This window comes from Neorhizobium galegae (genome assembly GCF_021391675.1).
In the GTDB taxonomy this organism is placed as follows: Bacteria; Pseudomonadota; Alphaproteobacteria; order Rhizobiales; family Rhizobiaceae; genus Neorhizobium; species Neorhizobium galegae_B.
In genome coordinates this window covers 1,916,108-2,027,377 of sequence record NZ_CP090095.1, presented here as the reverse complement: position 1 = coordinate 2,027,377, position 111,270 = coordinate 1,916,108, and the positions used below count along the sequence as shown (strand labels likewise).

The window sequence follows — 111,270 nt, the reverse complement described above, 5'->3', positions numbered from 1 at the left end:
CTCCCGGCGGCCTGTTCGTATTCTCCTCGGAGACCCTGCCCGACGAGAGCTTTGCCGGCCGGCCCTACATCGTCGGTCCGCACCAGCGTTTCGCCCATTCGGAAACCTATGTCCGCGAACGCCTCGCCGCCACCGGCTTCGAACTTCTCGAAATCTCCGACATCAACGTGCGGATGCAGGACGGCAACCCGACGCCGGGCCATCTGGTGATCGCGCGGCTGATTGTAAGGTCCTGATAATCGCAGGCTGGGAGCGCAATCATAGGCTGCGATAAATTGGTAGCGGCATGAATGCAACCGGAGTAGCTTGGCCCTCAACCTATGGGGGACAAGCGAATGGATCAGTCTTCTTGGCCGGCCTTGCTCTACAGCCTAGTTGGGACGCCGGCCCCACTCCTGGCAATTCTCGGCGCCGTCAACTGGATTGCGTTGCTCCTCGCAATCATGACGCCGCTGCTCGTATTATTCGCACGCCATGAGGTGCGGTTGCGGCGACTGCGGCAGATTCAGGATTTTTACGAAAATTTTGATAAGAAGGACTCGGATCAAAAAGGGATAGCCACCAATCCCTCCTTCGAGTTTGTCCGGTCGAAATATACGGCTGACCTGAGACTGGACGAACCTCCCAAGGATGCCAAACCGCTTGATGAGCGCGAGAGACTGGAAATGCTCGTCCGCGCGGCCGAACAAAGGCGAGTCTATTTCGGGTATAGGCTGGCGCTCTCGACGATCGGCTTTATGGCTCTCGCCTATTTCGGATTCCATTTTCTTGGCAATGCGCTCGCCTGCGGACTTCAATCCGGTACCTGCCCTCTTCCGGATGGCGCAGCACCGACCAAAGCTGATCAGCTCCTGGTTATCGCAGCGCTCACCTTCGCGGGCACGTACATAGCCTCCGTTCGCACGATGTTGAGCAGGCTCGCCGTATTCGACCTCTCCTCCAACACTTTCCTGCGGCTAACGGGTGAGAGCATCGCGTCGGTCGTCATCACCACGCTTCTCTTCGCGGCACTTTCCGACCCCTTCGCCGTGGTTGGCGGCGCGGTGACCGGCGGCGGCAATACCAGCAGCATTCCGCTCGTATGGCTGGTGCTTGCGCCCTTACTTGGCCTCATCCCGCAAAGCTCCACCAAATTCCTGCTGGTGAAGCTGCAGGAACAGATCCGGTGGATCAAGACCAGCGATGACCGCTTCTCGCAACTGACGAAGATCACCTCGCCCGAAGTGATCGACGGCGTAGACTATGAGACGCGTTTTCGACTGGAGGAGTGTGGAATCTACGATGTGCAGAACCTTGCAACATACAACCCGATCCTCCTTCACATCGAAACGCCCTATGGGATCTATCAGTGTATCGATTGGATTGCCCAGGCCCAGCTCTGCCACATCGTCGGCCTGGAACGCTTCCTGTTGTTGCGCGAACTGAACGTCCGCACGATTTTCGACTTGGAGCGGGCGATTGATAGCATCCATGCGCCGCGTGAGTTCGATGACATCTACGCAAGCGTCCTGATGGCGCCCACTGAACGTCTTCGTATGGCTGCGGACGTTTCCAAAAGCAGCTTCCTGATTGTCGAAGCAGGGACAGCAAAGAAAGTGCCGGTCGATGAATTCTGCAAGTGGGCACGGGAACGAATCAGCACAAGCCCCAGCCTCTTATCCACCTCGGCAGAACATCTGATGTGCTGGATCACCGATGATCTGCACGTCCGTCGGCTGCGTCGGCTTTGGAGCGACATCGCCACGAGCCTGGAACCAGGGTCGAACTATTTCGATGACTCGAAGCGCAATCCTCAGAATACGCCGCTCAAGGGGGTCAACCAAAACCAGGCGACCAGAGCCGATTCAATGGCAAATACTAAAAATGGTCATCGCCCCACGCCCAGAGCCAACGGTGGCAAACCGGTGGTGACAGGCGCCGAAAGCGACCAATCGTCCAAATCATCCTAGTGTTCGCGAACCATCTTCTCATCGTCCCTCTTCACCGATAGTTTGCCCTCCGCAACGGAGGGATTCGGATGACGCCGCAGCGCTATCTTCTTGCCCAGGCCTATAACAATGCCTGGGCCAATCACCGGCTGCTGAAAGCCTGCGGCGAACTCTCACGCGAAGAGCTGGACGCGACGCGGGTCAGCTTCTTCCCGTCGATCATCCACACACTCAACCATATCCTCACCGTGGATTGGCTCTATATCAGCGCGCTCGAAGGCAATTGCCTCGGCCCCGCCGCCTTCGAGCCGGAAATCCCCTGTCCCCTCTTTGCCGATCTTGATCGCGAACAGCGCGCCGCCGACCACCGCCTTATTGATCACTGTCGAAGCTTGGATGAGAAAACCGTCGCCGAGGATATCCGCATTCCCCGGCGCACCTTCGTGCAGGTCGAACCTGCCGATCGCCTGCTGATGCATCTCTTCCAGCACCAGATCCATCACCGCGGCCAGGTTCACGCCATGCTGTCCGGAACCTCGGTCGAACCACCGCAGCTCGACGAGTTCTTCTGCACGGGCGAAGACCAATTGAGACAACAGGATTTTGCCGAACTCGGCTTCACCGAAGCCATGATCTGGAGTTGACCATGCTGTATTTCGTTATCAAGGCCCTGCACATTCTTTCCGACTTCCTGCTGATCGGCGGCATGCTGATCAACGCCTTCGTCATCGGCATGGTGCCGCCGACCATCCGCACCGGCGTGATCTCGGCGCTCAGGAAATACGACCGCACCGTCACCACGGCCGCACTCGGCGGCGCCTGGCTTTTCGGCCTGTGGCTCGCCTTCGGTTACGGCTTTTATACGACCGGCTGGTTCGGCTTCAAATTCCTGATCGTGCTGATGCTGTCGGCGCTGCACGGCATGCAGGGCGCCTGGATGCGCCGCATGGAGGCCGATCCGCATCTCGACCCGCCGGCCTTCGTGCGCGCCGGCCTGCCGATCGTCCTCGGCTCGGTCGTCGTCATCGTCGCGCTTGCGGTCATCAAGCCGTTCTGATCCAAAGCGGCAAGGCGATGCCCATTCCCCCGCGCCGCCCAATCAAAACCGAACGGCTCGTGCTGCGGCCAACGACCGCCAAGGATGCCGGTCGAGCGTTCGAAATCCAATCCGACTGGCAGGTCACGCGCATGCTGCGCATGGCCGCCTTCCCGCCAGACCTTCCGGCGACGGAAACATGGTTCGCCGATCACGAGCGGGAATGGCTCGCCGGCGAGGCCTGCCGTTTTGCCGTGGACGTCGAGGGCCGTATGATCGGCCTCGTCGATATCGACGAGATTGCCGATGGTGAGGGAGAACTCGGCTACTGGTTCGAACGCGCCGCCTGGGGGTCCGGTTATGCGTCGGAAGCGGCGCGCGCCGCAATCCGCTTCGCCTTCGAGGCGATCGGGCTGTCGGTCCTGAAATCGGGGCATGCGCAGGACAACCCGGCTTCCGGGCGCATCCTCGTCAAGCTCGGGTTTCGCCATCTCGATACCGTCGACCGCTTTTCGCGGCCGCGCGCAGAAAACATCCGGCAATGCCGCTACGTGCTTGCACCCTCGGGCTGATGAGCGATCGGGCGCCGATGTTGGCGGTCAGCAGCTCGGGCCTGTCAAAACCCGCCTTCGCGACGTTTCGTCCGAACTGAAATCTGCGCTTTTCGCCGAACTGCGCTTTTCCGGACGTCCGCTTTGCTCTAATCCTCTGGCAACAAAATTGTGGAGGTTCAGCATGGCGAAAGTGGCATTCATCGGTCTCGGGGTGATGGGTTATCCCATGGCCGGGCATCTCAAGGTCAAGGGCGGCCATGACGTCACCGTCTATAACCGCACGGCTGCCAAAGCCGAGGACTGGGCCAAAAAGTTCGGCGGCCAGGCCGCAGCGACGCCGGCCGAAGCGGCCAGGGATGCCGATTTCGTGTTCGTCTGCGTCGGCAACGACGACGATCTCCGCTCGGTGACGATCACCGAAACCGGCGTTCTCGCCGGCATGAAACCGGGCGCCATCCTGATCGACAATACGACAGCCAGCGCCGAAGTCGCCCGCGAGCTCGATGCCGCCGCACGGGAAAAGGGCATCGGCTTCATCGACGCGCCGGTTTCCGGCGGCCAGGCGGGTGCCGAAAACGGCGTGCTCACCGTCATGTGCGGCGGTGACGAGGCGACGTTCGAGAAAGCCAGGCCGGTGATCGACGCCTATGCCCGCATGGTCGGCCTCATGGGTCCGGCAGGCGCCGGCCAGCTCACCAAGATGATGAACCAGATCTGCATCGCCGGCCTCGTCCAGGGGCTGGCCGAATCGATCCATTTCGGCAAGCAGGCCGGCCTCGACATCGAGAAGGTCATCGAGGTGATTTCCAAGGGTGCGGCCGGTTCCTGGCAGATGGAGAACCGCTACAAGACGATGAATGCCGGCAAATACGATTTCGGCTTTGCGGTCGACTGGATGCGCAAGGATCTCGACATCGTGCTGACCGAAGCCCGCCGCAACGGCGCCAAGCTGCCGGTCACCGCGCTGGTCGACCAGTTCTACGGCGACGTCCAGGCGATGGGCGGCAAGCGCTGGGATACGTCCTCGTTGCTCGCACGGCTGGAGAAGAAATAGGCCAGCCATGATCGGCCCCTCCTGCGACGTCGCCGGGATCATCGCGCATCTCGAAACGCTGCGCTCGGAGGAGAACATTTCCGGCATGGCCCGGTTCGGCATCGTCACCGACCGGGCGATCGGCATTTCCAATCCCGAGATGCAGAAGATCGCGCGGGCCATCAAACGCGACCACGGACGGGCGCTGGACCTCTGGCGCACCGGCATTCGCGAAGCCCGGATGCTGGCGATCTATACCGCCGATCCCGCGACGCTGACGCCGGCCGAGGCGCGCGGATGGTCGGAGGATTTTGCCTCCTGGGAAATCGTCGACACTGCCGCCGACCTTTTCGTCGAAACGCCGTTCTGGCAGCAACTCGTCGCAGACTTCGCCGAGGATGACCGCGAATTCGTCCGCCGCACGGCGTTTGCGATGATCGCCGGCGCCGCCGTCCATCGCAAGGACGAGCCGGACGGCACCTTCATCGCCTATCTGCCGCTGATCGAGGCGCATTCCGCCGACCCGCGCAATTTCGTGAAAAAGGCGGTCAATTGGGCGCTCCGCAATATCGGCAAGCGCAACCGCACCAGCCACGCCCCTGCCCTGGCACTCTCCGAAAAGCTCGCCGCCTCGCCGGACAGGACCGCCCGCTGGATCGGCAAGGACGCCGTCAAGGAACTGTGGAGCGAGAAGCTTCTGGCGCGGTTGAAGGCTTAGCCGGCTTTACCAGCCCGATATTGCCGCGGTGTCGCGCCCGCAAACGTCCGAAACGCCTTGATGAACGAACTCGTGCTTTCGAACCCGCAGGCGAGCCCGATCTCCGTTACCGGGTCGCGACCGGCGAGCAGCATCTCCTTGGCCTTCACCATCCGCGCCCGATGCCGGAAATCGCGAAAGCTCATGCCGAATTCTGCGTCGAATCGCCGTGACAGCGTCCGTTCCGAAAGACGGGCAGCCTCCGCCAAAGCACTGAAATCGAGATCCCGGTCGAGCTGTTCCAGCATCCGGTCGACGGCGACCGCCATGCCCGACGACTGCGGTTTCGGCAACCAGGTCTCGTCCTCGTCCGTAGCAAGCTCTCCCGCCACGGATGCGAGCGCCTTGAAGAACGCATTCGAAGCTTCGTCGACCGCATCGCGCCCTGCATCCCAACGCATGACGTGCAGGATCATCTGCCGCGCCAGCTCGGAAAGGCCGAAGACCTGGCAGGCCGGCAGCGGCGCTTCGAATTCGCCGTCGCCGAACAGAACGGAGGACGCCGTGGCCCTCCCCTTGCTGCGCACGGCAATTATCGTTCCTCGGGCGATCAGCGCCGCCCTTTGCGGCGGCAGCATCCAGCGGCGGTCGCCGATATCGAGAATGAATGTCCCGGCCGATGCGTAGAGCAGGTAGTCGGCATCGAAGGCCCGTTCGATCTCGAAAGGCTCGTCAAATATCCGATGATAGGCATGGGAAATCGTCGCCATCGCTGCCGGACTTGTTCTACGCCGCCTGCTGTCCCCGCATCTGCTTTAGCAGTTCGGCGGTGTCGAGCAATGCGGAATGGCGGACGATCTTTCCGTCCTTCAAGACGAAGGTTCGGTAGGCGCGCACGCGGATGGGATTGCCGGAGGGTTCGACGCCCTTGAAAGCCGCCTGGTGTGTGCCGCGCAATGTCAACTCGCACATGACGCCATCGTCTTCGGCGGTCATCCGCTCGATCGACCAGACCGCATCCGGCATGATCCGCTTCTGCACCGCCACCATGGCGCAATGCCCCTCGGCATTGGCGGGCGAATAGACGGCTTCTTCGTAATCGGCCGCGAAAAAATCCGCGAAACGTTCTGTCAGACCGCGGTTCCAGATTTCTTCGATATACCTGGCGACGATCGCCTTATTGGCCTTCTGCATGGCGAGCTCCATCTGTTTCGATGAAGCCCAGATAAAACAAAACGGACCGTTTCAACTCGGCCCGTCCTGCCAGAAAATGATCCCGATCCGCCAATCGGCAGATTATTCTTCGCCGGACTTCTGGTTGTCCAGCATCATGTAGTCGAGCGGCAATTCGGTCGTGTACTTGATCTGCTCCATCGCAAACACCGACGAAACGTCGCGGATTTCGATCTTGGCGATCAGCCGCTTGTAGAAGGCGTCATAGGCGCCGATGTCCGGCACGACGACGCGCAGCAGGTAATCCACGTCGCCGCTCATGCGGTAGAATTCGACCACTTCCGGGAAATCCACAACGACTTCCGAAAACCGCTTCAGCCATTCGATCGAGTGGCTGGCGGTGCGAATCGAGACGAACACCGTGACCTTGGTATTGACCTTGACCGGATCGAGCAGCGCCACGCGGCGACGGATGACGCCATCCTCTTCCATCTTCTGGATGCGGCGCCAGCAGGGCGTGGTCGAGAGGCCGACCTTCTTCGCGAGATCCGCGACGGCGAGAGTGGAATCTTCCTGCAGAATACGTAGGATCTTGCGGTCGAGGCGGTCCATTCAGTTCCCTTTCGAAATCATTTTTCGTTATACACGTAGTTCGTGGCAGTTAACCGAAATTTGTTTCACGTATCAAGCTATCCACATGCTGTCGCAGCACCGGCAGCAGATCCGCCTCGAACCATGGATTCTTTTTGAGCCAGCCGGTATTGCGCCAGCTCGGATGGGGCAGAGGCAAGATCCTCGGTCCCTGATTGGCGAAGACATAATCGCGCCAGCTGGCGACCGTCTCCGTCATGCCCTTGCCTCGCCGGCTGCCCAGGTGCCAGGCCTGCGCATAACCGCCGACGGCGAGAACCAGCTCGATCTGCGGCATGGCTGCGATCACCCGAGAACGCCACAGCGGCGCGCATTCGAGCCGCGGCGGCAGGTCGCTGCCCTTGGCATCATAACCCGGAAAACAGAACCCCATCGGCACGATCGCAAACTTCTCCGGATCATAGAATTCGTCGCGGGTCACCGCCATCCAGTCGCGCAGGCGGTTTCCCGAGGCATCGTTGAACGGCAGCCCGCTTTCATGCACCCGAAGCCCCGGCGCCTGGCCGGCAATCAGCACCCTTGCCGTCTTGGATAACACGGCGACCGGCCGCGGCTCATGCGGCAGACGGTCGCCCTCGCCCTTCGCCGGCGCATCGCGACAGATGCGGCAGGCAGCGATCGCGCGGGCCAAATCGCTGATGTCTTCCTCGCCGTCGGCGATGCCATCCATGCTCATTGCCACGCCGTCACCCGCTTCACCCAATCCATGAACGCTTCCACGAAACTCAGATCGTCCATCATTCCACGGCTGGCGCGCCAGTCGCGCGGACTTTCGAACTGGCCGGCCCACAGCCCCAGCCGTTCGCGCCTCGCTTCCACCTGTTCCTGTGCATAGCGCCCAGAGGCGACCGCGAGGCCTCGCCGCACCAGCATGCCGTTGATGCTCGTTGCGCCTGAACGGCAGCGCACCAGAAGCCGGTGATATTTGTCGCGCTCGCGACCGAGGCATTCCATCTCACCGTCTGCGAGCCGTATCAGCAGCCGCCTCGCCTCTTCCCCACAGGCCCATGGCCGGCCGCGATCGTCTTCGCAGGTCTGGTCGAGCTCCGGAGCATCCATGCCCTGCAGCCGCAGGCGCTCGCTGCCTACCGACAGCGTATCACCGTCGATCACATGGAACGGGCCGCGCACGACGCTGTCGGCCGCCTCGTCCAGCTTGGCGGCGATCAGCACCAGAAGGATGAAGAAGGCCGCGAGAAACGCGCCGTCGCGAAAAATCCTGAACGTTCTGGCCACAATCCAGCCTTATTGGAAAACGGAAGCTTCAGGAAAATGGCAAACAAAACCTTTCCCGGCAGGACTCTCTTAAGGTTTTGGCCATACTCTCTCAACACCCGGGGTATCAGTTTCAGTGGCCATGAGTAGCGGCGTCAGCACATCGACCGACAAGAATATCGTTGATCGCTCCCGCGGCCACCGCAACAAGGCCGTCTCCAAAGCCGTTCGCGCCACCCGAGAACGCCTGCAATCCAGTTCCCAGGGCAACCAGATCTTCGACCGCGACATGATCGCCATGCACGTCAATGCCGTGCTGCAGGGCGCATCGGTCATGCCGATCTTCATCGTCGTGGTGACGACGATCGGCGTCTATCTCAACCCGAATGCCAATCTCTTCGCCTGGGCGCTGCTGATGTTCAGCGTTCATGCCATCAACGTGCTGCTCGCCCGCCGTGCGAGCCGCAAGGACATTGCCGCGGTCGATGTCCGGAAATGGCGCCGCAGGCTGCTCGCCGCGCAGATGATCGTCGGCACTGGCTGGGCGCTCTTTGCGCTGCAGAACTGCGATGCCTGTTCCGGCGACAGCTATTATTTCTACAAGGGCGCAGTGCTCCTCTTCGCGATCTCGATCACCGCGATGAGCAGTTTCATGCTGCGCCTCAGCGTGCTGTTCGGCTTCCTGCCGATGATCCTTGCGCTGCTCGCCACCGCCATCCTGTCGCGCCACGTGCTCGATATCGGCATGATCGCGATCTGCGCCATCGCGGTCGTCTTCTTCCATTATATCGCCGACCGGCTCTATCGTTCCAACCTGACGCTGATGTCCTATCAGTCGGAAAAGGACGACCTGATCGCCGAGCTGGAAGTGGCAAAATCCATGTCGGACGAGGCCCGCCGCAGGGCCGAGGAAGCGAACCTCGCCAAGTCCCGGTTCCTCGCCTCCATGTCGCATGAGTTGCGCACACCCCTCAACGCCATCCTCGGCTTCTCCGAAGTCATGAGCTCGGAGGTTCTGGGACCGCTCGCCAATCCGACCTACAAGGAATATGCCGGCGACATCCACCGTTCCGGCCAGCATCTCCTCAACCTCATCAACGAAATCCTCGACCTGTCGCGCATCGAGGCCGGCCGCTACGACCTCGCCGAGGAATCGCTGTCGCTGCTCGAAATCGCCGAGGATTGCATCGGCATGGTGCAGCTGCGCGCCAGCGCCAAGAACATCGCGATCAGCCAGCAGTTCGAACCGCAGCTGCCGCAGGTCTGGGTGGATGAGAAATCGATGCGCCAGGTGCTCCTGAACCTGCTCTCGAATGCGGTCAAGTTCACGCCGCAGGGCGGCGAGGTCACCGTCAAGGTCGGCTGGACCGCCGGCGGCGGCCAGTATGTGGCGATCAAGGACAACGGGCCGGGCATTCCGGAAGAAGAAATCCCGGTCGTGCTTTCGGCCTTCGGCCAGGGCTCGATCGCCATCAAGAGCGCCGAACAGGGCACCGGCCTCGGCCTGCCGATCGTCCAGGCGATCCTTGCCAAACACGACGGCCAGTTCATCCTGCGCTCCAAGCTGCGCGAAGGCACCGAGGCGATCGCCATCCTGCCGGCGACCCGCGTCCTCCAGAGCGTGCCGGCCGTCGCCGACGCCCAGACGGTCGCCCGCCGCCGCAAGAGCTTTGCCTAAGGCGAGCGGCCTCTTTTGCACCGGCTTGTTTCGGTGCATAATGCGGCCATGACCAAACTTCTCGACCGCGCCATCGAAGCAGCCAGGGAACTTCCTGCCGAAATGCAGGATGAGATCGCCGCGATTCTTCTGAGCTTCATGGGCGAAGATGACGGAGAGGTCTATCAGCTTACGCCGGAGGAAGAGGCTGACCTGGAAGAGGCCGACCGGGAGATTGAGCGCGGAGAGATCGCGACCGAGGAAGAGGTCCGCGCCGTTCTCGCAAAATATCTTTGATGAGTGTACGTTTCACGGCACTTTCGTCCCAGCAAATCGACAAGGCCCTATTCTATATCCGCGAGCGATCGCCATCCGGCGCAAAGAACGTCTCGCAAAGAATTTCCGAGGCCATCGACCTGCTCGGTCATCAGCCACGTTCAGGCCGCAATACCACCAAATCATCCACGCGAAGACTTAACCTGGCACCCTACCCTTACGTCATGTTCTATCGGGTTATCGGCGACGATGTCGTCGTGACCCGCTTCGTCCACTCGGCACGCAGAAGCGCCTAGTTCCAAACCTGCCTGACCACCACATAAAGCGCGAAAAACCCGTTGGCACACAGCAGGCAGAAGACCGCGAAGGAGCCGAGATCCTTGGCGTGGCGGCCGACGGTGGAGATTTCCGGGGATATGCGGTCGACCAGTTCCTCGATCGCGGTATTCAGCGATTCCACCGCAAACAGCACCAGCATCAGGATGGTGAAGACGAAATAGTCGAGTGCGCCGGCACCGACGATCGCAAAGAGCACGATGGCTGCCGCACAGGCGATTACCTCATGGCGAAAGGCTTCCTCCTGCCACAGGCGCGTCAGCCCCTGCATGGAATAGCGGAATGCCGCTATCACCCGGCGAATGCCGGTCGCCCTTTCGATATTGCTGTCGAGCGGCGTCTTTTCCATTCGCGCTCAGTGGCTCTTGTTGCTGACGCCGGCCTGCTCGAAGGTCGCCATGCCGGAATGGCAGGCGGCGGCGGCCTTGACGATGCCGGCGGCAAGCGCGGCACCCGTCCCCTCGCCGAGCCGCATGCCGAGCGCCAGAAGCGGCGTCTTGCCGAGATGTTCGATCGCACGCAGATGTCCCGGTTCGCCGGAGACATGGCCGATCAGGCAATGGTCGAGCGCTGCCGGATTGGCAGCCTTGAGGATCGAGGCGGCAGCCGTCACCACATAACCGTCGAGCAGGACCGGGATTTTTTCGACCCGCGCGGCAAGGATCGCGCCGGCGATCGCGGCGATCTCGCGGCCGCCGAGACGGCGCAGGATTTCCAGCGGATCGCTCAGGTGGTCCTTGTGGAATTCGACGGCAGCCTTCACCGCGGCGATCTTGCGCTCCATGAATTCGCCATGCGAACCGGTGCCGGGACCGACCCAGTCCTCCGCCTCGCCGCCATAAAGCGCGAGGTTGATGGCGGCGGCGATCGTCGTGTTGCCGATGCCCATTTCGCCGATGCAGAGAAGATCGGTGCCGCCGGCGATCGCCTCCATGCCGAAGGCCATGGTCGCAGCGCAGTCGCGCTCGGACAGGGCCGCCTCGGTGGTGATGTCGCCGGTCGGGTAATCGAGCGCCAGGTCGAAGATCTTCAGGCCGAGATCATGGGTGACGCAGATCTGGTTGATGGCCGCTCCGCCGGCTGCGAAATTTTCCACCATCTGCTGGGTCACCGACGACGGGAACGGGGTCACGCCATGCCGGGTGACGCCGTGATTGCCGGCAAAGATCGCCACCAGCGGCCGGTTGACGGCCGGCGCGCGGCCCGTCCAGGCGGCCAGCCAGAAGGCGATTTCCTCGAGCCGGCCGAGCGCACCCGGCGGCTTGGTGAGCTGCGCATCACGCTCGCGCGCCGCAACCAAGGCCCGCGGATCCGGTCCGGGAAGGTTCTGCAGCAGGACACGGAAATCATCGAAAGGCAGGCCGCTCACGCTCATGAAAGTCTCTCTTGTATCTCGGTCTCGCATATCGGCGGGAAAACTTGTCTTTTCCCGCAAATCGCGCTTGTGTGCGCAAACTCATAGTCGGGTCGAGACGGAGGAACAACTGCCAAACGCAACGGAATTCATCGCGGACCTCGCCCGCTCGGTCGGGTTCCTCAGCCGCCTGCCGGTGCCGGACCGATTTTTTCGCGGGCATGACGGCACGATCTCGCGGGCGGTGCGGGCTTTCCCCGTCGCGGGACTGATCATCGCCGCCCTGCCGGCCCTCATTCTCCTGCTCCTGCAGTCAAGCGATCCGCTGCTGGTCAGTCTCATCGCGCTTGCCATACTGACGCTTCTGACCGGCGCGCTCCACGAGGATGGTCTTGCGGATGCGGCGGACGGTCTCGGCGGCGGGCGCGACAAGGACCACGCGCTTCTCATCATGAAGGACAGCCGTATCGGCGCTTACGGCGTGGTGGCGCTGGTGCTGTCTTTCGGCCTGCGCGCGTCGGCGCTTGCCGCACTTTTCCGCGAGGATGCCATCACGGCGGCGCTCGCCGTCCTTGCTGTTGCTGCCGTCAGCCGCGCGGTCCTGGTCGCCCATTGGCGCTCGCTGCCATCGGCCCGGGAAAACGGCGTCGCAGCCAGCGCCGGCCTGCCGGAAGATGGCGCCCGCAATATCTCGCTATTTATCGGCGCGGCCATCGCACTGGTCCTGCTCGTCCCGGTTCTCGGCCTGCCGAAAGTGCTGTTATCGCTGATCGCGGCGGCGCTCGCCGGCTTCGGCTTCACCCGTTTCGTGCGCCAAAAGCTCGGCGGCCATACGGGCGATACGATCGGCGCTACTCAACAATTGAGCGAGATCGCCATGCTCGCCACTCTTGCTCTTGTGGCGTGAAACCCCGATATATTGACGCATGATTTCGCCCTGTACCCTTGTCTGCTCCATCGACCTCAAGACCGGCTATTGCTTCGGCTGCGGACGGACGCGCGACGAGATCGCCGGCTGGATGGACTATACCGATATCGAGCGCAGTGTGCTGATGGAAGCCTTGCCCGCACGGCTTGAAACCGTCGAGCGAAAGCCAAGGCGGGAGACGCGCCGGCAGCTTTTGGCGCAGCGGAAAACCAAGGAACGCGATACGGCATGAACGCGCTGACCGGCATCCTCATCGTCCTCGGCATCGGCCTGGCATTCCTGATCTTCAACCACGATGCCGGGCAGACCTTCGGCATCGACAACGACGATTTCGGCCAGATCATCTACCTGCTGCCGATCGCCGGCCTGCTTGCGGTCGGCATTCTCGCCGGCCGGCGCGGCAATGCCGGCGAGGTGCTGCGCAACATCGCCCTCTGGCTGCTGATCATCCTCGGGCTGGTCACCGCCTATCTCTACCGCGACGACGCCCGCAATGTCGCCGCAAGGGTGACCGCGGGCCTGCTGCCCGGGACAGCCGTGATCACGACGACGAGTGAAGGTCTCAACGAAGTCATCATTCACAAGACCCGGGGCAGCCATTTCCAGACCAATGTCAGGGTCCAGGGCAAGGTCCTGCCGATGCTGGTCGATACCGGCGCCAGCACCGTCGTGCTTTCCTTCGACGATGCCCGCGCCATCGGCCTCAATCCGCAGAGCCTCGATTTTTCAGTGACCGTGATGACTGCCAACGGCCGGGCGATGGCAGCGCCTGTTCGCCTCGACGAGATCGCCATCGGCCCGATCGTGCGCAAAAACATCCGGGCGATGGTGGCGGAAGACGGACGGCTCGGCGAAAGCCTGCTCGGCATGAGCTTCCTCTCCACCCTCGGCTCCCTGCAGATGCAGACGGACGAGCTGAGATTGCGGGACTGACGTCAGCCGAAATCCCGAATGGCCTCGCCTTCGCCCTTGTTGCGGAAATGGCTTGGCGGCGTGCCGATGATGCGTTTGAAGGCGCGGCTGAAGGAGGCCTCGGCATCGTAGCCAAGCCGTTCCGCGACCGTCGCGACCCGCTCGCCGTCGCGCAGCCATTGCCGCGCCTGGTGCATGCGCACCCGCGCCACGTAGCGCGCCGGCGTTTCGCCGACCACGCGCAAAAACCGTTCGGCAAAGCCGGATCGCGAGGCGCCCATCAGCCGGGCGAGCGCCGCGACGTTCCAGTCCCTGTCCGGCTGGAGATGGATGGCGGCCAGCACGCGGCCGACTTCGGGATTGCGCACCGCGGCGATCCAGCCGGTCGTGTCGCCACAGCCGTGTTCGACCCAGGTGCGGATCAGCGTCGCAGTCAGCACGTCGGCGAGCCTGGCGAGAATGCCGCCGGCCCCGACCCGGTCCATGTCCACCTCGCGCGCCATGGCGTCGAGAAGATGCGGGATGGAAGGCTCGTTCCTGGCGAGATCGCTGGTCAGCATCGCCTCGGGCATCAGTTGCAGCAGTGGATGCAGCTTGTCGATGTTGAAGCGCATCGAGGCCGTCAGCGCCACGGTGCCGCCGCAGGCATCGGCGCATTGCACGTCGAACACGCCCTGGCAGACTTCCTTGCGCCCGAACCGGTCGAACGGCAGCGGCGTCAGGCCCGGAATGCTTGCCAGCACATGCGCATCGCCGCGCGGCAGAAGAGCCGCATCCCCCGCCCGCAATTCCAGCCATTCGCCTGAAGGCGTCTGCAGCCATGCGGAGCCCGATGAAATGAAGTGGAAACGCGCCGCCTCCTGAGCCGGAAAGGACGTCGCCCAGGGCTCCGGCAGCCGGCAGCGGCCGTATTCGACGCCGTCGAGCCGCAAGCCCCGCAGCATCTCGGTCAATGGATCAGAGAGGTCTAATGGCGCGTCTTTGGACGAATGATCAAGCATATCGGATTTTCTAGCATGGAAACTACAGGCTGTCACGCCTAAGTCTGGTCCATCCTCCCGGTACGGTCCTCCGTGCCGCCTCCCCAAGACAGGACATGACCATGACTGACAGCACTTTCGAAGAGGACGATGCCGTGCGCGACACGTCGTCCCCGAACACATCGGCCAAGGCCCGCTGGGACGCGGTCATCGCGCTCACCCTCGGCGTTTTCGGCCTCGTGACGGCGGAGTTCCTGCCGGCGAGCCTGCTCACTCCCATCTCCGCCGATCTCGGCATCAGTCCCGGCGTCGCCGGCCAGACGGTGACGGTGACCGCCGTCGTCGCGGCGTTCGCCGGTCCCGCCGTCGTGATCGGCACCCGCAGCTTCAACCGGCGCTGGACGCTGTTCGGGCTGACCGCCCTTCTCATCCTCTCCTGCGCACTGGCCGCCCTTGCCAACGGCCTGACCGTGCTGCTCGTGTCGCGCGTTCTGCTCGGCATCGGGCTCGGCGGCTTCTGGGCCATGGCCGGGGCGCTTGCCATGCGGCTCGTGCCGATGAACCACCTGCCGCGTGCCATGGCGATGATCTTCACCGGCGTGTCGGTCGCGACCGTCATGGCCGCACCGCTCGGCGCCTATATCGGCTCCACGCTCGGCTGGCGGGCCGCCTTCGTGCTGGCCGGCGCCGTCGGCGTGCTGGCGCTCCTCGCGCAAGCCGTCACCGTGCCCTCGCTGCCGCCTGCCGGACATGCCGGGCTCGGCACGCTGGCTGCCGTCCTGAAGCGCCCGAAGATCCGCATCGGCCTCATCGCGACGCTGCTTATCGTCGCCGGCCACTTTGCAGGCTTCACCTATATCCGCCCCTATCTGGAAGACGTTCCCCGGCTTAACGTCGAGATGGTCTCGCTCGTCCTGCTCGCCTACGGCGTCGGCGGCTTCTTCGGCAATATCGTCGGCGGCATCATCACCGAACGCAGTTCGGCGCTCGGCGTCGTCTTCGCCTCCAGCCTGATCGCGGTCGCCGCCGTGATCCTCGTCTCGCTGGGAGCATCGACCACGGCCGCAGCGGTCGCCATCACGCTCTGGGGTTTTGCCTTCGGCGCACTGCCCGTCAGCATCCAGAGCTACATCACCCGTGCCGCCCAGGATGAGGCGGAAAGCGCCGGCGCCCTGCTGCTGACGACCTTCCAGATCGCCATATCCAGCGGCGCCGTTCTCGGCGGCCTGCTGATCGACGCTCAAGGGCCGCTCGGCGTCATGACCTTCCTCGGCATCGCATCCGTTCTCGGTGCGTCCGTGATGGTCATGCGCGGCGGACGCCAGGTGCAGCTCAGCCAGGGCTGAGCCTGCCCTCGAATCCGTTATCGGCTGCGGTCAGTTGCGCAGCCGGTAACCCGTCTTGAAGATCCAGCCGAGGATCGACAGGCAGATCACCAGGAATAGGGCGATCATGCCGAGACTGACCATCGGGTTGACGTCGGCAATCTCGTAGAAGCTCCAGCGGAAGCCGGAGACGAGATAGAGGACAGGGTTGAAATGGCTGACCGTCTGCCAGAAGGGCGGCAGCATGTTGATCGAATAGAAGCTGCCGCCGAGGAAGGTCAAAGGCGGCACAACCAGCATCGGGATGATGTTGAGCTGCTCGAAATTTTTCGCCCAGATACCGATGATGAACCCGAACATGCTGAAAGTGACCGCCGTCAGCACCAGGAAGAGCACCATCATGAACGGATGGGCGATGCGGATCTCGACGAAGAAGGAGGCAGTGGCGAGGATGATCACCCCGATGATCAGCCCCTTGGTCGCCGCCGCACCGACATAACCGATGATGATCTCCGTCATCGCGACCGGCGCCGAGAGAATCTCGTAGATCGTGCCGGTGAATTTCGGGAAATAGATGCCGATCGAGCCGTTGCTGATGCACTGGGTGAGCAGCGTCAGCATGATCAGGCCGGGGGTGATGAAAGACCCGTAGGAAACGCCTTCGACCGTCTGGATGCGCGAGCCGATCGCGGTGCCGAAGACGATGAAATAGAGCGAGGTGGTGATGACCGGCGAGATGACGCTCTGCAAGAGCGTGCGGCGCAACCGGGCCATCTCGAAGAAATAGATCGACTTGATCGCTTCGAAATTCATGCGTCTTCTCCCGCTTTTTCCGCAACGAGCGCCACGAAAATATCCTCGAGCGAGCTCTGTCGCGTGGAAAGATCGCGGAAATGAATGTTTTCTGCGGCAAGCGTCGACAGCAGCGATGCGATCGTGCCCTGCCCTTCCTCGCCCTGGTATTCGTGGACCAGCGCCGCCCCGTCGTCGGAAAGCGTCAGGTTGTAGATCTTGAGGCTTTCAGGCAGCGCCTTCAGCGGCTCGGACAATTCGAGCCTCAGCTGCTTGCGGCCGAGCTTCTTCATCAGCGCCGCCTTTTCCTCGATCAGCAGCAGTTTGCCGCCGTTGATGACCCCCACCCGGTCGGCGATTTCCTCCGCCTCCTCGATATAGTGGGTGGTGAGGATGATGGTGACGCCGGTCTCGCGCAGCTTCTCGACGACCTGCCACATCTCGCGGCGCAGATTGACGTCGACGCCGGCGGTCGGCTCGTCGAGGAACAGGATCTTCGGCTCGTGGGCGAGCGCCTTGGCGATCATCACCCGCCGCTTCATGCCGCCCGAAAGCTCGCGCAGCATGTTATCCTTCTTGCTCCACAGCGACAGTTCCTTGAGTATGCTCTCGACCAGCGCCGGATTCGGCTTCTTGCCATAAACGCCGCGGGAAAAGTTCACCGTGCTCCAGACCGTCTCGAACATGTCGGTCGTCAGTTCCTGCGGCACCAGCCCGATCTGCGAACGCGTCTGGCGGAAGTCCCTGACGACGTCGTGGCCGCCGACCAGCACCTTGCCAGTCGAAGGATTGACGAGACCGCAGATGATCGAGATCAGCGTCGTCTTACCGGCCCCGTTCGGGCCGAGCAGCGCGAGGATCTCGCCTTCCTCGATCTCCAAATCGACGCCTTTCAGCGCCTGGAACCCGTTCTCGTAGGTCTTGGTAAGTTTATCTATGGAAACGACTGACGCCATGCGGAAAGGATCTTTCCAAGGAATTGATTTTCGGGATGCGCCGCGAATATAGGCACGCAAACCTTCAAAACCATCCCTTGTGGAAGAATATTGCTGACGGTTTCAGAGGATAATCGACAGGAAGAACTGTGCCGAGATGACGATCAGGAAGATGCCGAAGCCGATTTCGAGCTGCCGCTTCGACATCACATGCGCAAGCCGCGCACCGATCGGCGCCATGTAGAGCGTGACCGGAATCAGCAGCGCCACAGCCAGCCAGTTGATATAACCGGTCGAGAACGGCGGCAGGCCGGGCTTCCCCCAGCCGCCCCAGACATAACCGGCGAGCCCCGGCAGCGAAATCAGCACGCCGACACCCGAGGAGGTCGCCACTCCCTGGTGGATCGAACGGCCGTAGAGGGTCATGAAAGTGTTGTTGAGGATGCCGCCGCCGATGCCCATCAGGCCGGACAGGATGCCGATGCCGGTACCGACCAGGAATTTTATGGGATTGCCGGGCAGGTCGTCGCCAAGCTTCCAGCTCGCACGATTGAAGATCATCCGGAAGGCGAGCACCAGCGCGATGACCGCGAAGATCAGCTGCAGTTCGACGCTGGTCGCCTTGGCGGCGATCAGGGTGGCGATCAGCGTGCCGAGCGGCACCGCGACGACCCAGCCCTTGAGCAATGCGGTATCGACCGCGCCACGCTGCCGGTGCGCCATGAAGGAGCGGATCGAGGTGGGCACGATGATCGCAAGCGAGGTGCCGAGCGCCAACTGCATGCGTACGTCCTCGGGGACGCCGAGCAGCCCGAAGACATGAAAAAAGATCGGCACCAGGATCGCACCGCCGCCGATTCCGAACATGCCGGCGAGAATTCCAGCGACCGCGCCGCCGGCCAGAAGCGCCAGGATGAAGGGCAAAAGCGCTGCGATCGACAAATTCCGGTCTCCAGTCCGACATCGGGTCGGAGGAAGGAGATACATCCACTGCCGCTGTCATTTTCCCGTGACGTTCTTACAGCATTGTCCCCACCAGGCAAGCAACGGTCCCGCCCTTTACGCCGCACGTGACCCCTCGCGCGACCGTCATAACCATAGTCTTTTAGCGCTTTTTATTTCCGCTTGCCGCATGCGTCATGTTTTCAAGTATGAGTTCTTGAGTAACCGGAAGCACGGCTCATCCCCGCGAGCCCCACCTCCGCCCTCGCCGGCTCCCTGAGCCGGCGTTCTTTTTTGTAGAGCTTCAAGCCATCCGATCAGCCGCGAAGGGCTTTAGTCGAGGATGCGACTATCTTTCATCCAGCATTTTCCGGATCGTTGCGACCGGAAGGAACATCCGCATTTCGTTGGATGGCAAGGGTTGGAACCCATAGTCCCTGTAGAGCTTCGTTCGGCGTGCAGTGCGCTCCTGGTCGCCACAGTCGAGGACGTCCAGCATGACGATAGCGACGCCGATACTGTCGGCAACGCGGGCAATTCGCGTCAGGCAATCCACAAGCAGGTCGCCTCCGTAACTACTTCCCTTGAATCTCAGATCGCGGCCGATCATGGAAATATAAACTGCCGGGATATGGCCATGTGCCGGCCGAGTACGGGCGAATTTGGCGGGGAGATCACGATAATCGACAGAATGGCTGTTGATGGCATAGAACCCGATGATAGTGCCGTCGCCCTGCGTCATGACATAGACACGCAGATTGTCCGCCTGAGATAGCTTGTTGGCTGTCTTCTGGATGAAGTTGTCCACCTGCGGTACCCCGCAGGAAAAAGCCGCCCGATCGTGCCTGGACGGATCGAGCGGCTCTATTGTCGGTTTCAAAACCATATCGCCGGGCATTATTTGGAAACGACCGTCTCACGGTGGCGCTTGAATGCGTCCTGCAGTTTCTGTGTCGGAGCCGGCGGATTGTCGAGAGCGTCAAAAAACGCCTTATGGTCGGCCGGCTGCACAAGCGTGACTTCGTGCGCCGTGATCGTCGCCATGGCGGACTGATAGGCCGCATTGATTACGAAGGCGGAATCATCGACCCCAGCCAGAACAGCGGCGCGATGAATTGCCTTCTTTATGCGCTCCTTGGTACGGAAATTCATTCGCGCATCGTTTGGCTCGTCGATTTCGGTCGTGACATCCTCGAAAACAAACACCGTTGCCTCCTGTTCGTGTCGCATATTCCTTATCTCTGTACGTCAAACAGACGTACAGATCAAGAGAAAGCCGGTGCGACACACCAGCTTTCAATTCAGGACTTGCGTCTCTGGCCCAATCTCCGCTCTCGCCGGCTTATTGGGGCGGCGCTCATTTACGGCGAGGTGCTTGAGTGAGACCCGGCGTCCGCCATGGGCTTGGTGCGCACGCCGGGTCTCGTACCGCAGTAGGGGTAGGTCGGGGGGCGGACTGCGGCGTCGCCACTCTTGCTTCGCCGCCGCTTATGGTTCCAGTTTGGTTGCCGGATATGGTTTATGGACGATTAATGTCCACAGGTTAACGGCTACCCCGTGTCTCGGGCGTTTCGGGCCTGGGCAGTTCAGGCTGGGCGTTTGCCGGGAAGCGCATGCCGCCATGCCGTTTCCAGCGCGTCGCGCAGATCCGCCTCTTCGAATTCCGAAAGAACAGCCGTCGTCCATCCCTGACTGCCCCAGGCGTTCCGGACCGGCGAAAAGGCGTTCGGCAGAATCTCGCATTTGATCTGCTGCTCGTCCGGCGTGAACTTGAAATTCGCGGTCAGGCCGTCGGCCGCCAGCGTCACGTAGATGCGCCTGACCTTGAACGCCGCCCTGTCGAAATGCGGTGCTTCCGACGTTCCTTCCAGGGAGAGGGCCAGATTGCGGAGCATGTCGGCATCGGCCATCGTCGGAACTCAGTTGCAGTAGCGCTTGCCGCTCCTGCGGGAGCGCAGGTCGAAGTGAAAATGGTTCCAGTGTTCCGCATTGCTGCCGGGACCCAGCACGGTGTTGAAATATTTGCAGCTGTCGTTGCGCACCGCCTTCAGGAGACCGCCTTCGCGCATCGAGAACAGGCCCTTCTTGCGCACGTCGATCTCGTGGCCGTCCTTCAGGACGATCTGGCCGATATCGATGGCGTTGCCCTTGGCATGCTCCGACATCGGGTTGTTGCGCTGATTGCTGTTGTTCATCCGGCGGCAGGAATAGCCGCCCATCGGCACGATCTTCTGGATGCCTGTGAGATAGCGGTAGCGGGCGGAAGGGGCGAGCTCGTTCCGGACCCATTTGGCAAAGGCGAGCGTCGTCTGGCAGTTCAGCGTGACGGCCGGCTTGACGTCGATATTGCCGGACAGGCCGGAGAGTTTCACCGGATAAGGCACCCTGCAGCTCGGGCCTGCATCGATGGGCGGCCGGTCGTCGAATTCGACGCCGAGGCGCCTCAGTTCCGCGCGGCAGCTCACTTCCGACCGCGGCATCACATCGCGCTGCCAGGGCATGTCGCGCTGGCTCATCGGGCCGCTGTCGCTCATCGGATTGTTGGGCCGCAGCATTGCCACCTGCTGGGTGCCGGCAGGCGCCCGGCTTGGCGGGATGACGCGCGACCCGTCGCTCCACGTCATATCGTTGTTCGAAAGATCGCCCTGCAGGCCGGCGCCCTGGCGTTTCGGCGGCACCAGCACCCGGTCGTCGTTCATGGACTGGGGCATCTGCTGCGAGATCGGCTGGCGGCGTGGCTGCAGCGCGCGCGGGTTGTCGGTGCCGATGCCGTCGACGACGGGCTGGTCGCCGACACCTTCGGCGATATCGGAATCCTGCTCCTCGGCAAGTCCCGTCACGTCGCTCTCGTCGGGGCCGAAACCGAGCTCGGCGTCGATGTTGACGCCCTCTTCCGGAATGGTCATCGGTCCGGCATTGCGGGCCGTGTTGCGTCCACCGACGGACGCCTGCTGCTGCATCGCCTCATCGCTGTCGATCATCGGCAGGCGGCCCTGGCGGGCGCCGGATGGCTGCTGCGACATGGGTGCGTTCAAGGGGGCATTCTGGGGCGCGGACTGCACCTGGGCCGGCGCCCGCAGGTAATGGTTGCCGTCACTGGCGCCGGAACCCGGATAGGCCGAATTGGGGTAACCGGTGCCGGCAAGGTTCGGCGTATTCGCGTAATCGACGCCGCTTGCCTGCGAAACCGGCGCGGGGTTCATCGGATAGGCCTGCTGGGAAACCCGCTCGCCCGGGATGTCGCGCATTGGCTGGATCGCCCCGACCCGGCCATTGTCGATCGGCGCGGGCGGAACGAGATCCCCGGCGGAACAGGCAGCCAGCATTGTCGGGATTATCAGCGAGCCGATCACCCGCCGAGAAAGGGGAGCATACGCCATACCAGTTGCCACTCTTCCGGTGCCGAAATGGCACACACAGGGAGTTTAGGCAAAGTCGGTAAATGAACCTTTGAGAAATCAAGGCCCTTTCGTGACCTTTCGATGCAATTTGCGATCGTTTCAGGACGCTCGCCTTCCCGTGGCCGTCATTCTGGCGATCCATTTCGCGCCATCGAAATTCCCGGCATTGACCGTGCCCACCAAAGTCGCCCGTACCGGCCGGATGCCGGCGAAATGCAGGATGCCTACTTTCAACGCCTTCAGGCTATGGCAGCCGTAGACGACCCTGTAGTACCAGGCGGGCATGCCCATGGTGATCACCACCCGCGCCGACTTGCCGCTCAGAAGGCCGCTGTCGAAAGGTCCCCGCGACGTATCGTAGGCAAAGCCCGGCCGCGCCACCTGTTCCAGGAACGCCTTGACCAGCGCCGGCATCGAGCCGAGCCAGAGCGGATAGACGAAGACCAGGTGATCCGCCCGTCTTATCTTCACCTGCGCGTCGAGGATCGGCGGGCTGAGCATTCCGTGTTGCTGCTCCTTCTGCGAGGTCAGGAACGGCACGCCGATGCGGGCAAGTTCGATGCGTTCGACCGAATGCCCGCCGGCCTCGGCTCCCCTGGCATAGGCGTCGGCCAGCGCATGACAGAGATGCGGCTCCGAGGCGTCCGGGTGTCCCTGGATGATCACAATCCTCGTCATCATATTCTCCGTTGAAGGTGCCACAGCGTTTAGGGGCAACGGAGGTCCGCGTATTTGACCCTCGTCAATGCGGCCGGCATCAAAAGGCCGCCGGGCTTGTCGCGCCGGCGGCCTTTGTTTCTTGGCAGTGATCAGTGCGGATCAGGCGGCGCGGGCGCGCGAGACATGACCGGAGGTCGCCCCACGGCCGCCGTCAGCGAGCCTGAAGGCCGAAAGAAGGCCCTGCAGGTGCAGGCTCTGTTCAGCCAGCGTCTGGCTCGCCGCGGTGGTTTCCTCGACCATCGCCGCGTTCTGCTGGGTCATCTGGTCCATATGATTGACGGAGGAATTGATCTCCTGGAGGCCGGTGGCCTGTTCGCGGGCGGCCGTCGCGATCGTGTCCACATGGGCGTTGACCCGGTCGACCAGCGTGGCGATCTCGACCAGCGCATCGCCGGTGGAACGCACCAGCGCCACGCCGCCTTCCACCTCGCGGGCGGAATTGCTGATCAGCGTCTTGATCTCCTTGGCCGCATTGGCGGAACGCTGTGCGAGTTCGCGCACTTCCTGCGCCACGACCGCAAAACCCCGTCCCGCCTCGCCGGCGCGGGCCGCCTCGACGCCGGCATTCAGCGCCAGCAGGTTGGTCTGGAAGGCGATCTCGTCGATCACCGAGATGATCTGGTTGATGCGGTTGGAACTCTCCTCGATCCGGCCCATGGCGTCGATCGCATTGCGGACGATCTCGCCCGAACGGCCGGCGCTGTCCTTGGTCTCGCTGACCATGGTGCGGGCCTCGACCGCCCGTTCCGACGCGGTGCGGACGGTTGCGGTGATCTCGTCGAGCGCTGCTGCGGTCTCTTCGAGAGCCGCCGCCTGCTGTTCGGTACGCTTGGACAGATGGCCCGTCGCGCCGGAAATGTCCGAGGCGCTGTCGCGCACCACAAGGCTCGTCTCAGAAATCGCCGCGATCGCCTGGTGCAGCGAACTGACCGCCGCATTGAAGTCGTGGCGGAGCTTCGCATAGTCCTCGCCGATATCGGCGAGCGCCACGGAAAGATCGCCACCGGCCAGCGCCTCGAGCGCGCGGCCGAGCTCGCTGATCGCGCGCCCCTGGCGGTCGGCGGCGGCCGTCATCGTGCGCTCGTTGTCGGAGCGCTCGCTGGCGATCATGCGGGCCTGTTCGGCCTCGCGCGCCTGCAACTGGGCGCGTTCGTCGACCGAATCGCGCAGCACGGAGAGCGCCCGGGCCATTTCGCCGATCTCGTTGTTCTGTTCGGTGCAAGGCACGGTGACACGCGCCTCGCCCGATGCGATCGACTGCAGAGCCTGCTTGATCTTGCCGATCGGGCCGGTAACCGTCTTGACCACGAAGGTGGCGCCGGCGATCAGCACCAGCGCGCCGATGCCGAACATCGAGGCGAAGTTGATCGCGTCGCGCCGGAACATGGCGTGCAGGTCGTCCACATAGACGCCCGTGCCGACGATCCAGCCCCAGGGAGCGAAACCGGCGACATGCGAATATTTCTCGACCGGCTGCTCGGCGCCGGGCTTCGGCCAGTAGTAATCGACGAAGCCCTTGCCGGTCGGGCCTGCCTTGACGGCGTTGACGAACTCGACGAACAGGAACTTGCCGTTCGGGTCCTTGTCGTTCGACAGGTCCTTGCCGTTCAGCTCCGCCTTGATCGGATGCATGATCATCCGCGGCAGCATGTCGTTGATCCAGAAGTAGCCGCTGCCTTCGCCGTAACGCATCACCGAGATGACGGCCTTGGCCTCGCTCTGGGCCTGCTCGCGGGTCATGGCACCGGAAGCCTCCAGAGCCTGGTATTTCTTGAGCACGGTCAGCGCCACATCGTTCATCTGGGCAAGGCCCGCCTTCCGTTCCCGTTCCGACGAGGCGTAGCTCTGGAACAGGCTGAAGGTCATGGCGCCGCCAAGAATGACGAGCGACAGGAGCACAAGACTATAAAGGCGCCAGGAAATGGCGAGACGTTGCATGGGACCCCCCTTATGTGCAATTCGCCTTAAATTCTAATGATCGTTGGTTACCAGGTGGTGAAGCCCTCACAAATCGCGGCGAACGCGCATTAGTTCAACCTAAATTATTGATGTTGAACCGCTTTTTCTTGGAGTTTCCTTCCTCCTCGCGTCCGGTTAGTCTCGCGGCCGGAGGAGTCGCCCTGGAAACCGCTTCGAAAGAGAGATGACGATGACCGAAAATGCCAAACCGACCGGTGAACTGACGCTCCGCACCCTGGCAATGCCGGCGGATGCCAACGCGGCCGGCGATATTTTCGGCGGCTGGGTGATGGCGCAGATGGACCTTGCGAGCGGCATCCGCGCCGCCGAGCGCGCCCGCGGCCGCGTGGTCACCGCAGCGGTCAAGGAAATGGCGTTCGAACTGCCGGTCAAGATCGGCGATACGCTCAATATCTACACGGAGATCACCCGCGTCGGGCGCTCGTCGATCACGCTCATGGTGGAAGCCTGGGCGCAGCGGGCGCGTCACCGGATGATCGAGAAAGTCACGGCCGGAACCTTCATCATGGTCGCCCTCGACGAGGACGGCCGCCCGGTGCCGGTGCCGGCCGAGGAATAGAGCGAGGAACAGCGATGGACGCCGCGACCGCCGCCGAAACCTTCACGCATATCCGCGTGGTCATGGGCATGGTGGTGAGCCTCAGCCTGGCGCGGCTGCTGAACGGCCTCGCCGGCATCGTCCAGCATCCGCGCGCCGCCCGCATCTACCCCGTCCATCTCGGCTGGGTGGCGTTCCTGTTCCTGTTCCTGGCGCATTTCTGGTGGTGGGAATACCGGCTGCATGCCTTGCCGGTGATCGGTTTTGCGGCCTATCTCTTCCTGATCGCCTTCTGCGCGCTGTTCTTCTTCCTCTGCGCCCTGCTCTTCCCGACCTCGATGCAGGATTACGACAGCTACGAAGACTATTTCCTGTCGCGCCGAAAATGGTTCTTCTGTTTCCTCGCCGGCCTGCTCGTCACCGACATCGTCGATACGATCCTCAAGGGCTGGGAATATTTCACCTCGCTCGGCTGGGAATATCCGGTGCGCACCGCGATCTATGTCGTCCTGAGCCTGATCGCCGCGACGACCGCCAACCGGCGCTATCACGCCGGTTTTGTCATCTTCGGGCTGGCCTATCAGCTCTATTGGATTTTTCGCGTCTACGACATCCTGACATAGGCATGCGGACGGGAACGAGGAGCAGATGACGGCGATACCCACACTTGAGACAAAGCGGCTTTCTTTGCGTCCCCAGAGGATGGAAGACTGGCCCGACTATAGCGAGCTGATGTTTTCCCCGCGCTCGGCTTTCATGGGAGGCCCGTTTTCGGTGGATGCTGCCTGGGGCCTGTTCAGCGGCGACATCGGCCAGTGGGCACTGATGGGGCATGGGGCCTTAATGATCGAAGACCGTGTGACCGGCCTCTGCCTCGGGCAGGTCGGCATCAATCACGGTCCATTGTTTCCCGAGCACGAACTCGGCTGGTTCGTTTATCCGAGCGCCGAAGGCAAAGGTTATGCCCGCGAAGCCGCCACCGCCCTACGGGACTGGGCCTTCTCGACACGTCGCCTCGAAACCCTGGTCAGCTACGTCCACCCGGACAATATCCGCTCGTGCAGGCTCGCCGAAAGACTGGGCTGCACTCTGGACGCCACGGCGCCGCGCCGAGATCCGGTCGACCTGATCTTTCGCCACCCTCGCCCATGAACCTGTCACGAAGTCGGCTACCCCCTCAGATAGGCCGAGGACGTATCGAAACTCAGGCCGGGAAAGACCTTGGCGGTAAGAGTGTCAGGCTCGATGCCGAACTGCCTGTAGAGCATGGCAGCGGCGACCTCGCGCACGTCGCCGGTCGGCATCAGGTCGCGGCGGTCGAGCAGCTTGTCTTCGGAAAGGCCCGGCCATTTGCCCAGGACCTTGCCGCCGGGGATCGCTCCGCCGGCGAGCACCGCAAGTCCGCCAGTTCCGTGGTCGGTACCGTTGGTGCCGTTCTCGCGGGCCGTGCGGCCGAATTCGGTCATTGCCAGCACTGCGGTCTTTTTCCAGGCGTCTTCGCCAAGCGCCGCCTTCAGCGTGAGGATCGCGGTCGAAAGATCGCCGACGGCTTTCCTGAACTGCCCCTGCTGGCCCACATGGGTGTCCCAACCGTTGATCGAGAAGCTGGCGATCCGGTAGTCCTCACGCAGCATGCCGCCGGCCAGCCGCGCCATGTCGGCAATGCCCGCGCCACGCTTGCCGTCGGCGTAAAGGGAGTCTGCCGATATATCGGTCTTCTTCGCCTCCTCCATGGCTTTCGCGAAAGCCGGATCGCCGGCATAGAGGCGGTCGAGAAAGGCGATCTCGTCTTCGGCCAGCGCGAAATTGCTCTGGGACGACCAGGAATCCGCCTCGTTCGGACCACTGAGGATCAGTTCCATCGAGGTGTTGATGTCGATCGCCTTGCGGGCGTTCGAGCGTGGGATGACCGCGAGTGTGCGGTTGAGCCAGCCGGTGCGCTCGCCCTTGCCGTTGCCGCCGGTCTCCAGCATGTCCTGGCCATCGAAATGGCTGCGCTGGTCCCGATAGGGCGTCGAGACCGCGTGCACGAAGGAGAGCTCGCCCGCCTGCCACAACGGCATCAGCGCGGAGGCCGCCGGATTGAGCCCGAAGAAACCGTCGAGATCGATGAGGCCGGTATCGGGCCTCAAGCCCAGTTTCGGCCTCAGCGCCGCATAGGCCGGATCGCCGTAGGGCTGGACGAAATCGAGCCCGTCCATGGCGCCGCGCAGGATGATCGTCACGAACCGGTTGTCGCCAGGCATCGCGGCAAAACTGACCGGCGTCAGGATGGAGGCCCCCGCCGCGCAGCAGGCGCCGGCCAGAAACCCGCGGCGAGACAAAGGAAAGCCGTGTTGAAAGCTCATTTCCTATCTCCTGTTGAATTCAGGGGACGCCAGCACCATCGTGATGCCGTGAACCTTGTTGGGCGCCTGGGCGATAATCCTGCTGGTCTCCGGATGGGCAGCATCGGCAAGTGCTGCCTGAAGGAAGACGGAAGGCTCCATCTTCTGCCCGAAGATACGCGCGACCATTCGCGACCACGAAATCCGCTCGCTCAGCTGGCTCGGGGTCAGCCATACGCTCGTTTCGTCCGCGAAACCCGCGGGGCTCGGCGGCTGCCAGATCGGCTGGCCCATGCGCTGCAGGGCGCCGAGCGTCAGAGCATTGGCCCGCCCCGCCTTCTTCTTGGTGTCTTCCCTCGCCGCCATGCCGGTCAGGTCCATGGCCTTCTGGACCGGGCTCTCGTCTTCGTCGCCGTCGTCCATGTCGCGTAGCAGATTGCCGAAATTCCTCTCCGGCAGATCGAGCGCGCGGAAACCGGAGACCACGAATTCGAACGGCTGCTTGATCTTCCGGCCGGGATCCGACCAGGCACGCGGATGTGCGAGCATGGCACGATAAACCTCGGTAAGATCGCCGCGGCTCTTCGTCCAGGCGGCGACCATCGCCGCGACCATCTCCTCGGGCGCGTCGTCGGCGATGAAATGGCGGACGAGCTTGCCGCAGATATGCTGCGCGGTCTTCGGGTTGGCGGCGAGGTCTTCGAGCATCAGCACGTGGTCCTGGCCGTCGCCCTCGTCGTCCCGATAGATCCGGCCGAGCAGATTGACAGGTCCCGCCTCGGCGAACCGCGGCTGATAGACGACCTGCATGGCGCGATTGTCGACGGAAAGTCCCGTCAGGATCAGCGCTGAGGCACGCACGTCTTCCTGGGTATAGCCGCTGCCGGCGCCCAGGGTGTGGAGTTCGAGCAGCTCGCGGCCGAGGTTTTCATTGAGCCCGCGGCCGTTCTTGCGGGCGGCAACGGAGTCAGGCCCGACGCTCTGGTCCTGGTCGAGATAGATCAGCATGGCGGGATGCAGGATCGCGGTGGACAACAGCTTGGTGAAGGAACCACCGAGATTGGGGCGGATCGCCTGCGCTTCGTAGAGCGGCACGATCATCCGCATCGGCAGCGACTTCATCACGCTGGTCGAGAAATGGTCGACCCAGAAACTCGCAAGGCGCTCATAGAAGCCGAGCGGCGAATGGATCGCCTGGGCAAGCCGCGCCATCGCATCCTGCCGGTAGATGCGCCGCGCCTCGCTCTGGGTCGCCTTGCGGACGTCTTCGTTCGGATTGCCGGCCCTGCGGGCTTTCGCCTCGGCGGCGAGGAGCGAAACGACACGGGTTGCCGTGTCTAGCCGGCCAGCTATACCCTCGCGCGGAAAACGGGGCTTTCCGGAAGCCCCTTCCTCGATCTGTCCCAGCAGCGCCTCGACATCACGGGGCGGCTCTTCGCCGGGACGAAGACCATAACCGTACCGGATGGCGGCCAGGGTCGGGGTGGGAAGAGCCATTGAATCACTCCTCGTTGGACCCCCTCAGAGTCCCGAAAAAATGTGGTGGAAACCAACAGGAATTGCGGCCATTTCGTGACATGGACAATTTGTAATTCATGACGGCCCGGGAAGTTCCAGCGACGCGCGAAAAATCGGATTTATTGCAGGATCCGACCCGGCCTCAGAACAACTCGCAGGCATTCGCTCAATATTGAGGCGCAGACGGCCGACGATTACCTATTCATTTAGGATAAATCGGTCGGCTTCAGGAAGATCTCCCGAAAGCAAGACTTTCTTATCGCCGCCGTTCGATAGTGTCGGCGTTGATCAGGAACTCCAGCCCGAGCAGATCGATGGAAGCCGAACTCAGAACAGGTCAAATCGACCCGGCCCTCGCACTGGACGTGAAGCGAGCACAGGCTTCGACCATGCTCGAACGCCTGACCTCGACGCTCGCCACCAATGCCGCGATATCCGCTTCGGCGCTTTTCGTCACCACCATCGACCGTGGCCTGACCTTTTCGGCCGGCCTCTGGTTCACGGCGGTGATCGCAAGCCTGGCCCTGCGCGTCGTCCTGGCCTCGATCCTGACGCGTTGGGAAACCGTAGACCATGCTCCGCAACAGGCACTGGATGTGCTGACCTTCGGAGCGCTCGTCAGCGGCCTCGCCTGGGCGGCTCTTCCGCTGACCGTGCCCGATTTCAATGCGCTCGGCGGAGATAGCGGCCTCTATCTGATCATGTGCGGCATGGCGACCGGCGCAGTCCTCATGGGCGTCGGACACAACCCGGTTTCCCTCGCCTTCGCGATACCGCCCAACATCTCGGTGATGGTGTCGCTTGCCGTCAGCGGCGGCGCCGGCGGCTGGCTCCTCACCATCGACGTCGTGGCGCTGACGATGGTACTGATCCGCAGCAGCCGCACCAGCGAGGCGACCTTCGTCGGCAACGTGCTCGGCAAACTGAAGGCGACGGCGCTTGCCGATTCCCTCTCCAGTGCCAATTCGAACATCCTGCGCGCCAACTACCGGCTGGAAGTACTGGCCAATTGCGATCCGCTGACCGGGCTTGCAAACCGTGCCGCCTTCAATACCGCCCTCGATACGGGGATTTCCGCCGCCCGCACCGCGGAGGAGCAACTCGCCCTGCTCATCCTCGACCTCGACCGTTTCAAGACGGTCAACGATACGCTCGGTCACAGCGCCGGCGACGCACTCCTCGTCGAGGTCAGCGACCGGTTGCGCTCGGCGGTCGACGGCAGGGGCACCATCGCCCGGCTCGGCGGCGACGAGTTCGCGATCATTGTCGGCGGTTCCGATGCGGGGAATCTCGCTCGCGACCTGGCGGCACGCATCCTCGATCGCAGCCGGCAGTCGGTCATGCTCGAGGGCCAGCCGACCGTGGTCGGCACCTCGATCGGACTTGCGTTTTTTCCGCTGCATGCGGATACCGCCGAAGACCTGTTCATCAGCGCCGACATGGCGCTCTACCGGGCCAAGGACGGCGGCCGGCGCCAGTGGCGCGAATTCGAGCCCGCCTTCCGCTCCCAGGCCGACCGCCAGAACCAGATCGAACACGAACTCGCCGACGCGCTGGATGCCGGCGACGTCGAAGCCTGGTTCCAGCCGCAGGTCGACCTCGCCTCCCAGGAGATCACCGGCTTCGAGGCGCTGGTGCGCTGGCACCATCCCTATCTCGGGCCGATCGCGCCGCCGGAAATCGTCGCCGCTGCGCAGGCGGCCAACCTTGCCGACCGGCTGACCGCGACCATCGCCGAAGCCGCCTGCGGCCTGCTGACCCGCCTGCCCTCGCTCGGCCTGCCGCGCGCGACCGTCGCCATCAACGTCTCGCCGCGCGAGTTCGACCTCTATTCGGTCACCGACGTGCTCGACCGCATCACCGCCGCGCACCGCATCGATCCGGCGCTGTTCGAGATCGAGATCACCGAAGAGGCGATCCTCGACACGCTGGTTGCCGGCGAGCAGCTGAAGCGCATCGAGCGGTCCGGCTACAAGCTCGCCGTCGACGATTTTGGCGCCGGCCATTCCTCGCTCGCCTATCTCGTGGCGCTCAAGGTCGACCGGCTGAAGCTCGACCGGCGCTTCATCACCGGCGTGCATCTCAGCCGCCAGAACCAGGAGATCGTCGGCGCCATCGTCGGCCTCGGCCGGGCATTATCGATGGAAGTGGTGGTCGAAGGCGTCGAGAGCGAGGAAGAGGCCAGTGCCCTCAAAGCGCTCGGCTGCCAGTTCGCCCAGGGCTATTTCTTCGGCCGCCCGATGCCGGCCGAACGCATCCCCGGCTGGATCGAATGCCGCCGCGCCGCCACCCAGCGCCAGGTGGCGTAACCCGCCCGCATCTCCCGGCGCGCGCCCCAAAATCCGTTTCCCTTTTGTACTCGTTTTGTGACCTGCCCCTCTTCACTTTCGCGACGAGTCTCTCCATATTCGCGGCATGGCCAGATCACCGAAAAAATCGCCCGCCTCGAACCCGGACAATCACGAGGGTTTCGAGGAAGCCCCCCAATCGTCGTTCGAGGGCGCGCCCCTGCAAGGCAGCGTCTCCGACTGGGTGAAGCAGCTCGAGGCGGAGGCGGAAGCCTCCGGCGTCGAGACGCAGCGCGAGATCGCCTCCAAGGCCGGCAAGCACCGCAAGAGAATAGAGATCGCGGCGCGTGAGGAGGCCATCAAGGCCGCCGCCAAGTCTGCGCCGACCACGGCCAAGAACACCACCGCCTCGAAGACCGCCCGCGGCGTGTCGATCGGCGCCTCCTCGGATCCGAAGACCCGCGCCCGCGCCGGCCTCAACCCGGTCGCCGGCATGGATACGTCGCTGGAGGACGCCGAGAACCTCGCCGCCGGCGCGGTCACCGCCACCGTGGAAGCCTTGTCGGCGCTGATCGAGAGCGGCAACCCGCTGTTCAAGGACGGCAAGCTGTGGACGCCGCACCGCCCCGCCCGGCCGGAAAAGTCCGAGGGCGGCGTCACCATCCGCATGTCGTCCGATTACGAGCCCGCCGGCGACCAGCCGACCGCCATCCGCGACCTGGTGGCGGGCATCAACGACAACGAACGCTCCCAGGTCCTGCTCGGCGTCACCGGCTCGGGCAAAACCTTCACCATGGCCAAGGTGATCGAGGCGACCCAGCGCCCGGCCGTCATCCTCGCCCCCAACAAGACGCTGGCGGCGCAGCTCTATTCCGAGTTCAAGAACTTCTTCCCGGACAACGCGGTCGAATATTTCGTCTCCTATTACGACTATTACCAGCCGGAAGCCTATGTGCCGCGCTCCGACACCTTCATCGAGAAGGAATCGTCGATCAACGAACAGATCGACCGGATGCGCCACTCCGCCACCCGCTCGCTGCTGGAACGCGACGACTGCATCATCGTCGCCTCGGTCTCCTGCATCTACGGTATCGGCTCGGTCGAGACCTATACGGCGATGACCTTCCAGATGTCGGTCGGCGACCGGCTGGATCAACGCCAGTTATTGGCCGACCTCGTCGCCCAGCAGTACAAGCGCCAGGACCTCAATTTCGTGCGCGGCTCGTTTCGCGTGCGCGGCGACACGATCGAGATCTTCCCGGCCCACTTGGAAGATGCCGCCTGGCGGATCAGCATGTTCGGCGACGAGATCGATGCGATCACCGAGTTCGATCCGCTCACCGGCCACAAGGTCGGCGACCTGAAATCGGTAAAAATCTACGCCAACTCGCACTACGTCACCCCGCGCCCGACGCTGAACGGCGCCATCAAGTCGATCAAGGAAGAGCTGAAGCTGCGCCTCGCCGAGCTCGAAAAGGGCGGCCGCCTGCTCGAAGCCCAGCGGCTGGAGCAGCGCACCCGCTACGATATCGAGATGCTGGAGGCGACCGGCTCCTGCGCCGGCATCGAGAACTATTCGCGTTATCTCACCGGCCGCAATCCCGGCGAGCCGCCGCCGACCCTGTTCGAATACATCCCCGACAACGCCCTGCTGTTCATCGACGAAAGCCATGTCTCGGTCAGCCAGATCGGCGGCATGTACCGGGGCGACTTCCGCCGAAAAGCGACGCTCGCCGAATACGGTTTCCGCCTGCCGTCCTGCATGGACAACCGGCCGCTGCGCTTCGAGGAATGGGATGCGATGCGCCCGCTCACCGTGGCCGTCTCGGCTACGCCCGGCAACTGGGAAATGGAACAGTCCGGCGGCGTGTTCGCCGAACAGGTGATCCGCCCGACCGGCCTGATCGACCCGCCGGTGGAAGTCCGTTCCGCCCGTTCCCAGGTCGACGACGTGCTCGGCGAAATCCGCGAGACCGCCGCCAAGGGCTATCGCACGCTGTGTACGGTGCTCACCAAGCGCATGGCCGAAGATTTGACCGAATACCTGCACGAACAGGGCGTGCGCGTCCGCTACATGCACTCGGACATCGACACGCTGGAGCGCATCGAGATCATCCGCGATCTTCGCTTGGGTGCTTTCGACGTGCTGGTCGGCATCAACCTGCTGCGCGAGGGCCTCGACATTCCCGAATGCGCCTTCGTCGCCATCCTCGATGCCGACAAGGAAGGCTTTTTGCGCTCGGAAACGTCCCTTATTCAGACCATTGGACGTGCCGCGAGAAACGTCGACGGCAAGGTCATCCTCTATGCCGACAAGATCACCGGCTCGATGCAGCGCGCCATGGACGAAACCGCCCGCCGCCGCGAAAAGCAGATGGAATACAACACCGCCAACGGCATCACGCCGGAATCGGTGAAGGCCAGGATTTCCGACATCCTCGACTCGGTCTACGAGCGCGACCACGTCCGCGCCGACATTTCCGGCGTCTCCGGCAAGGGTTTTGCGGATGGCGGCCACCTGGTCGGCAACAACCTGCAGGCCCATCTCAACGCGCTCGAAAAATCGATGCGCGACGCTGCCGCCGATCTCGACTTCGAAAAGGCCGCCCGCCTGCGCGACGAGATCAAACGCCTCAAGGCCGCCGAACTCGCCGTCATGGACGACCCGATCGCCAGAGACGAAGCCCGCGCCGTCGAAGGCAGCGGTGGCAAGGCCGGAAACGGCAAGAGTGGCAACGGCAAAGGCGGAGCAAAACCCCGCCGCGAGTCGATCTCCCCACCCGTGGGGGAGATGGCCGGCAGGCCAGAGGGGGGCGATCTTGCTCCCAACGCCAAATCCCTCTTCGCCAAGCCCAACCTCGACGACATGGGCCGCGACATCGCCGACCCCGCCAAGCCATCGCTGTTCCGCAAGAACGACCTCGACGAAATGACCGTCGGCCGTACCGAAAAACCGGTCATGGGCAAGTTGCCGCCGAAGCCTGCAACCTCAACCTCTCCTCCGTCATCCTCGGGCCCGACCCGAGGATCCACCGACGACCCCCGCCCCCTCGTGCGCGGCAAGGTCGGCGCGGGGAGTTATGAGGACGCTGGGGAGCAGAAGCGGAAGAGCCGGACGAAGGGGAAAACCGGGCGGCCGGGGCGGTAGATGCGTGACCGTCTCAGCCGACCGTTTGTCGATATACTGCGCCTGCTTGGAAATGATGACGGGCGATCAACACATACGACGGCAGCACCGGCCTCACCGCCGCATATGGTCGGTATGCCCGTGGCGTCAATGTGCATTTCGCAGGTAAAGGCCCCGGCTAGTAAGGTCCTGTCTGGATGTTCTGGCGTCGGAGATTCATCGCTTGAGCAGGCAGATGCAATTTTTTGTTGAAAAAAGCGGGCCGTGCAATTTTTCTCTTTATTAATGACTAAGTAGATGCTTCCCTTCGTTCATTGGGGGAAGCATGTCTAAATTAAGCCGCAAGAATTCTAACCCACTGATTCTTCGTCCAGATGCCAATATTGGCAACTCGTCAGCGGAAGCAGACGATGAATTCTTGTTTGATTGCTTTTTTGATCATCCCTCCCTGTCGGTACTAAATGACGTATCAAGCGCAAAGTTGTTTGCGTCCGGCAGAACAGGAATCGGAAAGACAGCGCTGCTGAGAATGATAGATCGCAGCAACGAAAACGTTTCCAGCATAGACCTTACAGATCTGGCGCTAAACTATGTAGCAAATTCCGATATAATACAATTCTTAAATGCGTTAGATATTGATTTAGACATATTTTACCAAACACTTTGGAAACATGTACTTTGTCTTGAGTTCATTAGGTTGCGATTCAATGTGGAAAATATAAATACTTCGAATTTTGCCTTTTCGAAAATATTTGAGTTTTTCTCCGGAGACGCGAGAAAGAAAGCAGCTCTCGAATATCTCAGGCAGTGGGAAAGCCGCTTCTGGATCACCATGGATGAGAATATCAAAGAAATTACTCAGAAAATAGAAAACACTGTTGATGCAGAGCTGTCTGCGGAAATTGAGAAATTTAAGGGCCGCGCGGGTTATGCGCGTACCCTTAGCTCGGAAAAAAAGTCGGCACTGGTTCAGCGTGCAAAGAAGATCGTCAATTCCGACATGCTGACAGACCTTGCGAAAGTACTTGACCTTCTTTCCGAGTATGAAGGGAAAGAAAAATACTCTCAAACTTATTATATTCTTATCGATAAACTTGATGAAAAATGGGTCGACGATCGGATAAGATATCAATTAATCCGGGCATTGATTGAATGTTTGCGATCATTTCGCAAGCTTAGACGTCTCAAAGTGGTCGTTGCACTTCGCTCTGATGTACTTGAGCGTGTTATTCAGGAAAGCTCCTATGTTGGCTTCCAGCGGGAGAAATACGATGACTATTTCCTTAGAATCCGCTGGACGAAGGAACAGCTTTGGCAACTCGTTGAAAAACGAATCAATTTCTTATTCAGAAGAAAATACTCATCGGAGAATGTTTTTTTCTACGACATCTTCGAAAAGAAAGTTGGGGCAAAAGATACTTTTGATTACATGATCGAGAGGACATTGCTGCGACCGCGTGACATTATTTCTTTTATAAATATTTGCTTATCCCTTTCCCAAGGGCAGAATAAAGTTTCCCAAAAGACTGTTCGGCAGGCGGAGTCTGAATATTCACGAATCAGAATGCAGGCACTGATGGATGAATGGGAAAGCTCGTACCCCACCATCCGTGTCGCCTTTACCTTAATTTCCGGGCGTGGCGGTAGATTTAAACCCGGGGATATATCCGGCCGCGAGTTCATCGAGGAGTTTGTGCTTGAGATCGACGATAAAATACAATCGGAAACCGATCCAATTGCTAAGCAAGCGAGAGAATATCTCAAAAATGAAAGTCCCGATAAACTCTTAAATACCGCGCGGCTGTTGTTCAGCACTCTATATCGAATAGGGGCGGGCGGACTTAAATTGGCGCCAAATGAGCCCTATATTTATGCTTATAAAGACGTTTCGGTTATTGTGCCTGAGGCGATTACCAACGACACAAAATTCTTAGTACATCCAATGCTTCACCGCGCGTTAAATATCTCGGAGTTCTCGTAAATTCATTACGCTACCTCCCACAACTACCTCCACCCCACTATCCTTCCACCCCTCCCTCGCCTAAACATCTCCCCACATCCAACCGGGAACGACTCATCCATGCGCATGCCGGCCATCGTCTTCGGACTGCTGTTTTCCCTGCTGGCTGTGGCCGGCGCCGAGGCGCGGGTCTACAAGTCGCCGCAGGCGCTGATCAAATCCCTTTATGCCGACACGATCGACCCGGCCGAGGACGATGCGCCCTCGCCCTATTCCGCCTATTTTTCCGATGCGCTCAACGAGAGCCTGACGGCGAATGGCGAGGCGGTGGATTTCGACCCGATCCTTGCCGGACAGGATGGCGTCGCCAGCAATATCCAGCTTTCCCCGCCGATCGTCTTCGACAACACGGCGGAGCTGGAAGTGTCCTTCCGCAACGGCAAGCGCTCGGCGACGCTCTTCTACACGCTGGTGCGCGAAAACGGCGGCTGGAAGGTGGACGACATCGCCGACCAGTCCGGCGACGAGCCCTGGAGCCTTCGCGACCTTTTGGGGCAGTAGGGGGCGTTTTTTTAGGCGGTGGAGGCACCACCTTCCCTCATTCCTGTCCTTGTGACAGGAATCCAGCAGCGCCGCGTCCGCGGCGCGAAGGACTCTCCCGTACACGACGTCTGACAAAGGGTCCTCTCGCCGTGCAGACGCACGGCGGCTGGATCCTCGGGTCGAGCCCGAGGATGACGGAGGAGAGGGTGGCGGATAACGGAGGAGAGGCGTGCGATTGCCAAGGTCGCCCCTCGAGATCCAAGGTCGCAACCTCGACATCCAAGGTCGTCATCCTCGGGATCTAAGGTCGTCATCCTCGGGCTCTAAGGTCGTCATCCTCGGGCTCTGAGGTCGTCATCCTCGGGCTCGACCCGAGGATCCACCCTCCAGGCGCCGACCCATCCGGGCATGATCGACACCTCCCCCTCAGCCCCATCAAGCACTTAGCCTCCCCCGCATCCCCGCCCTTCCAGCCCGTGCCTACAATCCCCCCGTCCCGTCGCGGATACACCGGCAGGCGTGCCGGCGAGGCGGGACCGGCGCGGACGTCAAGGGCAAGACGCAAAACCTTGGCGTTCGGGTTCGCGGAAAATGGTCTCCCTCCGGCGACGTGGGACGGGTGAGAAGCTGTCGGACCGACTTCTCGTTTCGTTTTCCATCATGGAGCGCCGGGCGTGCCTGTGAGGCACACAGGGTGATCGGGGCCGCGCCGTGCGGCGTCCGAGGGTTTTTGAAAAACCCGGATTGTGCGGCGCAGGTGGAAGACGATGCCGGGCGGCAGTCATGGCCTGCGGCATCGTAGTCTGAGAGCGTGCATGACGCCCTCTCTCGGAGGGGCACGCAACCGTTCCCACAACCCCCGTCATCGCAGAGGGACCGAAGTCGCGGATAATAACCGCCGAACGGGGCGCTGAGAGGTGTCACTTATTACTTACCTTACGAGGCAGCTTTCAGCGCCCCGTCCGACACATGCTTCGCCCTCCTCGGGCGGACGAAGCGAAAACCGAGGATCACCAAGGGAGGAGCATGTCCGGTGGATACCGCCCTTCCCGTCTTATGCCGAGACCGGCCGAGGAGCCCATGGCCCAAAAGCGATTGCCCGAAGAACGATCATCCCGCGAGCAGCTCGCGCCGCTCGACGCCCGGATCAGCCGCAACGTCGCCGATAGTCTCGGCATGCCGCAGATGTGCCGGCGCCGCGCGTGCCGACGCACCGGCCATTGCGCGGCCGACGTCTCCGCCGCGGGCGAGCCCGCCTGTATCGGCATCCTGCAGGATTGTCACCGCGAATTGTTTGCCGTCCAGAGGGGGATGGCCGTCCTCTGCGCCGAGCGCTTCTCCGCGTGGCAAGGTCTGCCGGGGGCGGTCGATGATGAACAGGCTTTCGTGCTGCGGCAAGGCGCCTGCGCAGCCGTCTTCGCGCTTTACGACGAGCAAGCGGCCCGCCCCGCGCTTCGCGGATGGCTGCGCCGCATTCGCCTTCCCCCGCCCGCCCCGCCTCCCCGGAGCATCGCGGGAGCCTTCGAGAGGTTCGGTGAGTTCCTGCCGGAGGAGGAAGATGGCGCGCAGTAGATGGAGTGGATAACGGCGGGGGGTGGTACTCGGGGAGATGTTGCAGGGGTTGCGTATGCCGCACCGCCTGCCGGCCCTTCGCTTTGGCTCAGGGCGTTCGAGGCTCAAAACGCTCCACTGGAGCGTTTTGCCGGCCAAAGGCCGTCGCCTCCTGCCGGCCCTTCGCTTTGGCTCGTGGCGTTCGAGGCTCAAAACGCTCCACTGGAGCGTTTTGCCGGCCAAAGGCCGTCGCCTCTCACCCTACAAACGCCCTTTCGATGACGAACTCGCCGGGCTTGTTGTTGGAGCCTTCGACAAGGCCGGCCTTTTCGAGCAGGTCCTTGGTGTCCTTCAGCATCGCGGTCGAGCCGCAGATCATGCCGCGGTCGACAGCCGGGTCGAGCGCCGGCACGCCGAGATCGGTGAACAGCTTGCCCGACACGATCAGGTCGGTGATGCGGCCGCGATACTTAAAATCCTCGCGGGTCACGGTCGGGTAGTGCTTGAGCTTGGTCCCGACGATCTCGTGGAGGAATTCGTGGTTGTTGATCTCGTGCACCAGGTCGAAACCGTATTTCAGCTCGGCGACGTCGCGGCAGGTATGGGTGAGGATGACCTCGTCGAACTTCTCGTAGGTCTCGGGATCGCGGATCAGGCTGGCGAAGGGGGCGATGCCGGTGCCGGTCGAGAACATGTAGAGCCGCTTGGCCGGCGTCAGCGCGTCGAGCACTAGCGTGCCGGTCGGCTTCTTGCGCATCAGCACCGTGTCGCCCGGCTTGATCGCCTGCAGATGCGAGGTCAGCGGGCCGTCCGGCACCTTGATCGAGAAGAACTCCAGCTCCTCGTCCCAGGCCGGGCTGGCGATCGAATAGGCGCGGTAGACCGGCTTGTCGCCGACCATCAGCCCGATCATCGCGAACTCGCCCGAACGGAAGCGGAAACCGGCCGGACGGGTCATGCGGAAACGGAACAGGCGGTCGGTATAATGCTCGACGGCAAGCACCGTCTCGGCATAAACGCCGTCCGGGATCTTGGCCTGGGCCACTGCGAATTCTTCCGTCTTTGCTGGAGCGTTCATGCCTATCGGTCTCTTCGTCTCATCGTTCTTCGCAGAAGCGAAATATACCATATGGTCCCGCATTTGAAGGCATCCGCGTGCCTTTGTCGCAGAGCTTCAAGAAAATATGTGCGGGGAAATCACCTTTGCCCGATCACTGGCCGGGCCTCAGGCGATCACCGTGCGGCGGCGCCAGCTATAGCCCTCGCCCTTTTCGGCGTGGCGGGCCGTCGGCTGGTAGTGTTCGGCGATGCCCGGCAGCCGGCCCTCCTCGAGCCGCTTCAGCGCCGTGGCGTTCTTCACCGAAAAACTGTCGATGCCACAGCGCAGCATCAGCGGCACCTGGTCGATCAGCACGTCGCCGACCGCGCGCAGCTCGTTCCTGTAGCCGAGCCGGTCGCGCAGCAGCGAGGCATGCGAAAAGGCGCGGCCGTCGTTGAAAGCCGGGAAATCCACCGCGACGATCTCGATGCGGTAAAGATAGGGTTCGAGCTTGCGCACGTCGTCCGCCGGGCGGATCAGCACGCCGAGGCCAACATCGTTGCTCTCCTCGGCGCGGGCGATCATCTCGTCGAGCGGCAGCAGCACCTTCTGGTCCTCGGTCGCCTTCACCTCCTCGGTCTCGATCACCCAGGGGTCGTTCTCGACGAAACCGGTTTCTCTCCAGAGTCTTGGCTCCTGGGTCATCACGCCGCCTCCGCCTTGGCATCGCCATAGAGCGCTTCCTTGAACGGCTGCGGCCCGACGCGGCGATAGGCTTCGAGGAAGGTCTCCTCCTTCGCGAGGCGAAGGCCGAGATAGGTGTCGACGATGGTTTCCACCGCGTCGGTCACCTTGTTCGGCTCGAAGCCGCGGCCGATGATTTCGCCGATCGAGGTGTTCTCGTCGCCGGAACCGCCGAGCGTGATCTGGTAGAGCTCGGCGCCCTTCTTCTCGACGCCCAGCAGGCCGATATGGCCGACATGGTGATGGCCGCAGGCATTGATGCAGCCGGAGATCTTGATCTTCAGCTCGCCGATCTCGGCCTGGCGCTCCGGCGCACCGAAGCGGGTGGAGATTTCCTGCGACAGCGGGATCGAACGGGCGTTCGCCAGCGCGCAATAGTCCAGCCCGGGACAGGCAATGATGTCGGTGATCAGGCCGGCATTGGCGGTCGCGAGATTATGGGCCACCAGCGCGCGGTAGAGCGGCTCGAGATCGGCCAGCGCCACATGCGGCAGGATGACGTTCTGCTCGTGGCTGATGCGGATCTCGTCGAAGGCGAATTCTTCCGCCAGATCGGCGATGGCGTCCATCTGCACGTCGGAGGCGTCGCCCGGAATGCCGCCGATCGGCTTCAGGGAGATGGTCACCATGCCGTAGTCGGGGTGCTTGTGCGGCTTGACGTTCTGGTCGACCCAGCGGGCGAAATTCTCGTCGGTCTTCTTCCAGCCGGCGAGTTGCGGCCAGCCTTCGGCACGGTCGGCCAAGGCCGGCGGCGCGAAATAGGCGGCGATTGCCTGGATGTCTTTCTCCGGCAGCGTCAGCTCGGTGCCGCGCAGATGGGAGAATTCCTCCTCGACCTGGCGGGCCAGTTCCTCGGCGCCGGTCTCGTGCACGAGGATCTTGATGCGCGCCTTGTACTTGTTGTCACGGCGGCCGTGCAGATTGTACACGCGCATGATCGCGGTCGTGTAGGAGAGCAGGTCTTCCTCGGGCAGGAAATCCTTGATCTTCTTGGCGATCATCGGCGTACGCCCCTGCCCGCCGCCGACATAGACGGCAAAACCGATCTGGCCATCCTCGTTCTTCTTCAGGTGCAGGCCGATATCGTGCACCTGGATCGCGGCGCGGTCGCGCTCGGCGCCGGTGACGGCGATCTTGAATTTTCTGGGCAGGAACGAGAATTCCGGGTGGACCGAGGACCACTGGCGCAGGATCTCGGCGTAAGGCCGCGGATCGGCGACCTCATCGGCGGCAGCACCGGCGAAATGGTCGGCGGTGACGTTGCGGATGCAGTTGCCTGACGTCTGCAGCGCGTGCATCTCGACGGTCGCCAGATCGGCCAGGATATCCGGCGTGTCGGACAGTTTCGGCCAGTTGTACTGGATGTTCTGGCGGGTGGTGAAATGGCCGTAACCGCGGTCATACTTGCGGGCGATATGGGCGAGCATCCGCATCTGCTTGCCGTTCAGCGTCCCATACGGGATCGCGACGCGCAGCATGTAGGCGTGCAGCTGGAGGTAGACGCCGTTCATCAGGCGCAGCGGCTTGAAAGCATCCTCGGCCAGTTCGCCGGCGAGGCGGCGGCCGACCTGATCGCGGAACTGCTCCACGCGGCTCGAAACAAAAGCGTGGTCGAATTCGTCGTAACGGTACATGACTTCCTCAAACTGCGATGAAGGCCGGGTCGGCGGGGCGGTAGCCGGCAGCATATTCCATGGTCGGGCCCTGGGCACGAATACGTTCGCGAAGGCGCAGCGGCCAGAGCTTTCCGTCCTGCTCCTGCACGTCGATGACGGCGACGTCAACAACCCGGTTCTGCGCAAAATCGCGCTTGCCGATCGCTTCCAGCGAGGCCACGGCCTCGGGATGGCGGGCGACGATCGCGTCCTGCAGGTTTTCCACCCATTGGCCGTTAGCATCGAGCCAAACGGCAATGCCGTCTGCGAGGCGGTTGGCGGTCAGAACCTTGTCGGTCATCCTTGCATTCCTACTTCCTGGCCTACTTCCTGGCTCATCTCCTCGCGCTCCCTGGCTTTGAAAGCCGAAAGCGGTTCGGACTTCTTGAAATTCGCACCGGCGACGGCTTCGCCGATGATCACCATGACCGGGCCGGAAAGATCGTCGCGCGCTTCCAGGTCCGGCAGCTCGCGAAGAACGCCGTGGAAAAGCCGGCGGTCGGCGCGGCTGGCATTCTCGATCACGGCAACCGTGGTTTCCGGCGCAAGGCCGGCGCCCATCAGGCGTTCGGCGACGGAGGCTGCGACCGTGCGGCCCATATAGACGGCGATCGTGGCGCCGGAGATCGCAAGGCTCGCCCAGTCGGGCAGGACATCGCCGGTCAGGTCATGGCCGGTGGTGAAGATCAGCGACGACGCGACGCCGCGCAGCGTCAACGGCAGCTCGAAATCGGCGGCTGCGGCAAAGGCGGAGGTGATGCCCGGTACAATCTCGTAAGTGACCCCGGCGTCGCGGAGTGCCGCCATTTCCTCGCCGGCGCGGCCATAGACCAGCGGATCGCCGGACTTGAGGCGGACGACGCGCTTGCCTTCGCGGCCGAGCCTGACCAGCAGCCTGTTGATCTCGTCCTGGGATTTCGAATGGCAGTTCTTGCGCTTGCCGACCGACAGGCGCTCGGCATCGCGGCGGCCCATGTCGACGATCGCCTGTGGCACCAGCGCGTCATAGACGATCGCATCGGCTTCCATCAGCACGCGCTGGGCCCGCAGCGTCAAAAGATCCTCGGCGCCCGGACCGGCGCCGACCAGCCAGACATGGCCTGCGGCGCGACCGGTGGTCGACAGCAGCGCGTTGGCTGAGCGGCGGGCGGTGGCGATATCGTTGGCATCGACGGCGCTCGCGACATCGGCAGAGAAGAACCGGCGCCAGAAGATGCGGCGCGACACGCCGCGCGGCACCAGCCGTTCGGCAGCATCGCGATATTCGGCGGCGAGGCGCGCCAGAAGCCCAAGCGACGGCGACAGCATCTGGTCGATGCGGGCACGGATCATCTGGGCGAGAACCGGGCCGGCGCCTTCCGTGCCGATGGCAATCGCCACCGGCGCGCGATTGACGAGAGCCGGCGTGTAGAAATCGCAGAAGTCGGGCTGATCAACCGCATTGGCCGGGATCTTTTCGGCGCGGGCGGCGGTGACGATCGTACGATCCAGCGCGGCATCGCCGGTTGCGGCGAACACCAGCACCGCGCCCCTGATCTGATCCGGGGAGAAATCCGAATGAACGGTCTCAATACCCTGAGCGGCCAGCCAGTCGGCATAGTCCGCATCCGGTGCGGAGACGTAAGCAACGATCTCCGCATCGGTGTTGCGCAACAGCCGGGCCTTGGCATAGGCTTCGTCGCCATTGCCGAACACGACAACGCTCCGTCCGCTGACGCGGACGAAAGCCGGAAAGACCGACAGGCGTTGTTGGCTTGGAGACATGCGGTTATCCTGAATCATAGGACAGCAATATCCACAATAAGGCAGCGGAATTGAAGGAATGGATATGCGAAGTGGATTGCGAGCCGGTATTTCTGTTTTACGATCAACCGGTTCTTGAGCAAAAGCCACCGCAGACGATATTTCTCCAGTATTTCTGTAGACTAAAGTGTTTTTTGCCCCGATCGGCTTGTTGCGCGCCATAAACTGCCTAGACACCTTGCGATAAAGAGTTCCCATGACAATTGCCGCCCGCCTTCTCGGCGTCATCGAAAACGACATCCTGCCCTTGACTGAAAAGGGCGTCGCCACCGGCAACAAGGTTTTCGGCGCGGCGATCCTGAAAAAATCCGATCTGTCGCTGGTGATTGCCGAAACCAATAACGAGATCGAAAATCCGCTCTGGCATGGCGAGGTGCACACGCTGAAGCGTTTTTATGAAACCACGCGAGATCTTCCCACCAAGGATCTGATTTTCCTGTCGACTCACGAACCATGCACGATGTGCATGTCGGCGATCACCTGGGCCGGGTTCGACAATTTCTACTATTTTTTCAGCCACGAGGATTCCCGCGACGCCTTCGCCATCCCGCATGACCTGAAGATCCTCAAAGAGGTGTTCGGGCTGGAGCCCGGCGGTTACCGGCGCAACAACGCCTTCTGGCTTTCCTACGCCATTACCGACCTCGTCGAGAGCGAGGAGGAGCCGCTTCGCACCGAGCTCCAGGCGCAGACGACCCGTATCAAGGCGCGCTATGACGGGCTTTCCGGCGTCTACCAGTCCGGCAAGGACATGAACAGCATTCCGCTCGCCTGACATCCAGCATTAAAGGACCAAGAAGATGGAAGCATCGAAGGATATTTCGCGGCTGATCGAGATCATGGCCGCCTTGCGCACGCCGGTGACCGGCTGCCCCTGGGACCTCGAGCAGAATTTTGCGACCATCAAGCCCTATACGATCGAGGAAGCCTATGAGGTGGGCGATGCGATCGAGCGCAACGACATGGACGACCTATGCGAAGAACTGGGCGACCTGCTGCTGCAGGTAGTCTTCCACGCCCGCATGGCCGAGGAAACCGGCGAATTCTCTTTCGGCGATGTCGTCCAGGCGATCACCAAAAAGATGATCCGGCGGCATCCGCATGTCTTCGCTGTCTCGGATGCCGCGACGCCGGATGCGGTGAAGGTGCAGTGGGACGATATCAAGACGGAAGAGAAGCGCGAGCGGGCCGAACGGCGGGCACGGCGCGGCATTACGGAAGATTTCAAGGCCGGATACCTGGGAAGCGTCCATCGCGCCCAGCCGGCATTGACGGAGGCGCTGAAGCTGCAGCAGCGCGCTGCCAAAGTCGGCTTTGACTGGTCGGAGGCCGAGCCCATCCTCGACAAGATCGAGGAAGAGGTCGGCGAACTGCGCGAGGCGCTGCGCGACGGAAACCACAGCAAGATCTCGGACGAACTCGGCGACCTGATCTTCGCGCTGGTCAATATCGGCCGGCATGTGAAGGCCGACCCGGAAGAGGCGCTACGCGGCACCAATACAAAATTCAGGCGGCGATTCAATTACATCGAGACGTCGCTTGAAAAGTCGAGTCAGACGCTGGAAGACGCAACCCTGGAGCGCATGGAAGAACTCTGGCAGGCGGCGAAGGCGATCGAGCGGCAGATCGGCTGAGGGCATCTCCGATCATCCAAGCCGTCAGGACATCGCCGCCTCATGATCCGGCCACGGAGTGACGGTGGCTACGATCGAGGGCGAAGAGAACCCTACGCTGTTCGGCCACCAGTGGCAGGTTTCGCCAGACGGTTTTCGAAGAAACTGTTCAACGCCCTCCGTGAGGGCTTCTCCACGAGGTAGAAGCTCGCCAGCGCGGTCGCTAGGGCGGCCAGAAGCAATAAAGGGGTCGGCGCCACCCCTTCGCGGTAGAGCTTATAGAATGGCTGCTGCCACAGGTAGAGCGAGAAGGACCACAGGCCCGCATAGGTGAGCACCTTGGCGGACAGGATTTTGCGGAAAACCGGCGCCGCGCTGTCGATCGTGGTGATCGATAGTGCCAGCATGGTGGTCGACAGGCCGAAGGAGAGGACCTGGAAAGGGGCCGCTTTCGCCACGACGGCAATCAGCAGCGCCAACGGGGACACCCACCAGGGAGCCTGGCGCTTGCGAAGCAACAGCCACAGGCCGCCGGCAATGAATATCCCGGCCACGGAGACGTCGCTGCGCCAATGGGTATCCAAAACGCTGGCGCCGAGTTCGGTGCGAACGATGCCGTTCAGCATGGCAGCAGTGCCAAGCGCGATGATGAGAGCGCCGACCGGAAACAGTCTGCGGCGGGACAGGAACGCGACGCCCGCCAGAAGAATATAGGCATGTTCCTCGACGCACAGCGACCAGAGGTGATCAAGCAACGCCACCGGATGGGTATAGACCATGGCGTAGTTGAGCGTGAACGTCAGCGCCAGCGCTGCTGCGACGGGGCCGTGGGAAATCTCGGTGTCCTGGAAGGCAAGGGTCGTGATGACGACGAATGCGAAGAGCGCCGGATAGATTCGCGAGAACCGCCTGAAAAAGAAGGTCGGCAATTCTGCGCGCTTCACGAACAGGATTTCCGACATCAACCGGCCGGACAGTACAAAGAACAGGTCTACACCGAATGTACTGAGCCCCGGCTTGAAATCATCGAGCCAGAAATGACCGACGATCACGAAGATGACCGCAATACCTCGCCATCCGTCGAGATAGTCCAGGTGTGTTCCGGTCTCTTCGTGCGGCCGACTCTGTATCATTACGCACCCTTGTTGCCGGCCGGTGAATGATATTGCGGGAATCGTGGCCGTCCTCGTTGGCTGATGTTGCACCGCAAAAAACGGGCAACATCATGGCGCGGTCGCCCGATGCCAAGTCGCGTAACCGGGCTCGCTATCGCTCCCAGTCTTCCTTCGCCGCCTTCGAGCCATTGCCGAGCTTGCGCTCGAACTCGGCGGCCTCGGCTTCGGACATGCGGACGTCCAGGGTGACGGAACCGTCCTCATTGTCCTCGCGGCCATCGACGACGGCGTTGCTGTAGACCCATGAGACGATCGAAAGCTGATCCGCCGGGATGACGATCGAGGTTTCGGTGAGCACGCCGGAAAGCCGCCTGGAGATCTCGTCCATCAGCGCATCGACGCCCTCGCCCGTGATCGCCGAGACCGCCATGACGTTCTCGCGGCCGACGGCGCGTTCGGCGATCGCCTCATGGGCTTCCGGGTCGAGCCGGTCGATCTTGTTCCAGACCTCGATGATGCGGGCTGCCGCTTCCTTCTCGTCGATGCCGAGATCGGTGAGGATGCGCATCACGTCGCCGGCCTGGGCGGCATTGTCCGGGTCGGACATGTCGCGCACATGCAGGACCAGATCGGCTTCCAGCACCTCTTCCAGCGTGGCGCGGAAGGCGGCGACCAGATGGGTCGGCAGGTCGGAGATGAAGCCGACCGTATCGGAAAGAATGACCGTGCGGCCATGCGGCAGCTTCATGCGGCGCAGCGTCGGATCGAGCGTCGCAAACAGCATGTCCTCGGCAAGCACGCCGGCGCCGGTGATGCGGTTGAACAGCGTCGACTTGCCGGCGTTGGTATAACCGACCAGCGCCACGATCGGATGCGGCACCTTGCGGCGCTTGGCGCGGTGAAGCTGGCGGGTGCGCACGACCTGTTCGAGCTCGCGCTCCAGCTTGACGATGCGTTCCTGAAGCAGCCGGCGGTCGGCCTCGATCTGGGTTTCGCCGGGGCCGCCCATGAAGCCGGCGCCACCGCGCTGGCGTTCAAGGTGGGTCCAGCTGCGGACCAGACGGCCCTTCTGGTAATTCAGATGCGCCAGATCGACCTGCAGCGTGCCCTCCTTGGTGGAGGCCCGGCGGCCGAAGATTTCGAGGATCAGGCCGGTCCGGTCGATGACCTTGGCCTGCCATTCCTTTTCGAGATTGCGCTGCTGCACCGGGGTCAGCGGATGATCGACGATCACGAGGCCGGCGTCGTGCTCGTCGAGCAGCGCCTTGATTTCCTCGATCTTGCCGCTGCCCATCAGCGTTCCCGGGCGCGGCTGGCTGATCGGTACGATCAGCCCCCGCACGATCTCCAGGTCGATCGCCCGTGCCAAGCCGATCGCCTCTTCGAGGCGGGCTTCGTTGGAGCGCTGCGGCGCAGGTGCCTGACTGGAGTCGCCCTGCCCTGCCTTCGAGCGTGCCTGCTTGAGGACCGGCACGATGACGAGTGCGCGCATATCGTCCCGGCGCTTTTCAGCCTCCGGGACCATGGATTCGTTGGAAGTATCGCGATTTGAAATCTGTTCTGTCCTGTTAGGCCGCATTCTCTTCGGTTTCGAACATCTGCATGGGCTGGCCCGGCATGATGGTCGAGATCGCGTGCTTATACACGAGCTGAGAGTGGCCGTCACGGCGAAGCAGGACGCAGAAGTTGTCGAAAGAGGTCACGACACCTGTCAGCTTGACCCCGTTGATCAGGAAAATCGTCAGGGAAATCTTCTGCTTGCGAACGGTATTGAGAAATAAATCCTGCAGGTTCTGAGAACGTTCCGCCATAGCGCCGCTTCTTTCTTTTTTGCCGGCCCGGAGCCGGATCATGATCAAGCTTGATAAAAGACGACCGGAAAGCGCCCCGTGCTTTCCCTTCCCCGATGTTTGACTATCAAATCGCCGTCTTTTCCGCAACGTCGAAAAAGGTGTCGCGAATACTTGACGATACGGTGCCCGGATGGCCGTTGGCCACCGGCTTGTTGTCGATTTCGACGATCGGGACGCAGATCCCGGTGGCGGAGGTGAAAAATACCTCGCGCGCCGCCAGCATCTCTTCCGTCTTGAACTCGCGCTCGACCACCTTGAGCCCGAGCTTTTTCGCGACATCGATGAGGGTCGTGCGGGTGATTCCCTTGAGAATGCCGTGCTCGGCCGGCCGGGTGACCAGCTCGCCATCCCGCGTCACGATCCAGACGTTCGAAGAGGCACCTTCCATGACGATGCCGGAACGGTCGATGAAGATGGCGTCCTGAGCACCGGCCTCCTTCGCCTGCTGCTTGGCAAGCACGTTGGGCAACAGGCCGACGGTCTTGATGTCGACGCGGTCCCAGCGGTTCTCGGGCAGGGTTATAACCTTGATGCCACTGGCATATTTCCTGGCGGCGGCCGAGGGGTCGGTGCTCTTGGCGGTGATCGTGATGGTCGGCGGCGTGCCCTCGGCCGGGAAGTAGTGGTCGCGGCGGGCGGCACCGCGGGTCACCTGCAGGTAGAAGATGCCGTTCTTCACCCGGTTGCGGCGGAGAACTTCGCGGATGACGAAGGTGAGCGCCGCGCGGCCCATCGGCGCCGCCATCCTCAGTTCGCTCAGCGACCGGTCGAGGCGGTTGAGGTGGCGGGTCAGATCGACGATCATGCCGTGGCGCACTTCGCAGACCTCGTAGACGCCGTCCGCGAACTGGAAGCCGCGATCCTCCACATGCACCGCAGCGTCGGAATGGCGAACATATTGTCCGTTCACATAGGCAATTCTCGACATCGATATCCCCTGGTCTTTTCGGAAATGCTGGTCAGAAATACTGGATGGAAACGCGGAAAAGCTGCTCCACATGGCGCACGGCTTCGGCGGTGGCAAAGAGCACGACACGGTCGCGCGCCTTGATCCTGGTATCGCCGTTCGGGCGAATGACGGCCTCACCGCGGTAGATCGCGCCGACACGGATGCCGTCCGGAAGGTCGAGTTCGCGGAACGGCCGGCCGACCAGCGGCGAGGTTTCCAGCGCCTCGGCCTCGATAATCTCGGCAGCGCCGTTCTGCACCGCATAGACGGAACGGATGCGGCCCTTGCGGACATGCTGCAGCACGCGCGAGATCGTCACCGCACGCGGGTTGATCTGCGCATCGATGCCGAGCGCGTCGGTGACCTGATGAAACGAGGTGGAGTTGATCAGCACGAGGTTCGACTTGCAGCCGAGCGATTTCGCCATGACCGCGGCGAGGATGTTGATCTGGTCGCTGTTGGTGAGTGTTATCATCAGGTCGGTATCCTGGATATCGGCCTGGGTGAGGATGTGCTGGTCGAGCGCCGAACCGTGCAGCACGATCGTATTGCGCAGCTGCTCGGAGACGACCAGCGCCCGCTCGCGGTCGCTCTCGATGATCTTCAGCCGCGTCCTCGGCTGGTGTTCCTCGATGGTTCGGGCGACGTAATATCCGATATTGCCGCCGCCGGCGATGATGATGCGGCGGGCCTCCTGCTCCTCGTGGCCGAACAGGCCGAGCGTGCGGCGGATGTGTTCGCGCTGGCAGATGACGTAGGCGACGTCCCCGACTTCAAGCTGATCGGCGGAGCGGGCGACGGTCAGGACGCCATTGCGGACGATGCCGACCACGGTCGCCATCAGGTCCGGGAAGAGATCGGAAAGCTGATGCAGGGGCGTCGCGACGACCGGGCAGTCCTCCATGCACTCGATCGCCACCATGGCGATATGATCGTCGGCGAACTTTACGACATCGGTGGCGCCGGGAAAGGAAATGCGCCGGAGCACCATCTTGCCGACCTCGATCTCCGGCGAGATCGTCACGTCGATCGACATGTTCTGGCGGCTGAAGAGATCGGCATATTCCGGCTTCAGATAGTTCTGGGCGCGGATGCGGGCGATCTTGGTGGGCACCGAAAACAGCGCCTGCGCGACCTCGCAGGCGACGATGTTGACCTCGTCGTAGAGCGTCACCGCGATGATCATGTCGGCGTCTTCGGCACCCGCCTTTTCCAGCATGTCCGGATGAGCGCCGTGGCCGACATAACCCTTGACGTCGAGCGTCTCGGTGATCGCGGCGATCAGGGCCGCCGAGGTATCGATGACGGAGACATCATTGTCCTCCTGGGCGAGCCGTTCGGCGATGCCGTAGCCCACCTGCCCCGCGCCGCAAATGATCACCTTCATAGGTTACACACCGAGCGACTTGAGCTTGCGGTGCAAGGCCGAACGTTCCATGCCGACGAATTCCGCGGTGCGGGAAATATTGCCTCCGAACCGGTTGATCTGGGCGATCAGGTAGTCGCGCTCGAACATTTCGCGGGCTTCGCGCAGCGGCAGCGTCATGATGTGATAATCGCCCTTGGCGGAAACCTTGGGCAGCATGTCGCCGAGATCGGTCGGCAGCATGTCGGCGGAAATCGGCGAATCCGGACCGTCGGAACGGGCAAGGATCATCAGCCGCTCGATATTGTTGCGGAGCTGGCGGATATTGCCCGGCCAGTCATGGGCCTGCAGGACGGCCATGGCGTCCTCGCCGATCTTGCGGGGACGGATGCCGGCCTGTTCGGAAATCTGGCGCATGAACATATCGACCAGGAAAGGAATGTCCTCGCGGCGTTCGGCGAGCGCTGGCACCTTGACCGGCACGACCGCCAGCCGGTGGTAGAGATCTTCGCGAAACGAGCCGTCGGCGATCAGGCTTTCGAGATTGTAGCAGGTCGAGGAGATGATGCGGACATCCACCTTGACGCGCTTGGAACCGCCGACGCGTTCGAACTGCTGGTCGACCAGTACACGCAAGATCTTGTTCTGGGTCTCGCGCGGCATTTCGCCGACTTCGTCGAGATAGAGGATGCCGCGATGGGCCTCTTCCAGCGCGCCGATCTTGCGCGCCTGGCCGGGAGCCCCTTCGGTACCGAACAGAGCGACCTCCATGCGATCGGGCGTGATCGTCGCGGCGTTCAGCGCCACGAACGGACCGGTCACGCGAGACGACCGCTTGTGGATCATTCGCGCCACCAGTTCCTTGCCGGATCCGGAGGGGCCGAGGATCATCACGCGGCTGTTGGTGGGCGCGACCTTCTCGATCGTCTGGCGAAGCTGCGAGACGGCAACCGACGTGCCGACCAGCTCGGCCGCGTCGCCGGTGCGCTTCTTGAGCTCGGTCACCTCGCGCTTCAGCTTGGAGTTTTCGAGCGCCCGCTCGGCGATCAGGATCAACCGGTCGGCCTTGAACGGTTTTTCGATGAAGTCGAAGGCACCGCGCTTGATCGCCGAAACAGCGGTCTCGACATTGCCGTGGCCGGAGATCATCACGACGGGCAAATCTGGGTGCCGGCTCTTGACCTCGTCGAGCAGCGCCAGACCGTCGAGTTTCGAGCCCTGCATCCAGATATCCAGGAAAACCAGCCGCGGCACGCGATCGGATATCGCTGCCAGCGCGCTGTCGCTGTCGTGAGCCGTGCGGGTTTCATGGCCCTCATCGGACAAAATACCTGAAACGATATCGCGGATATCCGCCTCGTCATCTACGACCAGAATATCAGACGCCATAAGCCAATTCCTTGTTATTATCCGTTCCCGGCACCGCCACCTGCTCCAGATGCGGCAGCAGCACCCTGATCATGGCGCCCTTGCCATGATCGAAATCGGCGGGAGCATCGTGCAGTTCGAGCTGCCCGCCGTGTTCTTCAATGATCTTCTTGACGATGGCGAGCCCCAGACCCGTGCCCTTGTCGCGCATGGTCATGTACGGCTCGAGGATGCGGTGCCGGTTTTCGGCCGGCAGGCCGCTGCCATTATCGATGATGTCAACCACATAGGTGTCGCGCTCCGCGTCGTAGACCGAGCGCACCTTGACCTTGCGGCCGTCGCGCTCCTGATCGCTCGGAACCGCCTCGATCGCCTCGACGGCGTTCTTGATGAGATTGCCGAAGGCCTGGCCGAGCATGCGCGCATCGAACATGCCCTTCAGCGGCTCGTCGCCAAGTTCGCGGATGAAATCCACATGGGTCGTGCCCATCTCGCGCAGGAAGATCGCGTCGCGCAGGATATCGCGCAGATCTGCCTCTTCCTTGGCGGGTTTCGGCATGCGGGCAAAGGAGGAGAATTCATCGACCATGCGGCCGATATCGCCGACCTGGCGCACGATCGTATCGGTGCACTGGTCGAAGACGGCGCGGTCGTCCTCGGCGATCTGCTTGCCGTAGCGACGCTTGAGGCGTTCGGCCGAAAGCTGGATCGGCGTGAGCGGGTTCTTGATCTCGTGGGCGATGCGGCGGGCGACATCCGCCCAGGCGGTCGATCGCTGGGCGATGACGAGATCGGTGATATCGTCGAGCGTCACCACATAGGAATCATGCGCGGAGCGCTGTTCCTCGCGGGTGACCTGAACCGACAGCGTCCGCTCCTTGCCGCCGCGGATCAGGTTCACCTGCTTGCGGAACTCGCCGCGGGCTCTGGTGCGCGCCTCGGTCAGGACGTGGTCGATCTCCGGCGCGACATCCTCAAGCTTCTCGCCCATCAGCTGTTCGGCGGGAACGCCGAGGAAATGCTCCGCGGACGGATTGACGATGGTAATGCGGCGATCTTCCTCGACGCCGATGACGGCGGCGGTGACGCCGGACAGAACCGCCTCGATGAACCGGCGGCGGTCGTCAACTTCATCCTTGGCCTCGAGGATCTCGTCGCGCTGGCTGCGGATTTCGGAAATCATCTTGTTGAAAGTGCGCGACAGGCTGCCGACGTCGCCATCGGCGGCGCGCACCGGCACGACGACGTTGAGATTACCGGTCGCGACGCTGTCGGCGGCACTGATCAGCAGCCGGATCGGCCGGACGATACGGTCGGCAACCGCGATCGCCGTCCAGATCGCCGCGAGCAGCACGATCAGCGCGAAACCGAGATAGAGCACCGCAAAGGCGATCTGCAGCGATGTGCGGCCGGCCTCCATCGCCCGGTATTCGGCAGCGTTCTCCTCCATCAGCCGCATGGCCGAGATGACCTTCGGATCGACGGCACGGATCGTATAGAGATAGGAGCCCGGGATGGCGTCGAGCTTGATGACGGCGCCGACGAGGTTGGTGACGCCTGGCGGGATCAGCGTCGGCTGGCCGGCCGCCGCCGTCTTCAGCGCATCCTCCGGGATCGCCGGCAGCGGCTTTTCGGTCTTGATGTCGGCCTGGACGATCGCCTGACCGTCCTCGCGCACCAGAAAGGCCCCGAGCATTCCGCGCCCCCGCGCCTGGCGGGTCATCAGGTCCACGAAACCCGTCCGGTCGAGATAGAACATCGGCCGGTTGCGCTCGAGGTCGTTCGACATCGATACGGTCTGGCCCTGAAGATAGCTGGCATTCTCGAGCATATAGGCCCGTGCGACGTCCTGGGACGACTGCACGATCGACTGCGTCCGCAGCGAGAACCAGCGGTCAAGGCCGACATTGAGCGTGAGGCTCGCGAAGATCGCCACCAGGACCGCCGGCGTGATCGCCACGATCGAGAACAGCACAACGATGCGGACATGCAGGCGGGCGGCGGCACGACCGCGGTTGCGCGCCTTCACCAGCCGGACGATCTCGCGGCCGATCAGATACATCAGGCCGAGGATGAAAAGCGAATTCAGCGCAGCCGAGGCGATCACGACATTGGTGGTCGGAGCGATCGGCGTCAGGCCGAGCAGGATGAACAGCGTCACCGACGCGCAGATCAAGGCTCCGCCGGCGAGCAGAAGGCCGGGGAGCGCAAACGACGCGCGCCGATCCTGCACTGACACCGCTGGCTCGTCTTCGGCCATCGGCGCTGTTACGCCTTCCGTCATCGAATCCACTCCGATCCCCAAAACCCTCGCGGGAGATCGATCCAACCCGGTCAGACCGGGCGAAGCGACAGCCACTTTCCAGAAAAGGGCTGGCCTACCCCATCAACGGCCGCCACTCCGTCGAGCATTCACCAAACCCTGCGTGACCTTTAAGCAACGCAATGTGGCGAAAATGCAACGATGAGCGGAAGGTGTCAAGCAGTCGGGAACAAACTAACCATCAAGCGCCGCGAGAGCTGCGATAGACCGAGACGCCCAGTTCCCGGATCTTCTTGCGCAGCGTGTTGCGGTTAAGGCCGAGGAGATCGGCCGCCTTGATCTGGTTGCCGCGGGTGGCCGTCAGCGCCGCCAGGATGAGCGGATATTCCAGCTCCGTCAGGACGCGATCGTAGAGGCCCGGCGGCGGCAGGTTTTCCCCGAAGCTCGCGAAATAGGTGCGCATGTTTTCTTCCACGGCCTGCGCGATGGTGAGCGAACCGCTGCGGGTGCCCATCTTGTCGATCGGGCTGTCGGGAACATCCGAGCGCAGCTCCGATTCGATGATCTCGCGGCTGATGACCTCCTGTGGATAAAGCGCCATCAGGCGGCGAACCAGGTTTTCCAGCTCGCGCACGTTGCCGGGCCAGGCATAGGCCTTCATCAGATCCAGCGCCTCGCTGTCGAAACGCTTGGCATCCAGCCCTTCCTTCTCGGCCATCTGCATGAAGTGACGCACCAGATCCGGAATGTCCTCGGCACGGTCACGCAAGGGAGGCAGGCGCAGCGGCACGACGTTGAGGCGGTAATAAAGGTCCTCACGGAAGAGGCCCTGGTTGATCAGGTGCTTCAAATCCTTGTTGGTGGCCGCGACGATGCGGACATCGGTGCGGATGGGCGTACGGCCGCCGACGGTCGTGTATTCGCCCTGCTGCAGGACGCGCAGGAGACGTGTCTGGGCGTCCATCGGCATGTCGCCGATCTCGTCGAGGAAGAGGGTTCCGCCCTCCGCCTGTTCGAAGCGGCCGGTGGAGCGGTTCTGGGCGCCGGTAAACGCGCCCTTCTCATGGCCGAAGAGTTCCGATTCGATCAGGTCGCGCGGGATGGCGGCCATGTTGATCGCCACGAACGGACCGTTGCGCCGCTTGCCATAGTCATGGAGCGCACGGGCGACCAATTCCTTGCCGGTGCCGGACTCACCGGTGATCATCAGCGTCAGGTCGGTCTGCATCAGACGCGCGAGCACCCGGTAGATTTCCTGCATGGCGGCGGAGCGGCCGACCAGCGGCATGCCGTCCTGCATGTCGTCGTCGAGGCGGGCAGGCTTGCGCTTCGGCTCGGCGAGCGCCCGGCCGATGATGGCGATCAGCTCGGTCAGGTCGAACGGTTTCGGCAGGTAGTCGTAGGCACCTTTCTCAGACGCCTTGATGGCCGTCATGAAGGTGTTCTGGGCACTCATGACGAGCACCGGGAGCTCGGGCCGCGCCTTCTTGATGCGCGGCAGAAGGTCGAAGGCGTTCTCGTCCGGCATGATCACGTCGGTGACGACGAGATCCCCCTCGCCGGCCGAAATCCATCGCCACAGGGTGGCGGCATTGGAGGTGATGCGCACTTCGTAGCCAGCCCTGGTCAAGGCCTGGTTCAGAACGGTGCGGATGGCCGCGTCGTCGTCGGCGACAAGGATCGTGGCAGTCATTTTACGTTTCCTGTGGAGTTCAAGGCGCGGCCGTCGGTGGCCTCTTCCTTGTGCATGGGCATCAGAACACGGAATATCGTCCGGCGCGCCTGGCTGTCGCATTCGACGATGCCGCCATGGCCGCCGATGATCTTGGCGACCAGGGCCAAGCCCAGGCCGGAGCCGTTCGTCTTCGTGGTGATGAAGGGATCGAAAAGATGCGGCACGAGGTCGGTCGGAACGCCCGGTCCGTTGTCGATGACGCAGAATTCGAGCGGCAGGGAGATCTTGTCCCGGGTGCCGGCGACCGAAAGCTTGATGCCGGGGCGATAAGCGGTGGTCAGCATGATTTCGCCGTCCGGCTGGTCGCCGACGGCTTCGGCCGCGTTCTTGATGAGGTTGAGGAAGACCTGCACCAGCTGGTCGCGGTTGGCAAAGACCGGCGGCAGCGACGGGTCGTACATTTCGGAAATCTTGATGTTGCGGGCAAAACCGGCCTTGGCGACCGCCTTCACGTGATCGAGCACCGAATGGATGTTGAGGGCTATGCGATCGACCGGCCGTTCGTCGGAGAAGACTTCCATGCGGTCGACCAGCGAGACGATCCGGTCGGTCTCGTCGCAGATCAGCTGGGTCAGCGCCCGGTCGTCGTCGGGAACGACGCTTTCCAGAAGCTGGGCGGCGCCGCGGATGCCCGAGAGCGGGTTCTTGATCTCGTGGGCGAGCATGGAGGCCAGACCCGTTACCGAACGAGCGGCGGCGCGGTGGGTGAGCTGGCGGTCGATCTTGTCCGCCATGGAGCGTTCCTGGAAGACGACGACCACCGAGCCCGGCTCGCTGACCACGGGCGCGACATAGAGATCGACCAGCTTGTCCTGGCCGAGACGCGGCGACGACAGGTCGACGCGGTATTCGTTGACGGGCGCTTTACGCTCGCGCACCTGGTCGATCAGGGCGAGAAGCGGGCTGCCGAAGGGGATGAAGGTGGAGATCTTGTTCTTGGCGAGATGGGAGGCGCTGGCGCCGAAGAAGGCCTCCGCCTCCCAGTTCGCGAACGCGACCTTGCCCGCCGCATCGACCAGGATCACCGGGTTCTGCACCGAGTTGAGGACAGCCATGGCGAGCGCGTTGCCGATCGTGGCATCCTGCGCCGGGGACTTGCTCATGCGGCCTCCTTCTGAGCGGCGGCGGGTTGGCCGCCGAGCGCTGCAATCATCCGGCGCGAGACATCGGCCGGGTCTTTCGAAATCATGATGGCGGCCTTTTCTTCGACGGGCAGATTCGACGCGTAGCGATCGAGATACCAGCCGAGCTGTTTTCGCGCATGGCGGAGGCCGGCCTCGCGGCCGTAGAGCTCCAGCATCGCTTCATAGTGTTCGACGACCAGATCGGCGATCTCGGCCTGCGACGGCGCGGCGTGGCCGGCGAGCCAGCCGACATGCCACGGACGCCCTTGAGCACCGCGGCCGACCATGACCGCATCGGCACCGGAGCGCGCCAGGATACCTTGAGCGTCCTCGGGCGATTCGACGTCGCCATTGGCGATCAGCGGGATGGAGATCGCGTCGCGCACCGCGCGGATCGCATCCCAGTCCGCCCTGCCCTCGTAGAACTGCATGCGGGTGCGGCCGTGGATCGTGACCAGCTGGATGCCGGCCTGTTCGGCACGGCGGGCGATCTCGGGCGCGTTGATGGAGTTCTCGTCCCAGCCGAGCCGCATCTTCAGCGTTACCGGCACCTTGACCGCATTGACGGTCGCTTCGATCATGGACAGGGCGTGGTCTGGATCGCGCATCAGCGCCGAGCCCGAATAACCGCCCGTCACCTTCTTGGCCGGACACCCCATGTTGATGTCGATGATGTCTGCGCCGTTGTCGGCGGCGATCCGTGCGGCTTGCGCCATCGGCTGCGCCTCGCGACCGGCGAGCTGCACCATGTGCGGCGAAATCCCGGCGCCCTTGAGCCGCGCCCATGATTCGCCGCGGTTGAGAATGAGTTCACCGCTGGCGACCATTTCCGTCACGACCAGCCCGGCGCCATAACGCCAGGCAAGCCGCCTGAACGGCAGATCGGTGACGCCGGACATCGGCGCCAGGACGACGCGATTGCGAATGGCGACAGGCCCGATCTGAAAAGGCTTGGCAAGATCTTGAAAACTCAAATGATGATCTTTCGGGCACATGAGATTGTTGCACTATTTTTATTCAGGTCTCGGGCGTTTGCCAAGAGCAATTCCGGAACTGCGTTATTTTTGAGCGGCATGCTGGAATTCAGGCTTTTGGTCCTATAGTTCTGCGCCTGTCAATCCAAAACGAATTACGGGTCGGGGACGACAAAGCCATGACAATCGGTTCCAAGACAATCGGTATCGTCATCGTCGCCGCGGGCCGCGGGGAACGGGCGGGCTCTGCGGAGGAAGGTCCGAAGCAATACAGGCGGATCGGAGCCAAGCCGGTCATCGCCCACACGCTCGAACGGTTTCTCACCTGGCCCCGAAGCGGCCCGATCGTCGTCGTCATCCATCCGGACGACGAGGCGCTGTTCGCGGCGGCGACCGTCGATGTCAGGGGCGCGGGCAGCGTGATCACCACATTCGGCGGCGAGACCCGGCAGCGCTCGGTCTATGAAGGCCTGCGCGCCCTCTCCGGCACCGAGGCCACCCATGTGATGATCCACGATGCGGCGCGGCCGTTCGTCGACCACGGCGTGCTCGACCGGGTGGCGCAGGCGATCGATGAAGGACAAGACGGCGTGCTGCCGGCCATTCCCGTCAGCGACACTCTGAAACGCGGCGGTTCCGACGGGCTGGTGCACGAGACCGTGCCCCGCTCCGGCCTCTATGCCGCACAGACGCCGCAGAGCTTCCTTCTCTCGGAAATCCGCACCGCCCATGAAAAGGCGGCGGCCCTGCGCCGCGAGGATTTTACCGACGACGCCTCGATCGCCGAATGGGCCGGTCTGCCGGTGACGCTGGTGGAAGGATCGGTCGACAACATCAAACTCACCGTGAAGCGGGATATCGCCATGGCCGACGAAAAACTCTCGCAGACCCGGTCCTCGACTGCCCTTCCCGATGTGCGGACCGGCAACGGCTACGACGTGCACCAGCTGGAACCCGGCGACGGGGTGACGCTTTGCGGCGTGTTCATTCCGCACGACCAGAGGCTCAGCGGCCATTCGGATGCCGATGTCGCCCTGCATGCCTTGACCGACGCGCTGCTCGCCACCTGCGGCGCCGGCGATATCGGCGACCATTTTCCGCCGTCCGACATGCAATGGCGCGGGGCGCCGTCGAAAATCTTTCTCGACCATGCGGCGAAGATCGTCCGCGAACGCGGCGGCACGATCATGAACGCAGACATCTCGCTGATTGCAGAAGCCCCGAAGATCGCCCCGCACCGCCAGGAGATGCGCGAAACCCTCTCCGAGATCCTCGGCATTTCGCTCGACCGCTGCTCGGTGAAAGCGACCACCAACGAGAAGATCGGCTTCATCGGCCGCCGCGAGGGCATCGCCGCGATCGCCACAGCGACCGTCGTTTATCGCGGAGACGCCGCGTGAGCCTGTTTCCCGCCGATATCGAGGACCAGGCCCGACAGATCGTTGCCGATTTCACGGCGCGCGGGAAAATGGTCGCAACCGCCGAATCCTGCACTGGCGGGCTGATCGCCGGGGCGTTGACGGAGATTTCCGGCTCGTCGGCCGTCGTCGACCGCGGTTTCGTCACCTATACGAACCAGGCGAAGATGGACATGCTCGGGGTGGCGGACGCCACCCTGGCGTCGCATGGCGCGGTGTCGAAGGAAACGGCGCTGCAGATGGTGCATGGCGCGCTTTATCGCTCGCAGGCGAGCGTGGCGGTTGCGGTGACCGGCATTGCCGGTCCCGGCGGCGGATCAGCGGAAAAACCGGTCGGCCTGGTGCATCTGGCTGCGAAAAGCCGCTTGGGGAAAATCCTGCACCGGGAAATGCTGTACGGCGATATCGGCCGCACGGAGGTCAGGCTTGCGACGGTGCGCACTGCGCTCGCGATGCTGACCGAGGTGGCCGCTCAGGCGTAGATCTTGTCGGCCCGCTTTTCGAAGGCTTCGGCGAACATGCGGAAGGCGCGGTCGAACATCGAGCCCATCAGGGCGCCGAGAATCATGCTCTTGAATTCGTAATCGATGAAGAAATGCACGATGCACCCCTCTGGGCCGGCATCCGGCGAACCGTCGGCCGCCGGCTCGAACCTCCAGCGGTTGTCGAGATATTTGAACGGTCCCTCGATATATTTCACGTCGATGATCCGCTCGGCCGGATTGAGCAGGACCTGGGTGGTGAAGGTCTCGCGGATCGCCTTGTAGCCGACGGTCATATCGGCCACGAGCAGCGTCTTGCCGTCCCGCTCCTTGGAAGAACGTACGGTCAATGCTTCGCAGAGCGGCAGGAACTGCGGATATTTTTCGACATCGGCAACGAGCGCGTACATCTGTTCGGCGCTGTGCTTGACGGGGCGGCGGATTTCGAACTTTGGCATGATCCCGAGTTAAGCGTCCGCTCTGATAAGATCAAGAAGATCGCGCATCTCGCGACGGGATTTCAACACCAGAACCGGCTTTCCGGCCGCGTGGGCTGCCAACCCGGCAAGCACGCGCGGGCCATAGACCCTCTCCCAGGTCCAGACGAAGCGGAGGAAATCGAGATCGATCTTTTCCGGGCAGCCGGGTGCCATTTCCGGGCGGGTGCCTCCCCTGTTGGTGATCCAGCGGCCGAGAATGCCCCAGACGCACAGCCAGCGCGGCATGCGCACCCAGATGACGAGATCGCTGCGCGGCACGCGAAGGTCGAAAGTGGACGTATTGGTGCCGTCCATGATCCAGCGTTCACCGGCAGTCAACTCGGCGATTATGCGATGCTGTTCCGGCTTTTCGCGCTGCACCCAGCCCGGCAGCCAGAGCACATCCCGGTCGATCGAGATGTAGGCAAGCCCGAAGCGGCGGGCGATCTTCTGCGACAGCGTCGATTTGCCGCCGCCGGAACAGCCGATGACCAGAATCCGATCGGCACCGAGTATCTTGTGTGCTGCTTCGGCAATTCCCACGTAACGGATCGCATTCGCGCCAGATTCCATATCCATCATGCTCTCCCGTGAATCAGGCTCTCGGTATCGTGACTGGCGGTAACTGCCGATGACGACAGGAGGATTTCAATGTCAAACAGACGGCGCTATAGAGATCGCCGAATGCGATTGTGACAGAGCTTTGACGCGGACGTCGGAGGGGCTGGTTCAACCACCGGTCATTTGTTGATGTCAGACGGCATTCAGATTAATTAGATTTAATGTAGCATCCATCCGGTTGCAGTGATCCAGAGTCGCAAGCGCGCGTACAATTGGTATACTCAACCGACAGCAGACCGGGCGCAGCCGAAAGAGGCATCCATGGACGATTTCTCGCAGATGATAAAGCTGCTCGAATCCGCAAAGCAGCTTGCAGACATGAACCAGCTCCCCATGCTCGTCTATCTCATTGAAATGGCTAAGGCCGAAGCGCGCGGCCACAGGTTCACGCTGCGCGAAAGACGACGCGGACAGGACAAGAGCGAAAAGATCCAGGCAGCCGAATAAGCCTGGAACCGGCTGCCGCCCTACTCGGCGGCGGCCAGGACTTTCTTCTCGCGCGCGGCCTTGAGGCGGGCGAAATCGTCGCCGGCATGGTGCGAAGACCGGGTCAGCGGGCTGGACGACACCATCAGGAAACCCTTGGAATAGGCAACGGTCTCGTAGGACTTGAACTCCTCCGGCGTGACGAAGCTTTCTACCTTATGGTGCTTTCGGGTCGGCTGCAGATACTGGCCGATCGTCAGGAAATCGACGTCGGCGGTGCGCAGATCGTCCATCAGCTGCAGCACTTCGTTGCGCTCTTCGCCAAGCCCCACCATGATTCCCGACTTGGTGAACATGGTCGGATCCAGCTCCTTCACCCGCTGCAGCAGCCGGACGGAGTGGAAATAACGGGCGCCGGGGCGCACCGTCAGATAGTTGCCCGGCACGGTTTCCATATTGTGGTTGAACACGTCCGGCTTGGCGGCGACGACGCGCTCCAGCGCACCGGGCTTCTTCAGGAAGTCGGGCGTCAGGATTTCGATCGTCGTTGCCGGCGACGCGGCACGGATCGCCCAGATCACCTTCTCGAAATGTTCGGCGCCGCCGTCGGCCAGGTCATCGCGGTCGACGGAGGTGATGACCACGTGGGACAGGCCCATCTGCTTGACGGCCTTGGCGACGTTTTCGGGCTCTTCCATGTCGAGCGCGTTCGGCTTGCCGGTCGCCACGTTGCAGAAGGCGCAGGCGCGGGTACAGATCTCGCCCATGATCATGAAGGTGGCGTGCTTCTTGTCCCAGCACTCGCCGATATTGGGGCAGCCCGCTTCCTCGCAGACCGTGACCAGCTTGTTTTCCTTCACGATCGCACGGGTTTCCTGATAACCCTTGGAGACCGGTGCACGAACGCGGATCCATTCCGGCTTGCGCATCACCTCGGTATCGGGACGATGCGCCTTTTCCGGATGACGGACGCGCTTTTCATCGCCGGATGCGATCGTGTCGAGAATGGTGACCATAGATACCTGCTTTCAACCGCTTGGAGCGCGGCTACCGTCAGCGCCTGACGAGTTTGGCGATAAATAGCAAAATGCAGGAGCCGATGAAACCTGCAACCAGGTAACCCAGCCATCCGTCTGCAACATGGATGTTGAACCTGTTGAAGATGCCGTTGGCGAGAACCGCGCCGACGATGCCGATGACGATGTTCATGAAAATGCCGAAGCGGACATCCATCAGCTTGCCGGCGAGCCAACCCGCCAGGCCGCCGATGATGATTGCCGCAATCCAACCTATCTGCATGCTACGCTCCCGTTCCAGAGACACTCATATGGGCGGCGCCTCGCCGTGGAACAATCCCCGGCAAGGCTATCTCGTCAGGCATTCAGCGCCCGGCCATAGGCGTCGAGCACGCTTTCCTTCATCGTCTCGGAGATGGTCGGATGCGGGAAGATGGTGTGCATCAGCTCCTCTTCCGTCGTCTCCAGGTTCATGGCGACGACGAAGCCCTGGATCAGTTCGGTGACTTCGGCACCGACCATGTGGGCGCCGATGAGTTCGCCGGTCTTCTTGTCGAAGATGGTCTTGACGAGGCCCTGGTCCTCGCCGAGCGCGATCGCCTTGCCGTTGGCGACGAACGGGAAACGGCCGACGCGGATGTCGCGGCCCTGCTCTTTCGCCTTGGCTTCAGTGAGGCCGACGGAGGCGACCTGCGGATGGCAATAGGTGCAGCCCGGGATTTTCAGCTTGTCCATCGGATGGACATTCGGCAGGCCGGCGATCTTTTCGACGCAGATGACCGCTTCATGCTCGGCCTTGTGGGCGAGCAGCGGCGGGCCGGCGACGTCGCCGATCGCATAGAGGCCGGGCACATTGGTCTTGCCGTAGCCGTCGATGACGATGAAGCCGCGGTCTGTCTTCACGCCGAGTGTCTCAAGGCCGATGCCTTCGATATTGGCCTGGACGCCGACGGCCGAGATCATCCGGTCGGCGGTGATCGCTTGCGTCTTGCCGTCCTTGAGTTCGATCGTCGCGGTGACCGAGTTGTCACCCTTCTCGACCTTGGCGACCTTGGCTTCGAGCAGGATCTTCATGCCCTGGCGCTCGAACTGCTTCTTGGCGAGCGCGGAGATCTCCGCGTCCTCGACCGGCATGACCTGGCTCATGATCTCGACGACGGTGACCTCGACGCCCATGGTGCGGTAGAAGCTCGCAAACTCGATGCCGATCGCGCCCGAGCCCATGACCAGCAGCGACTTCGGCATCTCTTCCGGCTTCATCGCCTCGAAATAGGTCCAGATCAGCTTGCCGTCCGGTTCGATGCCGGGAAGTGCGCGCGGGCGGGCGCCTGTCGCAATGATGATGTGCTTGGCGGTATAGGTGCCCTCGCCCAGCGTATTCTTCGGGATCGGGCCAACCGGTTCGACCGGCTTCTTGGCGGTCTTCGAAACGACGACCTCACCCGGCTTGGTAAGCTTCGCCTCGCCCCAGATGATGTCGACCTTGTTCTTCTTGAACAGGAAACCGACGCCGTTGTTCATGCGGTGCGCGATGCCGCGCGAGCGGTCGACGATCGCCTTGACGTCCGGCTTGATCGTGCCTTCCAGCGTCAGGCCGTAATCTTTCGCATGGGTCGCGGTGTGCATGACGTCGGCCGAGCGCAGAAGCGCCTTGGTCGGAATGCAGCCCCAGTTGGAGCAGATGCCGGCGAGGTGCTCGCGCTCGACGACGGCGACCTTCAGCCCGAGCTGGGATGCCCGGATGGCGGCGATATAACCGCCGGGACCGGAACCGATAACGATGACGTCGTAGGATTGAGCCATTGCTTTCCTGCCTTCTCATTGGGGGGCCAGCTCCAAGCGGCCCGCCTCGGGAAATCTTGTTCTACAGCCCCAGCATCATCCGGACGACGGGCTCGAGGCCGCGTCCGATGGCTCGGGTATTTTCTGCATCGAGATGCACGCCGTCGATCGGTGTCGTTTTGGCGACCGAACCCGCATCGAAGAAGCCGCAGCCTAGTTCGTCGGCGAGGTCCCGATAGAGCGATGCGAGCATCGAAGACTGCTCGATGGCTCCCCGATACAGCGCTCCGGTCATCGGGTTTGCGGTCTCGCAGAGCCTCGGCGGCGACACGATAAGGATTTCAGGCGTGTCGCATTCCCGGCCCCAGTCGTGGAAGCGCACGAGGCTGACCAGCTTCTTCACACCCTGCCGCGCGCCCATGGCCGTGCCGTGGATGATCGGCTTCAGGTCATTGGTGCCAAGCATGATAATGACCAGCTCGAGAGGACCATGGCTATGAAGGGCTGTCGGCAGCAGCCGCGCACCATTGCGATCGCAATCGGCAAGCCCGTCGTCATAGGCGGTGGTACGACCGCCGAGACCCTCAGCGACCACATTGACCGCGGGACCGAGCGCTGCCTGCAGCACGCTCGGCCAGCGATCTTCGAAGGCATGGCGGCCGCCGGTCGCGGCATCCGTACCCCAGGTCAATGAATCGCCATAGCAGAGAACGGTTTTCATGGACGCACCTCCGATACCCCTCCCCCTTGCGGACACCCTCCCCGCAAGGGGGAGGGAAAGACCGGACTACACCAGCATCGCCATCGGGTTTTCGATGTAGCGCTTGAAGGCGGACGCGAGTTCCGCGCCGAGCGCGCCGTCGATGACGCGGTGGTCGAAGGCGAAGGTTGCCGTCATCACCGTGCCCACCTTGATCTCGCCGTTCTTGACGATCGGCTTCTCGACGCCTGCGCCGATCGAGACGATCGAGGCCTGCGGCAGGTTGACGATCGAGGTGAAGTTGGAGACGCCGAACATGCCGAGGTTGGACACGGATGTCGTGCCGCCCTGGTATTCCTCCGGCTTCAGCTTCTTGTCGCGGGCGCGCCTGGCCAGATCCTTCACCTCGTTTGAGATGGCGGACAGCGTCTTCGTTTCAGCCTTGCGGACGATCGGGGTGATCAGGCCGTCCGGGATGGATACGGCCACGCCGACGTCCGCATGCTTGTGCAGCACGCGGGCCGTCGAGGTCCAGGAAGCATTCGCCATCGGGACATCGCGCAGAGCGAGCGCCATCGCCTTGATGATGAAGTCGTTGACCGACAGCTTGAAGGCCGGAACCTCGCCTTTGTCGGTCTTCTTCATCGGCGAAGACTTGTTGATCTCGGCGCGCAGCTTCATCAGCGCGTCGAGCTCGCAATCCATCGAGACGAAGTAGGACGGAACCGTCTGACTCGACTCGGTGAGGCGCGAGGCGATCGTCTTGCGCATGCCGTCATGCGGCAGAAGCTCGTAGGAGCCCTCGGGGAAAAGCTTCAGGACGGTATCGTCCGCCGGCCCCTTGGCCATGGCCGGCGCCGGTGCGGCGGCGGCCTGCGGAGCGACAGCCGGTGCAGCCTTTGCGCCGCCGGAAGCCACAGCCTTTTCGATATCGGCCTTGACGACGCGTCCATGCGGGCCGGAGCCGGAAACGGCGGACAGATCGAGGCCGGCTTCCTTTGCGAGGCGACGGGCGAGTGGAGACGAGAAGGTCTTTGCGCCGGACGACGATGCCGGAGCAGCAGCCGGAGCCGGTGTAGCGACAGCAGGCGCCAGTTCGGACGCCTTCTGAACCGGAGCGGCTTCCGCCTTCGGAGCGGGTGCAGCCTCGGCCTTCGGAGCCGGAGAAGCACCGCCGCCGGCAGCGGCGGCCGAGACATCCTCGCCATCGGCGGCAAGGATGGCGATCAGCGCATTGACCTTGACGCCTTCGGTACCGGCCGCCACGACGAGCTTGGCAACGGTGCCCTCATCTACGGATTCGACTTCCATGGTCGCCTTGTCGGTCTCGATCTCGGCGAGCACGTCGCCCGACTTGACCTTGTCGCCTTCCTTGACGAGCCACTTGGAAAGATTGCCCTCTTCCATGGTGGGAGACAGGGCAGGCATGGTGATGTTGATCGGCATCGAAACATCCTCCCCTTATCTGTAGCAGACGGTTTTCACCGCCTGGACGACTTCGCCGACATTCGGCAGCGCCAGCTTTTCGAGATTGGCCGCATAAGGCATCGGAACGTCCTTGCCGGCGATCGTCAGGATCGGCGCATCGAGATAATCGAAGGCCTGCTGCATGACGCGGGTGGCGATTTCCGTGCCGACCGACGACTGCGGATACCCTTCCTCGACGGTGACGAGGCGGCCGGTCTTCTTGACTGATTCGATAACCGTCGGCAGATCCATCGGCCGGATGGTGCGAAGGTCGATCAGTTCGACGTCGATGCCTTCCTTTTCCAGCTCGGCGATTGCCTTGAGGGAATAGGTCATGCCGATGCCGAAGGACACGATGGTAACGTCCTTGCCCTTTTTGTGGATGCGGGCCTTGCCGATCGGCAGGACGAAATCGTCGAGCTTCGGCACCTCGAACTGGTGGCCGTAGAGGATTTCGTTTTCGAGGAAGATAACCGGGTTCGGATCGCGGATGGCCGCCTTCAGGAGACCCTTCGCGTCGGCTGCGGTGTACGGCATGACGACCTTGAGGCCCGGGATCTGACTATACCATGCGGCATAATCCTGGCTGTGCTGGGCGCCGACGCGGGCGGCGGCACCGTTCGGGCCGCGGAACACGATCGGCGCACCCATCTGGCCGCCGGACATGTAGAGCGTCTTGGCGGCGGAGTTGATGATCTGGTCGATCGCCTGCATGGCGAAGTTGAAGGTCATGAATTCGACGATCGGCTTCAGGCCCGCCATGGCGGCACCGACGCCGACGCCGGCAAAGCCGTGTTCGGTGATCGGCGTGTCGACGACGCGACGGGGTCCGAATTCCTGCAGCAACCCTTGCGTGATCTTGTAGGCGCCCTGGTATTCGGCGACTTCCTCGCCCATGACGAAGACGTCTTCGTCGCGGCGCATTTCCTCGGCCATGGCGTCGCGAAGCGCTTCGCGAACGGTGGTCATGACCATTTCGGTACCGGCCGGGATATCCGGATCGGCAGCGGCCTCGGCCTTCGGCTGGGCCGGGACCGGAGCAGCCGCCGGCTTTTCTTCCGGGGCAGCCTGAGCTTCAGCCTTCGGAGCCTCCTTGGCAGGTGCCGAAGAACCGATCGCATCGGCGCTTTCGCCGTCCTGCAGGAGCACGGCGATCTTGGTGTTGACCTTGACGTTTTCGGTTCCGGCTTCGACCAGCAGTTTGCCGATCACGCCTTCATCGACGGCTTCCACTTCCATGGTTGCCTTGTCGGTCTCGATTTCGGCGATCACGTCGCCGGAGGTGACCTTGTCACCCTCTTTTTTCAGCCACTTGCTGAGCGTACCTTCCTCCATGGTCGGAGAAAGGGCGGGCATCAGGATATCGATTGGCATTGGGTTCCCTCCCCGCGATCAGAGCAGAATGTCGGTGTAGAGCTCGGACGCATCCGGCTCCGGATCGGCCTGGGCAAAATCGGCGCTATCCGAAACGACGTCGCGGATATCCTTGTCGATCGCCTTCAGCTCGTCCTCGGTCGCCCAGCCCTTTTCGATGAGGCGCAGACGCACCTGCTCGATCGGGTCGTGCTCGGAGCGCATCTTCTGCACCTCGTCCTTGGATCGATATTTCGCCGGGTCGGACATGGAGTGGCCGCGATAACGGTAGGTGAGCATTTCGAGAATGATCGGGCCCTTGCCGGAGCGGCAATGCTCGAGCGCCTCGTCGCCGGCAGCCTTGACGGCGCGAACGTCCATGCCGTCGACCTGGATGCCCGGAATACCGAAGCCGGAACCACGCAGCGAGTAGTTCGACTGCGCCGTTGCACGGGCCGTCGAGGTGCCCATCGCATAGCGGTTGTTCTCGACGATATAGACGATCGGCAGCTTCCAGAGGGCTGCCATGTTGAAGCTCTCGTAGACCTGGCCCTGGTTGGCCGCGCCGTCGCCGAAATAGGCGACCGAGACGCTGTCATTGCCACGGTACCTGTTGGCGAAGGCGAGACCGGTGCCGAGCGAGACCTGGGCACCGACGATGCCGTGGCCGCCGTAGAAATTCTTTTCCTTGGAGAACATGTGCATCGAGCCGCCCTTCCCCCGGGAATAGCCACCCTTGCGTCCCGTCAGCTCCGCCATGACGCCACGTGCGTTCATGCCGGTTGCCAGCATGTGCCCGTGGTCGCGATAGGCGGTGATAACCTGGTCACCGTCCTGCTGCGCCATCTGCATGCCGACGACGACCGCTTCCTGGCCGATATAGAGATGACAGAACCCGCCGATGAAGCCCATGCCGTAGAGCTGGCCGGCCTTCTCCTCGAAACGGCGTATCAGGAGCATCTCACGATAGGCGTGAAGATCCTGATCCTTGCCGAAATCCGGCGTATTCTTGCCCGTAAACTCCTTGGCGGAGGATTTCGAGGCAGATTTGATTGCAGACTTTGCCGCTGGTTTGCGGCCGGATACAGACGCGGTCTTGGTCGGCGCCATTCATCCCTCCCTTTGAGTTCTGCGTTGAGAGCGAGATTGCGCCCTGACGTGTATCGCCAGATTCCCACTCTGGTTTCGGGGCGTACCATAGGCAAGAAAGGCTGCCCCAGCAATGCCATAAATGCATGGCTCACATTCCGCGCAACCTACTGAAAAGGTTACAGAAATGTAAAATTAACCGAAATCAGGTTAATTTAGAAGTAGTTGTTGAAGATGACGATTTCGTCGCCCCGGGAAATATTCAGCTGATAGCGGGCGATCTCGTCCAGCATGTCCTTGTCGAGCGAGCCGTCGCTCATCAGCTGAACCTGCCGCTCCAGCGTCTCGCGCCGAGCGGTCAACTTTGCGAGCTCGCCTGCACGCGCCTGCCGCTGACGTTCGAATTCCTCCGTGGCGATCAGGCCGAGATCACCGTGGATGGAATGATAGCCGAAATAGGAAAGAAACGCGACTGTGATGGCTGGAAGGGCAAAACGGCCGAATCTTCTTTTCTTATGATGCTTTGTCCACATGCCGCTCTAACGCCTTGCCACGCTTACGGGATCTCAAATCGGATCCGAAACAGAGCTTCAAATTCGCAGAACTTGCTTAAGCAATCGTTGACCAGAATCATGACGCGAAAAAGCCCGCGCTTTTGACGCGGGCTTTCATTGGAAATGTCGGATTGAAAAGCCTCAGGCTTTCAGGATGCCGCGGCCGGCATAAACGGCCTGCGGACCCAGCATCTCCTCGATGCGGATGAGCTGGTTGTACTTGGCAAGCCGGTCGGAACGCGACAGCGAGCCGGTCTTGATCTGTCCGCAATTGGTGGCCACGGCGAGATCGGCGATCGTCGAGTCTTCGGTTTCGCCCGAGCGGTGCGACATGACGGCGGTGTAGGCCGCCTTGTGGGCAGTCTCGACGGCATCGAGCGTTTCCGACAGCGAGCCGATCTGGTTGACCTTGACGAGGATGGAGTTGGCGACACCCATCTTTATGCCGTCGCGCAGGCGCGCCGAATTGGTGACGAACAGGTCGTCGCCGACGAGCTGGCACTTGGCGCCGATCTTGTCGGTCAGGTACTTCCAGCCGGCCCAATCGTCTTCCGCCATGCCGTCTTCGATCGAAATGATCGGGTACTTGGCTGCAAGCTCGGCCAGGTAATCGGCCATGGCTTCCGGCTCGAGCGTACGGCCCTCGCCTTCCATTTCGTACTTGCCGTTCTTGAAGAATTCAGTCGAGGCGCAATCGAGCGCCAGGCAGACGTCGTCGCCAGGCGTGTAACCGGCCTTCTCGACCGATTTCATGATGAAGTCGAGGGCTTCCGACGCGCTCTTCAGGCCCGGTGCGAAACCGCCTTCGTCGCCGACATTGGTATTGTGGCCCTGGGCCGCCAGTTCCTTCCTGAGGACGTGGAAGATCTCCGAGCCCATGCGCACGGCGTCCTTCAGCGTATCGGCGCCGACCGGCATGACCATGAATTCCTGGAAGTCGATCGGGTTGTCGGCATGGGCGCCGCCGTTGATGATGTTCATCATCGGGACCGGCAGGACATGCGCGTTCGGACCGCCGACATACCGGTAGAGCGGCAGGCCGGACGTTTCGGCGGCAGCCTTGGCGACGGCGAGCGAGACGCCGAGGATGGCATTGGCGCCGAGGCGCGACTTGTTCGGCGTGCCATCGAGCGCGATCATCGTCTTGTCGATATGGATCTGGCTTTCGGCATCAAAACCGCCGATCGCATCGAAGATCTCGGTGTTGACGGCTTCGACCGCCTTTTCGACGCCCTTGCCGTGATAGCGCTTGCCGCCGTCGCGGAGTTCGACGGCTTCGTGAGCGCCGGTGGAGGCGCCCGACGGAACGGCCGCACGGCCCATCGAACCGTCTTCCAGATAGACATCCACCTCTACGGTCGGATTGCCGCGGCTGTCGAGAATTTCGCGAGCGATGATATCGGTGATGGCGGTCAAGGGTCTCTCCCTGGGTTTGGACTTGACGTCACGAGGTCACTGAAAATGTCTCATAATCAATGACACGAAAATTACAATCGAAGCAGTTTGCGCGCTTTTTGTGGGCGGGCTCAAGCCGCCTTGGCAACGGCATCGAGCGCGAGCAGCTTTTCGAGCAGCCGCGGCATGTCCTTCAGATGCACCATGTTGGGGCCGTCCGAGGGCGCGTTGTCCGGATCCTCGTGCGTTTCGATGAACAGGCCCGCTATGCCGACGGCGACCGCTGCCCGCGCGAGGACCGGCACCATGGTGCGGTCTCCTCCGGTGGAGCCTCCCTGCCCGCCAGGCTGCTGTACGGAATGCGTCGCATCGAAGATCACCGGCGCGCCCATGGACGCCATGATCGGCAGCGAACGCATGTCGGAGACCAGCGTGTTGTAGCCGAAGGAGGCGCCGCGCTCGCACAGCAGAACGTTCGGGTTGCCGCTCTGGGTGATTTTGGCGAGCACGTTCTTCATGTCCCAAGGTGCCAGGAACTGGCCCTTCTTGACGTTGATGACGCGGCCGGTCTTGGCGGCGGCGACAAGCAGATCCGTCTGGCGGGACAGAAAAGCCGGGATCTGCAGGATGTCCACCGTCTTTGCGACGACAGCGCATTGTTCTTCCGTATGAATGTCGGTCAGAACCGGAAAGCCGAATTCCTGCTTCAGGTCTGCGAAGATTTCCATGGACTCTTCGAGCCCGATGCCGCGCTTGCCGGAAATCGACGTGCGGTTGGCCTTGTCGTAGGAGGATTTGTAGACGAGGCCGATACCGAGCTTGCCGCAGAGTTCCTTGAGCGCGCCTGCCATCATGAAGGCGTGGTCGCGGCTTTCCATCTGGCAGGGGCCGGCAATCAGCGACAGTTTTGCGTCCTGCGCGAAAACCACCTTGCCGTCTCCTTCGCCGACGGAGACGCTGGAATTTGCGGTAACTTCCATGAACCTATTCCTCGAAGCCGAACAAAACACCCTGGCCGGGCGCCGCCGAGACGAGAACACGGCCCTCCCGGCGGACGAATGCGACGTCATTAGCAGCAAGGGTGATCTCTGTCACGGCAAGATCGGCCGTCTTGAAGATGATCAGCCGGCCGCGCAGCCCCTCGGCATCCGGCGTCGACGGCAGGGCGAATTCCGCATCGAGTTCGTGATCCTGCAGGATGCGAATGCGGGCATTGGCCGCGGCAAGCTCGATCGACGCAGCCTCCGGCTTGGCCTTTGTCATCAGCACCTGCTCGGCCAGGGGTGCGAAATCGGAGGGCGCCGATGCCGACAGGATGATCTCGCTCAGCCCCATGACCGCATTGGAATGGCGCTCCAGCTCGTCGCGATCGGCCGGCAGGGGATTGATGCGCTGACAGGAAAACATCAGGAAGTCGGGCGCCCGGTCATCACCCGCAAAAGCCAGCCGGAAGCTCGCCTGGGTTTCGGTACCGTCGGCCAAGGTCATCCCGCGGGAGAATTCCAGCACGTCGCCTGCCGAAACGCCACGCATCTTGAAACGTGCGTGATCGGCCATCGCGTCGCCCGTGGCGACAACGAGCGCCGAGAAGCCCTGCCTGTCGCGTCCCTTGCGGAAGGCCAGATCGCGTGCGGTAAAAACGTTGCCGCGTTTGGCGGCAGCGCTTGCATGACGGCGATTGGCAACAGCCAGCGGCTCCAGATAGCTGCCATCCGAGAAGAACACACAAGCATTGGCTGTGCCGAAAGGATGAAAAGCGTCGGGCGCAACTGTAAAACCAAGCTTCGTGAGCCGGGAACGCGCAGCGGTAAGTCCCGCCACCGGCAGCACGAGATGATCGATTGGTCTTGCGTTCACGCGAGGGCCCCCGGATTTGGAATCGCAAAGCTACTTTGGCAGCCGGCTCGCGCCGCGCAAGTGGTGAGACCCGAGATATCTGGCACGCATCTATGAAGAAAAAATCATCATACTTCACAGAAATTTAGGGACTTGCAGAACACATATGGAACATATAGTGTCTGTTCTGGATTTGTTTCCGACTCTGAGGGTGCCAAAAGATGCTCACGCGCAAACAACAGGAATTGCTTCTGTTCATTCACGAACGCATGAAGGAATCCGGCATCCCGCCGTCATTCGACGAAATGAAGGACGCTCTCGACCTCGCGTCCAAGTCCGGCATCCACCGCCTGATCACCGCGCTCGAGGAGCGCGGCTTCATCCGCCGCCTGCCAAACCGGGCCCGGGCGCTCGAAGTCATCAAGCTGCCGGAAGCCTACTCGCCGAGCATGCAGCCGCGGCGCGGGTTTTCGCCGAGCGTCATCGAGGGAAGCCTCGGCAAACCGCAGCCGGTCGCAACGCCTCAGAAACCCGCCGCCAACGACGATTCACCGAACGCCACGACCGTGCCGGTCATGGGCCGCATCGCTGCCGGTGTGCCGATCTCGGCGATCCAGAACAACACGCATGACATCGCCGTGCCGGCCGAGATGCTCGGTTCCGGCGAGCATTATGCGCTCGAGGTCAAGGGTGATTCGATGATCGAGGCCGGCATTCTCGACGGCGATACCGTGATCATCCGCAACAGCAATACGGCCAATCCGGGCGACATCGTCGTGGCGCTGGTGGACGACGAGGAAGCGACGCTGAAGCGCTTCCGCCGCCGCGGCGCCTCCATCGCCCTCGAAGCCGCCAACCCGGCCTACGAAACCCGCATTTTTGGGCCGGACCGGGTGAAGATCCAGGGCAAGCTCGTCGGCCTCATCCGCCGGTATCACTGATCATCTGCCGGAGCGGTTCCGGCAAGGAACTATCGAAACCCTGGCTTCGCCAATCATAGTGGCGGTGCCGGCTCCAGGGACGGTCTCCGCCCGCCATGGCGGCACGGATCTGCCAGCGCCGAATGTCGGTCGCGCCGTTGAGGGAAATCTCCAGGGCTCCCGCCTTGCGAAGCGTGGCACCATTGATCATCAGGGCGCCGGACCGGCATTGGTCGAAGCGGGCACGCGGCGCAATGACAAGATTGGCGGCGTCGCAGGCGGCACCCGCATAACGGCCATCCTCGACAGCGATAACGATGCCCTTGCCCATGCTTGCCGCACACCAGGCCGTCGGCTCACAGGCGAAGCGGCCGGCAGGCGCCTGTTTTATCCTCGACTTCGCCGTTTCGAGTTCCTGTGGGGTCAGTTCGCGGCGCTCGTTGGTTTTCGCGCCGGGTGGCCTGTCGTCGGGTGGCTTGTCCCTGGATGGCGACATTTCAGGCTTGGTGGGATCGCCGAGCAAAAGCGCCCTCTTCCATTGATCGTAGACGAAGTCGGGCGGGTGGGCGCGATTGGTGGCGACCCCTTTCCCGTCTACAAGTGCTACCATCGTCCCGTCTTCCGAGATCAGGATATTCGGCAGGGGCATCGACCGCTCATGCCAGGAAAGCAGCAGAGCGGTCACCATCAGCGGCAGGCCTATCAGCCTCAGTCTCGTCCTCAGCAGGGTCAGCAGCAGAAAACCTGCCGTCGAGACGGTCAGGAACCAGGGATGCTGTCGCCCCATGCCGACATCGCCGCCCCAGGCGGCGACGTGTTTGGCGATGGCAATCACCCACTCCAGGCCGAGGCCCATGAGCTTCATGAAGGGAGCATCGAGGCCGAACGGCATCAGCAGCATGCCGGCCAGCCCGGCCGGCATGACCACGAAGGAGATGATCGGCATGGCGGCGAGGTTGGCGGCAAGGCCGTAGGTGGCGATACGGTGGAAATGCTCGACCGAGAACACGGCGGTCGAGATGCCGCCGATCAGCGAGGTCACGAAGATGCCAGCCGCAAAATTCCAGGATGCCAGCACCGGCGTCACCATAGGGTGACGGAATGGCAGAGGTTCGGGATCGCGGCGTTCCGCCCTGTGTTTCCAGAGTGCGTAGCCGGCGACCAGGGCGGCGGTGGCGGCAAACGACATCTGGAAGCTCGGCCCCAGTGCTTCCGAGGGCGACATCGCGATGATCACCAGCGCGGACAGGGCTACATTGCGCAGGCTGATCGAGGGCCGATCGAAAAGCACCGCGACCAGCATGATCGCCATCATGATATAGGCCCGCTCGGCGGAAACGCCGAAACCCGAGATCAGGTAATAGGCCGTCGCCATCATCAGGGCGCCGAGTGCGGCGATCTTCTTCACCGGATAGGCCTGGGCGAAGCCCGTGAAGACGGAAAGCACGGTGCGCACGCCGACAAAGAAGATGCCGGCGGCGAGCGCCATGTTCAGCCCGGAAATGGCGACGATATGGGCGAGGCCCGACAGTCGCAGCGCCTCGGTGGTGTCTTCGGAAATCGCCCGGCGCTCGTCCGTGACGATCGCCGCGGCAAAGGCGCCGGGATCTCCGGGCACTGTCTCCCGGATACGGGTTGCGATTGCACTGCGCAGATCGAAAAGCTGGGTTTCAACGTCCTCTATCCAGCTCCGGGTTGACGGAAGAGTAGCCTGCTTTTTCGGCGCCCCATAGAAAAATCCAACCGCGCCGATACCGTCGAAATAGGAAGAAAAGGCAAAGTCGTTGAGGCCGGGCAAGGCGGGTCCCGACGGGGGTGAAATGCGGGCGCGGCCGCTGATCGTCTCGCCGGTCTGGGCAGGCTCATGGCGGGACCTTGCCAGCAGCGATACACGCTGCGGTGGGCGCCTGACTTGCGGATTGGAGGTCCGCTCGATGCGGACGATATAACGCCAGCGGCCCTGGGCGTCGCTCTCCCTGCGCTCGACCACGCCGGCAAGCTCGGTCGTGACAGGCGTATCGAGAATGACGGTGGACCGCCTCCAGGTCTCCAACTGCGCCAGCATCATGCCTGCGAGAAAGAGTGCGAGAGCGAGCGGCAAGAGGTGCGTGGCGCCGGACCGGTAGCGCGAGACAGCCACAAATATCGCGCAGACGCAAAAGAGGAGGAAATACGGCCAGAAAGCCGGGGTCTGCGGCAGCGCAAACCAGCAGGCGGCCCCTGCCCCGACGACAACGGGCAGAAAAAGGAAGCCATGGCCATAGACCGCCTCCTCCTCCAGCATGACCGGCAGACGGCGCCGCAGCCGGTCAAGGCGTCGGCTTGGGGAGCGGCGAAAAGCCCCGCCTGACGTATGAACCGGCGCGCTGCGCTCGATCGCGGGAAAAAGCTCGGCCAGATCCCGCACCTTGACCGAGTCGGATGCGCCTCCGTTTATGCGGAGATCCGGCGGCCGGGATATCAGCTTCCCTGCCTGGGCACGCGTCGGAAATGCATCTTCCTCCGGCATGAAACGCTCTGTTCGCCCGACCGCCAAACATGCGGCAATGCAACCTGCGCGCTTCCTCCTCAGTCGTCAACTGGCCGTTAAATATCGGGAATTCCAAGGCGCGGACTAGGCTTGCAACAGGAAGTTGGACATCCAAGCAAAAGCCGCTGCCCAATAATTTTTCGCGCTGCACAAAATGCCGTCACGACAGCTTGGCATCAGCTTTCGGATCATATAGCTAAACGGTGGACGCTTAATTCTTGTGGCGCTTTTAGGGCGCCATGCCGCCAAAAAGTTGGAGGATCAGCATGACGGAAACAAGCGCAAATCTGGTAATCGGTGACAGACACGTCGATCTGCCGGTCAAGTCGGGCACCATCGGCCCTGACGTGGTCGATATCGGCGCTCTTTACAAACACACCGGCACCTTCACCTACGACCCGGGCTTCACCTCGACGGCGTCTTGCGAATCCAAGATCACCTATATCGACGGCGACGCGGGCATCCTGCTGCATCGCGGTTATCCGATCGAACAGCTGGCCGAGCATGGCGACTTCCTGGAAACCTGCTACCTGCTGCTTTACGGGGAACTGCCGACCGCTGCGCAGAAGAAGGACTTCGACTATCGCGTGACCCATCACACGATGGTGCACGAGCAGATGAGCCGCTTCTTCACCGGCTTCCGCCGCGACGCCCATCCGATGGCCGTCATGTGCGGTTGCGTCGGGGCACTCTCCGCCTTCTATCACGACTCGACGGACATCACCGATCCGCACCAGCGCATGGTCGCTTCGCTGCGCATGATCGCCAAGATGCCGACGCTTGCCGCGATGGCCTACAAGTACCATATCGGCCAGCCCTTCGTTTACCCGCAGAACAACCTGGACTATGCGTCGAACTTCCTGCGCATGTGCTTTGCCGTTCCGTGCGAAGAATATGTGGTCAACCCGGTGCTGTCGCGCGCCATGGACCGCATCTTCATCCTGCATGCCGACCACGAGCAGAACGCTTCGACCTCGACGGTCCGCCTCGCCGGTTCCTCGGGCGCCAACCCGTTCGCCTGCATCGCGGCCGGCATTGCCTGCCTCTGGGGCCCGGCCCACGGCGGCGCCAACGAAGCAGCGCTCAACATGCTGACGGAAATCGGCACGGTCGACAAAATCCCGGAATACATCGCTCGCGCCAAGGACAAGAACGATCCGTTCCGTCTGATGGGCTTCGGTCACCGGGTCTACAAGAACTACGATCCGCGCGCCAAGATCATGCAGAAGACCACGCATGAAGTGCTCGGCGAACTCGGCCACAAGGACGATCCGCTCCTGCAGGTCGCGATGGAACTCGAGCGCATCGCACTCACCGACGAGTATTTCATCGAGAAGAAGCTCTACCCGAATATCGACTTCTATTCGGGCATCACGCTGAAGGCGATGGGCTTCCCCACCACCATGTTCACCGTGCTCTTCGCACTTGCCCGCACCGTCGGCTGGATCGCCCAGTGGGCCGAAATGATCGAAGATCCGCAACAGCGCATCGGCCGCCCGCGTCAGCTCTATACCGGCGAAGCGCAGCGGGACTACATTCCGGTCTCCAAGCGTTAATCCGCAAACGACACCAAACAAAAAACCCGGTCAGAGACGACCGGGTTTTTTTGTGTCCAGAACCTGGAGAACGATGCCGGCGGCCGCTTCGCCCGGCGGCACAGGCACCTGCAGGCGCTCCCAGGTCAGATCGAAACCTTCCAGCATGGCGCGACGCTGCATCGTATCGGAGGACAAGCGCTCGGCCCAGCGGCAGAGGCTCGCCGCACGCACTACATCGTTGACGTATTCCGGCACGACTGCGTAATCGGCGATCAGGTTTGGCAGGGCGCCGGACCAGGTCTTGATGCGTTTTGCGAGCATGGTGATCAGCCAGTCGGTCTTGTAGGCCGAGACCATCGGGATTCCGGCCAGGCCGAGTTCGAGGATCACCGTGCCGGATGCGGCCAGTGCTGCGTCCGCTTCGGCGAATGCCGCCCATTTGCCGTCCGTATCGGCGGTGATCTCCGGCTTGACCTCGAAACCGGCGGCGATCTCGCGCACCAGTCTTTCCTGGCGGGGAATCGTCGGCAGCACAAAGCGGGTCGGCCCGTTGCGGGCGACGAACTCGCGGGCTGCCTCACCGAAGACCGGCAGCAGCGCCTTGATCTCCGCCGAACGGGAGCCCGGCAGAAGCATGATCGTCTTTTCTTCGCCCTGCCCCTTCACCGGGCGCCCGGCCCGGATGCCGCGGACCTTGAGGAGCGACGGATCGGCTGTCAGGCGATGGCCGACGAAGGTGGTTTCCGGCCCACCGAGACGCTTCATGGCCTCGGGCTCGAAGGGCAGCACGGCCAGAACACGGTCGACATAGGCGAGCATCGCCTTGGCGCGATATTCCTTCCAGGCCCAGACACTCGGGCAGACATAATCGACGATCGGCAGGTCCGGCAAAGCGGCGCGCACCTTCTTGGCAACGCGATGGGTGAAATCGGGGCTGTCGATGATGATCAGCACATCCGGCTTTGCCGCCACTATGGCGGCCGCCGTCTGATTGATCCGCCTGATCAGGTTCGGCAGGCGCGCGATCACCTGGGTCAGCCCCATGATCGAGAGTTCGGAAAAGTCGAAGAGCGAGGTGAGGCCCTGCGCTTCCAGCGCATCGCCGCCGACGCCGACGAGCTCGACCGGGCCGTCATGGGCTGCTTTCAGGGCCGCGATCAGATCACCGCCGAGAAGATCGCCGGACACTTCGCCGGCGATGACGCCGACCTTCAAGGTCTCGACCATCACAATCCTCCTTGCGGCAGGCCGGGATCGATGCCGCAGACGAAAATACCGGCAGCATCGGCCGCGGCAATCATCTTGGATTCTTCCAGCACCAAAGCGCGTCCCGCCTCCACGGCGATGCCGGCGAGACCGGCCTTGATGGCATTTTCGATGGTCGACGGCCCGATCGTCGGCAGGTCGGCGCGCATATCCTGCTGCGGTTTGCAGAGCTTGACGAGCACGCCTTTGCGGCGGGCGGAGATGCGGCCCTCGGCGCGCAATGCCGTCACCCGTTCCAGCATCCGGTCCGTGCCCTCGACGCCTTCCAAAGCCACGACGCGTCCGCCGACGCTGACCGCGCCCTGGCCGATATCGAGCTCGCCGAGACGCTTGGCGGCTTCGGACGCCCGATCGATATCGCGGCGGTCATCCTCGGACGGCGCGTGGGCGCCGAGCGGACCGGTCTTGGCAAGCAGGCCGGGCACGATGTCGTGGGCGCCCAGCACCTCGCAGCCCATCGCCTCGATGAGCTTGATGACCATCTGGAGCACTGAATCGTCTCCGCCGGAAAGAAGCGTGCGGACAACCGAGGGGACTTTCAGGATCGTACGGAAGGTCGGATGGATGTCGCGCCAGTCGGGCCTTCGGGCAACGCCACCGGACAGGATGACGCGGGTGATACCCCTGTCGCGAAACAGGCGTTCGATCGCCGAAAGATCGCCGACGCCGACGGAGACCGCCTCGAAACCATCGAAGCTCTGATCGGATTCATTTGCGAGCGCTACGACCAGAGGCGTTTCACCGGCCGCCTGCGCGGCTTTCGCCACATAGAGGGGCAAGAAGCCCTTCCCGGCGATGATTGCCAGCCGGCCCTTCGGCGCAAGGCTCGGGAGGCCGGCCATGTGGGATCAGCCCTTGCCGCGGAAGGTCGAGGAAATGGCACGATCGCTCTCGACAGCGATGAAATCGAGGATTTCCATCGCTTCCTTGCAGTCGGCGTAGTCGTTGCGGATCGCCGCTGCATTGGCGCGGATGTTGCTCTCGCCCTCGAAGATCTGCTTGAAGGCGCGGCGGACGGTATGGATCGTCGCGCGCTCGATGCCGGCCCGGGTCATGCCGACCACGTTCAGGCCGCCGAGGACACCCGGATTGCCGTTCAGCATGCCATAGGGGATGACGTCGTAATTGACGGCCGAAAGCCCGCCGATAAAGGCCTGGCGGCCGATGCGGGTAAACTGATGCACGGCGCAGCCGCCGCCGAGGATCGCCCGGTCCGCCACATGCACGTGGCCGGCCAGCATGACGTTGTTCGACATGATGATATCGTTGCCGAGCTGACAGTCATGCGCGACGTGCGAATTGGCGAGGAACAGGCAGTTGTTGCCGACCACGGTCTTGCCGCCACCGCCGACCGTGCCGCAGTTCATCGTCACGCCTTCGCGCATGACGCAATTGTCGCCGACCGTCAGCGTCGATTCCTCGCCTGCCTCATGCAGGCTCTGGGAAACGCCGCCGATGATCGCCATCGGAAAGATACGGCAATTGCGACCGATCTCGGTGCGACCGCTCACCACGGCATGCGACAGCAGTTCGACGCCATCCTTCAGCACCACGCGCGGGCCGACATGCGAAAACGGGCCGACGACGACGTTCTCGCCGATGACGGCGCCGTCCTCGACCAAAGCTAACGGATGGATGCGCGCGCTGGCTGCAATGCTGCTCATTCTTCTTCCTTGCGCCGGATCATTGCGCCGATATCGGCTTCGGCAACAAGTACGCCGTCCACCTTCGCGTCACAATGGAATTTCCAGATATTTCCGCGCTGCTTCTGCTTGGTGACGTGGAATTCGACCCGGTCGCCCGGCACAACCGGCTTGCGGAAGCGGGCATTGTCGATGGTCATGAAGTAGACGAGATTGCCGCCCTCGCCTTCCTTCCTGGCGCAGATGGCGCCGGCGGTCTGCGCCATGCCTTCGACCAGAAGCACGCCCGGCATGATCGGCCGCTCCGGGAAATGCCCGGTGAAATGCGGCTCGTTGGCTGTGACGTTCTTGATGCCGATCGCGGAATTGTCGCCATCGATCTCGACGATCTTATCGACCAGGAGAAAAGGATAACGGTGCGGCAGCAGCTTCATGATTTCCTGAATATCGGCCGCGCCGAGCACCGGCTTGGTCTCATCAGTCATTCTTCTTCTCTCCTCTGCGTTTCGCCCGCTCGTCCGAACGCATCAAGACTTCCGCGGTATCGCGGAGGAAATCCGGCATCGGGCGGGCGGGAATACCGCCATAACGCGCACCGGCGGGAATATCTCCCACCACACCGCTCATCGCGGCGATCTGGACGCCGTCTCCAATCGAGATGTGTCCATTAATACCGGATGCGCCACCGATCAATACGCCGTCGCCGATCCGCGTCGAACCTGCAATACCTGCACCGCTCGCTATGCCGCAATGGCGGCCGATGCGGACGTTGTGGGCGATCTGAACCTGGTTGTCGATCTTGGTGCCCTCGCCGATGACCGTATCATCCATGGCGCCGCGGTCGACCGTGGTGTTGGCACCGATCTCGACATTGTCCTGGATGATGACGCGGCCGATCTGGACGATCTTCAGCATGCCTCTCGGACCCGGAGCAAAACCAAAACCGTCCTGGCCGATGCGAACGCCATTATGGATGATCACGCCATTGCCGATGAGAGCCGCAACGACGCTCGCACCCGCTGCGATCGTGCAATCCCGGCCGATCTTGACGTCGGCACCGATAACGCTGCCGGCGCCGATGCGGGTGCCGGTGCCGATTTCCGCCCGCGCGCCGATCACGGCCATGGGCTCGATCTCGACGCCGGGTTCGAGCCTGGCGGTCGGATCCACGAAGGCGGCCGGCGAAATGCCCGGGGGAAACGAAGTGATCGGAGACGGCCGCATCGCGATCGGATGCAGGATAGCACCGGCCCGGGCAAACGCCGTGTGTGGCGTCCTGGTCAGCAGAACCGGGATATGGGCCGGAATGATCGAACGGATCGCGGTATCACAGATAATCGCGGAAGCCTTGCAGCTCTCCAGTTCGTGACGGCTTTTCCGGGACAGGATATAACAGATCTCGCCCTCGCCGGCCCGCGCAACGGGTGCAACGGAACGGATCAGCCGATCGCCGACGCTGCCATCAAGCAGTTCAGCCCCAAGAAGGGTGGCCAACTCGCGCAGGCTCACGCCATCATGGGGCGGAAAGAATTCATTGTGGTCCATAAAGCTAAAGCTCCAGAACAGATTTCCGCCCGCAACCGCGAGCGGAAATGATCAGAACTGGTTCGCCATGCTGAACCGGAATTCCTGGGTTTCGTCGAAGTCTTCCTTCATGACCGGATGCGCGTAGTCGAAGCGGATGTTGCCAAATGGCGACGCCCACATGATGCCCGCACCGACGGAAGCGCGCCAGTTCATGCTGGTGCCCTGCGCGGTGCTGGTGCCGAGCGGGACATCATTGCCGTAAAGGGTACCGGCATCGGCGAAGACGGCAGCACGCAGACCAAAGTCTTCCGGAACAGCCGGCATCGGCATCGTCATTTCGGCGGAGGCCGTAAAGTAGGTCGTGCCCCCGAGCGCATCGCCGTGATCGGTCGTACGCGGACCGATACCGTCGTTCTCGAAGCCGCGGATCTGACGACCGCCGATCGTGAACTGGTCAAAGACATGCAGATTGTCGCCGGTGGAAACCACATGGCCGGCACCGACTGCGATGGAGCCGATCAGGTCAGCTTCGGTCGACAGAAGCTGGAAATAACGGGCACGGCCGGAGATCTTGTAGAAGTCGGAGTCGCCGCCGAGACCGGCATATTCATGCGTGATCGTCGCGTAGATGCCTTCGCGCGGCAGCGTCTGGCTGTCGAGCGTGTTGTAGGTCAGCGTCTGCGAAATCGACGACTGAACGAACTTGCCCTGGTCGATCATCGAGATGTAGGGCGACGAAAGGTTATCGTCCACAGTGCCAGGGACGCCGTCGGTACCGAAGGCACCGTCGTTGTCGTACTGGATTTCCTTGTAGGTGTAGCGGAACGTGGTCGCCAGATCCTCGGTGATCGGCGCCGTTACGCGCAGGGTGACGCCCTGCTCATCGTAATCGTAATACTCGTTCGAAGAGGTCTTGCTCTTGAACAGGTCGAAACCGGCCGCCAGACGATAACCGAGGAAATAGGGCTCGGTGAACGAAAGGTTGTAGCTGCGGGCTTCGTCGAGACCGCCGCCGACTGCGACGCGGATGAACTGGCCGCGGCCGAGGAAGTTCTTTTCTTCGATCGAAGCTTCGAGCAGGAAGCCGTCGCCGCCCGCCGAGTAACCGGCGCCGATACCGAACGAACCGGTCGGCTGGTCCTCGACATCGACAACGATGACGACGCGGTCAGGCGAAGTGCCCTGCGAGGTCGAGATATTGACGGTCGTGAAGTAACCGAGCGCCTCGAGGCGACGCTTGGCGCGCGAGATCATTTCCTGGTTGAAGGCATCGCCTTCGCTGAAATCGAATTCGCGGCGGATGACATAGTCACGCGTGCGGGTGTTGCCACGGATCTCGATGCGCTCGACATAGGCACGCTCACCCTGGTCGACCAGGTAGGAAACACCGACCGTGTGGTTTTCCATGTTGCGGTCACCGCGCGGCGTGACGCGGGCGAACGGATAACCGGCCGCTGCGACGCGCTTGGAGATCGCTTCCATCGACTTCTGGATTTCGCGGGCATTATAGACGTTGCCGGCGCGGGTCTCGACCAGACCTTCGAGGTCCTGGCCGCTGATGCCCTGGACCGTGGATTCTACCGAGACGTTGCCATACTCGTAACGCTGGCCTTCCTCGACCGTGAAGCTGATATTGTACTTGTTGCCCGATTCATCGAGCACCGCTTCCGACGAGATGACGCGGAAGTCAGGATAACCGTGGTTATAATAGAACTGACGCAGCGCTTCCTCGTCGGCGCGCAGCTTGTCCTCGCTGTAGACGTCCTTGCGGGTCAGGAAGGACAGCGGACCGGATTCCTTGGTGATCAGCACAGACTTCAGGCGGCCATCGCCATAAGCCTGGTTGCCGACGAAACTGATGTCGGCGATCTTGGTGCGGTCACCCTCGTTGATGACGAAAGCAAGGTTGACACGTCCCTGGCCGACATCGGCAGTCTGCGTGGTGATCTGAACGTCGCTGCGGCCGATCGCGCGATAGGCTTCGCGCAGACGCTGGATATCCGCGTCCACCAATGCCTGATTGTACGGGCCGAGCGGCTGGGTCTGAACGACTGCCTGAAGCTTGTCGTCCGTGATTTTGCGGTTGCCGTTGAACACGACCTGGTTGATGAGCTGGTTCTCGCTCACCGACACGACCAGCGTGCTGCCGGAAACACTGATTTTGACATCCGAGAAATAGCCGGTCGAATAGAGCTTGCGGACCGATTCATCGATGTCGTTATTGGAGAAGTTGACACCCGGGCGGATGGTCAGGTTGGAACGGACAGCCTCCTCGCCGGCGCGCTGTGCGCCGCGGACCTGAACGCTCCGGATAACCGCCGCTTCGGCAGAAAGTGCGGAAGCAAGTACCAGTACACCTGCGCCCGATGCAACAACACTAGCAGACAGCGCAAACGCCGACACTGCGTTCAAAAACTTTGAACCAGCCTTCATTTCAATTCTTACCTTTTCCCGTTGTCCCTCGGCGGGTGGTGCCCGACTCCGGCCACGTGTGTCGTTTTACCTTCTTTTGACCTACAAGCAAGGTATCGCGTTAATTTCTGTTTACTTACTTCCCTTGCGTGACCCAATGGCCACGCAACTGTTGGAAACATGGTGAATAAAGGGTTTCTTTTACGATTTGAAGGACATCAGCCGATCAGATTGCTGATGTCGTTGAAGGTCGCGAAGACCATGAGGCTCAAAACCATCGCAAGCCCGATGCGGAAGGCGATCTCCTGCGCGCCGGCACCCAGCGGTCGGCCGCGGATGGCCTCGATGGCGTAGAAGACGAGATGGCCACCGTCCAGAACTGGCACAGGCATGAGGTTCAAAAGCCCGATCGAGACGGAAAGAACCGCTGCGAGCTGAACCACGGCCGCAAAGCCGAGCGTCGCCATCTGGCCCGACGCCTGAGCGACCCGGACCGGCCCGCCGAGCTGGTCCGCCTTCATCCGGCCGGTCACTAGATTGCCGATATAACGGAAGGTGCCGGTGACGATATGGCCGGTCTCGGTGACGCCTTCGGCAACGGCCTGCAGCGGCGTGAACCTCTCGACGCGGAAATTGCCGCGCTGTTCGTTGGTGACGATGCCGATCAGGCCGAGCTCGACCTTGTTGCCGAACTGGTCGGTGACCTCGGAGCGCTTCGGCACCATCGGCAGATCGAGGTCCTGGCCGTTCCGCTCGACCGTCACGATGATCGGGGTGTCCGGCCTGATGCTGACATAACGCCGTACATCGTCGAAAGTCCGGATGCGCGAGCCGTCGAGCGCCACCAGCCGGTCGCCGGGCTCAACACCGGCCGCAAGGGCGGCACTTCCCGGCTGGACTTCGGCGACCACGGGATCGGCGACGACCTTGCCGTAGACGCTGAAGAGGACGGCGAAGATGGCAATCGCCAGGATGAAATTGGCGATCGGGCCGGCAGCGACGGTGGCGGCCCTCTTCCAAAGCTTGGCGCCGGCCAACGTCTGAGCCTTTTCTTCCTCGCTCATGCCCGCAAGGCCGCTCGCATCCGGCAGGCTCGCGGCGTCCTCGTCGCCGAAGAACTTGACGTAGCCACCGAGCGGGATCGCCGAGAGCTTCCAGCGGGTGCCGTGACTGTCGGTGAAGCCGAGAAGCTCCGGCCCGAAGCCGACCGAGAAGGCGGTGACCCGGATGCCACACCAGCGTCCGATAAGATAGTGGCCCATCTCATGCACGAAGACGAGCAGGGACAGGACCAGCACGAAGGGGATGATATAGCCGGTAAGGAAGCTGAGGATGGCCATCAAAATTTCCGTTTCAACATTGTACCGGCCGCCCAGACCTCAAAACCCGAAGAGGAAGCTCGCAACCGACACATCAAGATGGCCCGTCATGGCCGTATAAACAAGCGTCAGCAGGAACGCCGCGAAACAGGCGAAAACGAGGCCGTCGACGCGATCCATGACGCCGCCATGCCCCGGAATGAGGTGGCTGGAATCCTTTACGCCGAACCGGCGCTTGATGAAGGACTCGAACAGGTCGCCGATCTGGCTGGCGACGGAAAGCAGAAATGCGATCGCCACCGTCCAGATCGACAGCCGGGAAAAGACGCCGAGCGTCAGGGCGGAGCTTGCGATCACGCCCGACACCGTGCCGCCGATCGCACCGGACCAGGTCTTGCCGGGCGAAATGCGCGGTGCAAGTTTCGGGCCCTTGAGGGCGCGGCCGACGAAATAGGCGAGGATATCGGTCGCCCAGACGACCGCGAAGATGAAGAGGGTCGCAACGAACCCCGCCTGGTCCTCGGCACGGATCGCCGCCAGCGAGATCCCGCTCAAGCCCGCGTAGAGGATGCCGCCCGGCAGCCACCAACTGCCCTTGCGCAGCAGCACGAGAAGAAGGGCGGTGACTATCGCGCCGCCGAGAATCGGCACGGAGAGCTCACCTTCGTCGACCACAAGGTCGATGGCGATCAGAAAAATCGCGACCCAGCCGAAGGCGTTCGCACGGAAATCGCGCTCGGCGGCCCGCGTGATCGTGGACCATTCGTAATAGATCAGTACCGCCATGGCGGCTGCCACGATGCGGAACGCCAGCCCGCCATACCAGGTGGCCGTCAGGACCACCACCGCCAGAACCAACGCCGAGGCGATGCGGCGCTTCAGTTCAGCGCTCATCAACCACCCACCGCTATCGTCTTGTTCGACAGGCCGCCGAAGCGCCGGTCGCGGGAGGCATAGATCTTCAAGGCGTCGAAGAAGAGTTTCCGATCGAAGTCGGGCCAGTAGTCCGGCAGGAAGACAAGTTCGGAATAGGCCGCCTGCCAGAGCAGGAAATTCGAAAGCCGCTCCTCCCCGCTGGTGCGGATGATGAGGTCCGGGTCGGGAATGCCGGCGGTATCCAGCTTTGCGCTGATCTTGTCCGGGTCAATCTCGGAAGCCTTGAGGACACCGGCCTCGACGTCCCGGGCGAGCATGGCGACGGCACGGGCGATCTCGTCGCGGGCACCATAGTTGAAGGCGATGACCAGCGTCAGTGCCGTATTGAACCTCGTCGTTTCCTCGGCTTCAAGAAGAAGCGGAAGAATGTCGCTGCGCAGCTTCTCGCGTTCGCCAATTACTCGGATGCGGACATTCTCGCGGTGCAATTCGGCCAGATCCTGGCGGATGAAGCGCCGGAGAAGACCGAGCAGATCCCTCACCTCGGTTTCGGGCCTGCTCCAGTTCTCCGAAGAAAACGCAAAGAGCGTCAGATATTTGACGCCCGCATCGCCGGCAGCCCGCACCGTTTCGCGAACCGCTTCGACGCCCTTGCTATGTCCGACCGTACGAGGAAGCCCGCGCTTGTTGGCCCAGCGTCCATTGCCATCCATGATAATGGCAACGTGTTGAGGGATGATTGCAAGCTCGGGGTTCACCATATTCTACGCGGCTCCTTTGGCCGCCGGAATATGGCGGCAAACCAGGCCTAAGTTAGACCTGCATGATTTCCTTTTCCTTATCCGCAAGCAAGCGGTCGACTTCGGAAATCGTATCATCCGTCATCTTCTGCACTTTTTCCGACTGCGAGCGGCTCTCGTCCTGGCCGATGTCGCCGTCCTTTTCGGCCTTTTTCAGGCCGTCCATGCCATCGCGGCGGACGTGGCGGACAGCAACCTTCGCCTTCTCCGCATAGTCATGCGCAACCTTGACCAGCGACTTGCGGCGCTCTTCGTTGAGCTCGGGGAGCGGAATGCGCAGGTTCTGGCCATCGACGATCGGATTGAGACCGAGATGTGATTCGCGGATCGCCCGGTCGACGGCGTTGACCATCGACTTGTCCCAGATGGACACGCCGAGCATGCGCGCTTCCGGCACGGTGATGTTGGCCACCTGGTTGAGCGGCACGCGCGAACCATAGGCTTCGACCATCACCGGATCGAGAATATTGGCCGAGGCGCGGCCGGTGCGCAGCGACGCGATATCGCTTTTGAACGCGTTGATCGCGCCTTCCATGCGGCGCTTGATGTCGTTGAGGTCGATTCCACTCATCCGTCTACTCCCGTATGTTGTCTGGGCGGCCCGCGACGCCGCGCCTCAATTGTCCGCTACGATGGTCTTGCGGCCGCCGCCGGTCAAGATTTGGGCGAAGCCGCCCTTCTCATGGATCGAAAAAACGATGATCGGGATGGAGTTTTCGCGGGCGAGCGCCACCGCCGCCACGTCCATCACCGCCAGACCCTTTTCGAGCACTTCGCCGTGCGTCAGCGTCTCGAACCGGGTCGCCGTCGGGTCCTTCTTGGGATCGGCCGAATAGATGCCGTCCACCTGGGTGCCCTTGAAGATCGCTTCCGCACCGATTTCCGCGGCGCGCAGGGCAGCCGCCGAATCGGTCGTGAAGAAAGGATTGCCGGTGCCGCCGGCGAAGATCACCACCCTGCCCTGCGCCATGTGATGCAGCGCCTGGCGCTGCGAGAAGCTCTCGCAGATCTCCGGCATCGAAATCGCCGACAGAACCACGGTGTCGAGGTTCAGCTTGCGCAGCGAGGTGGCGAGCGCCAGTGCGTTGATCACGGTGCCGAGCATGCCCATGTGGTCGCCGGTCACCCGGTCACCGCCCTTGGAAGCCACAGCGACGCCGCGAAAGATGTTGCCGCCGCCGACCACCACGCCGACATCGACGCCCATGGCGCGCGCCTCGGCAATATCGGAGGCGACCCGATCGGCAACCGCAACATCGATGCCGAAACCCTGGCTGCCCATCAGAGCTTCACCGGAGGCCTTGAGCAAGACACGCTTGTAGAGGGGCTGAGGCGACATGGAGGCTCCTTGAAATCGAAATGCGGGCAGAGGGGTCAAACGGGTTGCGGATACACGAAGGGCACCGGCTTGTCACCGGTGCCCTTGCGCTTTCGACAGCTTTAGCTAACGAATATCAGCCTTTGGCGACCGCTGCGACTTCAGCGGCGAAATCCGATTCTTCCTTTTCGACGCCTTCGCCGAGCAGAAGGCGGGCCATACCGGTGACTTCGATCGAAGCGCCAGCGAGCTTTTCAGCATCCTTGACGGCCTGGCCGACGGTCACGTCCGGGTTGATGACGAAGGCCTGCGACAGAAGGGCAACTTCCTCGAAGAACTTGCGCATGCGGCCGTCGACCATCTTTTCGATGATCGCTTCCGGCTTGCCGGAAGCGCGCGACTGCTCGATGAAGACGTTGCGCTCGCGCTCGGCCACAGTCGCGTCGACTTCTTCGGCGCGGATGGCGAGCGGGTTGGTGGCAGCGATGTGCATGGCGACCTGACGGCCGAGCGAGGTCAGGACTTCCTTGTCGCCGACCGACTTCAGGGCGACCAGGACACCGAGCTTGCCGATGCCGTCGCCGGCAGCGTTATGGACGTAGGTCGCGACGACGCCGTGCTCGACCTGCAGCAAGGCGGAGCGACGCAGCGTCATGTTCTCGCCGATCGTGGCGATCGCGTCCTTGATCGTGTCGGCAACCGGCTTGCCGGAAGCAGGATAGTTAGCAGCCGAGATCGCCTCGACGGAGCCGTCGGTCGTCAGAGCGACGCTTGCAATGCCGCGGACGAGGTCCTGGAAGGCATCGTTGCGGGCAACGAAATCGGTTTCCGAGTTGAGTTCGATGACGACGGCCCTGTGGCCGGCGCTGGCAATGCCGATCAGGCCTTCAGCCGCGGTGCGGCCGGACTTCTTGTCGGCCTTGGAAATGCCCTTGGCGCGCAGCCAGTCGATCGCCGCTTCGATGTCGCCGTTCGTTTCGGTCAGCGCCTTCTTGCAGTCCATCATGCCTGCGCCGGACTTTTCGCGCAGTTCCTTTACCAGTGCAGCGGTGATTTCAGCCATTGTTTTGCCTCTTGTCGGTTCAAGTGCTTCTCGCCGGAAAAACGTCGGCGGACTCAAAAGTTTTGGGACGAATGTACCCGGAAGTGTGACAGCGTGATGAAGACATCATGCAGGCGATCGCCTCGACGACCAAGCGGTGGCGGCTCGCCTTGAAACGACCAAGGCCAGGGATCGCTATCTCTGGCCTCGATCGAATTTCACAAAGGAGGAGCGGCAGGCCGCTCCGCCCCCTTAAGCCTGGGCTTCTGCTTCAGCTTCGCCTTCGAGCGCCGGCTCGATCGGAGCTTCGGCAGAACCGCCGATGTCGCGACCCGAAGCGCCCTGCTGGCGCGCGATGCCGTCGATGGCAGCGCGGGCGATCAGGTCGGTGTAGAGAGCGATGGCGCGCGAGGCGTCGTCATTGCCCGGGATCGGGTAGTCGATGAGGTCCGGATCGCAGTTCGAATCGATGATGGCGACGACCGGGATGCCCAGGCGCTTGGCTTCGTCGATGGCGATCTTTTCCTTGTTGGTGTCGATGATGAACATCAGGTCCGGAGTGCCGCCCATGTCGCGGATACCGCCGAGAGCCTTGTCCAGCTTTTCGCGTTCGCGCTCGAGGTTCAGGCGTTCCTTCTTGGAGTAGCCGGACTGTTCCGAGTTCAGGATTTCGTCGAGCTTGCGCAGGCGCTGGATCGAGTTCGAAATGGTCTTCCAGTTGGTCATCATGCCGCCGAGCCAGCGGGAGTTGACGTAGTACTGGGCCGAACGCTTGGCCGAGTCGGCGATCAGTTCAGACGCCTGGCGCTTGGTGCCGACGAACAGAACGCGGCCGCCGCGGGCGACGGTGTCGGACACGACCTGAAGGGCGCGCGACAGCATCGGAACGGTCTGGGCCAGATCGATGATGTGGATGTTGTTACGATCGCCGAAGATGTACGGCTTCATTTTCGGGTTCCAGCGGTGAGTCTGGTGGCCGAAGTGGACGCCTGCTTCGAGAAGCTGGCGCATAGAGAAATCGGGCAATGCCATGCCTTGTTATCCTTTTCCGGTTGAACCTCCGCAAGGCGAACAGCACCCTCTTCGAGAATGCCACCGGGCGGAACGGTCCGGATTTCTCCCGGACGATCCCATGCCTTACGTGTGGAATGCGGCTGGCCATACATTCGATTTGCCGCAAAAGCAAGAGCTTTGCCGAAATTACCTCGGCGCGCCGGCGAGTGACCGGCGATCAGCGAGGGATGGCTATTTCGCCGGCGCCGGGCACGGATCCTGCTGCGGCTTCAGGAGCTCCAGCTTGGCAAGGCTGCCGGACAGCACGAAGTCGCCGTAGTCCATGGTGAGATCGCGGGTGATGCCGTTTTCGTAGAGCTTGAACGACATGTTGTAGACCGGGGTCGGGTCACCGACCGCATTCTCGTTGAAATAGGCGATCGTCACCGGCCAGAAGGAAGACTTTGCAAACTCGCCGGCCTTGTCGGCGTCCACGTCGTCCTTCTGCGCGGTCTGCGACTTGCCGATCACCGTCGTGGTCAGCAGCGCCTGGTCGCCGTTTTCCGAGCCGTCGAAGACCCGCGCCTCGAAGAAACTCTTGCCCTGCTTGGCATTCGCGATGACGTCGAGCATATGGCTGGTCGGAAAATCGCTCGACGGCAATTCGATCTCACGGCCGTCGGGCTGGGTGATTTCCACCTTGATGCCCTTGTCGACGATCGACGCGTCGCCACTCAGCTGCTTGTCGAGCTGCTCGTCGGTGAAGGACCTGGTCTCGAAATGGAACTGGTTTGCGGCCATGTCCTCGAAGGTCGTGGTCTGCTGATCGCTAAGGCGCGTCTCCTCGCCCGTATTGATCTTGGTCACCAGCCGGAAATTGGTGGAAAACCCGGTGCAGGCCGAGCCGGTGAACTCATAGACCATGCGGCCGAACATGCCTTCGATGCCGGAACGTTCGGAGGCATTCTTGAGCTTCAGGTCGTAAATGGCGCGATGCGGGACGAGCAGCCGGGCAGCAGCGTCGGTATTCGCGTCCGCGGAGGTGGCAGCCGCAAGGCTCAGACCGCCGGCAAGGATCACCCCGAGGCTCATTCGCAACATTCACATTCTCCTGTTGGACTCAGTTGGTGATGTTATAAGAACGCCATCTGACCAAGCTAAGGCCTTGATGCAGGATTTTTGAAGAATTTACAACAAAACGGGAGTCGAAAATGACCGGAGCCATCGAGGGCCGCCTGCAGGAACTGGGGATCGTGCTCCCCGTCGCGGCAGCACCCGCCGCCAATTACGTACCATACACGATCAGCGGCAATACGCTTTATCTTTCCGGCCAATTGCCGATCGAAGGGGGCAAGGTCGCGGTAACAGGTCTTGTCGGCCGTGACGTCGACGTGGCCGCCGCGCAACGGGCAGCGGAACTCTGCGCCATCAACATCCTCGCTCAGGCGAAGGCCGCGCTGAACGGCGATCTCGGCAGAATCCGCCGCGTGCTGAAGCTCAACGGCTTTGTCGCCTCGACGCCCGATTTCGTCGAGCAGCACCTCGTCATCAACGGCGCCTCCAACCTGATCGCCAACGTGCTGGGCGACGCCGGCAAACATGCCCGCGCCGCCGTCGGCATGGCCTGCCTGCCCCTCAACGCCTCCGTCGAAATCGACGCCATCATCGAGATCGAAGCATGACCTCCGTATCCTGGATCAAGGACCTTCCCGTCGCCCATCGCGGCTTTCACGACATGAACCGTCAGGTCTGGGAAAACACCCTGTCGGCGTTTTCGCGCGCGGTCGAGGCCGGCTTTGCGATCGAGTGCGACGTGCAGCTGGCGTCCGACAGCGTGCCGGTGATCTTCCACGACCATGATCTCGAACGGCTCTGCGGCATCAAGGGCGACATCCGGGAGAAGACGTCCTCGGAGCTCGGCATGCTTTCGGTCGGCCAGACCAAAGACAAAATACCGACCTTGAAGCAGATGCTGGCCCTCGTCGCCGGCAAGGTGCCTTTGGTCATCGAGATCAAGGGGCGCGAAGGCGACGGCGAGGACGACGGGTTCGCCGAGGCGGTGCTCGAAATTCTCGAAGGTTATCAGGGCAAGGTGGCGCTGATGAGCTTCGACTATCACATCCTGCGTGACCTGAAGACTGCTGGCGCGCCCTACCCGCTTGGCCTGACCGCCATGGGCGACAAGCCCGAGGAATTCTTCGAGCACGACGAAGCCATGCAACTTGGCCTCGACTTCATTTCCTACCACTACCCCCACCTGCCGAACACGTTCGTCACGGCACAGAGAACGACCGGAATTCCGGTCATTACCTGGACCGTGAGGGATGCAAACGGCCGCGAACATACCTATAAATATGCGGACCAGATGACCTTCGAAGGTTTTGATCCGCGGGAGGCAACCTCCCACTCCCTGTAAAGCAGCGTATGACCGGCAATCTTACCATCCGCATCGAAAAGTCCTTCTGCGCGATCAGCCCGGCAAGCTGGTCGCGCCTTTCGGGCACCTCCAAATCCTCCTCCTCGGAAACGCCCTACAATCCGTTCCTGTCGCACGCCTACCTTTCGGCGCTGGAGGAATCGGGCTCGGCCACCGCCAAGACCGGCTGGCTCGGCCATCATCTTCTTCTCGAAGACGACAAGGGCACGCTGATCGGCGCGGTCCCCGGTTATCTGAAAAGCCACAGCCAGGGCGAATATGTCTTCGACCACGGCTGGGCCGACGCTTTCGAGCGCGCCGGCGGGCGTTATTACCCGAAACTGCAATGCACCGTGCCGTTCACGCCGGCGAGTGGACCGCGGCTGCTGGTCTCGCAAGGTTACGACAGGGATTCGACCGAGCTGACGCTGGCCGCGGGTCTCCAGGAGGTGACACGCCAGCTCGGAATCTCGTCGGCGCACGTGACCTTCGTCGCAGAAGACCAAGTCGCCGCCTTCGAGGAGGCCGACTATCTGCACCGGACCGACAAGCAGTTCCATTTCATCAACGAGGGCTACGAGAACCACGACGCCTTCCTCGAAACGCTTGCCTCGCGCAAACGCAAGGCGCTGAAGAAGGAACGCCGCGCGGCCTTGGAAAACGGTATCAGCATCGAATGGCTGACCGGAAAGGACCTGACCGAAGATATCTGGGACCAGTTCTTCGAATTCTACATGGACACCGGCGGACGCAAATGGGGCCGGCCTTACCTGACGCGAAAGTTCTATTCGCTGATCGGCGAGCGCATGCCGGAAGACATCCTGCTGGTGATGGCCAAGCGCGATGGCAAGTACGTCGCCGGCGCGATCAACTTCATCGGAGGGGATGCGCTCTACGGCCGGCACTGGGGCTGTATCGAGGACCACCCCTTCCTGCATTTCGAAGTCTGCTATCACCAGGCGATCGATTTCGCGCTCGCCAAGGGCTTGAAGCGCGTCGAGGCGGGCGCGCAAGGAGAGCACAAGCTGGCTCGCGGCTACCTGCCTGTCACCACCCATTCGATGCACTATATCGCCCATGCGGGTCTCAGGCGGGCAATCGCCGACTATCTGGAGCACGAGCGCGAAGACGTGGAGCAGATGACGGAATATCTTGCCGAGCATAGCCCGTTCCGCAAGGGCGAGCGCCAGCAGGAACAGGACTAGGTCTCAGAAGACGACCGGACGACAAGGAGAGGACATCGCGATGAGCGGACAGGCTTACGACAGCAACAACATCTTCGGAAAAATCCTGCGCGGCGAAATCCCGTGCCACCGGGTCTACGAGGATGACGATACCCTTGCCTTCATGGATGTCATGCCGCAATCGCCAGGTCACCTTCTGGTGGTCCCGAAAGCCCCATCGCGCAACATCCTCGATGCCGATCCTGCTGTGCTTTCAAAGGTGATCCCCGTGGTGCAGAAGCTCGCCAGGGCCGCCAGGCAAGCTTTCGAAGCGGACGGAATCACGGTGATCCAGTTCAACGAACCGGCCGCCGGACAGACGGTCTACCACCTGCATTTCCACGTCGTCCCGCGCTACGAGGGACAGGCTCTGAAACCCCATTCGGGCCAGATGGAGAATAATGACGTGCTTGCGGCAAATGCCGAGAAGATCATCGGCGAACTGGGCAGCTGACCTCTAGAAGCCGAGCCACCAGAGACCGGCTACCAAAAGCGCCATAGGCACCGCCACACCGATGCCGACCTTGCGGCCGGTCGCTAGGAACACAGCAAACCCGATGCCGGCGGCCCCGACCCTCAGCCAGAGCGGTGTGCCGGCGAGCGTGCCGTTCGGGAAGACGATCAGCTTGGCGGTGACGGCCATGACGAGCGAGGTCGCCACCGCCCTCACCCAATACAGCGCCTCGGAATCCTCGTTCAGCCGGTTGCCGGTGAAAACCCCGAGCCAGCGCCAGACATCGGTCGCCAGGAAACCGGCGACCGCGATGACGATGAAGGTCCAGTATTCCGCAATCATCGCCTGGCCTCCTGCCCGACGCGCTTTCTCTTCCGACGCGCCCGGTCGATCAGATAGGCCACCGTTCCGCCACCGACGCCGGCGCAAAGCACGTCGAATTGCGGGGTCACCAGCGCCAGCGTCGGGCCGAGGATCATTCCCATGACGAAGGCGATCTTGACCACCGGCTGGTGCGCGCTCACCCAGATGGAAGCGTTGAAATAGACCGGCGTCAGGAAGAAGAGTATGCCCGCGACGACCGGCGGAAAGCCCGAGACGATGTCGTAGAAGACCCCGACGACAAGGGTGCCCGTCAGGGTCAAAGTCACGCCGAAGCCGGCGAAATAGATCGCCCGGTATTCGCGCGGCACGTTGCGCAGCGTGGTGATCGCGAACACCCAGGAGGTGATGGCGATGAAATGCGACAGGATCAGCAGCAGCCAGATCGGCGTGCGCCTCGTGCGCATTTCCGGGACGACCGAGGCGACCATCGGCATCATGCGGATCGAGGAGAGCGTGACTGCGAGGAAACAGGCTGCAATGTTGGCGCCGCCCGCCATGCTGCCGACCAGAATGACCTGCGCCGGAAGCGCCCAGATCGCCAGCGACATGAAGACCGCCTCGGCGCGCGTCAGCCCCGATTCGAGCGCGAAGGCGCTGAAGCCGACGATCGAGGTCAAGAGAATGAGGGCCGGAAGCGAAAGCAGGCCCCGCATGCCGGTAAAGAACCAGGATAGGGCGTTGCGGTCGTCACTGTCTGGAGGCATCGGCATTCCGGCGGATATGGGAAAAGGCTCGTCATCAAAACGACGATGCCGGGACAAGCCCGGCATCGCAAGAGTTCAATCCGAAAACCCTATTTGGTCTTCGGCACGCGCGGCACCGTGGTGCTCTTGCGCGGCGGCGTCTTGGGCGCTTCTTCCGAAGCGATCACGTCCGCATCGACCATGGCGCGAGCCCGGGCCGAGCCGCCGTCCTTATCCTTCGGCGCCGACTTCTTCGGCGCCTTGGGCTTGACAACCTTGGCCCCGGCTTCCTCGGCGGCCTCTTCCACCTCGGCCTCCGGCTTCGGCTTCACGGGCGTCGCTTCGGAAATCGAGTCGAGGATGAGCTTGTCCTTGCCATCCTCGCCCTTGCCGACGGTAACGCGAACCACGCCACCCTTGCGCAGCTTGCCGAACAGGATCTCGTTGGCGAGCGGCTTCTTGATGTATTCCTGGATGACGCGCGAGAGCGGGCGGGCACCCATCTTCTCGTCGTAACCCTTTTCCGCCAGCCAGGCGATCGCGTCCTGGTGGAGGTCGAAGGTGACGTTGCGTTCCGAGAGCTGCGTCTCAAGCTGCATGACGAACTTCTGCACGACCTGATGGATGACCTCCGTCGGCAGCGGTGCGAACGGGATGATCGCATCGAGACGGTTGCGGAATTCCGGCGTGAACAGGCGGTTGATCGCCTCTTCGTCCTCGCCGGTGCGCTTGGACGAACCGAAGCCGATGGCGGCCTTGGCCATTTCCGACGCGCCCGCATTGGTCGTCATGATCAGGATGACGTTGCGGAAGTCGATCTTCTTGCCGTTGTGGTCGGTCAGCGAACCATGGTCCATGACCTGCAGCAGGATATTATAGATATCCGGATGCGCCTTCTCGATTTCGTCGAGCAGGACCACGGAGTGCGGATGCTGGTCGACGCCATCGGTCAGGAGACCGCCCTGGTCGAAACCGACATAACCGGGAGGTGCGCCGAGCAGCCGCGAGACCGTGTGGCGTTCCATATATTCCGACATGTCGAAGCGCAGCATCTCGACGCCGAGCGAGGCGGCCAGCTGCTTGGCGACTTCCGTCTTGCCGACGCCGGTCGGGCCGGAGAAGACGTAGGAGCCGATCGGCTTGTTCGGCTCGCGAAGGCCGGCGCGGGCGAGCTTGATCGCCGTCGATAGGGCTTCGATCGCCGCATCCTGGCCGTAGACGACCGAACGCAGTTCCTTTTCCAGGTTGGCGAGAACCATCTCGTCATCCTTGGAGACGGTCTTTGCCGGGATCCGCGCCATGGTGGCGATCGTCACCTCGATTTCCTTCTCCGTGATCAGCTTGCGGCGCTTGGAAGCGGGCAACAGCATCTGCGCCGCGCCGGTCTCGTCGATCACGTCGATCGCCTTGTCCGGAAGCTTGCGGTCGGAAATGTAGCGGGCCGAAAGCTCGACCGCCGCCTTGATCGCGTCGTTGGTGTAACGCAGCTTGTGGTAGTCCTCGAAATAAGGCTTGAGGCCCTTCATGATCTCGATTGCATCCTCGATCGACGGCTCGTCGACGTCGATCTTCTGGAAGCGGCGAACCAGAGCCCGGTCCTTTTCGAAGAACTGGCGGTATTCCTTGTAGGTGGTCGAACCGATGCAGCGGATGGCGCCCGAAGACAGAGCCGGCTTCAACAGGTTCGAGGCATCCATCGCACCGCCGGAGGTGGCGCCGGCGCCGATGACCGTGTGGATCTCGTCGATGAACAGAACCGCGCCCGGATACTCTTCGAGTTCCTTGACGACCTGCTTCAGGCGTTCCTCGAAGTCACCGCGATACCGGGTGCCGGCGAGCAGCGTACCCATGTCGAGCGAGAAGATGGTGGCGTCGGCGAGAGCCTCCGGCACCTTGCCTTCGATGATCCGCTTGGCGAGACCTTCGGCGATCGCCGTCTTGCCGACGCCCGGATCGCCCACGTAGAGCGGGTTGTTCTTGGAACGGCGGCACAGAATCTGGATCGTGCGGTTGACTTCGGAATGGCGGCCGATCAGCGGGTCGATCCGGCCGTCGCGGGCCTTTTCGTTCAGGTTGACGCAATAGGCCTTGAGGGCATCCTGCGGCTTCTTGGCGGAACCTTCCTCCTGGTCGCGGGCGGAGGGCTTGGCTTCCGGTTCGCTGTCTTCTGCGCCGCGCGGCGTGCGGGTCTGGGACGTGCCCGCGCGCTTGCCGATGCCGTGAGAAATGTAGTTGACCGCGTCGTAGCGGGTCATTTCCTGCTCCTGCAGGAAGAAGGCCGCATGGCTTTCCCGTTCCGCGAAGATCGCGACGAGAACGTTGGCGCCGGTCACTTCCTCGCGGCCCGAGGACTGGACGTGGATGACGGCGCGCTGGATCACACGCTGGAAGCCGGAGGTCGGCTTCGAATCCTCGTCATAACCGGTGATCAGGTTGGCAAGTTCATTATCGACATAGTCGGTGACGGTCTTGCGCAGCGTTTCCAAATTGACGTTACAAGCGCCCATGACCGCGGCTGCGTCGGCGTCGTCGATCAACGCCAAAAGCAGGTGCTCGAGCGTGGCATATTCGTGATGCCGCTCGTTGGCAAAGGTCAGTGCCTGATGCAGCGCCTTTTCTAGACTAGGCGAAAATGTTGGCACGTCGGGTTCCTCACTTCTTTTCCATGACACATTGCAGCGGATGCTGGTGTTGCCGGGCGAAGTCCATGACCTGGGACACTTTGGTTTCCGCTACTTCATATGTAAATATTCCGCATTCCCCCACGCCGTGATTGTGGACGTGGAGCATGATACGCGTCGCTGCCTCCCTGTCCTTCTGAAAGAAACGCTCCAGAATGTGGATGACGAACTCCATCGGCGTATAATCGTCATTCAGCAGCAGTACGCGGTAGAGATTGGGCTTCTTTGTTTTCGGCTTGGTGCGAGTGATGACCGAGGTACCGCGATTTGCGTTGTCTCCGTCGCCACCCTTTTCAGCTTGCATCAAGATCGGCAGTGCGATCATCTTCATTCATTCCCCAGTCATCCGGCGGGTTCGTCCGAATGGCCGAACGGCCGGACTTAGTCTTCCTAACTTAGTTCATTGAACGCGGATTTTAAGCCCCCTTTGCGGCCACGCAATCACTATTCCGCTAAAGAGATGATGGAACATGCCGAAAGTCGGGTATTTCCGCATTGGCATGAATCAAAAAGGCCGGCAGCGCTGAACGCCGCCGGCCTTCTATGGTGAAGGCGTCGCTTGGAGGGGCCGCTATGCGCGTTACGCGGCGTTTGCGGTCACCACGGCGGTCGACTTGGCGACCGGCGCTTCGTAGGGCTTGTAGGCCGTCTTGGCGAGATCGGCATACATGTCGGTAATCTTGGTCGACTCGGCAATGAAGCTCTCATAAGCCGACTTCACGTAATTGGTCTGGAGTTCGAACGCCGCCTCGACGCTGCGGGTGGAAGCGAGCGCTTCCATGAAACCCGTCATGTCCTGGAAAGACTTCTTGGAATAGTCGGTCGCTTCGGTGGTGATCGCCTGATAACCCTTGGCAATCTCGGAATAGCTCTTCAGCATTCCGTCCATCGCTTCCTTGCTCTTCTTGTTGGCCTCATCGAAATTGAACATCGCCGGTCCCTTTGTTCTATTCGGATGCGCTGATAGAAAGCGGCGCACCGATAAAAGTCAAGGCTGATTTGTGCGGCGCAAAATCACCTTTGGTTGCAACAGGATTCATGCAAATGCATAGATGGATTCAGGCGTCTGATTTTGCGAAGATATATCAGTGGATCTCAACCAGCCGTGCAAAAACGCCGCAGCCATTTTCTTTCCCGGCGGTCGTTCCGCACGAATCAAAAAAGCGGGCCTGTCAGCCCGCCTTGAAGTCGTGCGACCGGGACGATCACAGATCGACGTCCAGGAGATCCGATCAAAGATCGACGTCAAGGATCGCCATGGAGAAATTGTAGGAGCGGTCGCCATCCTCGTCATCGATATAGATGACGCCGAGAAACTCGTCGCCGAGGTAAACTTCGGCCGAGTCGTTCTTGCGCGGACGCGCCTTGACGATCGCCTGCGGATTGATCACGCGCTTGAAGTAGGCATCGAGCTTCTTGATTTCGTCCGGTTTCACGTTTCTCTCCGTCAGCGGTTCTCGGTTGCGGCGCTTTTGGCATGGGACAAAGGCAAAAGTAAAGCCGCCAGAGGTAGCCTCCGCCGCGCTTTTGCGATGTTCGTGGGGCCGATGTTCAGCGAACCCCAAACATCGGCAAGCGGCGGGCAAACGCAGACGAATCAGTCGTCGGCACCGAGAAGCTGGTCCATCAGGCGCGACGGCTCCGAACACCCCGCGCTCCCGACCACCTTTGCCGGCACGCCGGCGACGGTCGACTTAGGCGGAACGGCCTTCAGGACCACCGAGCCCGCGGCGACGCGCGAGCACGACCCGACCTCGATATTGCCGAGGATCTTTGCGCCGGCACCGATGAGGACGCCGTTGGCGATCTTCGGATGGCGATCGGCGCCTTCCTTGCCGGTGCCGCCGAGCGTCACCCCATGCAGGATCGAGACATTGTCGCCGATGACAGCCGTCTCGCCGACCACGAGGCCAGTGGCGTGATCGAGGAAGATGCCCTTGCCGATGCGGGCTGCCGGATTGATGTCCGTCTGGAAGACGCTGGAGGAGCGGCTCTGCAGATAGAGCGCAAAATCGCGGCGGCCGCGGTTGAACAGCCAATGTGCCAGCCGGTGCGCCTGGATCGCGTGGAAACCCTTGAAATAAAGGACCGGCTCCATGAAACGCAGGCAGGCCGGATCACGGTCGTAGACGGCCTGGATGTCGACGCGCATGATCGCGCCCCATTCCGGCCAGTCGGCCAGCATTTCCATGAAGGTCTGGCGTAGAAGGACGTCCGGAATATCCGCATGGGCGAGGCGCTCGCAGATGCGGTGCACGACGCATTCCTCGAGCGAGCGATGGTTGAGCACGGCAGAATAGAAAAATGCGGCGAGCAGCGGGTCCTGCTCGGTTGCCGCGCGCGCCTCCTGGCGCAACGTATCCCAGATGGGATCCATCGTTGCGACCTGCTCCTGGCGGATTTCAGTTCTTGCGGCCATCGCCGTCTCCTCGTTTGCCGTATGGCAGAGCTTTCCAGGGCCAGTATATAGAATAAGTTTACGCCGAGACCAATGGGCGCAAAATCGCATTCCGTTGATCGTAAGAATGAAGAAACCTACGGCCGTGCGGAGAGCTCCGCGTAGAAGTCGACAACCGCCTTCTTGAACACCCGGTCGCCGACCGCGAGCATGTGGTCGCGTCCGGGAATATCGAGGGCAATCGCGTTCGGCATCAAGGCGGCCAGCTCCTGCGCGGAACCGGCGATGTCGTCCGTGGTTCCGACGCCGATCAGGGTCGGCGCGTCGATCCGCCCCATGTCCGCGCGGGTCACCAGATCCCGCGAACCGCGGATGCAGGCGGCCAGGGCCTGCCTGTCGCTCTTCGTCTGGTCGGCAAAGGCACGGAACATTCGGCCGCGGGCATGGCTGACATCGTCGAGCGAAGGGGCGAGCAAGGCGTCTGCGATCGGGTCCCAGTCCCCTACCCCGTCGGTCATGCCGATGCCGAGACCTCCGAGCACAAGCGAGCGCACCCGATGCGGATGGGCGAGCGCGGAAAATACCGAGATGCGTGCGCCCATCGAATAACCGAAGACATGCGCTTCCGGGATCCTCAAGTGATCGAGGAGCGCCATCGAATCATCGGCCATCACCCATGGCCGATAGGCTTCCGGATCGAGCGGCTTGTCGCTTGCCCCATGGCCGCGATTGTCCATGGCAATCACCCGGTAGCCCGCGTCGCCCAGCGTCTTCAGCCAGCCCGGATGTACCCAGTTGACCAGCGCGCTGGATGCGAAACCGTGAATGAGCAGCACCGGATCGCCGGACGGATCGCCTTCGTCGAAATAGGCAAGATCGAGACCCTCATGGGAAAACTTGGAGAAGGCAGGCGCGTTGAGATTCATCGAAGGCAGTCCTCATTGACGCCGGGAACATAAGGGATGAACCGCGGCGTTTGAACCCGTGCCCGACACGAAATCGACGCGCCTGCGGCGGTTTTCCCACTACACAATCGCCAAGCGGGCGGCTAATGTCCGGCGCAAATCAGACGCGCCGCATTCAAATATCGGAGACCATCATGGCCGGGCACAGCATTCCCCACTTCCAGAACGACGGCGGGCATAGCTTGATCCAGATCGGCGTCAAGGAATTCATGTGCACTGGCGCTTCGGTTCCCTTCGACCATCCGCATATCTTCATCGACATGGGCGACGACAACGAGAAGGTCTGCTCCTACTGCTCGACCCTCTACCGCTACAATCCGTCGCTGAAGGCCGAACAGACCGACCCGCCGGGCTGCGTCTTCCACGTCAAGGCCGCCTGATCGGCATTCCGACATGCCCATTGATAGAGTAGCGATCATCGGTGCCGGCATGGCCGGGCTGACGGCCGCGCTCGCCTTCGCCCGCCACGGCATAGCCTGCGACATTTTCGAGGAAGCAGCCGCCCTGATCGAGGTCGGGGCCGGCCTGCAGATATCGCCGAACGCGTCGCACGTGCTCTCCGAACTCGGCGTCCTGCCCGCACTTGAAGCCGTCTGGACCGAACCGGAACGGATTGCGCTCGTTTCGGGGACGTCGCTCAGACCGCTTGCGCATGTGCCGGCCGGGCGTTTCGCCCGCGAGCGCTGGGGTGCGCCCTATGGGGTCCTCCACCGTGCGACGCTTCAAAAGGCGCTGCTTGAGGCCGTCGAACAAAGCCCGCTCTGCAAAATCCATCTGGATACGCCTGTCCGCAAGGATCCGCACGGGACGCTGGCCGGGATCACCGGCAGAACCTATCCCCTGATCGTCGGCGCAGACGGCGTCTGGTCCAACCTGCGCGCCGGCATACCGGACAGCCCGCAGCCGGATTTTTCGCGCAATGTCGCCTGGCGCTTCACTATTCCCGGCAGCGCAAGACCCGACTGGCTGGACGCGGGCCAGGTCACCGCCTTTCTCGGGCCCTCGACCCATGTGGTTGCTTACCCGCTCAAGGAGATCGACGGGTTCAACATCGTCGCAATCGCGTCGGGCATCAGTCCCGGCAGGACCTGGGATGCACAAGCCGGCGATGCGCAGCGGCGCATGCTGCTCGGCCAGTTCCATCGCTGGAACCGGCGCATCGTTCAACTGATCGAAAGGGCCGAACAGCCAACCTTCTGGCCGCTTTACAAGGTGAGTGCCGGGCGCTGGCACAACGGCCGCGACATGGCGCTGATCGGCGATGCGGCGCATGCGATGATGCCGTTTGCGGCCCAGGGCGCGTCTATGGCGATCGAGGACGCGTTCGTGCTGGCAAACCGGGTAGCCGGTCCCCTGCCCCTTGCGCAGGCGCTGGCGGATTTCGAGAGCGAACGTGCGGGGCGGATCGCCAAGGTTCGCGCCCGCGGGCTGTTCAACCGCTTCGCCTATCACGCCCGCGGCCCGATCCGGCTCGGCCGAGACATCGTCCTGTCGCTGCGTCCGCCGCAATCGCTCGCGGCGGATTTCGACTGGCTTTACGGCTTCAAGGCAAGGTGATCACATCTCGGCTGCAGCCGCGAAACCGATTTCCAGGTCCTTCTTCAGGTCGGCCACGTCTTCAAGACCGATCTGCAGGCGGATGACCGGACCTTCCGGCGGCGCCTTGCGAATGGTGCGGTCCGACAGGTTGACCGGCACGGCAAGGCTCTCGTAACCGCCCCAGGAATAACCGAGGCCAAAGAAGGACAGTGCGTCCAGGAAAGCGTGCGCCTTGGCTTTCGCCTTGTCGCCCTCGGCCTTCAGCACGAAGGAGAAGACGCCGCTGGCGCCCTTGAAATCGCGCTTCCAGATCGCGTGGCCCGGAAAGCTCGGCAGCGCCGGGTGCAGGACGCGCGCGACGTCGTCGCGGCTCTCCAGCCATGTGGCAATATCGAGCGCGCTTTTCTGATGATGTTCGAGGCGCACGCCCATAGTCCGCAGTCCGCGCAGGATCTGGTAGGAATCATCCGGTGAGCCGCAGATCCCGAGCCCAATGCGGGCTTCCTCCAGCTTGGGCCAGTGCTTGGCATTGGCCGAAACCGAGCCCATGATGATGTCCGAATGGCCGGACGGATATTTCGTCGTCGCATGGATCGACACGTCGACGCCGAAATCGAGCGGCCGGAAATAAAGCGGCGTCGCCCAGGTATTGTCCATGGTGACGACGCAATCGTGCCGGTGAGCCACGTCGGCGATCACCCTGATATCCTGCATCTCCATGGTGTTGGAGCCCGGCGCTTCGGTATGGATCAGCCTGGTGTTCGGCTTGATCAGCGCTTCGATGCCCGCGCCGATTTCCGGATCGTAGTACTCGATCGAGACGCCGAGGCGCTTCAGCATCGTATTGCAGAAATTACGGCACGGCGCGTAGACGGAATCGACGATCAGGGCGTGGTCGCCGGCCGAGAGATAGGCAAGAAACGGCACCGAGATCGCTGCCAGTCCCGAGGGGACGAGGATTGTCCCGGCCGAGCCTTCCAGTTCGTCGAATGCTGCGCAGAGCGCATCGGTCGTCGGCGTGCTGCGGGTCCCGTAGGTGTATTTCTGGGCCCGCTTCTCCATCGTCGCAGCGTCGGGAAACAACACGGTCGAAGCGTGAACGACCGGCGGATTGACGAAACCGTGGTAGTCGGACGGATCATTGCCCATATGGGCGAGACGCGTGTTGGGGCCAGCGCCGGTGAACAGGGACTCGTTCGTCTTTTTCATGTCGGGGAGAGCTTTCTTTGGCAATGAAGGCACAAAGTTTTGCCGCCGGAGCAAAGCCCGGTCAACCCCGCGACAGGAGCTTAAATCAGATACATCAGGCAACCTTCCATCCCACGGAAAACGCACCTCTTTTGATCATACGCTGCCTAAACTTTAGGTAACTGAGCGTTTTCTGAGCCGGGTTAACGAATTTACCTCATTTCAGACGCAATTCGAAAAGGCGACACTTGACCCTGCGTTGTTTTGCGAATGAGATAGCAACGCCTGCACCGGGAGGGTTAGCGGGCGGCCGGCCGTATTCGAAAAGACAGGGGAGCGGCCCGGTGCCATCAAGTCACAGAAAACCACAGATAAAGGTTGGGAAAATGAAAAAGACGCTTCTGTCAGCCGCGATCGGCGCAGCGGTCCTTGGCTTCGCATCGGCGGCATCGGCCGCCACGCTTGATACCGTCAAGTCCAAGGGTTTCGTTCAGTGCGTCGTCAACACCGGTCTCGCCGGCTTTGCCGCACCGGATGCATCGGGCAACTGGTCCGGTTTCGACGTTGACTACTGCAAAGCCGTTGCTGCTGCCATTTTTAATGACGCAACGAAAACGAAATACACCCCGACCACCTCGCAGACCCGCTTCACGGCACTGCAGTCGGGTGAAGGCGACGTCCTGTTCCGCAACACGACCTGGACGATCAACCGCGATACCGCGCTCGGCTTCAACTTCCGCACCGTCAACTATTACGATGGCCAGGGCTTCATGGTGCCGAAAAGCCTCAACGTGAAATCGGCTCTGGAACTCGCCGGCGCTGCCGTCTGCGTTCAGTCCGGCACCACCACCGAGCTCAATCTCGCCGACTATTTCAAGGCCAACAAGCTCGAATACAAGCCGGTCGTCTACGAAAAGCTGCCGGAAGTGAACCAGGCCTACCAGGAAGGCCGTTGCGACGTTTACACGACCGACCAGTCCGGCCTCTATTCGCTGCGCCTGTCGCTTTCGAACCCGGATGAGCACATCATTCTGCCGGAAATCATCTCCAAGGAGCCGCTCGGCCCGGCCGTTCGCCAGGGCGACGACCAGTGGTTCGATATCGTTTCGTGGACGCATTACGCACTGGTGCAGGCCGAAGAGTTCGGCATCACCAAGGCCAATGTCGATGACATCCGCAAGTCCTCCACCAACCCGGACGTCCGCCGCTTCCTCGGCGTCGAGAAGGATACCAAGATCGGTACCGACCTCGGCCTGACCAACGACTGGGCCTACAACATCGTCAAGGCCGTCGGCAATTACGGCGAAGTGTTCGAGCGCAACATCGGTCAGAACACCCCCCTCAAGATCCAGCGTGGCCTGAACGCGCTCTGGACCAAGGGCGGCCTGCAATACGCTCCGCCGGTTCGTTAATCGGCCAGACCAAGACGGGATAAGGCGGCCAATGCCGCCTTATCCCCACCTAAAACAAAAAAACGCATAAAAAGAAAAAGACCTCAAAAATGAGGTCACAGGGGAAAAGGCCAGCATGACAGATCACGCTGCAATTGCGCCTTCCGAAGCGCGAACTCTCAGATCCTATATCTACGATCCAAAGATCCGGGCTATTTTTTTCCAGATCCTCACGCTCGTCATCGTCGTCGGCGTCGGCTGGTCGATTTTCGACAACACCGTCGCCAACCTTGCGCGCTCCGGTACCGCTTCCGGATATCAGTTCCTCAAGGGCCGCGCCGGTTTCGACATCGGCGCCTCGCTGATCGAATATTCAAGCGATTCGACCTACGGGCGCGCCATCCTCGTCGGTTTCCTCAACACAATCCTGGTGGCGTTCTTCGGCATCATCACCGCGACCACCATCGGCTTCATCATCGGCATCGGCCGTCTTTCGAAGAACTGGCTGATCGCAAAGCTTTGCACCGTCTATGTGGAAGTGTTCCGCAACATCCCGGTGCTGCTGATCATCTTCTTCTGGTACAAGGGCGTGCTTTCGTCCCTGCCGCAGGTTCGGGACTCGCTCAAGCTGCCGCTTGGCATGGTGCTCAACAACCGTGGCCTCGCCTTCCCCAGACCCGTCTGGGGCGATACCGCATGGGTAATCCCCCCTGCGTTGGTGATTGCCATCGTTGCGACGTTCATCGTGGCGCGCTGGGCAAAACAGCGGCAGATGCGCACCGGTCAGCAGTTCCATACGATCTGGGCGGCAATCGGGCTGATCGTCGGCCTGCCGGTCCTCGCCTTCCTTGCCGTCGGCGCTCCGCTGACGTTCGATTTCCCGATCGCCGGCCGCTTCAACCTGTCGGGCGGATCCGTGATCGCGCCGGAATTCGTGGCTCTTTACCTGGCTCTGTCCTTCTATACGGCCTCGTTCATCGCCGAGACGATCCGCGCCGGCATCCGGGCCGTCGCCAAGGGGCAAAGCGAAGCGGCCGCGGCACTCGGCTTGCAGCCCAGCACCACGACCCGCCTCGTCGTCGTACCGCAGGCAATGCGGGTCATCATCCCGCCGCTGACCAGCCAATATCTCAACCTCACGAAAAACTCGTCGCTCGGCATTGCCGTGGGCTTTCCGGAACTGGTCGCCACCGGCGGCACCACGATGAACCAGACCGGGCAGGCGATCGAGGTGGTGTCGATCTGGCTCGTCGTCTATCTCAGCATCAGTATCACGACCTCGCTGTTCATGAACTGGTTCAACGCCAAAATGGCCCTGGTGGAGAGGTAAGATCATGAGCACGAAAAACATTGCCTATGTCCGGCAGGAAATGATCGACCCGACCCCCGCTCCGCTCAGCACCAGGAGCGCCTCGGGCTGGATCCGCACCAATCTTCTGGCCACACCGAAAGACGCCGCGCTGACGATCCTTGCGGTTGCCCTGCTGGTCTGGACGCTGCCCGGCATGATCAACTGGCTATTCGTCCAGGCGGCGTGGTTCGGGACCGACCGCTCGTTCTGCACCACCGCGGTACAGGGCGGCATCAAGCCGAATGGCTGGAGCGGCGCCTGCTGGGCGTTTGTCGGCGACCGCTTCCAGCAATTCATGTTCGGGCGCTATCCGATCGACGAGCGCTGGCGGCCGATGCTGGTGGCGATCCTGTTCATCGGCCTGCTCGTGCCGGTCCTGATGCCGAAGCTGCCTCGCAAGGGCCTGAACGCCCTGCTGCTCTTCGTCGGCCTGCCGATCGTCGCATTCTTCCTGCTGCATGGCGGCGTGTTCGGGCTCCAGAAGGTCGAGACCCCGCTCTGGGGCGGTCTGATGGTGACGCTGATCCTTTCCTTCGTCGGCATTGCCGTCTCGCTTCCCGTCGGCATTCTGCTGGCGCTTGGGCGACGCTCGACGATGCCGGTGATCCGCATTCTTTGCGTCACCTTCATCGAGGTCATCCGCGGCGTGCCGCTGATCACCGTGCTGTTCATGGCGAACGTGATGCTGCCGCTCTTCCTGCCGACCGGCTGGACGATCGACAACTTCCTGCGGGCGCTGGTGGGCGTGGCGATCTTCGCCTCCGCTTACATGGCCGAGGTGGTTCGCGGCGGCCTGCAGGCCATCCCGAAGGGGCAGTTCGAGGGCGCCGATTCGCTCGGTCTCAGCTATTGGCAGAAGATCCGGCTGATCATCATGCCGCAGGCGCTGAAACTGGTCATTCCCGGCATCGTCAACACCTTCATCGGCCTTTTCAAGGATACGTCGCTGGTGTCGATCATCGGCATGTTCGACCTTCTCGGGATCGTACAGCTGAACTTCACCGACACGACCTGGATCAGCCCCGTCACACCAATCACGGGCCTCATCTTCGCAGGCTTCATCTTCTGGCTGTTCTGCTTCGGCATGTCGCGCTACTCCGCCTTCATGGAGCGGCACCTCGACACCAACCTGAGGCGATAGCCGACCTGAAGCTGTGCCTAGCCACAAACGATAACTAAGGGGATAAAAATGGCAGACGCCCAACCCAAAAAAATGACCGTCTCGGCTACCGACGTTGCCGTCGAAATCATCGGCATGAACAAGTGGTACGGCGATTTCCACGTGCTGCGCGACATCAACCTGAAGGTGATGAAGGGCGAACGCATCGTCATCGCCGGCCCGTCCGGTTCCGGCAAATCGACGATGATCCGCTGCATCAATCGCCTTGAGGAACACCAGGCCGGCAACATCATCGTCGATGGCATCGAGCTTACCAACGACCTGAAGAAGATCGACGAAGTGCGCCGCGAAGTCGGCATGGTGTTCCAGCACTTCAACCTCTTCCCTCACCTGACGATCCTCGAAAACTGCACGCTCGCGCCGATCTGGGTGCGCAAGATGCCGAAGAAGCAGGCGGAAGAGATCGCCATGCATTATCTGGCCCGCGTCAAGATCCCGGAACAGGCCAACAAATATCCGGGCCAGCTTTCCGGCGGCCAGCAGCAGCGCGTGGCGATTGCCCGCTCGCTGTGCATGAAGCCTAAGATCATGCTGTTCGACGAGCCGACCTCGGCGCTCGACCCGGAAATGGTCAAGGAAGTGCTGGATACGATGGTGAGCCTTGCGGAAGAAGGCATGACCATGCTGTGCGTCACCCACGAAATGGGCTTTGCCCGCCAGGTCGCCCACCGGGTGATCTTCATGGACCAGGGCCAGATCGTCGAACAGAACTCGCCGGCGGAGTTCTTCGACAACCCGCAGCACGAGCGCACGAGGCTCTTCCTGAGCCAAATCCTGCACTGACGGCTTTACGGGCACGCAATCACGGGGCGCTTCGGCGCCCCGTTTTCGTTTCACCAGCGGAAGGAATAACGAGCATTGACGCTCGTGACCGGTTCGGGCGCATCCGAGCTGCGGTCAAGCGCACCGCTGACCGTCATGTCCCGGCCGAGCCTCTTTTCCACGGCGACGCCCGCCCCGACCGTGCGAAACCCGTTGCTGCCGCTTGCCCGCCCGACCAGCGCCGTGCTGCTCGGGCTATGCGACAGGCGAACCGACTGGCTGGCATCGAGTCCTCGCCATTCTCCCGAGGTCCCATCATACCGCAGGCCGTAGCTGCTGCGCCTCTCGATATCGATCGTCGGCGTGGCGATTTCCTTTTCGTAATAATTCATGGTGATCCCGGCGCTGCCGGTATTGCCGTCGAGATCGACACCGACGCCGCGGTTCAGCTGATAGGCGGGCGTCTGGATCTTTTCCGCCGTGAAATTGCTCCAGAACTTGATGGGCGTATCGACCGGAGTTCCGCTCGTCGACGTATCGACGCCCATCGACACGCCGGCCTCGGTTTCGAGCCTGGTCGGCAGCTTGAGGCCGAGCTTGACCGAGTAGCTGGTGTCGGAATTTCGGATCGGCTTCCAGATCAGTGGCTTGTCTTCCGCAAACCCCGGACCAGCCGTCAAAAAACACGCAAGCGCCAAAACCGCGCCCGCGGATGATATCCTTTTCATATGAATCCCCACTCTAAGCTCAAAACAAGCGAAGGGTCCGGGCAATTCGAACTGCCCGAATGAAAACCATTTCAATGTGTTGAAGGCGTTTGCCGAGGGCCGTGGCCGCTCAATCGCCGATCTGTCTTCCGCTCGCGTGACGCTACGGAACCGACAAGATGCATCATATGAAACAATGCGGCAATTCCGAATCCTCAATGCGGCAAGAATGGGGTTTCGCGAGCCCAGCATTTTTCGCGGGCAGCGGCGGACTGCCTTTCAAGGAGTTCAGGAACAAATCGCCTGACATCGCGTTTCACGCGGCATCCTATCAAGCGGAGAGCGGACATATGAACCTCAAGCTCGCATTGGGCGTGGCACTTGGCCTAGCCTGCACATCGATTGCGGCTGAAGCCCGGTCGGATTTGCGGCTCTACGGAGCAGTGCCTGTGGAAAGCAGCCCTCAGCTCATGCAGGCGTACAACAGGGCGCTGGCGCGATGCCTCCCTGAAGCTGGTCTGGCGGAGGCTGGAGCGATAGCAGAGACCAGTCTGCCTGCGGTGCGGTTGCGGGGTTGTTTGTATCGCAATGGGTTCTTCTACCGGGGCGTCTATGCATACCCGGTGGCCATGTCTGTGTACCGCACCAGGTAGTCGCGCGGCTCAGTTGGAACGGGTCGGACAAGATCAAGGCTGGCGACCCCTGCAGGACTCGAACCTGCGACCTGCTGCTTAGAAGGCAGCTGCTCTATCCAGTTGAGCTAAGGGGCCGATCTCGGCAGCGGCGCTCGGAAAGGCCCGAGCGGCTAAAAAATCAATGCGTCCAGGGCTGGGTGCGGCTGAAGCGGAAATTGTCGGTGTAGGAAACG

General features: G+C 62.1%; 112 protein-coding genes and 1 tRNA gene (2 of these 113 only partly in view). 39 read left to right on the top strand and 74 right to left on the bottom strand.

Annotated elements, in window-relative coordinates; genetic code table 11:
* The 7 genes from LZK81_RS10185 to LZK81_RS10155 form a co-directional block, all read left to right on the top strand.
* Positions 1-236: the final stretch of a class I SAM-dependent DNA methyltransferase gene (locus LZK81_RS10185; RefSeq protein WP_046623970.1), read on the top strand. Its footprint begins 586 nt before the window's first position; 236 of the gene's 822 nt are visible here — the last part of the coding sequence; its start codon lies beyond the left edge, outside the window; it ends in the stop codon at positions 234-236.
* Between the two features lie 99 nt (positions 237-335).
* The gene (locus tag LZK81_RS10180; RefSeq protein WP_233956129.1) at positions 336-1,949 is read left to right on the top strand and encodes a hypothetical protein; all 1,614 of its coding nucleotides are present in this window, start codon (positions 336-338) and stop codon (positions 1,947-1,949) included.
* Positions 1,950-2,017: 68 nt separating this feature from the next.
* Complete coding sequence (locus LZK81_RS10175) at positions 2,018-2,572, top strand: DinB family protein (protein WP_233956128.1); 555 nt, start codon at positions 2,018-2,020, stop codon at positions 2,570-2,572.
* Between the two features lie 2 nt (positions 2,573-2,574).
* Positions 2,575-2,985 (top strand): CopD family protein, encoded by a 411-nt coding sequence (locus tag LZK81_RS10170; protein WP_046623973.1) that lies wholly within the window; start codon positions 2,575-2,577, stop codon positions 2,983-2,985.
* Between the two features lie 59 nt (positions 2,986-3,044).
* Complete coding sequence (locus LZK81_RS10165) at positions 3,045-3,536, top strand: GNAT family N-acetyltransferase (RefSeq protein ID WP_233956127.1); 492 nt, start codon at positions 3,045-3,047, stop codon at positions 3,534-3,536.
* Between the two features lie 163 nt (positions 3,537-3,699).
* The gene (locus LZK81_RS10160) at positions 3,700-4,572 is read left to right on the top strand and encodes an NAD(P)-dependent oxidoreductase (RefSeq protein ID WP_233956125.1); all 873 of its coding nucleotides are present in this window, start codon (positions 3,700-3,702) and stop codon (positions 4,570-4,572) included.
* A 7-nt stretch (positions 4,573-4,579) separates the two neighbouring features.
* Positions 4,580-5,269 (top strand): DNA alkylation repair protein, encoded by a 690-nt coding sequence (locus LZK81_RS10155; protein ID WP_233956124.1) that lies wholly within the window; start codon positions 4,580-4,582, stop codon positions 5,267-5,269.
* On the opposite strand, the gene LZK81_RS10150 is transcribed toward LZK81_RS10155, so the two are convergent.
* The 5 genes from LZK81_RS10150 to LZK81_RS10130 all read right to left on the bottom strand — a co-directional run bounded on the left by LZK81_RS10150 (position 5,266) and on the right by LZK81_RS10130 (position 8,308).
* Entirely contained in the window at positions 5,266-6,018 is a 753-nt protein-coding gene (locus LZK81_RS10150; protein WP_233956123.1) for an AraC family transcriptional regulator, read from the bottom strand. The genes LZK81_RS10155 and LZK81_RS10150 overlap by 4 nt on opposite strands.
* Before the next feature lie 16 nt (positions 6,019-6,034).
* A complete protein-coding gene (locus tag LZK81_RS10145; protein WP_233956121.1) occupies positions 6,035-6,442 on the bottom strand; it encodes an ester cyclase in 408 nt (135 codons plus the stop codon).
* 102 nt (positions 6,443-6,544) lie between these two features.
* Complete coding sequence (locus tag LZK81_RS10140) at positions 6,545-7,033, bottom strand: Lrp/AsnC family transcriptional regulator (protein WP_007771498.1); 489 nt, start codon at positions 7,031-7,033, stop codon at positions 6,545-6,547.
* 49 nt (positions 7,034-7,082) lie between these two features.
* On the bottom strand, positions 7,083-7,748 hold the full coding sequence (locus tag LZK81_RS10135; protein WP_233956120.1) for a uracil-DNA glycosylase family protein: 666 nt from the start codon (positions 7,746-7,748) through the stop codon (positions 7,083-7,085).
* Positions 7,745-8,308, bottom strand: coding sequence for a thermonuclease family protein (locus LZK81_RS10130; RefSeq protein ID WP_233956118.1), 564 nt, complete (start codon positions 8,306-8,308; stop codon positions 7,745-7,747). Before LZK81_RS10130 ends, LZK81_RS10135 begins: the two co-directional genes overlap by 4 nt.
* Positions 8,309-8,429: 121 nt before the next feature.
* On the opposite strand from LZK81_RS10130, the gene LZK81_RS10125 reads away from it, so the two are divergent.
* Genes LZK81_RS10125 through LZK81_RS10115 form a run of 3 tightly spaced genes read left to right on the top strand, consistent with a single transcriptional unit; the run spans position 8,430 to position 10,516 of the window.
* The gene (locus tag LZK81_RS10125) at positions 8,430-9,965 is read left to right on the top strand and encodes a sensor histidine kinase (RefSeq protein ID WP_046606341.1); all 1,536 of its coding nucleotides are present in this window, start codon (positions 8,430-8,432) and stop codon (positions 9,963-9,965) included.
* A 48-nt stretch (positions 9,966-10,013) separates the two neighbouring features.
* Positions 10,014-10,241, top strand: a complete 228-nt coding sequence (locus LZK81_RS10120; RefSeq protein WP_046606425.1) for a hypothetical protein — start codon at positions 10,014-10,016, stop codon at positions 10,239-10,241.
* Positions 10,241-10,516 (top strand): type II toxin-antitoxin system RelE/ParE family toxin, encoded by a 276-nt coding sequence (locus LZK81_RS10115; RefSeq protein WP_046606340.1) that lies wholly within the window; start codon positions 10,241-10,243, stop codon positions 10,514-10,516. The genes LZK81_RS10120 and LZK81_RS10115 overlap by 1 nt, the downstream gene beginning before the upstream one ends.
* On the opposite strand, the gene LZK81_RS10110 is transcribed toward LZK81_RS10115, so the two are convergent.
* Together LZK81_RS10110 and cobT are read right to left on the bottom strand one after the other, a co-directional pair.
* Entirely contained in the window at positions 10,513-10,905 is a 393-nt protein-coding gene (locus LZK81_RS10110) for a diacylglycerol kinase (protein ID WP_046606339.1), read from the bottom strand. The genes LZK81_RS10115 and LZK81_RS10110 overlap by 4 nt on opposite strands.
* A gap of 6 nt (positions 10,906-10,911) precedes the next feature.
* Positions 10,912-11,931 carry a nicotinate-nucleotide--dimethylbenzimidazole phosphoribosyltransferase gene (gene cobT / locus LZK81_RS10105; RefSeq protein ID WP_233956117.1) on the bottom strand — a complete coding sequence of 340 codons (1,020 nt, stop codon included), beginning with the start codon at positions 11,929-11,931 and terminating at the stop codon, positions 10,912-10,914.
* A 67-nt stretch (positions 11,932-11,998) separates the two neighbouring features.
* On the opposite strand from cobT, the gene LZK81_RS10100 reads away from it, so the two are divergent.
* The 3 genes from LZK81_RS10100 to LZK81_RS10090 are packed head-to-tail and all read left to right on the top strand — an operon-like array spanning position 11,999 to position 13,771.
* On the top strand, positions 11,999-12,817 hold the full coding sequence (locus LZK81_RS10100) for an adenosylcobinamide-GDP ribazoletransferase (RefSeq protein WP_418936483.1): 819 nt from the start codon (positions 11,999-12,001) through the stop codon (positions 12,815-12,817).
* 19 nt (positions 12,818-12,836) lie between these two features.
* The gene (locus tag LZK81_RS10095; protein WP_233956115.1) at positions 12,837-13,070 is read left to right on the top strand and encodes a DUF1289 domain-containing protein; all 234 of its coding nucleotides are present in this window, start codon (positions 12,837-12,839) and stop codon (positions 13,068-13,070) included.
* Complete coding sequence (locus LZK81_RS10090) at positions 13,067-13,771, top strand: TIGR02281 family clan AA aspartic protease (RefSeq protein ID WP_233956114.1); 705 nt, start codon at positions 13,067-13,069, stop codon at positions 13,769-13,771. The genes LZK81_RS10095 and LZK81_RS10090 overlap by 4 nt, the downstream gene beginning before the upstream one ends.
* A 2-nt stretch (positions 13,772-13,773) precedes the next feature.
* On the opposite strand, the gene LZK81_RS10085 is transcribed toward LZK81_RS10090, so the two are convergent.
* A complete protein-coding gene (locus LZK81_RS10085) occupies positions 13,774-14,751 on the bottom strand; it encodes an AraC family transcriptional regulator (protein ID WP_233956112.1) in 978 nt (325 codons plus the stop codon).
* Between the two features lie 101 nt (positions 14,752-14,852).
* On the opposite strand from LZK81_RS10085, the gene LZK81_RS10080 reads away from it, so the two are divergent.
* On the top strand, positions 14,853-16,076 hold the full coding sequence (locus LZK81_RS10080; RefSeq protein WP_233956111.1) for an MFS transporter: 1,224 nt from the start codon (positions 14,853-14,855) through the stop codon (positions 16,074-16,076).
* Positions 16,077-16,106: 30 nt separating this feature from the next.
* Here the strand turns inward: LZK81_RS10080 and LZK81_RS10075 are convergent, their stop codons facing one another.
* The 9 genes from LZK81_RS10075 to LZK81_RS10035 all read right to left on the bottom strand — a co-directional run bounded on the left by LZK81_RS10075 (position 16,107) and on the right by LZK81_RS10035 (position 24,783).
* Positions 16,107-16,868: an ABC transporter permease gene (locus LZK81_RS10075; RefSeq protein WP_046623992.1), complete on the bottom strand. Its 762-nt coding sequence runs from the start codon at positions 16,866-16,868 to the stop codon at positions 16,107-16,109.
* Positions 16,865-17,803, bottom strand: coding sequence for an ABC transporter ATP-binding protein (locus LZK81_RS10070; RefSeq protein ID WP_233956110.1), 939 nt, complete (start codon positions 17,801-17,803; stop codon positions 16,865-16,867). Before LZK81_RS10070 ends, LZK81_RS10075 begins: the two co-directional genes overlap by 4 nt.
* Positions 17,804-17,905: 102 nt before the next feature.
* Positions 17,906-18,649: a sulfite exporter TauE/SafE family protein gene (locus LZK81_RS10065; protein WP_418936501.1), complete on the bottom strand. Its 744-nt coding sequence runs from the start codon at positions 18,647-18,649 to the stop codon at positions 17,906-17,908.
* A 424-nt stretch (positions 18,650-19,073) separates the two neighbouring features.
* Entirely contained in the window at positions 19,074-19,622 is a 549-nt protein-coding gene (locus tag LZK81_RS10060) for a hypothetical protein (RefSeq protein WP_046608871.1), read from the bottom strand.
* Positions 19,622-19,954, bottom strand: a complete 333-nt coding sequence (locus tag LZK81_RS10055) for a DUF1778 domain-containing protein (RefSeq protein ID WP_046608872.1) — start codon at positions 19,952-19,954, stop codon at positions 19,622-19,624. The genes LZK81_RS10060 and LZK81_RS10055 overlap by 1 nt, the downstream gene beginning before the upstream one ends.
* Positions 19,955-20,310: 356 nt before the next feature.
* A complete protein-coding gene (locus LZK81_RS10050; RefSeq protein ID WP_046609100.1) occupies positions 20,311-20,634 on the bottom strand; it encodes an MmcQ/YjbR family DNA-binding protein in 324 nt (107 codons plus the stop codon).
* A gap of 9 nt (positions 20,635-20,643) precedes the next feature.
* The gene (locus LZK81_RS10045) at positions 20,644-22,104 is read right to left on the bottom strand and encodes an extensin family protein (RefSeq protein WP_233956105.1); all 1,461 of its coding nucleotides are present in this window, start codon (positions 22,102-22,104) and stop codon (positions 20,644-20,646) included.
* Between the two features lie 120 nt (positions 22,105-22,224).
* Positions 22,225-22,803 carry an NAD(P)H-dependent oxidoreductase gene (locus LZK81_RS10040; protein WP_233956103.1) on the bottom strand — a complete coding sequence of 193 codons (579 nt, stop codon included), beginning with the start codon at positions 22,801-22,803 and terminating at the stop codon, positions 22,225-22,227.
* 141 nt (positions 22,804-22,944) lie between these two features.
* The gene (locus LZK81_RS10035) at positions 22,945-24,783 is read right to left on the bottom strand and encodes a methyl-accepting chemotaxis protein (protein ID WP_046606328.1); all 1,839 of its coding nucleotides are present in this window, start codon (positions 24,781-24,783) and stop codon (positions 22,945-22,947) included.
* Positions 24,784-24,994: 211 nt separating this feature from the next.
* Between LZK81_RS10035 and LZK81_RS10030 the strand changes: the two genes are divergently transcribed.
* From LZK81_RS10030 to LZK81_RS10020, 3 genes are read left to right on the top strand one after another with little or no spacing between them, the layout of a single operon-like run.
* Positions 24,995-25,384 carry an acyl-CoA thioesterase gene (locus LZK81_RS10030; RefSeq protein ID WP_046606422.1) on the top strand — a complete coding sequence of 130 codons (390 nt, stop codon included), beginning with the start codon at positions 24,995-24,997 and terminating at the stop codon, positions 25,382-25,384.
* Positions 25,385-25,398: 14 nt separating this feature from the next.
* The gene (locus tag LZK81_RS10025; RefSeq protein ID WP_233956101.1) at positions 25,399-25,986 is read left to right on the top strand and encodes a hypothetical protein; all 588 of its coding nucleotides are present in this window, start codon (positions 25,399-25,401) and stop codon (positions 25,984-25,986) included.
* A 25-nt stretch (positions 25,987-26,011) separates the two neighbouring features.
* Entirely contained in the window at positions 26,012-26,515 is a 504-nt protein-coding gene (locus tag LZK81_RS10020) for a GNAT family N-acetyltransferase (RefSeq protein WP_233956099.1), read from the top strand.
* Positions 26,516-26,532: 17 nt separating this feature from the next.
* On the opposite strand, the gene LZK81_RS10015 is transcribed toward LZK81_RS10020, so the two are convergent.
* Positions 26,533-27,711, bottom strand: a complete 1,179-nt coding sequence (locus tag LZK81_RS10015) for a DUF1501 domain-containing protein (protein ID WP_037081871.1) — start codon at positions 27,709-27,711, stop codon at positions 26,533-26,535.
* A 3-nt stretch (positions 27,712-27,714) separates the two neighbouring features.
* Entirely contained in the window at positions 27,715-29,187 is a 1,473-nt protein-coding gene (locus tag LZK81_RS10010) for a DUF1800 domain-containing protein (protein ID WP_233956098.1), read from the bottom strand.
* A 335-nt stretch (positions 29,188-29,522) separates the two neighbouring features.
* Here LZK81_RS10010 and LZK81_RS10005 point away from each other — a divergent pair, with 335 nt between their 5' ends.
* The 5 genes from LZK81_RS10005 to LZK81_RS09985 all read left to right on the top strand — a co-directional run bounded on the left by LZK81_RS10005 (position 29,523) and on the right by LZK81_RS09985 (position 38,698).
* Positions 29,523-31,517, top strand: coding sequence for a putative bifunctional diguanylate cyclase/phosphodiesterase (locus tag LZK81_RS10005; RefSeq protein ID WP_233956096.1), 1,995 nt, complete (start codon positions 29,523-29,525; stop codon positions 31,515-31,517).
* Positions 31,518-31,623: 106 nt separating this feature from the next.
* Positions 31,624-34,644 carry an excinuclease ABC subunit UvrB gene (uvrB, locus tag LZK81_RS10000; RefSeq protein WP_233956095.1) on the top strand — a complete coding sequence of 1,007 codons (3,021 nt, stop codon included), beginning with the start codon at positions 31,624-31,626 and terminating at the stop codon, positions 34,642-34,644.
* A gap of 304 nt (positions 34,645-34,948) precedes the next feature.
* On the top strand, positions 34,949-36,604 hold the full coding sequence (locus LZK81_RS09995; RefSeq protein ID WP_233956094.1) for a P-loop ATPase, Sll1717 family: 1,656 nt from the start codon (positions 34,949-34,951) through the stop codon (positions 36,602-36,604).
* Between the two features lie 99 nt (positions 36,605-36,703).
* A complete protein-coding gene (locus LZK81_RS09990; RefSeq protein WP_233956092.1) occupies positions 36,704-37,144 on the top strand; it encodes a YbjP/YqhG family protein in 441 nt (146 codons plus the stop codon).
* Positions 37,145-38,206: 1,062 nt separating this feature from the next.
* Positions 38,207-38,698 (top strand): hypothetical protein, encoded by a 492-nt coding sequence (locus LZK81_RS09985; protein ID WP_233956091.1) that lies wholly within the window; start codon positions 38,207-38,209, stop codon positions 38,696-38,698.
* Positions 38,699-38,933: 235 nt separating this feature from the next.
* On the opposite strand, the gene LZK81_RS09980 is transcribed toward LZK81_RS09985, so the two are convergent.
* The 5 genes from LZK81_RS09980 to cysG all read right to left on the bottom strand — a co-directional run bounded on the left by LZK81_RS09980 (position 38,934) and on the right by cysG (position 43,879).
* Entirely contained in the window at positions 38,934-39,755 is an 822-nt protein-coding gene (locus LZK81_RS09980) for a ferredoxin--NADP reductase (protein WP_233956089.1), read from the bottom strand.
* Positions 39,756-39,902: 147 nt separating this feature from the next.
* Positions 39,903-40,421 (bottom strand): DUF934 domain-containing protein, encoded by a 519-nt coding sequence (locus LZK81_RS09975; protein ID WP_233956088.1) that lies wholly within the window; start codon positions 40,419-40,421, stop codon positions 39,903-39,905.
* Positions 40,421-42,094 carry a nitrite/sulfite reductase gene (locus LZK81_RS09970; protein ID WP_233956086.1) on the bottom strand — a complete coding sequence of 558 codons (1,674 nt, stop codon included), beginning with the start codon at positions 42,092-42,094 and terminating at the stop codon, positions 40,421-40,423. Before LZK81_RS09970 ends, LZK81_RS09975 begins: the two co-directional genes overlap by 1 nt.
* Positions 42,095-42,101: 7 nt before the next feature.
* The gene (locus tag LZK81_RS09965) at positions 42,102-42,416 is read right to left on the bottom strand and encodes a DUF2849 domain-containing protein (protein WP_046608890.1); all 315 of its coding nucleotides are present in this window, start codon (positions 42,414-42,416) and stop codon (positions 42,102-42,104) included.
* Positions 42,413-43,879, bottom strand: coding sequence for a siroheme synthase CysG (cysG, locus tag LZK81_RS09960; RefSeq protein WP_233956085.1), 1,467 nt, complete (start codon positions 43,877-43,879; stop codon positions 42,413-42,415). Before cysG ends, LZK81_RS09965 begins: the two co-directional genes overlap by 4 nt.
* Positions 43,880-44,114: 235 nt before the next feature.
* Between cysG and LZK81_RS09955 the strand changes: the two genes are divergently transcribed.
* Together LZK81_RS09955 and mazG are read left to right on the top strand one after the other, a co-directional pair.
* Positions 44,115-44,693 carry a deaminase gene (locus LZK81_RS09955; RefSeq protein WP_233956083.1) on the top strand — a complete coding sequence of 193 codons (579 nt, stop codon included), beginning with the start codon at positions 44,115-44,117 and terminating at the stop codon, positions 44,691-44,693.
* 25 nt (positions 44,694-44,718) lie between these two features.
* Positions 44,719-45,552 (top strand): nucleoside triphosphate pyrophosphohydrolase, encoded by an 834-nt coding sequence (gene mazG / locus LZK81_RS09950; protein WP_233956082.1) that lies wholly within the window; start codon positions 44,719-44,721, stop codon positions 45,550-45,552.
* Positions 45,553-45,644: 92 nt separating this feature from the next.
* Here mazG and LZK81_RS09945 read toward each other — a convergent pair whose 3' ends face one another.
* The 10 genes from LZK81_RS09945 to dusB all read right to left on the bottom strand — a co-directional run bounded on the left by LZK81_RS09945 (position 45,645) and on the right by dusB (position 58,299).
* Positions 45,645-46,664, bottom strand: a complete 1,020-nt coding sequence (locus tag LZK81_RS09945) for an acyltransferase family protein (RefSeq protein WP_233956080.1) — start codon at positions 46,662-46,664, stop codon at positions 45,645-45,647.
* Positions 46,665-46,797: 133 nt separating this feature from the next.
* Positions 46,798-48,171, bottom strand: a complete 1,374-nt coding sequence (gene hflX / locus LZK81_RS09940) for a GTPase HflX (RefSeq protein WP_233956079.1) — start codon at positions 48,169-48,171, stop codon at positions 46,798-46,800.
* 43 nt (positions 48,172-48,214) lie between these two features.
* Entirely contained in the window at positions 48,215-48,457 is a 243-nt protein-coding gene (gene hfq, locus LZK81_RS09935) for an RNA chaperone Hfq (RefSeq protein ID WP_007757453.1), read from the bottom strand.
* 106 nt (positions 48,458-48,563) lie between these two features.
* Positions 48,564-49,427 (bottom strand): D-amino-acid transaminase, encoded by an 864-nt coding sequence (locus LZK81_RS09930; protein ID WP_046608895.1) that lies wholly within the window; start codon positions 49,425-49,427, stop codon positions 48,564-48,566.
* Positions 49,428-49,458: 31 nt separating this feature from the next.
* Positions 49,459-50,835: a Trk system potassium transporter TrkA gene (gene trkA / locus LZK81_RS09925; protein ID WP_233956078.1), complete on the bottom strand. Its 1,377-nt coding sequence runs from the start codon at positions 50,833-50,835 to the stop codon at positions 49,459-49,461.
* A 3-nt stretch (positions 50,836-50,838) separates the two neighbouring features.
* The gene (locus LZK81_RS09920) at positions 50,839-52,203 is read right to left on the bottom strand and encodes a sigma-54-dependent transcriptional regulator (protein ID WP_046606311.1); all 1,365 of its coding nucleotides are present in this window, start codon (positions 52,201-52,203) and stop codon (positions 50,839-50,841) included.
* Positions 52,193-54,466, bottom strand: coding sequence for a sensor histidine kinase NtrY-like (locus LZK81_RS09915; protein WP_046624434.1), 2,274 nt, complete (start codon positions 54,464-54,466; stop codon positions 52,193-52,195). Before LZK81_RS09915 ends, LZK81_RS09920 begins: the two co-directional genes overlap by 11 nt.
* Before the next feature lie 220 nt (positions 54,467-54,686).
* A complete protein-coding gene (gene ntrC / locus LZK81_RS09910) occupies positions 54,687-56,138 on the bottom strand; it encodes a nitrogen regulation protein NR(I) (protein ID WP_046606310.1) in 1,452 nt (483 codons plus the stop codon).
* Positions 56,135-57,283: a two-component system sensor histidine kinase NtrB gene (locus tag LZK81_RS09905; protein ID WP_046608898.1), complete on the bottom strand. Its 1,149-nt coding sequence runs from the start codon at positions 57,281-57,283 to the stop codon at positions 56,135-56,137. Before LZK81_RS09905 ends, ntrC begins: the two co-directional genes overlap by 4 nt.
* Positions 57,280-58,299 carry a tRNA dihydrouridine synthase DusB gene (dusB, locus tag LZK81_RS09900; RefSeq protein ID WP_046624016.1) on the bottom strand — a complete coding sequence of 340 codons (1,020 nt, stop codon included), beginning with the start codon at positions 58,297-58,299 and terminating at the stop codon, positions 57,280-57,282. The genes LZK81_RS09905 and dusB overlap by 4 nt, the downstream gene beginning before the upstream one ends.
* Before the next feature lie 158 nt (positions 58,300-58,457).
* Between dusB and LZK81_RS09895 the strand changes: the two genes are divergently transcribed.
* Positions 58,458-59,678 (top strand): bifunctional 2-C-methyl-D-erythritol 4-phosphate cytidylyltransferase/2-C-methyl-D-erythritol 2,4-cyclodiphosphate synthase, encoded by a 1,221-nt coding sequence (locus LZK81_RS09895; RefSeq protein WP_233956076.1) that lies wholly within the window; start codon positions 58,458-58,460, stop codon positions 59,676-59,678.
* On the top strand, positions 59,675-60,178 hold the full coding sequence (locus LZK81_RS09890) for a CinA family protein (RefSeq protein WP_046606306.1): 504 nt from the start codon (positions 59,675-59,677) through the stop codon (positions 60,176-60,178). The genes LZK81_RS09895 and LZK81_RS09890 overlap by 4 nt, the downstream gene beginning before the upstream one ends.
* On the opposite strand, the gene LZK81_RS09885 is transcribed toward LZK81_RS09890, so the two are convergent.
* On the bottom strand, positions 60,169-60,636 hold the full coding sequence (locus LZK81_RS09885; RefSeq protein ID WP_233956074.1) for a type II toxin-antitoxin system RatA family toxin: 468 nt from the start codon (positions 60,634-60,636) through the stop codon (positions 60,169-60,171). The genes LZK81_RS09890 and LZK81_RS09885 overlap by 10 nt on opposite strands.
* A 9-nt stretch (positions 60,637-60,645) precedes the next feature.
* Positions 60,646-61,236 carry an AAA family ATPase gene (locus LZK81_RS09880; RefSeq protein ID WP_233956072.1) on the bottom strand — a complete coding sequence of 197 codons (591 nt, stop codon included), beginning with the start codon at positions 61,234-61,236 and terminating at the stop codon, positions 60,646-60,648.
* Positions 61,237-61,539: 303 nt separating this feature from the next.
* Here LZK81_RS09880 and LZK81_RS09875 point away from each other — a divergent pair, with 303 nt between their 5' ends.
* On the top strand, positions 61,540-61,725 hold the full coding sequence (locus tag LZK81_RS09875; RefSeq protein WP_037087239.1) for a hypothetical protein: 186 nt from the start codon (positions 61,540-61,542) through the stop codon (positions 61,723-61,725).
* A 20-nt stretch (positions 61,726-61,745) separates the two neighbouring features.
* Here LZK81_RS09875 and lipA read toward each other — a convergent pair whose 3' ends face one another.
* From lipA to LZK81_RS09820, 11 genes are all read right to left on the bottom strand, one after another.
* Entirely contained in the window at positions 61,746-62,720 is a 975-nt protein-coding gene (gene lipA, locus LZK81_RS09870; protein WP_046606302.1) for a lipoyl synthase, read from the bottom strand.
* Between the two features lie 37 nt (positions 62,721-62,757).
* The gene (locus LZK81_RS09865; protein WP_233956071.1) at positions 62,758-63,003 is read right to left on the bottom strand and encodes a GlsB/YeaQ/YmgE family stress response membrane protein; all 246 of its coding nucleotides are present in this window, start codon (positions 63,001-63,003) and stop codon (positions 62,758-62,760) included.
* Between the two features lie 74 nt (positions 63,004-63,077).
* Entirely contained in the window at positions 63,078-64,523 is a 1,446-nt protein-coding gene (gene lpdA, locus LZK81_RS09860; RefSeq protein ID WP_233956070.1) for a dihydrolipoyl dehydrogenase, read from the bottom strand.
* Between the two features lie 61 nt (positions 64,524-64,584).
* Positions 64,585-65,223: an SGNH/GDSL hydrolase family protein gene (locus LZK81_RS09855; RefSeq protein WP_233956068.1), complete on the bottom strand. Its 639-nt coding sequence runs from the start codon at positions 65,221-65,223 to the stop codon at positions 64,585-64,587.
* 66 nt (positions 65,224-65,289) lie between these two features.
* The gene (locus LZK81_RS09850) at positions 65,290-66,648 is read right to left on the bottom strand and encodes a pyruvate dehydrogenase complex dihydrolipoamide acetyltransferase (protein WP_233956067.1); all 1,359 of its coding nucleotides are present in this window, start codon (positions 66,646-66,648) and stop codon (positions 65,290-65,292) included.
* Between the two features lie 15 nt (positions 66,649-66,663).
* On the bottom strand, positions 66,664-68,043 hold the full coding sequence (locus LZK81_RS09845; RefSeq protein WP_046624022.1) for a pyruvate dehydrogenase complex E1 component subunit beta: 1,380 nt from the start codon (positions 68,041-68,043) through the stop codon (positions 66,664-66,666).
* A gap of 18 nt (positions 68,044-68,061) precedes the next feature.
* Positions 68,062-69,132, bottom strand: coding sequence for a pyruvate dehydrogenase (acetyl-transferring) E1 component subunit alpha (gene pdhA / locus LZK81_RS09840; RefSeq protein ID WP_046606296.1), 1,071 nt, complete (start codon positions 69,130-69,132; stop codon positions 68,062-68,064).
* Between the two features lie 194 nt (positions 69,133-69,326).
* Positions 69,327-69,644: an FtsB family cell division protein gene (locus LZK81_RS09835; RefSeq protein WP_233956065.1), complete on the bottom strand. Its 318-nt coding sequence runs from the start codon at positions 69,642-69,644 to the stop codon at positions 69,327-69,329.
* A gap of 162 nt (positions 69,645-69,806) precedes the next feature.
* Positions 69,807-71,081 (bottom strand): phosphopyruvate hydratase, encoded by a 1,275-nt coding sequence (eno, locus tag LZK81_RS09830; RefSeq protein WP_046606294.1) that lies wholly within the window; start codon positions 71,079-71,081, stop codon positions 69,807-69,809.
* Positions 71,082-71,191: 110 nt separating this feature from the next.
* On the bottom strand, positions 71,192-72,040 hold the full coding sequence (gene kdsA / locus LZK81_RS09825; RefSeq protein WP_046608911.1) for a 3-deoxy-8-phosphooctulonate synthase: 849 nt from the start codon (positions 72,038-72,040) through the stop codon (positions 71,192-71,194).
* A 4-nt stretch (positions 72,041-72,044) separates the two neighbouring features.
* Positions 72,045-72,917: a VOC family protein gene (locus LZK81_RS09820; protein WP_233956063.1), complete on the bottom strand. Its 873-nt coding sequence runs from the start codon at positions 72,915-72,917 to the stop codon at positions 72,045-72,047.
* A gap of 200 nt (positions 72,918-73,117) precedes the next feature.
* Between LZK81_RS09820 and lexA the strand changes: the two genes are divergently transcribed.
* Positions 73,118-73,837, top strand: coding sequence for a transcriptional repressor LexA (gene lexA, locus LZK81_RS09815; protein ID WP_046606291.1), 720 nt, complete (start codon positions 73,118-73,120; stop codon positions 73,835-73,837).
* Here the strand turns inward: lexA and LZK81_RS09810 are convergent.
* Positions 73,818-76,325, bottom strand: a complete 2,508-nt coding sequence (locus LZK81_RS09810; protein WP_233956061.1) for a ComEC/Rec2 family competence protein — start codon at positions 76,323-76,325, stop codon at positions 73,818-73,820. The two genes, lexA and LZK81_RS09810, sit on opposite strands and share 20 nt — an antisense overlap.
* Positions 76,326-76,612: 287 nt before the next feature.
* On the opposite strand from LZK81_RS09810, the gene gltA reads away from it, so the two are divergent.
* Complete coding sequence (gltA, locus tag LZK81_RS09805; protein ID WP_046606289.1) at positions 76,613-77,902, top strand: citrate synthase; 1,290 nt, start codon at positions 76,613-76,615, stop codon at positions 77,900-77,902.
* 30 nt (positions 77,903-77,932) lie between these two features.
* Here the strand turns inward: gltA and lpxB are convergent, their stop codons facing one another.
* From lpxB to LZK81_RS09735, 14 genes are all read right to left on the bottom strand, one after another.
* Positions 77,933-79,111 (bottom strand): lipid-A-disaccharide synthase, encoded by a 1,179-nt coding sequence (gene lpxB, locus LZK81_RS09800; protein ID WP_233956060.1) that lies wholly within the window; start codon positions 79,109-79,111, stop codon positions 77,933-77,935.
* The gene (locus LZK81_RS09795) at positions 79,111-79,992 is read right to left on the bottom strand and encodes an LpxI family protein (protein WP_233956051.1); all 882 of its coding nucleotides are present in this window, start codon (positions 79,990-79,992) and stop codon (positions 79,111-79,113) included. Before LZK81_RS09795 ends, lpxB begins: the two co-directional genes overlap by 1 nt.
* 6 nt (positions 79,993-79,998) lie before the next feature.
* On the bottom strand, positions 79,999-80,814 hold the full coding sequence (gene lpxA, locus LZK81_RS09790) for an acyl-ACP--UDP-N-acetylglucosamine O-acyltransferase (RefSeq protein ID WP_046606286.1): 816 nt from the start codon (positions 80,812-80,814) through the stop codon (positions 79,999-80,001).
* Positions 80,811-81,278 carry a 3-hydroxyacyl-ACP dehydratase FabZ gene (gene fabZ / locus LZK81_RS09785; RefSeq protein WP_046606285.1) on the bottom strand — a complete coding sequence of 156 codons (468 nt, stop codon included), beginning with the start codon at positions 81,276-81,278 and terminating at the stop codon, positions 80,811-80,813. The genes lpxA and fabZ overlap by 4 nt, the downstream gene beginning before the upstream one ends.
* Entirely contained in the window at positions 81,271-82,338 is a 1,068-nt protein-coding gene (gene lpxD / locus LZK81_RS09780; protein WP_233956049.1) for a UDP-3-O-(3-hydroxymyristoyl)glucosamine N-acyltransferase, read from the bottom strand. The genes fabZ and lpxD overlap by 8 nt, the downstream gene beginning before the upstream one ends.
* Positions 82,339-82,389: 51 nt before the next feature.
* On the bottom strand, positions 82,390-84,753 hold the full coding sequence (gene bamA, locus LZK81_RS09775; RefSeq protein ID WP_233956047.1) for an outer membrane protein assembly factor BamA: 2,364 nt from the start codon (positions 84,751-84,753) through the stop codon (positions 82,390-82,392).
* Positions 84,754-84,950: 197 nt separating this feature from the next.
* Positions 84,951-86,072: an RIP metalloprotease RseP gene (gene rseP, locus LZK81_RS09770; RefSeq protein WP_233956045.1), complete on the bottom strand. Its 1,122-nt coding sequence runs from the start codon at positions 86,070-86,072 to the stop codon at positions 84,951-84,953.
* Between the two features lie 39 nt (positions 86,073-86,111).
* On the bottom strand, positions 86,112-86,945 hold the full coding sequence (locus LZK81_RS09765; protein WP_233956044.1) for a phosphatidate cytidylyltransferase: 834 nt from the start codon (positions 86,943-86,945) through the stop codon (positions 86,112-86,114).
* Positions 86,945-87,688 (bottom strand): isoprenyl transferase, encoded by a 744-nt coding sequence (locus LZK81_RS09760; protein ID WP_046606280.1) that lies wholly within the window; start codon positions 87,686-87,688, stop codon positions 86,945-86,947. The genes LZK81_RS09765 and LZK81_RS09760 overlap by 1 nt, the downstream gene beginning before the upstream one ends.
* A gap of 52 nt (positions 87,689-87,740) precedes the next feature.
* A complete protein-coding gene (frr, locus tag LZK81_RS09755) occupies positions 87,741-88,298 on the bottom strand; it encodes a ribosome recycling factor (protein ID WP_046606279.1) in 558 nt (185 codons plus the stop codon).
* A gap of 45 nt (positions 88,299-88,343) precedes the next feature.
* Positions 88,344-89,066, bottom strand: a complete 723-nt coding sequence (gene pyrH / locus LZK81_RS09750) for a UMP kinase (RefSeq protein ID WP_046606278.1) — start codon at positions 89,064-89,066, stop codon at positions 88,344-88,346.
* Positions 89,067-89,181: 115 nt separating this feature from the next.
* Positions 89,182-90,108: a translation elongation factor Ts gene (gene tsf / locus LZK81_RS09745; protein ID WP_233956042.1), complete on the bottom strand. Its 927-nt coding sequence runs from the start codon at positions 90,106-90,108 to the stop codon at positions 89,182-89,184.
* Between the two features lie 231 nt (positions 90,109-90,339).
* Positions 90,340-91,119: a 30S ribosomal protein S2 gene (gene rpsB, locus LZK81_RS09740; protein ID WP_046606276.1), complete on the bottom strand. Its 780-nt coding sequence runs from the start codon at positions 91,117-91,119 to the stop codon at positions 90,340-90,342.
* 213 nt (positions 91,120-91,332) lie between these two features.
* Positions 91,333-92,181 (bottom strand): cell envelope integrity EipB family protein, encoded by an 849-nt coding sequence (locus LZK81_RS09735; RefSeq protein ID WP_233956040.1) that lies wholly within the window; start codon positions 92,179-92,181, stop codon positions 91,333-91,335.
* Positions 92,182-92,291: 110 nt separating this feature from the next.
* On the opposite strand from LZK81_RS09735, the gene LZK81_RS09730 reads away from it, so the two are divergent.
* The 4 genes from LZK81_RS09730 to LZK81_RS09715 are packed head-to-tail and all read left to right on the top strand — an operon-like array spanning position 92,292 to position 95,173.
* On the top strand, positions 92,292-92,762 hold the full coding sequence (locus LZK81_RS09730) for a RidA family protein (RefSeq protein WP_046606274.1): 471 nt from the start codon (positions 92,292-92,294) through the stop codon (positions 92,760-92,762).
* Positions 92,759-93,496, top strand: a complete 738-nt coding sequence (locus LZK81_RS09725) for a glycerophosphodiester phosphodiesterase (RefSeq protein WP_233956038.1) — start codon at positions 92,759-92,761, stop codon at positions 93,494-93,496. The genes LZK81_RS09730 and LZK81_RS09725 overlap by 4 nt, the downstream gene beginning before the upstream one ends.
* An 8-nt stretch (positions 93,497-93,504) precedes the next feature.
* Positions 93,505-94,701, top strand: a complete 1,197-nt coding sequence (locus LZK81_RS09720; RefSeq protein WP_046608924.1) for a GNAT family N-acetyltransferase — start codon at positions 93,505-93,507, stop codon at positions 94,699-94,701.
* 40 nt (positions 94,702-94,741) lie between these two features.
* Complete coding sequence (locus LZK81_RS09715) at positions 94,742-95,173, top strand: HIT family protein (RefSeq protein WP_233956036.1); 432 nt, start codon at positions 94,742-94,744, stop codon at positions 95,171-95,173.
* A 3-nt stretch (positions 95,174-95,176) separates the two neighbouring features.
* On the opposite strand, the gene LZK81_RS09710 is transcribed toward LZK81_RS09715, so the two are convergent.
* From LZK81_RS09710 to LZK81_RS09675, 8 genes are all read right to left on the bottom strand, one after another.
* Entirely contained in the window at positions 95,177-95,515 is a 339-nt protein-coding gene (locus tag LZK81_RS09710) for an AzlD domain-containing protein (protein ID WP_233956034.1), read from the bottom strand.
* Positions 95,512-96,261: an AzlC family ABC transporter permease gene (locus tag LZK81_RS09705; protein WP_233956032.1), complete on the bottom strand. Its 750-nt coding sequence runs from the start codon at positions 96,259-96,261 to the stop codon at positions 95,512-95,514. Before LZK81_RS09705 ends, LZK81_RS09710 begins: the two co-directional genes overlap by 4 nt.
* An 89-nt stretch (positions 96,262-96,350) precedes the next feature.
* Positions 96,351-98,882, bottom strand: a complete 2,532-nt coding sequence (clpA, locus tag LZK81_RS09700) for an ATP-dependent Clp protease ATP-binding subunit ClpA (protein WP_233956030.1) — start codon at positions 98,880-98,882, stop codon at positions 96,351-96,353.
* Positions 98,883-98,892: 10 nt separating this feature from the next.
* Positions 98,893-99,246 carry an ATP-dependent Clp protease adapter ClpS gene (gene clpS / locus LZK81_RS09695; protein WP_007758328.1) on the bottom strand — a complete coding sequence of 118 codons (354 nt, stop codon included), beginning with the start codon at positions 99,244-99,246 and terminating at the stop codon, positions 98,893-98,895.
* Positions 99,247-99,501: 255 nt separating this feature from the next.
* Positions 99,502-99,852 carry a phasin family protein gene (locus LZK81_RS09690; RefSeq protein ID WP_046606267.1) on the bottom strand — a complete coding sequence of 117 codons (351 nt, stop codon included), beginning with the start codon at positions 99,850-99,852 and terminating at the stop codon, positions 99,502-99,504.
* Between the two features lie 301 nt (positions 99,853-100,153).
* A complete protein-coding gene (locus LZK81_RS09685; RefSeq protein WP_037087332.1) occupies positions 100,154-100,357 on the bottom strand; it encodes a DUF3126 family protein in 204 nt (67 codons plus the stop codon).
* Between the two features lie 161 nt (positions 100,358-100,518).
* Positions 100,519-101,340: a serine O-acetyltransferase gene (gene cysE / locus LZK81_RS09680; protein WP_046608928.1), complete on the bottom strand. Its 822-nt coding sequence runs from the start codon at positions 101,338-101,340 to the stop codon at positions 100,519-100,521.
* Positions 101,341-101,456: 116 nt separating this feature from the next.
* The gene (locus tag LZK81_RS09675) at positions 101,457-102,245 is read right to left on the bottom strand and encodes an alpha/beta fold hydrolase (RefSeq protein WP_233956027.1); all 789 of its coding nucleotides are present in this window, start codon (positions 102,243-102,245) and stop codon (positions 101,457-101,459) included.
* A 173-nt stretch (positions 102,246-102,418) separates the two neighbouring features.
* Between LZK81_RS09675 and LZK81_RS09670 the strand changes: the two genes are divergently transcribed.
* Together LZK81_RS09670 and LZK81_RS09665 are read left to right on the top strand one after the other, a co-directional pair.
* Positions 102,419-102,664 (top strand): zinc-finger domain-containing protein, encoded by a 246-nt coding sequence (locus LZK81_RS09670; protein WP_046606418.1) that lies wholly within the window; start codon positions 102,419-102,421, stop codon positions 102,662-102,664.
* A 13-nt stretch (positions 102,665-102,677) separates the two neighbouring features.
* On the top strand, positions 102,678-103,841 hold the full coding sequence (locus LZK81_RS09665) for an FAD-dependent monooxygenase (protein ID WP_233956025.1): 1,164 nt from the start codon (positions 102,678-102,680) through the stop codon (positions 103,839-103,841).
* Here the strand turns inward: LZK81_RS09665 and LZK81_RS09660 are convergent, their stop codons facing one another.
* Positions 103,842-105,032 (bottom strand): cystathionine beta-lyase, encoded by a 1,191-nt coding sequence (locus LZK81_RS09660; protein WP_233956023.1) that lies wholly within the window; start codon positions 105,030-105,032, stop codon positions 103,842-103,844.
* A gap of 365 nt (positions 105,033-105,397) precedes the next feature.
* Here LZK81_RS09660 and LZK81_RS09655 point away from each other — a divergent pair, with 365 nt between their 5' ends.
* The 4 genes from LZK81_RS09655 (at position 105,398) to LZK81_RS09640 (ending at position 109,716) form a co-directional block, all read left to right on the top strand.
* Positions 105,398-106,423 (top strand): amino acid ABC transporter substrate-binding protein, encoded by a 1,026-nt coding sequence (locus tag LZK81_RS09655; protein WP_046606262.1) that lies wholly within the window; start codon positions 105,398-105,400, stop codon positions 106,421-106,423.
* A 115-nt stretch (positions 106,424-106,538) separates the two neighbouring features.
* On the top strand, positions 106,539-107,732 hold the full coding sequence (locus LZK81_RS09650; RefSeq protein ID WP_046608931.1) for an amino acid ABC transporter permease: 1,194 nt from the start codon (positions 106,539-106,541) through the stop codon (positions 107,730-107,732).
* Between the two features lie 40 nt (positions 107,733-107,772).
* Positions 107,773-108,894, top strand: a complete 1,122-nt coding sequence (locus LZK81_RS09645; protein WP_370649360.1) for an amino acid ABC transporter permease — start codon at positions 107,773-107,775, stop codon at positions 108,892-108,894.
* Between the two features lie 48 nt (positions 108,895-108,942).
* Positions 108,943-109,716, top strand: a complete 774-nt coding sequence (locus LZK81_RS09640) for an amino acid ABC transporter ATP-binding protein (RefSeq protein WP_007763130.1) — start codon at positions 108,943-108,945, stop codon at positions 109,714-109,716.
* A gap of 50 nt (positions 109,717-109,766) precedes the next feature.
* On the opposite strand, the gene LZK81_RS09635 is transcribed toward LZK81_RS09640, so the two are convergent.
* The 3 genes from LZK81_RS09635 to LZK81_RS09625 form a co-directional block, all read right to left on the bottom strand.
* The gene (locus tag LZK81_RS09635; RefSeq protein WP_233956019.1) at positions 109,767-110,423 is read right to left on the bottom strand and encodes a hypothetical protein; all 657 of its coding nucleotides are present in this window, start codon (positions 110,421-110,423) and stop codon (positions 109,767-109,769) included.
* A 672-nt stretch (positions 110,424-111,095) separates the two neighbouring features.
* Positions 111,096-111,172, bottom strand: a tRNA-Arg gene (locus LZK81_RS09630).
* Positions 111,173-111,215: 43 nt separating this feature from the next.
* Positions 111,216-111,270, bottom strand: the final stretch of a protein-coding gene (locus LZK81_RS09625; protein WP_038542496.1) for an ETC complex I subunit. The gene runs 251 nt beyond the window's last position; only the last 55 of its 306 coding nucleotides appear in the window; the start codon falls outside the window, past its right edge; its stop codon occupies positions 111,216-111,218.

Coding starts and splice junctions, on each gene's coding strand:
- LZK81_RS10180 (WP_233956129.1), top strand. CDS start 336: ATGGATCAGTCTTCTTGGCCGGCCTTGCTCTACAGCCTAGTTGGGACG.
- LZK81_RS10175 (WP_233956128.1), top strand. CDS start 2,018: ATGACGCCGCAGCGCTATCTTCTTGCCCAGGCCTATAACAATGCCTGG.
- LZK81_RS10170 (WP_046623973.1), top strand. CDS start 2,575: ATGCTGTATTTCGTTATCAAGGCCCTGCACATTCTTTCCGACTTCCTG.
- LZK81_RS10160 (WP_233956125.1), top strand. CDS start 3,700: ATGGCGAAAGTGGCATTCATCGGTCTCGGGGTGATGGGTTATCCCATG.
- LZK81_RS10155 (WP_233956124.1), top strand. CDS start 4,580: ATGATCGGCCCCTCCTGCGACGTCGCCGGGATCATCGCGCATCTCGAA.
- LZK81_RS10150 (WP_233956123.1), bottom strand. CDS start 6,018: ATGGCGACGATTTCCCATGCCTATCATCGGATATTTGACGAGCCTTTC.
- LZK81_RS10145 (WP_233956121.1), bottom strand. CDS start 6,442: ATGCAGAAGGCCAATAAGGCGATCGTCGCCAGGTATATCGAAGAAATC.
- LZK81_RS10140 (WP_007771498.1), bottom strand. CDS start 7,033: ATGGACCGCCTCGACCGCAAGATCCTACGTATTCTGCAGGAAGATTCC.
- LZK81_RS10135 (WP_233956120.1), bottom strand. CDS start 7,748: ATGAGCATGGATGGCATCGCCGACGGCGAGGAAGACATCAGCGATTTG.
- LZK81_RS10125 (WP_046606341.1), top strand. CDS start 8,430: ATGAGTAGCGGCGTCAGCACATCGACCGACAAGAATATCGTTGATCGC.
- LZK81_RS10120 (WP_046606425.1), top strand. CDS start 10,014: ATGACCAAACTTCTCGACCGCGCCATCGAAGCAGCCAGGGAACTTCCT.
- LZK81_RS10115 (WP_046606340.1), top strand. CDS start 10,241: ATGAGTGTACGTTTCACGGCACTTTCGTCCCAGCAAATCGACAAGGCC.
- LZK81_RS10110 (WP_046606339.1), bottom strand. CDS start 10,905: ATGGAAAAGACGCCGCTCGACAGCAATATCGAAAGGGCGACCGGCATT.
- cobT (WP_233956117.1), bottom strand. CDS start 11,931: ATGAGCGTGAGCGGCCTGCCTTTCGATGATTTCCGTGTCCTGCTGCAG.
- LZK81_RS10095 (WP_233956115.1), top strand. CDS start 12,837: ATGATTTCGCCCTGTACCCTTGTCTGCTCCATCGACCTCAAGACCGGC.
- LZK81_RS10090 (WP_233956114.1), top strand. CDS start 13,067: ATGAACGCGCTGACCGGCATCCTCATCGTCCTCGGCATCGGCCTGGCA.
- LZK81_RS10085 (WP_233956112.1), bottom strand. CDS start 14,751: ATGCTTGATCATTCGTCCAAAGACGCGCCATTAGACCTCTCTGATCCA.
- LZK81_RS10080 (WP_233956111.1), top strand. CDS start 14,853: ATGACTGACAGCACTTTCGAAGAGGACGATGCCGTGCGCGACACGTCG.
- LZK81_RS10075 (WP_046623992.1), bottom strand. CDS start 16,868: ATGAATTTCGAAGCGATCAAGTCGATCTATTTCTTCGAGATGGCCCGG.
- LZK81_RS10070 (WP_233956110.1), bottom strand. CDS start 17,803: ATGGCGTCAGTCGTTTCCATAGATAAACTTACCAAGACCTACGAGAAC.
- LZK81_RS10065 (WP_418936501.1), bottom strand. CDS start 18,649: ATGTTCGGAATCGGCGGCGGTGCGATCCTGGTGCCGATCTTTTTTCAT.
- LZK81_RS10060 (WP_046608871.1), bottom strand. CDS start 19,622: ATGCCCGGCGATATGGTTTTGAAACCGACAATAGAGCCGCTCGATCCG.
- LZK81_RS10055 (WP_046608872.1), bottom strand. CDS start 19,954: ATGCGACACGAACAGGAGGCAACGGTGTTTGTTTTCGAGGATGTCACG.
- LZK81_RS10050 (WP_046609100.1), bottom strand. CDS start 20,634: ATGGCCGATGCCGACATGCTCCGCAATCTGGCCCTCTCCCTGGAAGGA.
- LZK81_RS10045 (WP_233956105.1), bottom strand. CDS start 22,104: ATGGCGTATGCTCCCCTTTCTCGGCGGGTGATCGGCTCGCTGATAATC.
- LZK81_RS10040 (WP_233956103.1), bottom strand. CDS start 22,803: ATGACGAGGATTGTGATCATCCAGGGACACCCGGACGCCTCGGAGCCG.
- LZK81_RS10035 (WP_046606328.1), bottom strand. CDS start 24,783: ATGCAACGTCTCGCCATTTCCTGGCGCCTTTATAGTCTTGTGCTCCTG.
- LZK81_RS10030 (WP_046606422.1), top strand. CDS start 24,995: ATGACCGAAAATGCCAAACCGACCGGTGAACTGACGCTCCGCACCCTG.
- LZK81_RS10025 (WP_233956101.1), top strand. CDS start 25,399: ATGGACGCCGCGACCGCCGCCGAAACCTTCACGCATATCCGCGTGGTC.
- LZK81_RS10020 (WP_233956099.1), top strand. CDS start 26,012: ATGACGGCGATACCCACACTTGAGACAAAGCGGCTTTCTTTGCGTCCC.
- LZK81_RS10015 (WP_037081871.1), bottom strand. CDS start 27,711: ATGAGCTTTCAACACGGCTTTCCTTTGTCTCGCCGCGGGTTTCTGGCC.
- LZK81_RS10010 (WP_233956098.1), bottom strand. CDS start 29,187: ATGGCTCTTCCCACCCCGACCCTGGCCGCCATCCGGTACGGTTATGGT.
- LZK81_RS10005 (WP_233956096.1), top strand. CDS start 29,523: ATGGAAGCCGAACTCAGAACAGGTCAAATCGACCCGGCCCTCGCACTG.
- uvrB (WP_233956095.1), top strand. CDS start 31,624: ATGGCCAGATCACCGAAAAAATCGCCCGCCTCGAACCCGGACAATCAC.
- LZK81_RS09995 (WP_233956094.1), top strand. CDS start 34,949: ATGTCTAAATTAAGCCGCAAGAATTCTAACCCACTGATTCTTCGTCCA.
- LZK81_RS09990 (WP_233956092.1), top strand. CDS start 36,704: ATGCGCATGCCGGCCATCGTCTTCGGACTGCTGTTTTCCCTGCTGGCT.
- LZK81_RS09985 (WP_233956091.1), top strand. CDS start 38,207: ATGGCCCAAAAGCGATTGCCCGAAGAACGATCATCCCGCGAGCAGCTC.
- LZK81_RS09980 (WP_233956089.1), bottom strand. CDS start 39,755: ATGAACGCTCCAGCAAAGACGGAAGAATTCGCAGTGGCCCAGGCCAAG.
- LZK81_RS09975 (WP_233956088.1), bottom strand. CDS start 40,421: ATGACCCAGGAGCCAAGACTCTGGAGAGAAACCGGTTTCGTCGAGAAC.
- LZK81_RS09970 (WP_233956086.1), bottom strand. CDS start 42,094: ATGTACCGTTACGACGAATTCGACCACGCTTTTGTTTCGAGCCGCGTG.
- LZK81_RS09965 (WP_046608890.1), bottom strand. CDS start 42,416: ATGACCGACAAGGTTCTGACCGCCAACCGCCTCGCAGACGGCATTGCC.
- cysG (WP_233956085.1), bottom strand. CDS start 43,879: ATGTCTCCAAGCCAACAACGCCTGTCGGTCTTTCCGGCTTTCGTCCGC.
- LZK81_RS09955 (WP_233956083.1), top strand. CDS start 44,115: ATGACAATTGCCGCCCGCCTTCTCGGCGTCATCGAAAACGACATCCTG.
- mazG (WP_233956082.1), top strand. CDS start 44,719: ATGGAAGCATCGAAGGATATTTCGCGGCTGATCGAGATCATGGCCGCC.
- LZK81_RS09945 (WP_233956080.1), bottom strand. CDS start 46,664: ATGATACAGAGTCGGCCGCACGAAGAGACCGGAACACACCTGGACTAT.
- hflX (WP_233956079.1), bottom strand. CDS start 48,171: ATGGTCCCGGAGGCTGAAAAGCGCCGGGACGATATGCGCGCACTCGTC.
- hfq (WP_007757453.1), bottom strand. CDS start 48,457: ATGGCGGAACGTTCTCAGAACCTGCAGGATTTATTTCTCAATACCGTT.
- LZK81_RS09930 (WP_046608895.1), bottom strand. CDS start 49,427: ATGTCGAGAATTGCCTATGTGAACGGACAATATGTTCGCCATTCCGAC.
- trkA (WP_233956078.1), bottom strand. CDS start 50,835: ATGAAGGTGATCATTTGCGGCGCGGGGCAGGTGGGCTACGGCATCGCC.
- LZK81_RS09920 (WP_046606311.1), bottom strand. CDS start 52,203: ATGGCGTCTGATATTCTGGTCGTAGATGACGAGGCGGATATCCGCGAT.
- LZK81_RS09915 (WP_046624434.1), bottom strand. CDS start 54,466: ATGACGGAAGGCGTAACAGCGCCGATGGCCGAAGACGAGCCAGCGGTG.
- ntrC (WP_046606310.1), bottom strand. CDS start 56,138: ATGACTGCCACGATCCTTGTCGCCGACGACGACGCGGCCATCCGCACC.
- LZK81_RS09905 (WP_046608898.1), bottom strand. CDS start 57,283: ATGAGCAAGTCCCCGGCGCAGGATGCCACGATCGGCAACGCGCTCGCC.
- dusB (WP_046624016.1), bottom strand. CDS start 58,299: ATGTGCCCGAAAGATCATCATTTGAGTTTTCAAGATCTTGCCAAGCCT.
- LZK81_RS09895 (WP_233956076.1), top strand. CDS start 58,458: ATGACAATCGGTTCCAAGACAATCGGTATCGTCATCGTCGCCGCGGGC.
- LZK81_RS09885 (WP_233956074.1), bottom strand. CDS start 60,636: ATGCCAAAGTTCGAAATCCGCCGCCCCGTCAAGCACAGCGCCGAACAG.
- LZK81_RS09880 (WP_233956072.1), bottom strand. CDS start 61,236: ATGGATATGGAATCTGGCGCGAATGCGATCCGTTACGTGGGAATTGCC.
- LZK81_RS09875 (WP_037087239.1), top strand. CDS start 61,540: ATGGACGATTTCTCGCAGATGATAAAGCTGCTCGAATCCGCAAAGCAG.
- lipA (WP_046606302.1), bottom strand. CDS start 62,720: ATGGTCACCATTCTCGACACGATCGCATCCGGCGATGAAAAGCGCGTC.
- LZK81_RS09865 (WP_233956071.1), bottom strand. CDS start 63,003: ATGCAGATAGGTTGGATTGCGGCAATCATCATCGGCGGCCTGGCGGGT.
- lpdA (WP_233956070.1), bottom strand. CDS start 64,523: ATGGCTCAATCCTACGACGTCATCGTTATCGGTTCCGGTCCCGGCGGT.
- LZK81_RS09855 (WP_233956068.1), bottom strand. CDS start 65,223: ATGAAAACCGTTCTCTGCTATGGCGATTCATTGACCTGGGGTACGGAT.
- LZK81_RS09850 (WP_233956067.1), bottom strand. CDS start 66,648: ATGCCGATCAACATCACCATGCCTGCCCTGTCTCCCACCATGGAAGAG.
- LZK81_RS09845 (WP_046624022.1), bottom strand. CDS start 68,043: ATGCCAATCGATATCCTGATGCCCGCCCTTTCTCCGACCATGGAGGAA.
- pdhA (WP_046606296.1), bottom strand. CDS start 69,132: ATGGCGCCGACCAAGACCGCGTCTGTATCCGGCCGCAAACCAGCGGCA.
- LZK81_RS09835 (WP_233956065.1), bottom strand. CDS start 69,644: ATGTGGACAAAGCATCATAAGAAAAGAAGATTCGGCCGTTTTGCCCTT.
- kdsA (WP_046608911.1), bottom strand. CDS start 72,040: ATGGAAGTTACCGCAAATTCCAGCGTCTCCGTCGGCGAAGGAGACGGC.
- lexA (WP_046606291.1), top strand. CDS start 73,118: ATGCTCACGCGCAAACAACAGGAATTGCTTCTGTTCATTCACGAACGC.
- LZK81_RS09810 (WP_233956061.1), bottom strand. CDS start 76,325: ATGCCGGAGGAAGATGCATTTCCGACGCGTGCCCAGGCAGGGAAGCTG.
- gltA (WP_046606289.1), top strand. CDS start 76,613: ATGACGGAAACAAGCGCAAATCTGGTAATCGGTGACAGACACGTCGAT.
- lpxB (WP_233956060.1), bottom strand. CDS start 79,111: ATGGTCGAGACCTTGAAGGTCGGCGTCATCGCCGGCGAAGTGTCCGGC.
- LZK81_RS09795 (WP_233956051.1), bottom strand. CDS start 79,992: ATGGCCGGCCTCCCGAGCCTTGCGCCGAAGGGCCGGCTGGCAATCATC.
- lpxA (WP_046606286.1), bottom strand. CDS start 80,814: ATGAGCAGCATTGCAGCCAGCGCGCGCATCCATCCGTTAGCTTTGGTC.
- fabZ (WP_046606285.1), bottom strand. CDS start 81,278: ATGACTGATGAGACCAAGCCGGTGCTCGGCGCGGCCGATATTCAGGAA.
- lpxD (WP_233956049.1), bottom strand. CDS start 82,338: ATGGACCACAATGAATTCTTTCCGCCCCATGATGGCGTGAGCCTGCGC.
- bamA (WP_233956047.1), bottom strand. CDS start 84,753: ATGAAGGCTGGTTCAAAGTTTTTGAACGCAGTGTCGGCGTTTGCGCTG.
- rseP (WP_233956045.1), bottom strand. CDS start 86,072: ATGGCCATCCTCAGCTTCCTTACCGGCTATATCATCCCCTTCGTGCTG.
- LZK81_RS09765 (WP_233956044.1), bottom strand. CDS start 86,945: ATGAGCGCTGAACTGAAGCGCCGCATCGCCTCGGCGTTGGTTCTGGCG.
- LZK81_RS09760 (WP_046606280.1), bottom strand. CDS start 87,688: ATGGTGAACCCCGAGCTTGCAATCATCCCTCAACACGTTGCCATTATC.
- frr (WP_046606279.1), bottom strand. CDS start 88,298: ATGAGTGGAATCGACCTCAACGACATCAAGCGCCGCATGGAAGGCGCG.
- pyrH (WP_046606278.1), bottom strand. CDS start 89,066: ATGTCGCCTCAGCCCCTCTACAAGCGTGTCTTGCTCAAGGCCTCCGGT.
- tsf (WP_233956042.1), bottom strand. CDS start 90,108: ATGGCTGAAATCACCGCTGCACTGGTAAAGGAACTGCGCGAAAAGTCC.
- rpsB (WP_046606276.1), bottom strand. CDS start 91,119: ATGGCATTGCCCGATTTCTCTATGCGCCAGCTTCTCGAAGCAGGCGTC.
- LZK81_RS09735 (WP_233956040.1), bottom strand. CDS start 92,181: ATGTTGCGAATGAGCCTCGGGGTGATCCTTGCCGGCGGTCTGAGCCTT.
- LZK81_RS09730 (WP_046606274.1), top strand. CDS start 92,292: ATGACCGGAGCCATCGAGGGCCGCCTGCAGGAACTGGGGATCGTGCTC.
- LZK81_RS09725 (WP_233956038.1), top strand. CDS start 92,759: ATGACCTCCGTATCCTGGATCAAGGACCTTCCCGTCGCCCATCGCGGC.
- LZK81_RS09720 (WP_046608924.1), top strand. CDS start 93,505: ATGACCGGCAATCTTACCATCCGCATCGAAAAGTCCTTCTGCGCGATC.
- LZK81_RS09715 (WP_233956036.1), top strand. CDS start 94,742: ATGAGCGGACAGGCTTACGACAGCAACAACATCTTCGGAAAAATCCTG.
- LZK81_RS09710 (WP_233956034.1), bottom strand. CDS start 95,515: ATGATTGCGGAATACTGGACCTTCATCGTCATCGCGGTCGCCGGTTTC.
- LZK81_RS09705 (WP_233956032.1), bottom strand. CDS start 96,261: ATGCCTCCAGACAGTGACGACCGCAACGCCCTATCCTGGTTCTTTACC.
- clpS (WP_007758328.1), bottom strand. CDS start 99,246: ATGATCGCACTGCCGATCTTGATGCAAGCTGAAAAGGGTGGCGACGGA.
- LZK81_RS09690 (WP_046606267.1), bottom strand. CDS start 99,852: ATGTTCAATTTCGATGAGGCCAACAAGAAGAGCAAGGAAGCGATGGAC.
- cysE (WP_046608928.1), bottom strand. CDS start 101,340: ATGGCCGCAAGAACTGAAATCCGCCAGGAGCAGGTCGCAACGATGGAT.
- LZK81_RS09675 (WP_233956027.1), bottom strand. CDS start 102,245: ATGAATCTCAACGCGCCTGCCTTCTCCAAGTTTTCCCATGAGGGTCTC.
- LZK81_RS09670 (WP_046606418.1), top strand. CDS start 102,419: ATGGCCGGGCACAGCATTCCCCACTTCCAGAACGACGGCGGGCATAGC.
- LZK81_RS09665 (WP_233956025.1), top strand. CDS start 102,678: ATGCCCATTGATAGAGTAGCGATCATCGGTGCCGGCATGGCCGGGCTG.
- LZK81_RS09660 (WP_233956023.1), bottom strand. CDS start 105,032: ATGAAAAAGACGAACGAGTCCCTGTTCACCGGCGCTGGCCCCAACACG.
- LZK81_RS09655 (WP_046606262.1), top strand. CDS start 105,398: ATGAAAAAGACGCTTCTGTCAGCCGCGATCGGCGCAGCGGTCCTTGGC.
- LZK81_RS09650 (WP_046608931.1), top strand. CDS start 106,539: ATGACAGATCACGCTGCAATTGCGCCTTCCGAAGCGCGAACTCTCAGA.
- LZK81_RS09645 (WP_370649360.1), top strand. CDS start 107,773: ATGATCGACCCGACCCCCGCTCCGCTCAGCACCAGGAGCGCCTCGGGC.
- LZK81_RS09640 (WP_007763130.1), top strand. CDS start 108,943: ATGGCAGACGCCCAACCCAAAAAAATGACCGTCTCGGCTACCGACGTT.
- LZK81_RS09635 (WP_233956019.1), bottom strand. CDS start 110,423: ATGAAAAGGATATCATCCGCGGGCGCGGTTTTGGCGCTTGCGTGTTTT.